This window comes from Mesorhizobium sp. USDA 4775 (genome assembly GCF_054062655.1).
In genome coordinates this window covers 1757744-1873086 of the sequence record NZ_JBSSFM010000001.1, presented here as the reverse complement: position 1 = coordinate 1873086, position 115343 = coordinate 1757744, and the positions used below count along the sequence as shown (strand labels likewise).

100 protein-coding genes, 1 tRNA gene, 2 pseudogenes and 1 riboswitch (2 of these 104 running past the window's edge) are annotated in these 115343 nt (G+C 63.6%); of the genes and pseudogenes, 51 read left to right on the top strand and 52 right to left on the bottom strand.

From position 1 onward, the window contains the following. The 3 genes in view from ACVILI_RS09160 to ACVILI_RS09150 are tightly spaced (each overlapping or abutting the next) and all read left to right on the top strand, a layout consistent with a single transcriptional unit that may run on beyond the window. A protein-coding gene (locus ACVILI_RS09160) for an ABC transporter permease (protein WP_038644507.1) crosses the window boundary here: on the top strand, window positions 1–955 show its 3' portion. 41 nt of this gene lie to the left of the window's left edge; the window shows 955 of its 996 coding nt (coding positions 42–996); its start codon lies off the left edge, out of view; it ends in the stop codon at window positions 953–955. After that, window positions 955–1272, top strand: coding sequence for an L-rhamnose mutarotase (rhaM, locus tag ACVILI_RS09155; protein ID WP_038644505.1), 318 nt, complete (start codon window positions 955–957; stop codon window positions 1270–1272). The genes ACVILI_RS09160 and rhaM overlap by 1 nt, the downstream gene beginning before the upstream one ends. Further along, a complete protein-coding gene (locus tag ACVILI_RS09150) occupies window positions 1269–2645 on the top strand; it encodes an FGGY-family carbohydrate kinase (RefSeq protein ID WP_038644503.1) in 1377 nt (458 codons plus the stop codon). The genes rhaM and ACVILI_RS09150 overlap by 4 nt, the downstream gene beginning before the upstream one ends. Here ACVILI_RS09150 and ACVILI_RS09145 read toward each other — a convergent pair whose 3' ends face one another. The 3 genes from ACVILI_RS09145 to galE all read right to left on the bottom strand — a co-directional run bounded on the left by ACVILI_RS09145 (window position 2646) and on the right by galE (window position 6821). Next, window positions 2646–4472 (bottom strand): alanine racemase, encoded by a 1827-nt coding sequence (locus tag ACVILI_RS09145; protein WP_038644501.1) that lies wholly within the window; start codon window positions 4470–4472, stop codon window positions 2646–2648. Between the two features lies 1 nt (window position 4473). Continuing rightward, window positions 4474–5724, bottom strand: a complete 1251-nt coding sequence (locus tag ACVILI_RS09140; protein WP_240565287.1) for a D-amino acid dehydrogenase — start codon at window positions 5722–5724, stop codon at window positions 4474–4476. Between the two features lie 101 nt (window positions 5725–5825). Then, window positions 5826–6821, bottom strand: a complete 996-nt coding sequence (gene galE, locus ACVILI_RS09135) for a UDP-glucose 4-epimerase GalE (RefSeq protein WP_038644497.1) — start codon at window positions 6819–6821, stop codon at window positions 5826–5828. Window positions 6822–7099: 278 nt separating this feature from the next. Between galE and hemA the strand changes: the two genes are divergently transcribed. After that, a complete protein-coding gene (gene hemA / locus ACVILI_RS09130; protein WP_019863175.1) occupies window positions 7100–8377 on the top strand; it encodes a 5-aminolevulinate synthase in 1278 nt (425 codons plus the stop codon). A gap of 44 nt (window positions 8378–8421) precedes the next feature. Here the strand turns inward: hemA and ACVILI_RS09125 are convergent, their stop codons facing one another. Together ACVILI_RS09125 and mscL are read right to left on the bottom strand one after the other, a co-directional pair. Then, entirely contained in the window at window positions 8422–9588 is a 1167-nt protein-coding gene (locus ACVILI_RS09125; protein ID WP_038644495.1) for a pyridoxal phosphate-dependent aminotransferase, read from the bottom strand. A gap of 232 nt (window positions 9589–9820) precedes the next feature. Next, entirely contained in the window at window positions 9821–10240 is a 420-nt protein-coding gene (gene mscL / locus ACVILI_RS09120; protein WP_064984686.1) for a large conductance mechanosensitive channel protein MscL, read from the bottom strand. 250 nt (window positions 10241–10490) lie between these two features. On the opposite strand from mscL, the gene ACVILI_RS09115 reads away from it, so the two are divergent. Next, window positions 10491–14000, top strand: coding sequence for a PAS domain-containing hybrid sensor histidine kinase/response regulator (locus tag ACVILI_RS09115; RefSeq protein WP_038652085.1), 3510 nt, complete (start codon window positions 10491–10493; stop codon window positions 13998–14000). A 33-nt stretch (window positions 14001–14033) separates the two neighbouring features. On the opposite strand, the gene ACVILI_RS09110 is transcribed toward ACVILI_RS09115, so the two are convergent. Then, window positions 14034–14669 (bottom strand): TetR family transcriptional regulator, encoded by a 636-nt coding sequence (locus ACVILI_RS09110; RefSeq protein WP_038644493.1) that lies wholly within the window; start codon window positions 14667–14669, stop codon window positions 14034–14036. 93 nt (window positions 14670–14762) lie between these two features. Between ACVILI_RS09110 and ACVILI_RS09105 the strand changes: the two genes are divergently transcribed. Further along, a complete protein-coding gene (locus ACVILI_RS09105; RefSeq protein WP_038644491.1) occupies window positions 14763–15419 on the top strand; it encodes an O-methyltransferase in 657 nt (218 codons plus the stop codon). A 142-nt stretch (window positions 15420–15561) separates the two neighbouring features. Continuing rightward, complete coding sequence (locus ACVILI_RS09100) at window positions 15562–16833, top strand: MDR family MFS transporter (protein ID WP_051726712.1); 1272 nt, start codon at window positions 15562–15564, stop codon at window positions 16831–16833. Window positions 16834–16875: 42 nt separating this feature from the next. Here ACVILI_RS09100 and ACVILI_RS09095 read toward each other — a convergent pair whose 3' ends face one another. Continuing rightward, window positions 16876–17784, bottom strand: a complete 909-nt coding sequence (locus ACVILI_RS09095) for a LysR family transcriptional regulator (RefSeq protein WP_064984680.1) — start codon at window positions 17782–17784, stop codon at window positions 16876–16878. A gap of 134 nt (window positions 17785–17918) precedes the next feature. Between ACVILI_RS09095 and ACVILI_RS09090 the strand changes: the two genes are divergently transcribed. After that, entirely contained in the window at window positions 17919–19427 is a 1509-nt protein-coding gene (locus tag ACVILI_RS09090; RefSeq protein WP_064984742.1) for an MFS transporter, read from the top strand. Window positions 19428–19444: 17 nt separating this feature from the next. Here ACVILI_RS09090 and ACVILI_RS09085 read toward each other — a convergent pair whose 3' ends face one another. Further along, entirely contained in the window at window positions 19445–20104 is a 660-nt protein-coding gene (locus tag ACVILI_RS09085) for a response regulator transcription factor (protein ID WP_019863166.1), read from the bottom strand. 182 nt (window positions 20105–20286) lie between these two features. Further along, window positions 20287–20721, bottom strand: coding sequence for a hypothetical protein (locus tag ACVILI_RS09080; RefSeq protein ID WP_027047742.1), 435 nt, complete (start codon window positions 20719–20721; stop codon window positions 20287–20289). A 107-nt stretch (window positions 20722–20828) separates the two neighbouring features. On the opposite strand from ACVILI_RS09080, the gene ACVILI_RS09075 reads away from it, so the two are divergent. Then, entirely contained in the window at window positions 20829–21179 is a 351-nt protein-coding gene (locus ACVILI_RS09075) for a DUF952 domain-containing protein (protein WP_038644484.1), read from the top strand. After that, window positions 21176–22255, top strand: coding sequence for a quinone-dependent dihydroorotate dehydrogenase (locus tag ACVILI_RS09070; RefSeq protein ID WP_038644482.1), 1080 nt, complete (start codon window positions 21176–21178; stop codon window positions 22253–22255). Before ACVILI_RS09075 ends, ACVILI_RS09070 begins: the two co-directional genes overlap by 4 nt. Here ACVILI_RS09070 and ACVILI_RS09065 read toward each other — a convergent pair. Continuing rightward, a pseudogene (locus ACVILI_RS09065) lies at window positions 22248–23589 on the bottom strand (MATE family efflux transporter). The gene ACVILI_RS09070 and the pseudogene ACVILI_RS09065 overlap by 8 nt on opposite strands. 133 nt (window positions 23590–23722) lie before the next feature. On the opposite strand from ACVILI_RS09065, the gene ACVILI_RS09060 reads away from it, so the two are divergent. After that, window positions 23723–24625, top strand: a complete 903-nt coding sequence (locus ACVILI_RS09060; protein ID WP_027047740.1) for a histone deacetylase family protein — start codon at window positions 23723–23725, stop codon at window positions 24623–24625. Between the two features lie 104 nt (window positions 24626–24729). Here the strand turns inward: ACVILI_RS09060 and ACVILI_RS09055 are convergent, their stop codons facing one another. Beyond that, entirely contained in the window at window positions 24730–24993 is a 264-nt protein-coding gene (locus ACVILI_RS09055) for a DUF6460 domain-containing protein (RefSeq protein ID WP_027047739.1), read from the bottom strand. 436 nt (window positions 24994–25429) lie between these two features. Between ACVILI_RS09055 and ACVILI_RS09050 the strand changes: the two genes are divergently transcribed. The 9 genes from ACVILI_RS09050 (at window position 25430) to ACVILI_RS09010 (ending at window position 34404) form a co-directional block, all read left to right on the top strand. After that, window positions 25430–26047 (top strand): outer membrane protein, encoded by a 618-nt coding sequence (locus tag ACVILI_RS09050; protein ID WP_038644480.1) that lies wholly within the window; start codon window positions 25430–25432, stop codon window positions 26045–26047. Window positions 26048–26223: 176 nt separating this feature from the next. After that, window positions 26224–26610, top strand: a complete 387-nt coding sequence (locus ACVILI_RS09045) for a hypothetical protein (RefSeq protein ID WP_051726711.1) — start codon at window positions 26224–26226, stop codon at window positions 26608–26610. 49 nt (window positions 26611–26659) lie between these two features. Further along, the gene (locus tag ACVILI_RS09040) at window positions 26660–27334 is read left to right on the top strand and encodes a response regulator transcription factor (protein ID WP_038644477.1); all 675 of its coding nucleotides are present in this window, start codon (window positions 26660–26662) and stop codon (window positions 27332–27334) included. Then, window positions 27331–28761 carry a sensor histidine kinase gene (locus ACVILI_RS09035; RefSeq protein ID WP_457102395.1) on the top strand — a complete coding sequence of 477 codons (1431 nt, stop codon included), beginning with the start codon at window positions 27331–27333 and terminating at the stop codon, window positions 28759–28761. Before ACVILI_RS09040 ends, ACVILI_RS09035 begins: the two co-directional genes overlap by 4 nt. 112 nt (window positions 28762–28873) lie before the next feature. Beyond that, the gene (locus ACVILI_RS09030; RefSeq protein WP_084791394.1) at window positions 28874–29899 is read left to right on the top strand and encodes a glycosyltransferase; all 1026 of its coding nucleotides are present in this window, start codon (window positions 28874–28876) and stop codon (window positions 29897–29899) included. A 151-nt stretch (window positions 29900–30050) separates the two neighbouring features. Beyond that, window positions 30051–31544, top strand: a complete 1494-nt coding sequence (locus ACVILI_RS09025; protein WP_457102394.1) for a hypothetical protein — start codon at window positions 30051–30053, stop codon at window positions 31542–31544. Window positions 31545–31758: 214 nt separating this feature from the next. Then, window positions 31759–33645, top strand: a complete 1887-nt coding sequence (locus ACVILI_RS09020) for an acyltransferase family protein (protein ID WP_457102393.1) — start codon at window positions 31759–31761, stop codon at window positions 33643–33645. Window positions 33646–33742: 97 nt separating this feature from the next. Continuing rightward, window positions 33743–33816: transfer RNA gene (locus ACVILI_RS09015), tRNA-Gly, on the top strand. A gap of 138 nt (window positions 33817–33954) precedes the next feature. Continuing rightward, window positions 33955–34404, top strand: coding sequence for a hypothetical protein (locus ACVILI_RS09010; protein ID WP_038644465.1), 450 nt, complete (start codon window positions 33955–33957; stop codon window positions 34402–34404). 84 nt (window positions 34405–34488) lie between these two features. Here ACVILI_RS09010 and ACVILI_RS09005 read toward each other — a convergent pair whose 3' ends face one another. Next, entirely contained in the window at window positions 34489–35478 is a 990-nt protein-coding gene (locus ACVILI_RS09005) for a LysR family transcriptional regulator (protein ID WP_038652073.1), read from the bottom strand. Between the two features lie 312 nt (window positions 35479–35790). On the opposite strand from ACVILI_RS09005, the gene chvE reads away from it, so the two are divergent. From chvE to araD1, 4 genes are all read left to right on the top strand, one after another. Next, entirely contained in the window at window positions 35791–36861 is a 1071-nt protein-coding gene (gene chvE, locus ACVILI_RS09000) for a multiple monosaccharide ABC transporter substrate-binding protein (RefSeq protein ID WP_010913404.1), read from the top strand. A gap of 161 nt (window positions 36862–37022) precedes the next feature. Beyond that, the gene (gene mmsA / locus ACVILI_RS08995) at window positions 37023–38555 is read left to right on the top strand and encodes a multiple monosaccharide ABC transporter ATP-binding protein (RefSeq protein ID WP_038644461.1); all 1533 of its coding nucleotides are present in this window, start codon (window positions 37023–37025) and stop codon (window positions 38553–38555) included. Then, window positions 38552–39838, top strand: coding sequence for a multiple monosaccharide ABC transporter permease (gene mmsB / locus ACVILI_RS08990; RefSeq protein ID WP_019863148.1), 1287 nt, complete (start codon window positions 38552–38554; stop codon window positions 39836–39838). Before mmsA ends, mmsB begins: the two co-directional genes overlap by 4 nt. A gap of 279 nt (window positions 39839–40117) precedes the next feature. Continuing rightward, complete coding sequence (gene araD1 / locus ACVILI_RS08985; protein ID WP_038652072.1) at window positions 40118–41113, top strand: AraD1 family protein; 996 nt, start codon at window positions 40118–40120, stop codon at window positions 41111–41113. Window positions 41114–41289: 176 nt separating this feature from the next. Here araD1 and ACVILI_RS08980 read toward each other — a convergent pair whose 3' ends face one another. Further along, the gene (locus ACVILI_RS08980; protein WP_051726710.1) at window positions 41290–42063 is read right to left on the bottom strand and encodes an ABC transporter substrate-binding protein; all 774 of its coding nucleotides are present in this window, start codon (window positions 42061–42063) and stop codon (window positions 41290–41292) included. Window positions 42064–42162: 99 nt separating this feature from the next. Further along, entirely contained in the window at window positions 42163–43257 is a 1095-nt protein-coding gene (locus ACVILI_RS08975) for a 2'-deoxycytidine 5'-triphosphate deaminase (RefSeq protein ID WP_038644460.1), read from the bottom strand. 138 nt (window positions 43258–43395) lie between these two features. After that, a riboswitch (SAM riboswitch) is annotated at window positions 43396–43473 on the top strand. Window positions 43474–43528: 55 nt separating this feature from the next. On the opposite strand from ACVILI_RS08975, the gene ACVILI_RS08970 reads away from it, so the two are divergent. Then, window positions 43529–44719, top strand: a complete 1191-nt coding sequence (locus tag ACVILI_RS08970) for an O-succinylhomoserine sulfhydrylase (RefSeq protein WP_038644458.1) — start codon at window positions 43529–43531, stop codon at window positions 44717–44719. A gap of 32 nt (window positions 44720–44751) precedes the next feature. Here ACVILI_RS08970 and ACVILI_RS08965 read toward each other — a convergent pair whose 3' ends face one another. Beyond that, window positions 44752–45903 (bottom strand): ceramide glucosyltransferase, encoded by a 1152-nt coding sequence (locus ACVILI_RS08965; protein WP_038644455.1) that lies wholly within the window; start codon window positions 45901–45903, stop codon window positions 44752–44754. 279 nt (window positions 45904–46182) lie between these two features. Here ACVILI_RS08965 and apaG point away from each other — a divergent pair, with 279 nt between their 5' ends. Further along, the gene (gene apaG / locus ACVILI_RS08960; protein WP_038644452.1) at window positions 46183–46575 is read left to right on the top strand and encodes a Co2+/Mg2+ efflux protein ApaG; all 393 of its coding nucleotides are present in this window, start codon (window positions 46183–46185) and stop codon (window positions 46573–46575) included. A gap of 37 nt (window positions 46576–46612) precedes the next feature. On the opposite strand, the gene ACVILI_RS08955 is transcribed toward apaG, so the two are convergent. The 3 genes from ACVILI_RS08955 to ACVILI_RS08945 all read right to left on the bottom strand — a co-directional run bounded on the left by ACVILI_RS08955 (window position 46613) and on the right by ACVILI_RS08945 (window position 49901). Continuing rightward, entirely contained in the window at window positions 46613–47644 is a 1032-nt protein-coding gene (locus ACVILI_RS08955) for an Hsp33 family molecular chaperone (protein WP_081296126.1), read from the bottom strand. Between the two features lie 129 nt (window positions 47645–47773). Continuing rightward, window positions 47774–48685: an ornithine carbamoyltransferase gene (gene argF, locus ACVILI_RS08950; RefSeq protein ID WP_019863140.1), complete on the bottom strand. Its 912-nt coding sequence runs from the start codon at window positions 48683–48685 to the stop codon at window positions 47774–47776. Window positions 48686–48701: 16 nt separating this feature from the next. Beyond that, window positions 48702–49901, bottom strand: a complete 1200-nt coding sequence (locus tag ACVILI_RS08945; RefSeq protein ID WP_019863139.1) for an aspartate aminotransferase family protein — start codon at window positions 49899–49901, stop codon at window positions 48702–48704. A gap of 358 nt (window positions 49902–50259) precedes the next feature. Between ACVILI_RS08945 and ACVILI_RS08940 the strand changes: the two genes are divergently transcribed. Then, on the top strand, window positions 50260–50778 hold the full coding sequence (locus ACVILI_RS08940; protein WP_019863137.1) for a GcrA family cell cycle regulator: 519 nt from the start codon (window positions 50260–50262) through the stop codon (window positions 50776–50778). A 67-nt stretch (window positions 50779–50845) separates the two neighbouring features. Here the strand turns inward: ACVILI_RS08940 and ACVILI_RS08935 are convergent, their stop codons facing one another. From ACVILI_RS08935 to ACVILI_RS08925, 3 genes are all read right to left on the bottom strand, one after another. Further along, window positions 50846–51853 (bottom strand): magnesium and cobalt transport protein CorA, encoded by a 1008-nt coding sequence (locus ACVILI_RS08935; protein ID WP_010913391.1) that lies wholly within the window; start codon window positions 51851–51853, stop codon window positions 50846–50848. 96 nt (window positions 51854–51949) lie between these two features. Next, a complete protein-coding gene (phoU, locus tag ACVILI_RS08930) occupies window positions 51950–52675 on the bottom strand; it encodes a phosphate signaling complex protein PhoU (protein ID WP_019863136.1) in 726 nt (241 codons plus the stop codon). A gap of 105 nt (window positions 52676–52780) precedes the next feature. Next, window positions 52781–54049, bottom strand: a complete 1269-nt coding sequence (locus ACVILI_RS08925) for an ATP-binding protein (protein WP_019863135.1) — start codon at window positions 54047–54049, stop codon at window positions 52781–52783. A gap of 113 nt (window positions 54050–54162) precedes the next feature. Here ACVILI_RS08925 and ppk2 point away from each other — a divergent pair, with 113 nt between their 5' ends. Further along, window positions 54163–55071 (top strand): polyphosphate kinase 2, encoded by a 909-nt coding sequence (gene ppk2 / locus ACVILI_RS08920; RefSeq protein ID WP_019863134.1) that lies wholly within the window; start codon window positions 54163–54165, stop codon window positions 55069–55071. A gap of 58 nt (window positions 55072–55129) precedes the next feature. On the opposite strand, the gene ACVILI_RS08915 is transcribed toward ppk2, so the two are convergent. From ACVILI_RS08915 to ACVILI_RS08905, 3 genes are all read right to left on the bottom strand, one after another. Beyond that, the gene (locus ACVILI_RS08915) at window positions 55130–55894 is read right to left on the bottom strand and encodes an enoyl-CoA hydratase-related protein (RefSeq protein ID WP_038644448.1); all 765 of its coding nucleotides are present in this window, start codon (window positions 55892–55894) and stop codon (window positions 55130–55132) included. Beyond that, window positions 55891–56529, bottom strand: coding sequence for an acyl-homoserine-lactone synthase (locus ACVILI_RS08910; protein ID WP_019863132.1), 639 nt, complete (start codon window positions 56527–56529; stop codon window positions 55891–55893). Before ACVILI_RS08910 ends, ACVILI_RS08915 begins: the two co-directional genes overlap by 4 nt. A 98-nt stretch (window positions 56530–56627) precedes the next feature. Continuing rightward, window positions 56628–57359 carry a helix-turn-helix transcriptional regulator gene (locus ACVILI_RS08905; RefSeq protein WP_019863131.1) on the bottom strand — a complete coding sequence of 244 codons (732 nt, stop codon included), beginning with the start codon at window positions 57357–57359 and terminating at the stop codon, window positions 56628–56630. 299 nt (window positions 57360–57658) lie between these two features. On the opposite strand from ACVILI_RS08905, the gene ACVILI_RS08900 reads away from it, so the two are divergent. Continuing rightward, window positions 57659–58471 (top strand): transporter substrate-binding domain-containing protein, encoded by an 813-nt coding sequence (locus ACVILI_RS08900; RefSeq protein ID WP_276315163.1) that lies wholly within the window; start codon window positions 57659–57661, stop codon window positions 58469–58471. A 31-nt stretch (window positions 58472–58502) separates the two neighbouring features. Here ACVILI_RS08900 and ACVILI_RS08895 read toward each other — a convergent pair whose 3' ends face one another. After that, the gene (locus ACVILI_RS08895) at window positions 58503–58916 is read right to left on the bottom strand and encodes a tellurite resistance TerB family protein (protein ID WP_038644445.1); all 414 of its coding nucleotides are present in this window, start codon (window positions 58914–58916) and stop codon (window positions 58503–58505) included. Between the two features lie 157 nt (window positions 58917–59073). Here ACVILI_RS08895 and ACVILI_RS08890 point away from each other — a divergent pair, with 157 nt between their 5' ends. Continuing rightward, window positions 59074–60720, top strand: coding sequence for a lysine--tRNA ligase (locus ACVILI_RS08890; RefSeq protein ID WP_038652069.1), 1647 nt, complete (start codon window positions 59074–59076; stop codon window positions 60718–60720). On the opposite strand, the gene ACVILI_RS08885 is transcribed toward ACVILI_RS08890, so the two are convergent. The 8 genes from ACVILI_RS08885 to ACVILI_RS08850 form a co-directional block, all read right to left on the bottom strand. Beyond that, a complete protein-coding gene (locus ACVILI_RS08885; RefSeq protein ID WP_420871166.1) occupies window positions 60686–61546 on the bottom strand; it encodes a thermonuclease family protein in 861 nt (286 codons plus the stop codon). The genes ACVILI_RS08890 and ACVILI_RS08885 overlap by 35 nt on opposite strands. Window positions 61547–61555: 9 nt before the next feature. Further along, the gene (locus ACVILI_RS08880; protein WP_019863126.1) at window positions 61556–62194 is read right to left on the bottom strand and encodes a S24 family peptidase; all 639 of its coding nucleotides are present in this window, start codon (window positions 62192–62194) and stop codon (window positions 61556–61558) included. 137 nt (window positions 62195–62331) lie between these two features. Beyond that, entirely contained in the window at window positions 62332–62877 is a 546-nt protein-coding gene (locus ACVILI_RS08875) for a thioesterase family protein (protein ID WP_038644439.1), read from the bottom strand. Between the two features lie 9 nt (window positions 62878–62886). Continuing rightward, window positions 62887–65106 (bottom strand): 3-hydroxyacyl-CoA dehydrogenase NAD-binding domain-containing protein, encoded by a 2220-nt coding sequence (locus ACVILI_RS08870; protein WP_038644437.1) that lies wholly within the window; start codon window positions 65104–65106, stop codon window positions 62887–62889. Window positions 65107–65119: 13 nt separating this feature from the next. Next, on the bottom strand, window positions 65120–66328 hold the full coding sequence (locus ACVILI_RS08865) for an acetyl-CoA C-acetyltransferase (protein WP_010913377.1): 1209 nt from the start codon (window positions 66326–66328) through the stop codon (window positions 65120–65122). 33 nt (window positions 66329–66361) lie between these two features. Beyond that, on the bottom strand, window positions 66362–67531 hold the full coding sequence (locus ACVILI_RS08860) for an acyl-CoA dehydrogenase family protein (RefSeq protein WP_027047733.1): 1170 nt from the start codon (window positions 67529–67531) through the stop codon (window positions 66362–66364). A 103-nt stretch (window positions 67532–67634) separates the two neighbouring features. Beyond that, window positions 67635–69425, bottom strand: a complete 1791-nt coding sequence (locus ACVILI_RS08855) for an acyl-CoA dehydrogenase (protein ID WP_038644433.1) — start codon at window positions 69423–69425, stop codon at window positions 67635–67637. A gap of 294 nt (window positions 69426–69719) precedes the next feature. Continuing rightward, window positions 69720–70181 carry a MerR family transcriptional regulator gene (locus ACVILI_RS08850; protein ID WP_081296132.1) on the bottom strand — a complete coding sequence of 154 codons (462 nt, stop codon included), beginning with the start codon at window positions 70179–70181 and terminating at the stop codon, window positions 69720–69722. 453 nt (window positions 70182–70634) lie between these two features. Between ACVILI_RS08850 and ACVILI_RS08845 the strand changes: the two genes are divergently transcribed. The 4 genes from ACVILI_RS08845 to ACVILI_RS08830 all read left to right on the top strand — a co-directional run bounded on the left by ACVILI_RS08845 (window position 70635) and on the right by ACVILI_RS08830 (window position 78040). Next, complete coding sequence (locus tag ACVILI_RS08845; RefSeq protein ID WP_240564599.1) at window positions 70635–74702, top strand: peptidoglycan-binding protein; 4068 nt, start codon at window positions 70635–70637, stop codon at window positions 74700–74702. A 191-nt stretch (window positions 74703–74893) separates the two neighbouring features. Next, window positions 74894–75817 (top strand): sulfite exporter TauE/SafE family protein, encoded by a 924-nt coding sequence (locus tag ACVILI_RS08840; protein ID WP_019863118.1) that lies wholly within the window; start codon window positions 74894–74896, stop codon window positions 75815–75817. Then, a complete protein-coding gene (locus ACVILI_RS08835) occupies window positions 75817–76608 on the top strand; it encodes a TIGR02186 family protein (RefSeq protein ID WP_019863117.1) in 792 nt (263 codons plus the stop codon). Before ACVILI_RS08840 ends, ACVILI_RS08835 begins: the two co-directional genes overlap by 1 nt. Before the next feature lie 175 nt (window positions 76609–76783). Then, window positions 76784–78040 carry an Hsp70 family protein gene (locus ACVILI_RS08830; protein ID WP_019863116.1) on the top strand — a complete coding sequence of 419 codons (1257 nt, stop codon included), beginning with the start codon at window positions 76784–76786 and terminating at the stop codon, window positions 78038–78040. Here ACVILI_RS08830 and ACVILI_RS08825 read toward each other — a convergent pair whose 3' ends face one another. Beyond that, entirely contained in the window at window positions 78041–78940 is a 900-nt protein-coding gene (locus ACVILI_RS08825; protein WP_038644427.1) for a LysR family transcriptional regulator, read from the bottom strand. A gap of 279 nt (window positions 78941–79219) precedes the next feature. Here ACVILI_RS08825 and ACVILI_RS08820 point away from each other — a divergent pair, with 279 nt between their 5' ends. The 3 genes from ACVILI_RS08820 to ACVILI_RS08810 are packed head-to-tail and all read left to right on the top strand — an operon-like array spanning window position 79220 to window position 83819. After that, a complete protein-coding gene (locus tag ACVILI_RS08820; RefSeq protein WP_038644425.1) occupies window positions 79220–82150 on the top strand; it encodes a molybdopterin-dependent oxidoreductase in 2931 nt (976 codons plus the stop codon). Then, complete coding sequence (locus ACVILI_RS08815; protein ID WP_038644422.1) at window positions 82147–82881, top strand: 4Fe-4S dicluster domain-containing protein; 735 nt, start codon at window positions 82147–82149, stop codon at window positions 82879–82881. Before ACVILI_RS08820 ends, ACVILI_RS08815 begins: the two co-directional genes overlap by 4 nt. Window positions 82882–82883: 2 nt before the next feature. Further along, window positions 82884–83819, top strand: coding sequence for a dimethyl sulfoxide reductase anchor subunit family protein (locus ACVILI_RS08810; protein ID WP_038644419.1), 936 nt, complete (start codon window positions 82884–82886; stop codon window positions 83817–83819). Window positions 83820–83824: 5 nt separating this feature from the next. Here ACVILI_RS08810 and pdeM read toward each other — a convergent pair whose 3' ends face one another. From pdeM to ACVILI_RS08785, 5 genes are all read right to left on the bottom strand, one after another. Further along, on the bottom strand, window positions 83825–84541 hold the full coding sequence (gene pdeM, locus ACVILI_RS08805) for a ligase-associated DNA damage response endonuclease PdeM (RefSeq protein ID WP_038644416.1): 717 nt from the start codon (window positions 84539–84541) through the stop codon (window positions 83825–83827). Further along, on the bottom strand, window positions 84538–87072 hold the full coding sequence (locus ACVILI_RS08800) for a ligase-associated DNA damage response DEXH box helicase (protein WP_038644413.1): 2535 nt from the start codon (window positions 87070–87072) through the stop codon (window positions 84538–84540). The genes pdeM and ACVILI_RS08800 overlap by 4 nt, the downstream gene beginning before the upstream one ends. 107 nt (window positions 87073–87179) lie before the next feature. Then, window positions 87180–88040, bottom strand: coding sequence for a C40 family peptidase (locus ACVILI_RS08795; RefSeq protein ID WP_038644410.1), 861 nt, complete (start codon window positions 88038–88040; stop codon window positions 87180–87182). A 31-nt stretch (window positions 88041–88071) separates the two neighbouring features. Next, window positions 88072–88422, bottom strand: a complete 351-nt coding sequence (locus tag ACVILI_RS08790; RefSeq protein ID WP_010913361.1) for a MarR family winged helix-turn-helix transcriptional regulator — start codon at window positions 88420–88422, stop codon at window positions 88072–88074. Between the two features lie 72 nt (window positions 88423–88494). Beyond that, a complete protein-coding gene (locus ACVILI_RS08785) occupies window positions 88495–89859 on the bottom strand; it encodes a leucyl aminopeptidase family protein (RefSeq protein ID WP_084791393.1) in 1365 nt (454 codons plus the stop codon). A gap of 131 nt (window positions 89860–89990) precedes the next feature. Between ACVILI_RS08785 and ACVILI_RS08780 the strand changes: the two genes are divergently transcribed. Beyond that, the gene (locus ACVILI_RS08780; protein WP_038644404.1) at window positions 89991–90812 is read left to right on the top strand and encodes a tetratricopeptide repeat protein; all 822 of its coding nucleotides are present in this window, start codon (window positions 89991–89993) and stop codon (window positions 90810–90812) included. 88 nt (window positions 90813–90900) lie between these two features. Here the strand turns inward: ACVILI_RS08780 and ACVILI_RS08775 are convergent, their stop codons facing one another. The 9 genes and pseudogenes from ACVILI_RS08775 to ACVILI_RS08735 all read right to left on the bottom strand — a co-directional run bounded on the left by ACVILI_RS08775 (window position 90901) and on the right by ACVILI_RS08735 (window position 100022). Next, entirely contained in the window at window positions 90901–91920 is a 1020-nt protein-coding gene (locus ACVILI_RS08775) for a type II secretion system F family protein (protein ID WP_019863105.1), read from the bottom strand. Window positions 91921–91929: 9 nt separating this feature from the next. Beyond that, a complete protein-coding gene (locus ACVILI_RS08770) occupies window positions 91930–92943 on the bottom strand; it encodes a type II secretion system F family protein (RefSeq protein ID WP_019863104.1) in 1014 nt (337 codons plus the stop codon). A gap of 23 nt (window positions 92944–92966) precedes the next feature. Then, window positions 92967–94475 carry a CpaF family protein gene (locus ACVILI_RS08765; protein WP_019863103.1) on the bottom strand — a complete coding sequence of 503 codons (1509 nt, stop codon included), beginning with the start codon at window positions 94473–94475 and terminating at the stop codon, window positions 92967–92969. 24 nt (window positions 94476–94499) lie between these two features. Continuing rightward, window positions 94500–95789 carry an AAA family ATPase gene (locus ACVILI_RS08760; protein ID WP_020629131.1) on the bottom strand — a complete coding sequence of 430 codons (1290 nt, stop codon included), beginning with the start codon at window positions 95787–95789 and terminating at the stop codon, window positions 94500–94502. 52 nt (window positions 95790–95841) lie between these two features. Beyond that, window positions 95842–96580: pseudogene (locus ACVILI_RS08755) on the bottom strand (CpaD family pilus assembly protein). Window positions 96581–96594: 14 nt separating this feature from the next. Then, the gene (locus ACVILI_RS08750; protein WP_027047728.1) at window positions 96595–98121 is read right to left on the bottom strand and encodes a type II and III secretion system protein family protein; all 1527 of its coding nucleotides are present in this window, start codon (window positions 98119–98121) and stop codon (window positions 96595–96597) included. Beyond that, window positions 98118–98933, bottom strand: coding sequence for a Flp pilus assembly protein CpaB (gene cpaB, locus ACVILI_RS08745; protein WP_010913352.1), 816 nt, complete (start codon window positions 98931–98933; stop codon window positions 98118–98120). The genes ACVILI_RS08750 and cpaB overlap by 4 nt, the downstream gene beginning before the upstream one ends. Before the next feature lie 215 nt (window positions 98934–99148). Further along, window positions 99149–99667: an A24 family peptidase gene (locus tag ACVILI_RS08740; RefSeq protein WP_038652062.1), complete on the bottom strand. Its 519-nt coding sequence runs from the start codon at window positions 99665–99667 to the stop codon at window positions 99149–99151. A 178-nt stretch (window positions 99668–99845) separates the two neighbouring features. Continuing rightward, window positions 99846–100022 (bottom strand): Flp family type IVb pilin, encoded by a 177-nt coding sequence (locus tag ACVILI_RS08735; protein ID WP_019863098.1) that lies wholly within the window; start codon window positions 100020–100022, stop codon window positions 99846–99848. Between the two features lie 356 nt (window positions 100023–100378). Between ACVILI_RS08735 and ACVILI_RS08730 the strand changes: the two genes are divergently transcribed. From ACVILI_RS08730 to ACVILI_RS08720, 3 genes are all read left to right on the top strand, one after another. Continuing rightward, window positions 100379–100801, top strand: a complete 423-nt coding sequence (locus tag ACVILI_RS08730; RefSeq protein WP_019863097.1) for a pilus assembly protein N-terminal domain-containing protein — start codon at window positions 100379–100381, stop codon at window positions 100799–100801. A 139-nt stretch (window positions 100802–100940) separates the two neighbouring features. Beyond that, window positions 100941–101531, top strand: a complete 591-nt coding sequence (locus tag ACVILI_RS08725; RefSeq protein WP_019863096.1) for a TadE/TadG family type IV pilus assembly protein — start codon at window positions 100941–100943, stop codon at window positions 101529–101531. Between the two features lie 34 nt (window positions 101532–101565). After that, window positions 101566–102189 (top strand): TadE/TadG family type IV pilus assembly protein, encoded by a 624-nt coding sequence (locus ACVILI_RS08720; protein WP_038644392.1) that lies wholly within the window; start codon window positions 101566–101568, stop codon window positions 102187–102189. Window positions 102190–102195: 6 nt separating this feature from the next. Here the strand turns inward: ACVILI_RS08720 and ACVILI_RS08715 are convergent, their stop codons facing one another. Further along, on the bottom strand, window positions 102196–103119 hold the full coding sequence (locus tag ACVILI_RS08715; protein ID WP_038644389.1) for a phosphate/phosphite/phosphonate ABC transporter substrate-binding protein: 924 nt from the start codon (window positions 103117–103119) through the stop codon (window positions 102196–102198). Window positions 103120–103381: 262 nt separating this feature from the next. Between ACVILI_RS08715 and ACVILI_RS08710 the strand changes: the two genes are divergently transcribed. From ACVILI_RS08710 to ACVILI_RS08670, 9 genes are all read left to right on the top strand, one after another. Continuing rightward, the gene (locus tag ACVILI_RS08710) at window positions 103382–104623 is read left to right on the top strand and encodes a phosphopentomutase (protein WP_038644388.1); all 1242 of its coding nucleotides are present in this window, start codon (window positions 103382–103384) and stop codon (window positions 104621–104623) included. Next, on the top strand, window positions 104616–105506 hold the full coding sequence (mutM, locus tag ACVILI_RS08705) for a bifunctional DNA-formamidopyrimidine glycosylase/DNA-(apurinic or apyrimidinic site) lyase (RefSeq protein WP_019863092.1): 891 nt from the start codon (window positions 104616–104618) through the stop codon (window positions 105504–105506). Before ACVILI_RS08710 ends, mutM begins: the two co-directional genes overlap by 8 nt. Before the next feature lie 31 nt (window positions 105507–105537). Then, entirely contained in the window at window positions 105538–106311 is a 774-nt protein-coding gene (locus tag ACVILI_RS08700; RefSeq protein ID WP_019863091.1) for an enoyl-CoA hydratase, read from the top strand. A 181-nt stretch (window positions 106312–106492) separates the two neighbouring features. After that, window positions 106493–106759, top strand: a complete 267-nt coding sequence (gene rpsT, locus ACVILI_RS08695) for a 30S ribosomal protein S20 (protein WP_019863090.1) — start codon at window positions 106493–106495, stop codon at window positions 106757–106759. A gap of 856 nt (window positions 106760–107615) precedes the next feature. Further along, window positions 107616–109160: a chromosomal replication initiator protein DnaA gene (dnaA, locus tag ACVILI_RS08690; protein WP_064984633.1), complete on the top strand. Its 1545-nt coding sequence runs from the start codon at window positions 107616–107618 to the stop codon at window positions 109158–109160. Between the two features lie 304 nt (window positions 109161–109464). Beyond that, complete coding sequence (gene dnaN, locus ACVILI_RS08685) at window positions 109465–110583, top strand: DNA polymerase III subunit beta (protein ID WP_010913340.1); 1119 nt, start codon at window positions 109465–109467, stop codon at window positions 110581–110583. A 58-nt stretch (window positions 110584–110641) separates the two neighbouring features. Continuing rightward, entirely contained in the window at window positions 110642–111781 is a 1140-nt protein-coding gene (recF, locus tag ACVILI_RS08680; RefSeq protein WP_038652060.1) for a DNA replication/repair protein RecF, read from the top strand. A gap of 31 nt (window positions 111782–111812) precedes the next feature. Further along, the gene (locus ACVILI_RS08675) at window positions 111813–112565 is read left to right on the top strand and encodes a molybdopterin-synthase adenylyltransferase MoeB (RefSeq protein WP_038652054.1); all 753 of its coding nucleotides are present in this window, start codon (window positions 111813–111815) and stop codon (window positions 112563–112565) included. 14 nt (window positions 112566–112579) lie between these two features. After that, window positions 112580–113056, top strand: coding sequence for a GNAT family N-acetyltransferase (locus ACVILI_RS08670; RefSeq protein ID WP_038653806.1), 477 nt, complete (start codon window positions 112580–112582; stop codon window positions 113054–113056). 51 nt (window positions 113057–113107) lie between these two features. On the opposite strand, the gene ACVILI_RS08665 is transcribed toward ACVILI_RS08670, so the two are convergent. Then, a complete protein-coding gene (locus ACVILI_RS08665; protein ID WP_019863085.1) occupies window positions 113108–114109 on the bottom strand; it encodes a 2-hydroxyacid dehydrogenase in 1002 nt (333 codons plus the stop codon). A gap of 148 nt (window positions 114110–114257) precedes the next feature. Here ACVILI_RS08665 and ACVILI_RS08660 point away from each other — a divergent pair, with 148 nt between their 5' ends. Continuing rightward, entirely contained in the window at window positions 114258–114818 is a 561-nt protein-coding gene (locus tag ACVILI_RS08660) for an SH3 domain-containing protein (RefSeq protein ID WP_038652052.1), read from the top strand. On the opposite strand, the gene ACVILI_RS08655 is transcribed toward ACVILI_RS08660, so the two are convergent. Then, window positions 114808–115257, bottom strand: coding sequence for a DUF4260 domain-containing protein (locus tag ACVILI_RS08655; RefSeq protein ID WP_019863083.1), 450 nt, complete (start codon window positions 115255–115257; stop codon window positions 114808–114810). The two genes, ACVILI_RS08660 and ACVILI_RS08655, sit on opposite strands and share 11 nt — an antisense overlap. Next, a protein-coding gene (gene irrA / locus ACVILI_RS08650) for an iron response transcriptional regulator IrrA (RefSeq protein WP_010913333.1) crosses the window boundary here: on the bottom strand, window positions 115254–115343 show its end. It continues 342 nt past the right edge of the window; 90 of the gene's 432 nt are visible here — the last part of the coding sequence; its start codon lies beyond the right edge, outside the window; its stop codon occupies window positions 115254–115256. Before irrA ends, ACVILI_RS08655 begins: the two co-directional genes overlap by 4 nt.

Below are 115343 nucleotides of genomic sequence, written 5' to 3'. Positions count from 1 at the left end.
CGACAGGCCGTTTCGCTCGGCGATCTTTTCCTGGGAGGCGCTGTTGATCGTGGTGGCCGTCGCCATCTTCGCCATCAACAGTTTTGCCTCACCCTATTTCCTCGACCCTTATTCGCTGTCCGATCTCACCTTCAACTTCACCGAGAAGGGCCTGATCGCCTTTGCAATGGCATTGCTGATCATTTCGGGCGAGATCGATCTGTCGGTGGCCGCCATCATCGCACTGGCATCCACCATGATGGGCATGGCGGTGCAGGCCGGCGCGGACACGCCGGTGCTGGTGCTGATCGGCATCGTCGTAGGCCTCGGCTGCGGCGCCTTCAACGGGCTGTTGGTGACAAGGCTCGGCCTGCCCTCAATCGTCGTCACAATAGGCACAATGAGCCTGTTCCGCGGCATCGCCTTCATCATCCTCGGCGACCAGGCCTATAAGGGCTATCCCGAAAGCTTCGCCTTCTTCGGCCAGGGCTATGTCTGGTGGGTGGTCTCGTTCGAGTTGGTGCTCTTCCTCATCGCCGCCGTCGTCTACTGGTTCCTGCTGCATCGCACGAGTTTCGGCCGCCGCGTCTTTGCCATCGGCAACAATCCGGTCGCGGCGCAGTTTTCCGGCGTGCGCGTCGGCCGCATCAAATTCATCCTGTTCTGCCTGACCGGACTGATGTCAGGCATCGCCTCGGTACTGATCACCTCGCGGCTCGGCTCGACGAGGCCGTCGATCGCGCAAGGCTATGAGCTGGAAGTCATCACCATGGTGGTGCTCGGCGGCATCAGCATTCTGGGGGGGGCCGGTAGCATTGTCGGCGTCGTACTCGCCGCCTTCATCATGGGGCTGGTGACGTTCGGGCTCGGCCTGCTCAACGTGCCCGGCATCGTCATGTCGATCTTCATCGGCGTGCTGCTGATCATCGTCATCGCCCTGCCGATTGTCTGGCGGCGGCTGCGTGGTAACAGCTGATGCCTGAGAAATACGCGTTCAAGATGAAGCTCAAACCGGGCATGAAGGCCGAGTACAGGAAGCGCCATGACGAGATCTGGCCGTCGCTGGTCGCGCTCTTGAAGCAGGCCGGCGTGTCCGACTACTCAATCCATCTCGACGAAGAGACCAACATCCTGTTCGGCGTGCTGTGGCGGCGCGACGATCACGGCATGGCCGAATTGCCGAAGCACCCGGTGATGCAGCGCTGGTGGGCTCACATGGCCGACATCATGGAAACGAAGCCGGACAATGAGCCGGTGGCCGTGCCGCTGGAAACTATGTTCCATATGGCATGAGCGCGCTTCGCCACATCGCCGTCATCGACATCGGCAAGACCAACGCCAAGGTGGCGCTTGTCGACCTCGCGACATTGAGCGAGGTGGCGCTGCGCCGCGTGGCAAATGCGCCGCTGCGGCAGGCGCCCTACCCACATCACGATGTCGAGGCGCTGTGGACATTCATCCTCGACAGCCTTGCCGGCCTCAACCGCGAACGGCGCATCGACGCCATATCGATCACTACGCATGGCGCGACGAGTGCGCTGGTCGATGCTTCGGGCGAACTGGTTCTACCGGTGCTGGACTATGAGTTCGACGGCCCCGACAGGCTGGCGGCGGACTATGACGCTGTTCGACCGCCCTTCGCCGAGACCGGGACGCCGCGCCTGCCAATCGGCCTCAATCTCGGCGCGCAACTCTTTTGGCAGCAGAAGTGCTTTCCGGCCGCGTTCGCGCATGCGGCCGCGATTCTGATGTACCCGCAATACTGGGCGCTGCGCCTGACCGGCGTCGCCGCCAACGAAGTGACCTCGCTTGGTTGCCACACCGATCTGTGGAATCCATGGCATGCCGACTTTTCGTCGCTGGTCGATCGGTTGGATTGGCGCGGCCTGATGGCACCGGTGCGGTCGGCCAGGGATCGCCTCGGTCCGATCCTGCCAGCGCTTGCCGCGCGCACCGGCCTTGATGCGCAAACCCCCGTGTTCTGCGGCCTGCACGATTCCAACGCCTCGCTGCTGCCGCATCTCCTGTCCGACGTGCCGCCCTTTTCGGTCGTCTCGACCGGCACTTGGGTGGTGTCGATGGCGGTGGGCGGCAGGACGGTCGGCCTCGATCCGGCGCGCGATACTTTGGTCAATGTCAACGCACTGGGCGACCCCATCCCCTCGGCCCGTTTCATGGGCGGCCGCGAATTTTCCGTGCTGACGGAAGGCCGGCCGGAGACTTGGAGCGACGCTGATGTGCTGGCCGTGCTCGCGCGAAAGACATTGCTGCTGCCGTCGACGCAACAGGGATCAGGCCCGTTCCCAGATCAGGCTGCGACATGGCTCAATGCCGACGGCATGAACAATGGCCAGCGCTTTGCCTCCATCTCGTTCTACCTGGCACTGATGACGGCGACCTGCCTCGACCTGATCGGCGCCGATGGCCCGACCACCGTCGAAGGACCGTTTGCCCGCAATCGCCTGTTTGTCGGCATGCTGGCCGCAAGCACAGGCCGCGCCGTCGTCGCCTCTGAAGCGGCCACGGGAACCAGCATCGGCGCGGCACTGCTGGCGTCCGATCAGGTCACGGCGCATGGCAAGGGCGCGCGACTGGAACCGCCGACCGACCCGGCCTGGGCAGCCTATGTCAGGGCGTGGCGCGCGGCGGTCGAAGCACGGGGCTGATCACAGGATCCGCTTGCCGAAGGCCGACATGACGAAGTTCACGGTGTCAGCGCCGATCCTGGGCTCCATATGCTTGGTCAGGCCCGAAATATCCATCGACAGCAGGCCGCCGGAGAGCGCGATCGCCTCCATCGCCTGATGCGTCTCTCGCACCGTCAGCCCGCCGGAGCCAGCCGCCCAGCCGGCGAATTCAGTCGCTGTCGGCGAATAGCTGAGATGAAAGCCTTGCGTGCCCGATGTGGCGATGCGGATCGCCTCATGCATCAGGTCGCGCATGCCCATGGCGTCGATATCGGTCATGGTGAAGGCCGACACTCGCGAATCCTTCAGCACCCGCGCCTCGGCCGGGTCGGCATGGCGCAGGCCGACGATGACGACATTTTCCGGCGACAGCTGCGGCTGCAGCGCGCCGGCCTTGTGATCGAGGCCGAGGGTCCGGGCCAGCACAGAACCTTCCGGCAGGTCGATGCCCTCTTCGTCTTCCGGCATCAGCGCGGCTATGGAATCGATCCAGATCAGGCCGAAGGAGTGCGTCGCGCGCGCCGTCGCCGTCAGCGCCCTGTGGGCGATTCGGCGATCGGCGCCGGCACTCAGCCGGATCAACCCGGAGGGCGGCCGCTCGACATCGGTGAGTTCCACGACGTCGAAATTCATCGCCTCCAACCGCGCGCCGGTCCCCTCGCGGGCAAGAATGCCGGCGGCTTCCTGTTCGGCCGAGATCGACACCATCTTGTGGCCGGAAAAGTCGGCGACGTCATGCATCGGGGCCTTTTCGACATATTCCGACGTCATCGCCAGCAGCATGGCGCCATAGCTCATGCGGAAGGCGACGCGGTCGCCGACGACCGGCGGCGGGTCGGCGTCCTGCACGTCGAGCAGCAGATGGTCGCTGGAGGCGCCGAGAACGCGAATCCCCTTGGCGATCGGCGTCAGCCCTTCGACCAGCACATCCTCGCGGCCGATATTGGCGATGGCGCGCAGCCTGTCGCCCTCGTCGGGAAAGACCGGCTGGTTGCCGAAGGCGTCGTAGCCGGACTCGCCGATCGGCCGCGACGGCTTCAGCTTGACCTCGATGACGTCGCTGGTCAGGCGGCAGGCGTCGGTCTCGAGTTCGGCCCATGGCACATCGCGGAAGGTTTCGACGCCGCCTTGCAGGATCGCCTCGCCGACCCGGAGATTGTTGATGCCGGCGGGCAGTTTGCCTTCGAGCAGCAGCGTCAACGACGACGAGGCGCCGCCGGAGATCCAGTCGAGGCTTTTGCCGGACAGGCGTTCGGTCTTGTAGGCATGGGCGACGAGTTGGCCGAGATTCTCCGGTGTCGGCATGATGGCGCCGAAACAGCCGAGATTGGTGCCGATGCCGGCGACGCGCACGCCCTTGAACTCGAGGATCCGCTCGACGGTGGGGATCAGGTCGCTCGGCCAGATGCCTTCGCGCAGGTCGCCGAGATCGATCATCAGCATGATGTCGTGGACGCGGCCCATGCGCTCGGCGATGCGCGAGATCTCGCGGATGGTGGCGAGTTCCGACTGCAGGCTGATGTCGACGGTGCGCACCACCTCCTCGATGCGCGCCATGGGTGGACTGCGCAGCAGCATGATCGGCGCGTTGATGCCGCTGTCGCGCAGCCGGCGGATGTTTTCGAAACGCGATTCGGCAATGCCGGCGACGCCGCCGCGCAGCATGGCACGCGCCACTTGCGGCATGCCGCACATGCCCTTGGTGACACCGAACACCTTGATGCCGGACAGGGCGCAGCGGTCGACAATGGTGCGGGCGTTGCGCTCGATACGGCCAAGGTCGATGGCGACTTGCGGTCCCGACATCCTATCCCCCGTACACAAGCCCCTGCGGGTCGATCTCGGGCTTACGGCCGGCAACGAGGTCGGCCAGGAATTTTCCGGAGCCGCAGGCCATGGTCCAGCCGACATGGCCGTGGCCGGTGTCGAGATAGAGGTTTTGATAGCGTGCCTGGCCAATGACCGGCACGGAGCCCGGCATCATCGGCCTGAGGCCCGCCCAGAGCTCCGCCTTCTTCTCGTCGAAAGCGCCGGGAAAGAGGTCCTTTGCGGTCCTGAACATGGTGGCAAAGTCGCTGGGCTTGTGGGAGCGGTCGAAGCCGGTGAATTCAGCGGTCGAAGCCAGCCGCAACCGGTTGCCGAGCCTCGAATAGGCCATCAGCTGGTCCTCGTCGGCGCCGCCCATGGTCGGCCCCTTGCTCTCGTCTTCCAGCGGAATGGTCGCGGTATAGCCCTTCACCGGATAGACCGGCAGGTCGATGCCGTAGCGGCGGCCAAGCAGACCGCTTTCAGGCCCCATCGAGATGACGACGGCGTCACCGGTCACCGGTCCGCCCGAGGTCATCACCGCGCGCACCCGGTCGCCCTCTATGTCGAGACCCTCGACCGTCGTGCCGTAGAGGAATTTCACGCCGAGCTTTTCGGCGGCATGAGCGGCGAGCTTTTCCACGAACTTCCGGGAATCGCCGGTCTGGTCGATCGGCGAATAGACGCCGCCGGCGATCTTTTCCTTCACGCCGGCAAGGCCCGGCTCGAGCTCGACCAGCCGGTCGCGGCCGACGATCTCGATCGGCAGGCCGTGCTCGGCCAGATAGCGGTAATTGTCGGTGCCGATGTCGAGGCTGTGCTGCGAGCGGAAGAAATAGAGGATGCCTTTCTTGCGCTCGTCATAGTGGATGCCGGTGTCGGCCGAGATGGCGTTGATGCAGTCGCGCGAATAGAGCGCGAGGCGCAGCTTGACCTGGCTGTTGGCGCGCAGGCGGGCCACCGTGCATTGGCGCAGGAAACGCAGGCTCCAGGCGAGGAAATAGGGATCGAAGCGCAGCCGCACCTTGATGCCGAGATCATGATTGTAGAGCCCGCGCAGAAACGTCTTCAGCGCCGCCGGCGAGGCCCAGGCGGTGGCGTCACCCGGCGAAACCAGGCCGGCATTGGATTGGCTGGTGCCCCGCGCCGGCGCGACATGGCGCTCGATCACGGTGACCTCGTGGCCGTCGGCGGCCAGGTAATAGGCTGCTGCCGTACCGACAACGCCGGCGCCGAGCACCGTTATCTTCATGCCATCCCCCAAAAGCTCTCGGCGGCGCGGCGCCTCGACGCCGCGTCGCGACTGCTTCCATAGCGCGTCGCCGCGCGCCTTGCGAGCCCTCGGGGCTTGGCTCAGCCGCGGGCGGAGTTCTTGCTGGTCAGGATGCGCTCCCAGGCGAGTGCGTCGGCAACGATCTGGTCGAGATCGTCGCGTTGCGGCGTCCAACCGAGTTCCGCCCGGGCAAGGTCCGAATTGGCGACAACCGCCGCGGCGTCGCCGGGACGCCGGTCGCCCATCTTCACCTCGAAATCGTGGCCAAAGGCGCGGCGCACGCTCTCAATGACCTCGAGCACCGAATAGCCATGGCTGTAGCCGCAATTGGCGATGAGGCTCTGTCCCCCGGCGCGCAGCCGCTGCAGCGCCAGGCGATGCGCGGCTGCCAGGTCGCTGACATGGATATAGTCACGCATGCAGGTGCCGTCGGGCGTCGGGTAATCGGTGCCGAACACCTGCATGAAAGGCCGCTTGCCGAGCGCGGTCTCGCAGGCGACCTTGATCAGATGCGTGGCGCCCGGCGTCGACTGGCCGGTGCGGCCCTTGGGATCGGCGCCGGCGACGTTGAAATAGCGCAGCGCGGTGTAGCGGATGTCGTGCGCGAGGCCGGCATCGCGCAACATCCATTCGCTCATCAGCTTGGACAGGCCATAGGGCGATTCCGGCGCCAGACGGGCATCCTCGCGCACCGGCTCCAGCCCGGCGCCGCCATAGACGGCGGCGGTCGAGGAAAAGATGAAATGCGGCACGCCCTCGCGCACCGCGGTTTCGATCAGCGTGCGCGTCTTTGAGGTGTTGTTCTCATAGTAGGCGAGCGGCTCGGCGACCGATTCGGGGACCACGATGGAACCGGCGAAATGGATGATCGCGTCGACATGATTGTCCCTGATGATCGAACCGACCAATTCCTTGTCGGCGACATCGCCGACGACCAGCTTTGCCTCCGGCGCCACCGCCCATTCGAAGCCGGTGGAAAGGCGGTCGAGCACGACCACGCTTTCGCCCGCATCCAGCAATTCCCAGACCATGTGGCTGCCGATATAGCCGGCACCGCCTGTCACCAAAACCGTCATCCGCATCCTCGCATCTCAAGATTTATCGGAAACTGTCTCAAACACCGCCTTACTGGAAAGCCTGCCGCATGGCCATTAGAACCCTTGGTAACCGGCGTTCACCAAATGTGGCATCGTGCTGAAACAAAAGTGATCCACAGTGCGTGTCGTGGAATGGGAATAGGCCACGATCCGCCATCGTTAGGAACATGTGCGGGGCGTGGCATTTTGACCAAAATGGCCCGGTGGACGACCAATAGGCCAATGATTATGATCCCGCGCAAAATTGGGAAGCCGACATGAACTACCAGCGGTTCTTCGAAGAAGCGATCGACCAGCTCCACGCGGAGCGTCGCTATCGTGTCTTCGCCGACCTCGAGCGCATCGCGGGCAAGTTTCCGCGCGCCATCTGGCGCTCCAACGGCCGCGCCGAGGAAATCACCGTCTGGTGCTCCAACGACTATCTCGGCATGGGCCAGCACGCGGACGTCATCGCCGCGTTCCAGAACGCGGCGGGCAAGATGGGCTCCGGCGCCGGCGGCACCCGCAACATTTCCGGCACCTCCAACCCGCTGGTCGAGCTCGAGCATGAGCTTGCCGACCTGCACGGCAAGGACGCGGCTCTGGTCTTCACCTCCGGCTTCGTCTCCAACGAAGCTTCGATCTCGACGATCGCGCGGCTGTTGCCCAATTGCCTGATCATCTCGGACGAGCTGAACCACGCCTCGATGATCGAAGGCGTGCGCCGCTCGGGCGCCGAGAAGAAGATCTTCCGCCACAATGACGTCGCGCATCTGGAAAGCCTGCTGCAGGCGGCGGGGCGCGAACGCGCCAAGCTGATCGTCTTCGAAAGCGTCTATTCGATGGACGGCGACATCGCGCCGATCCGGGAGATCGTCGAGCTCGCCGAGCGCTACAACGCCATGACCTATATCGACGAGGTCCATGCTGTCGGCATGTACGGACCGCGCGGCGGCGGCATCACCGAGCGCGAGGGCCTGGCCGACCGCATCGACATCATCCAGGGCACCTTGGCCAAGGCGTTCGGCACGCTGGGCGGCTATATCACCGGCACCAGCGCGGTGATCGACGCGGTGCGCTCCTATGCGCCCGGCTTCATCTTCACCACGGCGCTGCCGCCGGCGATCGCCGCGGCCACCACCACCTCGATCCGGCATCTCAAGCGCTCGCAGGCCGAGCGCGATGCCCAGCAGCAGCAGGCATCCCGGACCAAGCAGGTGCTTGCCGCCGCCGGCCTGCCGGTGATGGACTCGCCAACCCATATCGTGCCGGTTCTGGTCGGCGATCCCGAGCTTTGCAAAATGGCCAGCGACCGCCTGCTCGGCGTGCACGGCATCTACATCCAGCCGATCAACTACCCGACCGTGCCGCGCGGCACCGAGCGGCTGCGCATCACGCCGACGCCGTTCCATTCGGATGCGCTGATCGCTGGACTGCAGGACGCGCTGGTCGAGACATGGGACGCGCTCGGCATTCCCTACGGCTCGGCAGGACGGCCCTCGGTCGCCAAAAGCGACCGGATCGTTCCGCTGCTGGTGCCCAAGTCAGGCGGCTGAAGCCCATTTGAAACGCTGTTCGACTGCCGGCCGACGCAAGTCGACTAGACAGTCCTCATCCATTTCGCCAGCCGGTGCGCGGCGTCCTCGACCTGGTCGAGGCGGCGATGGAAGCACAGCCTGAGGAAGGCTTCGCCGCCGGGGCCGAAGGCGGTGCCGGGCGCCAGGCCGACATTGGCCTTGTCGACGATGTCGAAGGCGGCGGCGCGGGAATCGGTGATGCCGTCGACGGCGAAGAACAGATAGAAGGCGCCCTGCGGCACGGTAAACCGAGCGCTGCCGGTGGCGCCGAGAATACCGCAGACCAGGTCGCGCGCTTTTCTCGCCCGCTCCACCTGTTCGGCGACGAAGCCATCGCCCTCGTCAAGAGCTGCGACCGCGCCGCGCTGCATGAACTGGGCAACGCCGGAATTCGAATACTGGATCAGGTTCTCGAACACCTGCTGCAGGCTCGGATGCGTCTTGATCCAGCCGACGCGCCAGCCGGTCATCGCCCAGTTCTTGGAAAAGGAGTTGACGAACAGGATGCGGTCTTCCTCCGTCGCGATGTCGAGGAAGGACGGCGCACGGCCATGGCCATAGTGGAACAGCGAATAGATCTCGTCGGCGATGATCCAGACGTTCTTGGCGCGCGCCAGGTCGAGGATCGCCTGCAAGGTCTCGTGATCGGCGGTCCAGCCGGTCGGGTTCGACGGCGTGTTAATGAACAGCGCCTTGGTGCGCGGCGTGATCGCCGCGGCGATCTTCTCGACGTCGCAGGACCAGCCATTGCCGGAATGATCGAGCGTGACGGGCACCGGAACGGCTCCCGACAGGGCGGCGGCGGCGTCGAAATTCGGCCAGGCCGGCGACAGATAGATCACCTCGTCGCCGGCGCCGGCGAGAGCGGTAAGGGACATCTGGATGGCATGCATGCCGGATCCGGTGACGATGAACTGCTCCTCCGGGAACGTCTTGCCGAAATGCCTGGCGTAGTATCGTGCCAGCGCCTGCCTGAGATCGGGGATGCCCCTCTGCCAGGTGTAGAACGTCTCGCCGCCGGCCAGCGCCTTCGACGCGGCATCGGTGATGAAGGCGGGTGTCGGCAGGTCGCCCTCGCCGGCCCATAAAGGGATCAGGCCCTCGCGCAGGCGGCCGTAGTTGACGACGGCGACAATGCCGCTTTCCGGTGCGGCGCGGGCTTCGGCGCGAAAGCTATCGATCAGGCTCATGGACAAATCCGTTTTCCCTTAGAGCAGTTCACTGTTTCATGGAAACGGCAAACCGTTCTAACTCTTTGTTTTAACGCAATTCCCCAGGGAAAGCGCTACGCGGTTTCCCTGGGAAACCCGTTTCACACTTTTCCTGGAATTGCTCTAGGCTTGCCGCTCTTTACCAGATACGAAAACAGAAAACCCCAGCCGCGAACGACCGGGGTTTTTGGTCCAGCAATGGTCGGCTGAATTATCGTTTGGCGAGCAGATCGCGGATTTCGGTGAGGAGCGCGACATCGGCGGGGGGTGGTGCGGCCGGGGCAGCCGGCTTCTCGCGCTCGAGCCGCCGGCGCAGATTGTTCACCGCCTTGACCATCAGGAAGATGACAAAGGCGATGATCAGGAAGTTCAGCGCCACGGTGATGAAGCTGCCATAGGCAAAGACAGCGCCTTGCTTGCGCGCATCTTCAAGGTTTGTCGCAGTCACGTTGTGCGACAGGCCAATGAAGTAGTTGTTGAAATCGACCCCTCCGAGCGCGCCAATGAAAGGCATGATGACATCATCGACCAGCGAAGTGACGATCTTGCCGAAGGCCGCGCCGATGATGACGCCGACGGCCAAGTCCATCACGTTACCCTTGGAAATGAATTCCTGGAATTCTTTCAGCATTCGACCCTCCTTGTCATGACCGGCCGCGCTGCCGTTCCGTCCTTGCGGCATCGACCCGGCGACAACATAACAAAAACCTCCGGTTGCAACATGGGCAAAAAGGAGAAAGCAACCGCTTTCTCCCTCCCCTGCGTCAACCTCGAGAAATCACGCGCTTCATGCGCCCAAAGCCGCAATGGACTCCGGCGCCAAGCTGTGATTGCGTTCGGATAAGCCGGATAAAAAGACGGCAAAGGAGGAAATTCCAGGCGTGCAAGGCTTGTTCATCGTCATCATCGCGATCGCCTATGTGACGTTGCTGTTCGCCATCGCCAGCCTGGGCGACCGCCGCTCGGCCATCTCCGGACCCGGTCGTGCGCGGCCGTTCATCTATGCGCTCAGCCTGGCGATCTATTGTACCTCGTGGACCTTCTTCGGCTCGGTCGGGCTCTCCTCCGAACGCGGCCTCGAATTCCTCGGTATCTATACCGGCCCGGTGCTGGTGTTCGTGTTCGGTTTTCCGCTGCTCAACCGCATCGTGCGGCTGGCCAAGACCGAGAAGATCACCTCGATCGCCGACTTCCTCGGCGCGCGCTACGGCAAAAGCTTCACCGTCGCGGCGATCGCCACGCTGATCGCCACCATCGGGGCGGTGCCCTATATCGCGCTGCAGCTGAAGGCGATTTCCGGTTCGGTCAGCCTGATGGTCGAGCACTATACGGGGTCGCCGCCCTCCTTCGATCCGTTCGTCAGCGACATATCGCTGGTCGTCGCCATGCTGCTGGCCTTGTTTGCCGTCTTGTTCGGCACCCGCCATGCCGACGCCACCGAACACCAGGACGGGCTGGTGCTGGCGGTGGCGGTCGAAACCGTCGTCAAGCTCGCCGCCTTCCTGGCGATCGGCCTGATGGTCACCTTCCTGATCTTCGGCGGCCCGGGCGACATGTTCGCCAAGCTGGCGCAGAATGCTCAGGTGCGCCAGGCGATGGGCTACAACACCTCGCTCGCCACCTGGCTGGTGCTGACTTGTCTGAGCGGCTTTGCCATCGTCATGCTGCCGCGGCAGTTCTACGTCACCATCGTCGAGAACCGCGGCGAGGCCGAGTTGCGTACCGCGACCTGGGTGTTTCCGCTCTACCTCGTGGCGATCAACCTGTTCGTGCTGCCGATCGCCTTTGCCGGCCTGTCGCTGGTCGGCACCGGCACCAGCAGCGATCTCTATGTGCTGTCGCTGCCCCTGTTCAGCGGCCACGACGTGCTGGCCATGGCCGCCTTCATCGGTGGGCTGTCGGCGGCAACGGCCATGGTGATCGTCGAAAGCGTGGCGCTGTCGATCATGATCTCCAACGACCTCGTCATTCCGCTGTTCGTGCGCCGCCTGCTCAAGACCTCGACCTCCGAGAACGAGGACTGGTCGACGCTGATCCTCAATGTGCGGCGCGGGGCGATCTTCATCCTGTTGTTCATCGCCTTCCTCTACTATCGCGAAAGCACCAACTCAGCGCGGCTGTCGTCGATCGGCCTGATGTCCTTCGCGGCCATCGCGCAGTTCGCGCCGGCGCTGATCGGCGGGTTGATCTGGCGCGGCGCCAATGGCAGGGGTGCCGCACTCGGCATGGTCGCCGGCATCATCGTCTGGGGCTACACGCTGCTCCTGCCCTCGCTTGTCGCGCCCGACACCGACATCGTCGTGCACGGGCTCTTCGGCTTCGAGGCGCTGCGCCCGCAAGCCCTGTTCGGTACCGTGGCCGAGCCGCTGAACCACGGCGTGTTGTGGAGCCTGTCGATCAACACGCTGTTTTTTGTCCTTGGCTCGCTGTCGCGCGCGTCGGTGCCGCTGGAGCGCATCCAGGCGTCGATCTTCGTGCCACGCGACGCCGGTCCGATGCCGAGCCTGCGCCGCTTTCGCACCGCCATCACCGTCAACGACCTCAAGGACACGATCGCCCGCTACCTCGGCGTCGAGCGCACCGAGCGCTCTTTCCAGTCGTTCGAGAAGACCAACGGCACCTCGCTGCACGGCAAGGAGCAGGCGAGCATGGACGTCATCCGCTTCTCCGAGCAGCTGTTGGCCAGCGCCGTCGGCTCCTCCTCGGCGCGGCTGATCCTGTCGCTGCTGTTCCGGCGCCATGACCGTGAATCCAGGGATGCCTTCCGCCTGCTCGACGACGCTACCGAGGCGCTGCAGCACAACCGCGACCTCTTGCAGATCGCGCTCGACCAGATGGAACAGGGCATCACCGTCTTCGACCGCGATTTCCGGCTGATCTGCTGGAACCGCCAATACCGGGTGCTGTTCGACCTGCCCGACGAGATGGGCCAGGTCGGCGTCTCGCTCGATCAGATCCTGCGCCATCTCGCCGAGCGCGGCGACATCCCCGCCGACCAGCGCGTGACGACGCTCAACCGGCTGACCAGTTTCGTCAGCCCCTGGCAGATGGAACTGAAGACCAGCGGCCGCATCCTGGAACTGCGCTCCAATCCGATGCCGGATGGCGGCATCGTCGCCACCTATGCCGACATTTCCGGGCGCGTCGAACAGGATCTGGCGCTGAAGCGCGCCAATGAATCGCTGGAGCAGCGCGTGAAAACCCGCACCATGGAGCTGACTAGCGTCAACGAGGAGTTGACCCGGGTCAACGAGGAACTGGCGCAGGCGCAGATGCTGGCCGAGGAGGCCAATCTCGGCAAGACGCGCTTCCTCGCCGCCGCCGGCCACGATATCCTGCAGCCGCTGAACGCCGCCCGGCTCTATTGCTCCTCGCTGATCGAGAAGGCCGGCAAGGGCCCAGCAGGCAAGGCGGCGGTCAACATCGAATCCTCGCTGGAATCGGTCGAGACGATTCTCGGCGCCGTGCTCGACATCTCGCGCCTCGATGCCGGCGCGATGAAGCCGGACGATACCGCCTTCAACCTCGACGGTTTGCTGCGCCAGATCGGCAATGATTTTCGGCCAATGGCCGCCGAGAAAAAGCTCGGCCTGACGATCATGCCGTCTTCGCTAACGGTGGTGACCGATCGCAATCTGCTGCGCCGCCTGATCCAGAATCTGGTCTCGAACGCCATCAAGTACACGCGCAGGGGCCGCATCCTGGTCGGCGTGCGGCGGCGCGGCGAACTGGCGGAGATCCAGGTGATCGATACCGGCATCGGCATTGCCGGCGAGAAGCTGAACACGGTCTTCCATGAATTCACCCGGCTCGATGAAGGGGCGCGCGAAGCCGAAGGTCTCGGCCTTGGGCTCTCCATTGTCGACCGCATCGCCCGGGTGCTTCGGCTGGAAATCCGCATCTTCTCCAATCCGGGCAAGGGCACACGCTTTTCCGTCATCCTGCCCGTCGCGGCGGTGCAGGAGCCGCGACGCGAGGTCGAAACCAAGGCTCCCGCCCGTGCCGCGGCTTCGCTCGCCGGGCTGCATGTGCTCTGTATCGACAACGACGCCCGCATCCTCGAGGGCATGCGGCTGCTGCTCGAAGGCTGGGGATGCAAGGTCGATACCGTGTCCGGCTCCCGGGATCTGGAGAAGGCCGCAATACATCGCCCGGATATCGTGCTTGCCGACTACCATCTCGACGGCGAAACCGGCCTCGACATCATCGCCCGACTGCGGGCGACCCATGGCAACGATCTGGCCGCAGTGCTGGTCACCGCCGACCGGTCCAACGAGGTGCGGGCGGCGGCAGGCGGGTTCGATATTGCGGTGATCAACAAGCCGCTGAAACCGGCGGTGCTGCGCTCGATGATGGCCAGGGTGAGGCCGCTGGCATCTGCCGCTGAGTGACGCCAACGGGCCGGCCGGCCACGGCTGGCTATTTCAAGCCCTGTGCCCCAGGCTCCTGAGGTAGGCGCAGAACATATCGGCTATGGCATCGGAATAGGTCTCGATCTCCGCCGGCATTCGCGGACTTGCGGAAAATTCCCGTCCCGCCGCACTGAGCATCGTTATGACCAGGTCGCCGGCCAAGGCTCGGGTGGCATCCGGGGCCTCTGGTAGTGTCTCCTGCATGAATATCTCGACCGTTCGCTGCGCCGAAGCCCTCGCCGCTTGTGCCTCGGGCGCGTCCCGATAAAGCGGTGCCGCGTCGTCGAGCGCGCCACGCACTGCCGCTTCTTCGCATTCCGAGCGGACAAAGGCATGAACCAGGACGCGCAACCGTTCGAGGGGAGGCTTCTCGACCTCTTGGAGAATACGGCACAGCAGGTCGGTCGTTTGCTGCCATTCGTCGCTCTGCAGCCGGAACAGAAGCGCCGCCTTGTTGGGGAAATACTGATAGAGCGAGCCAACGCTGACCCCAGCCTTTTCCGCCACCCGCGTGGTGGTGAAACGCTGCGCGCCTTCCTTCTCCAAAACCTGAACAGCAGCTTGCAAAATCGCCGCGACAAGGTCCGTGGCACGAGCCTGTTTGGGCTGTTTTCGTGAGGAAATCGAATGGCTTGGGCGTCCGGTCATGTCGCGGCTCGGCAATGCGAATTGGAAACCTGAAGGATTATTCGTATTTTTCGGCACAACACAAGCACGCAGCCATTTCGACCGGAGACTTTCATGACGACGCTGACCAATGTCCCGCTGGCCCCGCTGCTCGCCCGCCTGTTCGAAGAAGCCAATGCCGCGACCAGTCCGGCGGTGGCCGCACTCTCGCACGAGGAACGGGCGCGCCTGCTCAACAGCAAGACCGAATATCTCGATTTCTACGGACGGTTGAAGGACCTCTGGCTGGCGATCTCGCCGGAGACCGGCACGCTGCTCTACATGCTGGCGCGCAGCAGCGGCGCGCGCATCATCATCGAATTCGGCACCTCGTTCGGCATCTCGACGCTCTATCTTGCCGCGGCGCTGCGCGACAATGGCGGCGGTCGCCTGATCACCACCGAATTCGAGCCGTCCAAGGCGATGCGGGCCAAGGCCAATCTGGCCGAGGGCGGCCTCATCGACCTGGTTGAGATCCGCGAGGGCGACGCGCTTGAAACGCTGAGCGCCGACCTGCCCGAAACGATCGACCTCTTGCTGCTCGACGGCGCCAAGGCGATCTATCCGGAGATCCTCAGCCTGGTCGAGAGCCGCTTGCGGCCAGGCGCGCTGGTCATCGCCGACAATGCCGATTTCTCGCCTGAATATCTGGAACGGGTGCGCTCGCCGGCATCGGGCTACATGTCCACGCCGTTCGGCGAGGACGTCGAACTGTCGGTGCGGCTCGGCTGAAGCCGGCCCCATCGCCGTCTGGGATTCTACCACGCGGCTCAAACCTCCCTGTCGCTCCAGGGCGACCGTAGGCGTTCACGTCAATCAACGCGCAAACCCCGGGCCGTCGACCAAAGTCAGGCCACCATGCGCAGGTGACGTCATGATCAACATGCTTCCTTCCTCCGCAGCCCCACGCCCAGCCCTGTTGGGGCTTCTGCTGTTCTTCTGCGCCGGTTTCGCCGATGGCGCGCTGATGCCTTTCTTTCCGCTCTGGGCGAGCAGCGAGGCGGGCATTCCCGTCGGCGCGATCGGCCTGCTGTTCGGCTGCTATGCAGGCGGCGAGCTGCTGGCGGCGCCGCTGATCGGCGGCATAGCCGACCGCGTCGGCCGGCGGCCGGTGCTGATTGCATCCTCGCTCGGCGTCGGCGCCGGCTTCCTGGCCCTGTTCTTTGTGCACGGCGTCGCCGTTACCGCGATCGTTCTGCTTGCGACCGGCATATGCGAATCGGTGCTTCATCCGACGATCTTGACCGCGATCGCCGACGTGACCCCGCCATCCGCCCATCCGCGCTGGTTCAGCCTGGCGCGCGTGAGTTCGAGCGTCGGGCAGATTGTCGGGCCGGCCTGCGGCGCCCTGCTTGCGCTTGTATCGCTACGCAGCGTTTTCCTCGCCGGCGGTACGATACTTGTGCTGGGCGGGATCGTGATGTTCTTCGCCCTGAACGAGACGAGCGGCATCGGCCACGCCGCCGGCGACGATCGCCTCGACGGTGGGGACGATGAAGAGGAAGGGCTGTCGGCGCTGCTGCCGGCGTTCCGCGACGGCCGGCTGGCGAAGCTGCTGCTCTGGATCGTGGTGTTCGAGGTCGCCGGCAACTGGATCGAGGCGGTGATCCCGCTCTATGCGCAGGATGCCGCGACGCTGACGCCATCCGGCGTCGGCGCACTGTTCGCCTATGCCGCCGCGCTGACGGTCGGCTTGCAGATGCTGGTCAGCCGCCTGGTCGAGGCACGATCCGCTCTCTGGCTGGCGGTCGGTGCCGGCCTGGCGACGATCCTCGCCTTTGCGCTGCTCGCCGCCTCGCCGGCGATGCTGACGCTGATTGGAGCCGTCAGCCTGTGCTCGATCGCGCAGATGCTGGTCGGGCCATTGGTGCCGACCGCCGTCAATGCGTTGGCGCCGCCCGCGCGACGCGCCTCCTACATGGCGGCCTCGTCGGTGGCGGTCGACCTCAAGGACTCGCTTGGGCCATCGATCGGCACGGCGCTCTACGCGCTGGCGCCGCGCCTGCCCTGGATCGCCGGCATCCCGCTGGTGGCGATCGCATCGCTCGGCCTTGGCGCCGCGATAGGCCGTGCGCGGCGCCCTTCGCGGCCGACCGAGGATGATGCCACGCCGCAACTGGGCTCAGCCGTCGAAAACTATCGCTGAGATAGTCGTTCGACATCATCGCGCAGACACGGGTCGGAAACCTCAGACGGGGTTGTCGACCATCTGCGAACTGCGGAACCGGGGCCTCGCGCCGTTGGCCGCCGCGGACGGACGATGCTCGCGAAACGCCATGGCAAGGGTGCGCAACGCATCACGCGATTGAGCGTCCGAGAGCGTGGACAAAAGCATGATCTCCGACGCCGGCAACGGCGGCAGGCCGAATTTGCGGCTGACCTCGATGGTGCCGGGCGGAACCAGGCGAGACGAGAAGGCCCCGGCTGCGAGGCCGGCGGAAACGGCCTCGGCAACGGCGAAGGATCCGCAGCCGAGGAAAACCTGCGTCCACGGTATTCCAACCGCATCGAGCGTACCGGTGATGACGTCGCGGATGCTGCAGGATGGGGCGGAGGCGGCCAGCCGCAGTGGCTCGCCGGCGCGGTAGACGAAATCCGGCGTGGCGTACCAGCCGAAATGTTCGGGCGCCAGCACCTCACCATCGCGGCGGTCGTCCTCGCGCCGGACGATCGCGGCATCGAGCTCGCCGCGATCGAACGCAGCAATCAACTCGCGTGTATCGTCGAGCCGCACCTCAATGGTCAAGGCCGGATCATGCGCATTGAGGCGTGCCAGCAAGGTCGGCACTTCGGCACCGCCGACATGGGTGGCAATGCCTAGCCGAAAATGGCGGCGAACAGCAGCGAGACTGGCGACGGCACGGTCGTGCGCGGCGAGCAGCTCGCGCGCCGGTTCGAGGAACACCGCACCACGCGCTGAAAGGCGCACCAGTCGCGGCGTCCGCTCGATCAGCTTCTGCCCCACCCGATCCTCCAACCGCTTCAGCTTGACGCTGATTGCGCCTTGCGTGCTGCCAAGCGCCTCGGCCGCGCGCGTAAAACTGCGCAACTCGGCGACGGCGACGAAAGCTTTCACCGCATCTACGTCCAGCGTCATGTCAGTTATCTCGCTTTGTTGTCTCTGAAATAGCCAACCATGCAATTCTAAAATGATCAAGCCTGCCCTAGTCTGGCTTGGCGTGGCGGCCGTCATACCGGTTCGTCCTGCCCAAGAAGTCGAAAGGTTTGATCATGCCCACTGCCCTGACCCGTCGAGGCATCGTCGTTCTGTCCGCCGCATGCCTGGCGTGCCTGATGTTCGGGCTGGAGATTTCGAGCATTCCCACCATCCTGCCGACATTGGAGCAAGAGCTGCATGCCGACTTCAGGCAATTGCAATGGGTGATGAACGCTTACACGATCGCGGTCACCACCGTGCTGATGGCGGTCGGCACCATCGCGGACCGCTACGGACGCAAGCGCGTCTTCCTGGTCTCCATCGCCGCCTTCGGCCTGACGTCGCTGATCTGCGGCCTGGCGGACGATGTATCGACCTTGATCGTGGCCAGGTTCCTGCAGGGTTTGAGCGGCGGCGCGATGCTGATCTGCCAACTCGCGGTGCTGTCGCACGAATTCAGGGAAGGGCGTGAGCGCGCCGTCGCCTGGGGCTGGTGGGGCGTGATCTTCGGTGTCGGCCTCGGCTTCGGACCCATCATCGGCGGTGGCATCGTCGCGGTCTCGACCTGGGAATGGGTGTTCCTCATCCACGTGCCGGCAACGGCCGTGGCGTTCGTGCTGGCCTGGACCGGCGTCCACGAATCGAAGGATCCGGAGGCGGGCAAACTCGACCTTGCGGGCATCGTGACGCTGTCGCCGTCGGTCTTCTGCCTGGTCTTCTACATCACGCAGGGACCGGATCTCGGCTTCGCCAGTCCGGCCGCGCTGACGATCCTCGGCCTCTCGATCGCGAGCTTGATCGCCTTCTTCATCGCCGAGCGGGTCAGCAAGCGGCCGATGTTCGACTTCTCGGTCTTCCGGATCCGGCCCTTTTCGGGCGCCATCGTCGGTTCGGCGGCGATGAACCTCTCCTATTGGCCGTTCATGATCTACCTGCCGATCTGGTTTCATGCCGGACTGGGCTATGACAGCGTCTCGACCGGTCTTGCCTTGCTTGCCTACACGCTGCCGACGCTCGTCATGCCGCCCTTGGCGGAGCGGCTTTCGCTGCGCTACCAGCCCGGCATCATCATTCCGGCCGGGCTTGCCCTCATCGGCGTCGGTTTCTTCCTGATGAAGTTCGGCAGCGCCGCCGCGCGGCCTGACTGGTTGACGATGTTGCCCGGCTGCCTGATCGCCGGAGCCGGTCTTGGCATCACCAACACGCCCGTCACCAACACCACGACGGGCTCCGTTTCGAGCGGCCGGGCGGGCATGGCCTCGGGCATCGACATGAGCGCCCGCATGGTTTCGCTGGCGGTGAACATAGCGGTGATGGGCTTCATCCTGGCAAGCGGCGTGCTGGCGCATCTGAGCACAGCACTGCCCGACCTCGACCCCAGCCAGCTGCGTCACTTCGCCGACGGGATCGCTGCCGGAAATCCCAACCCCGGTCTTGCCGATTCCGTTGTCCACAATGCACTGCGCAACGGCTTTGGCTGGGTGATGCTCTATGGCGGCATCGGCGTCTGGATCATGGCCGCCATCAGCTTCGTGAGCTTCAACGCCCGACCTGTGCGGACGGAGGTTCAGTGTCCCGATTGAACGGGCGACGCAGACGCTCAGCTGTTGGTCTGCAACGGGTCGGTGCCGATCTTGGACAGAAGGATCACCGCCTGGGTGCGGCTGTCGACGCCGAGCTTCTGCAGGATGGCCGAGACATGCGCCTTGATGGTCGCCTCGGAAACGCCGAGCTCATAGGCGATCTGCTTGTTGAGCAAGCCTTCGGCCAGCATGCCGAGCACGCGGGTCTGCTGCGGCGTCAGCGCCTGCAGCCGCTTGATCAGGTCCGATATTTCGGGATCGCGCTCGACACCGAGATCGACGCCGACGGGCGCGGCGATGTCGCCGGCCAGCACCGATTGCACGGCGTTGCGGATCTCCTCCATGCTGGCCGATTTGGAGATGAAGCCGGATGCGCCGAGATCGAGCGCCCGCCTGATGGTCGCCGGATCGTCATGCGCCGAGACCACGATCAGCGGTACCGCAGGATGAATGCCGCGCAGCGAAACCAAGCCGGAGAGGCCGCTGGCGCCCGGCATCGACAAATCGAGCAGCACCAGATCGACATCCTCATTGGCCACGACCAATGCCTTGGCGCTTTCGAAATCGCCGGCCTCGTGGATGGCGGCGACATTGCCGATGCCGGCAAGCGCCTCGCGCAGCGCGCCGCGAAACAGCGGGTGATCGTCGGCGATGACGAAAGAATAGCCTGACGGCAAATGTTCCTCCCCGAATCCCGTCGATGATTTTTAAGCTTTTCGGGACCAGTCGGACGATTATGAGGGGCAGCGCGCTGTTTTCAAGCGGCAAAACCAGCGCGCCGCGTTTTCCCTACTTCGCAAGATCAAAGTGCTACAGCGTCCTTTGCGCGTCCAAAAGGACGCGCGGCGCTGCCGGAAGCTCAGGTCTTCTGCGAGTTGAGCTGGGCGCCGCCGCCATTGTCCTTGTCCATATCCTTGACGATGCCCATGAAGCCGCGCAGGAAGCGCTCCATATAGCTCATCGTCTTGTTGAAATCCTCCTCGCTCGGCAGTTTCGATTCGAGGCGGGCGGAGAGCGAATTCTCCAGCTTGGTGACGCGCTCGTCCATTGCCTTCATCGAGGTCTGCAGGCGGTCGATTTCGTCCTGGAACGCGGCGCGTTCGTCGGCCGCCACCTTGCAGACGAGCTGACCCGAGCGTTCCTCGCAGATCGACATCGCACCGGTCTGCGTGTCCATGCGGACATAGCCGTTGGCGGATTTTTCCAGCCGGTAGCGGTCGGTCTCTTCCGAATAAGCAGATACCGCGACCAGTGAAACCAGCGCGGCGGGGATCAAGATGTGTTGCAGACGCATGTTGTCCTCCATGGCCAAGGCTTGAAATATCGCATGTTTGCGCCGGAAATGGCGAAGACCTTTGGCGTGGTCTTCCCCGCACGACTGGTTCGGACTATAGCGCAACCATGTCTCAGTTTATCTACAAGATAACCCCGCAAGCGCTTTGGCGCGAGGCCGAAGCCAGTGGCCGCTTCACCGGCGCGCCGATCGACGTCGCCGACGGCTTCATACATTTCTCCACGGCGGCGCAGGTCCGGGAAACCGCGGCAAGGCATTTTTCCGGCCAGACAGACCTTCTGCTGGTCGCCGTCGACGAAGTCAGCCTGGGCGACGCCCTGAAATACGAGGTTTCACGCGGCGGCGCGCTGTTTCCGCATCTTTACGGTGTGCTGGAGCTGGATACCGTCAAATGGGTGCGGCCGCTGCCGCTCGGTGCCGACGGTACGCATCAATTCCCGCCGTTGGAGGGGCAATGAGCGTGCTCGACCGGCTCGGCCAGAAACTGCTGTTCACCTTCGATCCTGAAACCGCGCACGGCCTGTCGATCGCAGCGCTGCGCTGCGGCCTGCCGGCCGGCGTGCGGACGGTGCGCGACATCAGGCTGAAGGTCAGCCTTTGCGGCCTCGATTTCCCCAACCCGCTCGGCATGGCGGCCGGATACGACAAGAATGCCGAGGTGCCCGACGCACTGCTTGGCCTTGGCTTCGGCTTTGCCGAGGTCGGCACCGTCACGCCGCTGTCGCAGGCCGGCAATCCGAAGCCGCGCATCTTCCGGCTGACGGCGGATGAAGCCGTGATCAACCGGCTGGGCTTCAACAATGAAGGTCATGCGGCGGCTGAAAGACGCCTTGCCGCGCGCAAGGGACGTTCCGGCATTGTCGGCGTCAACATCGGCGCCAACAAGGACAGCGCCGATCGCATCGGCGACTATGAGCGCGGCGTCACCCGCTTTGCCCCCTATGCCAGCTACCTCACGGTCAACATCTCCTCGCCCAACACGCCCGGCCTGCGCAACATGCAAGCACGCGAGCAGCTCGGCGAACTCTTGTCGCGTGTCATGGCCGCGCGTGCGTCAGCCGCAGCCCAGCCGCCCATTTTCCTCAAGATCGCACCGGATCTGGTCGAGGCCGAGCTGGAGGATATCGCCGCCGAGGTTATTGAAAAACGGATCGACGGCATCATCGTCTCCAACACCACCATTTCGCGGCCGCCGCTGCGCAGCGGCGACGTCGCACGCGAAACCGGCGGGCTTTCGGGAAAACCGCTGTTCGAACGCTCGACCACCGTGCTGGCGAAGATGCGCAAGCTGCTCGGGCCGGGCATCGCCATCATCGGGGTCGGCGGCGTCGATTCCGCCGAGACCACGCTGGAGAAAATCCGCGCCGGAGCCGATCTGGTGCAGCTCTACACCGGCATGATCTATGCCGGGCCCGCGCTGCCGGGCCGTATCGTCGCCGGCATGGCACGCTTTTGCGAGGCGGAGCGGTTGAAGTCCATTGGCGAATTGCGCGACAGCCACCTCGATCGGTGGGCGTCCAAGCCGCTCAGCTGAACGCCGTCCGCACCCGCAGCCGCAAAATGGTCAGCAGGCTGAAACCGCGCGCCAGCAGGAAAACGTGCAGCGCCGCCCACAGGCCATGATTGCCGAAGGCAGGCGCCAGCGTCAGCAGCGCGACGGCAAAGACCAGGAACGACAGCAACATCATGTTGCGCATGTCGCGCGACCAGGTTGCGCCGATGAAGACGCCATCCATCTGGAACGCCAGCACGCCGCTCAGCGCGGTGAACGCCGCCCAGGGCAAATAGATGTCGGCCACGGAGCGCACCTCCTGCGAGGTTGTGACGATGGCGACCAGATTGGCGCCTGCCGACAGCAGCACCAGGGTCGCGGCGCCGGCCAGCCCTAACCCCCAGAACAGGGTCAGCCGCACCGCCTGCCGGAAGGGCTGTTCGGCGCGCGCGCCGACGGCGCGGCCCGCGAGCTGCTCGGCCGCGGCGGCAAATCCGTCGAGGAAATAGCCGGCGACAAGGAAGAAGTTCATCAACACCGCGTTGGCGGCCAACGTCACCGTGCCGAACTGCGCGCCCTGGCCGGGTGAACAGTGCGAAGGCGGCAAGCAGCGAGAACGAGCGGATCATGATATCGCGGTTGAGCGACAGCATGCGCAGGAAGGCGGCCATGTCGAGCAGCCGATGGCGCGGCAAGGGCGAGGTCGCGCGGAAGCGGCGGACCACGATGGCGAGACCCAGCAGCATGGCCAGGAATTCGCCCGTGACGGTCGCCCAGGCGACGCCGGCAACGCCCCAGCCAAGCTCCAGGCCAAGCAGGAAGCAGAGCGCGATGTTGATGCCGTTGAGCACCAGTTGCAGCACAAGGCCGAGCCCGCCCTCACCACGCCCCAACACATAGCCGAGAATGGCGTAGTTGATCAGCGAGAACGGTGCGGCAAGCAGCCTGATCCTGATGTAGACGCCCATCGCCTCGCTGACGCGCGGTTCGGCGCCCATGAACCATTGGCCTGCGATGGCGATCAGCGGCGAAAGCGCCGCCAGCACGATGCCGGCAACGACCGCGATCAGCACGGCGCGCCAGAACACCGCCTGTTCCTCCAGCGCGTCGCCACGCCCGAAAGCCTGGGCAACGAGGCCGGTGGTGCCAGAACGCAGGAAATTGAAGCTGGTGAAGACGACGTCGAAAACGAGCGCGCCCGCCGCAAGGCCGCCGAGAAGAGCCGCGTCGCCGAACTGGCCGACAACAGCTGTGTCGACCAGGCCGAGCATCGGCGTGGTCAAATAGGCGAGCGTCATTGGCACCGCTATGGCGAGCACGGAACGGTTGGTGACGACAAAAGATCTGGCGTCGACTGGAGTTGCACCCTTGTCCAAGGGATTGCTGCCTTGCTGATTTGCGGCTTGATCGAAGAGCCGATGTGCCCCATTTTCCGGCCACCGCGCAATCATTCTTCCCGCGACGGCCAACCGAAATCCCGGTCTGGCGCGAAGCCGCCGGATTCTGTTCATGCCCCTGCAGATCGTCCACCACCCCGACTACGACGCCGGCTTTGCCACCAACCATCGCTTCCCGATGAGCAAGTACCCGCTGCTGATGGAGGCTTTGCGCGCACGCGGCCTGGCCAGGCCTGAAGCGCTCAACACGGCTGAGCCGGCGCCTGCATCATGGTTGAAGCTTGCCCATGCCGCCGACTATGTCGACCAGGTCATCAGCTGTTCGGTGCCGGAAAAAATCGAACGCGAGATCGGCTTTCCGGTCGGCCCCCGCGTTTCGCTGCGCGCGCAGCTTGCCACCGGCGGCACGATGCTGGCGGCGCGGCTCGCCTTGCGCCATGGCATCGCCTGCAACACCGCGGGCGGCAGCCATCATGCGCGGCGCGCGCAAGGCGCCGGCTTCTGCACCTTCAACGACGTTGCCGTCGCCTCGCTGGTGCTGCTCGGCGAGGGTGCCGCGCAAAACATCCTGGTCGTCGATCTCGACGTGCATCAGGGCGATGGCACCGCGGACATTCTGGGAGACGAGCCAGGCGTGTTCACCTTCTCCATGCATGGCGAGCGCAACTATCCCGTGCGCAAGATCGCCTCCGATCTCGACATCGCGCTTCCCGACGGCACGGGCGATGCCGGCTATCTCCGGAGGCTGGCCACGATCCTGCCGGAGCTGTCGGCCCGGGCGCGCTGGGACATCGTTTTCTACAACGCCGGCGTCGACGTCCACGCCGAGGACCGGCTTGGCAGGCTGGCGCTTTCCAATGACGGCCTGCGCGCCCGCGACGAGATGGTCATCGGCCATTTTCGTGCGCTCGGCATTCCGGTCTGCGGCGTCATCGGCGGCGGCTATTCCACTGATGTGCCGGCCCTTGCCGCACGGCACGCCATCCTGTTCGAGGTTGCCTCGGCCTGCGCCTAGAGCAGTTCACCGTTTTACGGAAACGGCGAACCGCTCTAACTCTTTGTTTTGACGCAATTCCCAAGGGAAAGCGCTACGCGCGTTTCCTGGAATTGCTCTAAAAATCACTTCCGATAGTTGGCGATCCTGAGCAGGATGAAAGCCGGCACGACGATCGCGGCACCAAGCAGGATGTAGCCGAGGAAGCGGTCAATGGCGTGGAAGCCCAGGTTCCAGAGGTCGATAAAGAACTTCTGGATGCCGTAGAAGACATCCATCGGCGACCAGCCGAAGGCATTCATGACAAGGCCGACGAGGAACGACACCACCAGCAGCTTCAGGATCACCCTGAGCGGCGAGTCGCCGAGGAAGCGCGTCAGTGCGGACAAGGTCGTCTCCCGATTGAGATGCCCAGACTCACAGGCATGGCCCAGAGATACGTGCTTGGCGGCCATCCATCAAGCGCGGTTGTGCCCGGGGAAGCCTGGAACAGGTGATCGAGACGCCGAGCCTCAGACGGCTCGCAATTCTTAAATATAGGTAAACAAGATCATTTTAATTTGTTGAAAATAAAGCACAAAATCGTCATTTTTCGATTTCGCGCAATGTGCGTGCAATTTTCACTTGCGAGACAGTCGGCGTCTTTCAGGTGACTGGTTGCGCGGCGCTCCGCCCCCCCTACCACAGCTGGCGAACGCCAGTCTCAGGGCCGTGCAGCCACCCTGAAAGACACCAAACCGGAGCCTGACCGCCCTAACGGCCAAGCTCCTCGGGAGTTAACCTGCGTGTCGATTGCTGGATGCGCGTTTGTGTTGGAGTAATGCTGTGTCCTCTCGAGTAAAGATCGTCCTGACGGCGGCTGGCCTCGCCTTTTGCCTTCTCGGGCCGGCGATGGCCGCCGACCTTTCACCCACCTACAACGACCCGCCCGCCTTCCAGTGGAGCGGCGCCTATGTCGGCGTCCATGGCGGCACGGCGTCCACCGGGATGCCAAACCCGTTTGCAGGCCGCAATGGCTTCAGCGGCGGGGTCCAGGCCGGCTACAACCAGCAGATGGGTCCCACGGTTCTCGGCGCCGAGATCGAAGGCTCCTATCTGGGCGGCGCCGAACACGACGTCCAGGGCGGCAAGATCAAGGAGAAATGGCGCGGTGCCGCCAAGGCCAAGGCTGGATTGAGCTTCGACCAGACGCTGCTGTTTGGCACCGGCGGTGTGGCCCTGACCAAGTTCGACAAGGGCGACAACGTCAGCAGCACCGACGGATGGAAGGTCGGCTACCTCCTGGGCGCCGGCATCGAGCAGGGCTTCGCCGGCGGGCTGTCCGCCAAGGTCGAGTACGACTATGTCCGCACCCCCAGCGTCGAGACGACATCGGCTCTTGGCACGTCGAAGACGACGATCGGCAGCCATGAACTGAAGGCCGGCATCAACTACCGGTTCTAGTACGAGCGAACCGGATTGCGCGATGCCGCTGGGCACAGCGCAATCCGGTGTCTCGATATCCACCGCACAGCGGCTTTTTCCGCAATGGCGCCCTTCCCGCGCCGCGCTGCAATGTCGATGCAATCTTCGCGATCTAGGTCCGTGCGTGAATTTTCACCATGGGAATCTGTTCCGATATGTCCACGCATGGCGCCAGCCTCCTGACACAGGCCCCGAAGGTCTTTTTCATCGCAATCGCGCTCGCAGGCTGTGCCTCCGACATCATGAAGAACTATGTCGGGCAGCCGGTCGAATCGGTCGTCCTTGATTATGGTCCGCCCACGGCGATCGTCGATCTTGGCCAGGGTGAGCGCGCCTATCAGTGGCGCAAGGTGTCGACGTCGGCGGTTTCCGGAACATCGAGCGGCGAGGTTCGCGAGACAAAGCACGGAACCGTCTATGAAGAGACCGAGACGCCCGGCTATATCGAGCGTCAGGAATGCTTCTACACATTCTATGCCCGCGCTTCCGGCGGCCGCTGGTTCATCACCAATTTCCGCCAGCCAAAGCTGGAATGCGAATGAATTGCCGCGGCCGCAGACCCGGACCGGCCGCGGATAAAGGAAACTATTCATGCGCGTCCTGTTGATCGAGGACGAACCGGAAATGGCCTCCGTGCTGAAGGCCGCGCTCGAGCGTGTGGACATCATCGTCGACCATGCAGCGACATTGGCCGATGCCGAGGCGATGGCCCGCCTGGGCTATCACGACGCGGTGGTGCTGGACCGCCGGCTGCCGGATGGCGACGGTCTCAGCCTCATACCGCGCCTGCGTGCCTTGCATCTGGATGTGCCTGTCATCGCACTGACGGCGATGAGCGGGTTGGACGACCGGGTCGCCGGGCTCGATGCCGGCGCCGACGATTACATGGTCAAGCCCTTCGCCACGGTGGAACTCGTCGCGCGGCTTCATGCCTTGCACCGGCGCTCGTTCACCTCGCGCGCCAACCAGACGATGGTCGGCCGCCTCACCTATGATTTCCGCCATCGCGAAGCGCTGATCGAGGACCAGGCGCTCGATCTGCCGCGGCGCGAGAGGCTGGTGCTTGAAACGCTGCTCCGCCGGCCGGGCCGGACCATCATGCGCAGCGCGCTGGAAGAGGCCGTCTACGCGTTCGACGACGAGATCGGCTCCAATGCGCTCGATGCGCATATTTCGCGGCTGCGCCGCAAGCTCGACGATGTCGCCGCCGGCATCGAGATCCGGGCGATCCGCAACCTCGGCTATCTCCTGCGGGCGGTCTCGTGAAGAAGGTCCGTACCGGCTCGCTGCAATGGATCCTGGTCCGGCGGCTGATCCTGCTGCAGGCGGCGACGCTGCTCATCTTCATCGTGCTTTGCGCGGCAGCCCTTTGGATCGCCAACCCGCGCCTGCTGATCGACAATGAGGCCGCCGTCGCGGCCGTCAAGGATGCGGTCGACCGGGACAAGGACGGCAGGCTGATCGTGCGTGAAACGGAAGAACTCACCGCGTTTCGCGAGAGCTTCCCCAATGTCTGGTACATCGTTCGCGACGGCAGCGGCGGGAGCATCCGTGCCGGCAACATACCCGACATCTACACCAAAGGCTTCGGCGAGCTGCTTGACGGGGCCGATCACGCCACGATCGGATTCTCCGACAAGGACATGCGGCCGGAAGCCTTTATCGAAAACGCGTCGACCAAGGCCGGCACGGTGCAGATCGTCGCCGCGACGCAGTCGTCGCGCCAACAGACAGACGGCCTCGAGATCAACATTTCGGCCACTGTCGAAGTCGCCCGCAATCCAGACGGCAGCAGGAATTGGGAGCGCGCCCTGCCGGCCCTCGCGCTCGTCATCGCGATCCTGCTTTTGCCCATAATCCTCGTCATGGGCGCGACGACGCTGGTGACGACGCCAGCCGTGGTGCGCCGTTCCTTCGCCGGCCTTGTCGAAACGGTCCGCCAGGCAGCGCGCATCGACATCGGCACCCGCGCCATGCAACTGCCGGTCAAGCAGGTGCCGCAGGAAATCGCGCCGCTCGTGCATGCCTTCAACGAGGCGCTTGCCCGCCTCGCCCACAGCTATGACCGCCACAACCGCTTCCTCACCGACGCGGCGCATGAACTGCGCACGCCGATCGCCATCCTGCGCACACGCGCTGAATTGCTGAAGCAGGAGCCACAGAGCGCCCGGCTGCTGCAAGATATCGAACGCCTGTCGCATCTTGCCCAGCAACTGCTCGACCATCAGTTGCTCGACCGCTCGTCGGACCAGCGCCAGATCGTCGATCTCGACGATCTCGTCAGCCGGGTGGCGGCCGACTTCGCACCGCTGGCCATCGAGGCTGGCTATGACCTTGCCTTCGAGCCGTCGCCAAACAAGGCCCGAGTAGAAATCAATGTCCTGCAGATCGACCGGGCGCTCGCCAACCTCGTGCGCAACGCGATCGAGCATGGCGGCGGCAGCGGCACGATCACGATCGCCATCGACGAGGCCGGTGGCATCGAGGTGCGCGACGAAGGGCCGGGCATTCCCGCGGAAGAGCGCGAGAACGTCTTCGAGCCCTTCTATCGCTTGCAGCCGCAGTCGCGCGGCGCGGGGCTGGGACTGAACCTCGCCCGGCAGATCGCGCTGCTGCATGACGGGACGATCCGCATCCTGACGGGCTCCTGGCGCGGCGCCCGCATCCGCATGGAGTTGCCGGTGCGTTCGTGACGTGCCGAGCCATCGTCTCGGCCGGCCGAAGCCTCCCCATGTCGATCCCTGGCTTATCTGTTTTCTAACCAATTGCCGCTATTGCCATTCCAAGAGCGGGAGCCAGGCTTTGGTGGGAACGGGAAAAATCGGCGCGCGCCGCGCGGTCACGCTTTCGGTCGTCGTGCCATGCTACAATGAGCGTGACGGCGTGGCCGAGCTTCACCGACGCGTCAGCGCCGTATGCCTTGAGCAAAGCCATTCCTACGAGATCGTGCTTGTCATCGACGGGGCGACCGACGGCACCCGCGAGGCCATTTTCGAACTGGCCGAAAAGGACGACCATGTCGTCGTCATCGACCTTGCCCGCAATTACGGCCACCAGATCGCCTTGAGCGCGGGGCTGGAATTCTGCCGCGGCGAGCGCATCCTCATTCTCGACGCCGATCTCCAGGATCCGCCCGAACTGCTCGGCGCGATGATGGCGAAGATGGATGAAGGCTTCGATGTCGTCTACGGCCAGAGGGTGAAGCGCGACGGTGAAGGCTGGTTCAAGCTGGCCTCCGCCTCGATGTTCTACCGCCTGCTCGGCCGGATGGTCGATGTCGAGATCGCACCGGACTCCGGAGACTTCCGGCTGATGAGCCGCCGGGCGCTCGACCATCTGAATGCGATGCCCGAACGCTACAGGTTCATTCGCGGCATGGTGAGCTGGATCGGGCTCAGGCAGGTCGCCTTCCCCTATGAGAGGCACCGCCGCTTTGCCGGCACCACCCACTATCCGCTGAAGAAGATGATCCTGCTGGCGGTCGACGCGATGACCAGCTTTTCGATCGTGCCTTTGCGGTTTGCCTCGATGCTGGGGATGATGTTCGGCCTGCTCGGCCTGGTCGTGCTCGGCTATACACTGCTTGAATGGTCCAGGGGCAACGTGGTGCCCGGCTGGACGAGCCTTGCCGCGATCATGCTGATCCTGGGCAGCGTCCAGCTTCTGGTGCTCGGCATTTTCGGCGAGTATCTCGGCCGCATGTACATGGAGACGAAGCGGCGGCCGCTCTACTTCGTTAACGAAATCGTTTCGCGCGACCAGCCGGCCAAGGACAGCGACCTGCCCGTCCATCGCCTGCAGGAGATGGCGAAAAGAGCCGCGCGTGGCTGAGGCGAAGGTCGAGCGGATGCAAGGGGAACGGCATGGGCAGGATGCGGTCGGCTCTTCCGTTTGACGTCTCGCGGATGCTGCGCTTTGGCGCCGTCATGTATGCAGGCCTCATCGCAATCGCGAAGGCGACACCGTCACCTGGAGCCGTGACATGAACCAGGCCGCTGCAATCGCGACGGCGACGCCATCGCTCGGGGACGCGCAACGCAGCAGGCTGATACTTTGCCTTCTCTGCGCCTGCCTGGTGGCCTATTGGCTTGCCACCTCTGCCAGCGCGATGCTTCAGGATCCCGACAGTTGGTGGCAAGTGAAGGTCGGGCTGGACTTTCTGGACAACCGGACGTTTCCCGTCGTCGACCCCTATTCCTATACGTTCGCCGGTCAGCCCTGGATCGCCAAGGAATGGCTGGGGCAGGTCTTTCTGGCCCTCGCCTACCGTGCCGGCGGCTGGAATGGCGTCGTCACACTGATCATCGCCACGGTCAGCTTGACGGTCTTCCTGATGGGATGGTTCCTCAGCGCATGGCTGAAGCCGACACTGGCGATAGCGCTGGCCTTCGCCGCGGCTTTGCTGATCGCCCCGATCTATACGGCTCGTCCACACGTCTTCACCTTGCCGATCATCGTCGTCTGGACGGCAATGCTGTTTCGCGCCGCGCAGGAAGAGAGAGCCCCGCCTTTGTGGATGCTCGTGCTTGTGGTCTTGTGGGCCAACCTTCATGCCACGTTCACCCTTAGCTTCGTCATTGCTGCCTTTGCCGGGCTCGATCTCCTGGCGCGCTCGGGCTTGTCGAAACCCGCCCTCCTGGCAAAATGGGTTGCTTTCGGCCTGCTCTGTCCGCTGGTCAGCCTGATGCATCCCTATGGGATGAAAGCCATCCTGGCGACGTTCACGGTGGCCTATGGCAACGAGGCGGTGCCACTCATCCTGGAGTGGCGGGCGTTCAACGCGCAGGAGCAGGTCTTCCGGGAAGCGGTGATGCTGTTGGCGCTTTTCGGACTTTTAGTATCGAGGCTGCGGATCGGCTGGGCCAAGGCGGTGTTCATCGTCTTCGCCTTGCATGTCTATCTCGCCCATCTGCGGTTTGTATATCTGCCCTTCCTGCTGATCCCCCTGGTGATCGCGGTCGAGGTCGCCCGGCAATACCCCACAGTCTCGACCACGACCTGGCTGGCGGAAAAGCGTGACGGACTGGAAAAACTCTTCGCCAGCCAGTTTTACGCGATCTGCGGCGCAATCGCTGTCCTGCTGGTCGGTGCGGTCGTCATCCTCGGCAGTGCCTACCGGGTTGCGCCGAGCCCGAAGACGGCGGCCAGCGGCGCCCTCGCATACGCACGGGATCACCAGCTTTCCGGCAACGTGCTGAATTCCTATAATTTCGGCGGCACGCTGATTTTCCACGACATCAAGACCTATGTCGACGGCAGGACGGACCAGTTGTTCCTCGGCGGCTTCACGAAAGCCGAGGACGCGACGGGACACAGCGACGGAAAACCACTGCTCGAGGCCCAACTGAAGAAATACGCCATCGGCTGGGCACTCCTTACATCAGACGATACCCGCATCCCCTTCTTCGCGGAGTTGGGCTGGAAGCGAGCCTATGCGGACGACGACGCCGTGATCTACCTGCCCCCCGGCGCCTGACTTACAGCGTCCGGACGAAACTGGTTTCGTCAGCGTTCGAAGGTCTGGCGTCCGCCTTGACATCGATGTTGCAGTGCAGCAAACTTGTGTTGCAGAGCACAGTCCGTAAAGCCCACGAGCCACGATTTTTCGAACGACGGGGACATCGCCGCATGAGGAGCATGTCAGGTTCTGCCGCACGGCTGCCAAGGACCACGGCGTACGGACCCGCCGAATGAACTACAGGCGCGATATTGATGGCCTGCGGGCCGTTGCGGTGCTGCCCGTCGTGCTCTTCCATTTCGGCGTATCGGCCATTCCCGGCGGCTTCACCGGTGTCGATATCTTCTTCGTCATATCGGGCTATCTGATCAGCGGCAGCCTGCTCGACGATCTCGAGCGCGGCCAGTTCTCGATCGGCCGCTTTTACTGGCGCCGCGCGCGGCGCATCCTGCCGGCGCTGACCTTCGTCATCCTGCTCGCCAGTATCGCCGCCTGGTTCATCCTCCTGCCGTCGGATCTCCATGAGTACAGCCTCAGCGTGATCGCGGCCTCGACCTTCTGGTCGAACATCTATTTCTGGAAAACGACCAACTATTTCTCCATCGACGCGGAACTGCGGCCGCTTTTGCACACATGGTCGCTTTCGGTCGAGGAGCAGTATTATATCTTCGCGCCGGTCCTCGTATATCTGATCTACCGATACGCCTCGAAGCGCTGGCTGACGATATTGCTGCCGATTGCCATAGGCAGTTTTGCCCTGGCGGTCATGGCAACCACGCTGGCGCCGACCGCCGGCTTCTACCTCTTGCCGACGCGCATCTGGGAACTGGCGCTGGGCGCCATGCTGATGCTGAGAAAGCCGCCGGCGCTTGCCAGTCGTCCGCTGACTGAACTGATCGGGCTGGCCGGTTTTGGCCTGATCGCCTTCGGCTTCCTGACGATTTCGGAAAGCGATCCGTTTCCGGGCTACAATGCCCTGTTTCCCTGCATCGGAACGGCGCTGCTCATCTATGCTGGCCAGCCCCATGGCGACAGGCCGGTCCCTGTCGCCACGCAGGTGCTGCGGCTCACACCGCTGGTGTGGATCGGCCTTATCTCCTATTCGCTCTACCTCGTTCACTGGCCGATCAATTCGTTCGTCCATTATCTCTCGCTCAAGGCCATCGGCGTGCCGACGATCATGGCGATGATCGTGGCCAGCGTCGCGCTGGCGACGTTCTCGTGGAAATATGTCGAGCAGCCCTTCCGCCAGAAGCGGGCCTTCACTGCCCCCCTGCCCATCTTCGCGTTCTCGGCGACGGCGATCGCCCTGTTGTGCGTCGTCGGCTTGGCCGGCGCGCTGGGCAAGGGTTTTCCGCAGCGGTTCCCCGATTTCTCGACGGAACGGGTCCTGGTGGGTGACTGGCGCAACGGCGTCTGTTTCAACGAGGGCGGGAGCCGGATCGAGAACTGGAACCTCGCCGACTGCACGCGGACGCATGGCTTTGCCACCAATGTGCTGCTGTGGGGCGATTCCTTCGCCGCGCACTACGTATCGGGGCTGGAGGCCAATGCACAGAAGATCCAGGCCAACGTCGTCCAGTACACCTATGCCGGCTGCCCGCCCAATCTGAACTACTTCTCCTATGCTCGGCCGGCCTGCACGCGCTTCAACGAACGGGCGCTGTCGATCATCCGCGATGCCAACATCCAGGCGGTGATCCTGAGCGGCAGATGGACCGACTACCAGGCAAGGGGCTTTGACGGCCTGCAGAAGACGGTGGACCGGCTGCGCGACATGGGCGTCAAGGTCTATGTCATCGGCCAGTCTCCGGAGTTCATCGCCGACGTCCAGAAAATCGCGTTCTTCGCAAAACGGGAGCACGCCGCGAACACATCCTGGCCGATGGCCATGGATCCGGACATCAACAAGCAGGTGTTGCCATTCGTCAAAGGGGCAACTTTCATCGACCCGTTGGCCTATCTGTGCGACCCAGCAGGCTGCTCCTATGCCGACGCCGGCACCCGGCAGTTCCTCTACTTCGACTACGGTCATTTCTCGTCCGCCGGCGCGACGCTCGCCATCTCGAAATACTGGCCAAGCTTTGCCGCCAGCAACAAGGTCGCCAAGGCAAAATAGGAATCGCGGCCAGCGCCGAGGGAGGCGAAAGAGCGTTTGTTCGAGGAACCGCTTTGCGATTGCCCGAAGGCCGAACCTCATGGTAACGAGAGCACGCGCGGGTATGATGTAATGGTAGCCTGTCAGCTTCCCAAGCTGAACGCGCGGGTTCGATTCCCGCTACCCGCTCCAGTTTGCCGCCCCGGATTTTGCCGCTGATTTGATCGGTGCCGGAACCTGCCGAAATGGCTGAGCCGGCACGAATTGGTCACGCGTAACTATCCTAGCCAATGCGCATCTGCTTCTTGAGAAAGCCGGGCGAGGTTGTCGATGTTTCGCGGCGCCACCTTACCCGCACAGCCGCGTGGCGACGACACCGGCCACGTCGCGGTGGCCGGCCTTTTCGTCAACGGTTCGTCACAGCCAGACGCGGAGCCACACCCGCTCGCGCCAGCAACGCACATGACGGCGTCCATGGCGCCAGTAACGACGGCAAACCCGTCTCCAGCCGCGGCGCCGCCGCCTCTCTCCGTAATGGCGATCTCCGTAGTAGCGATGATGCCAACGACGGTGAGAGACCTTTTCCACTTCGAGGTCGTCATCGCCTTCGAATACAGCCGGATCCGGCTTGTCCAGTTCATCGAGAATTCCGTTGCCCTGAGGAATACCGGCAACCGCGCGGCCGGGTCCGACTACACCCGCAAACGCTACGGCCCCCGCAACGCCCAGCATTCCAGTGAGAAACAACCGACGTTCCATCAAAACCTCCCGAGTTGTTGACATCGGCACCTCGTTCCCTCGCCCAAAACGGGCTCCAGCGAGCATGCCGATTTGGCTGAACGCGCGACTGCACTTCTTGTTCCATCACCCCACTTCGCGCAGGATGAAGTCGTGAAGCATCTTGGCGGCCGGCGACAGCGCGCGATTCCTGACCGTGATCAGGCTGTAGGGCCTGACCTCGATGTCGAATTCGGTCTGGACGACATCGATGGCGCCGGCGAGCCCGTCGGGGTTCTGGATGAATTTCGCCACCTGCACCGAGACCGGCGCGATGGCGTCGGACTGCGCGACCATGACCAGCGTCAGGAGCAGCGAACTGGTGTTGAGGATCCGGTCCGGCAGCGCGATGTTGCGGTTGAGGAAATTGCTCTCCATCGCCTGACGCAAAGGCGAGCCGCCCGACTGGAAGACCCAGTCATAGGCGGCAGTGTCTTCCAGCCGCACCACGCTGCCCCTGGTCAGCGGGTGGCCCCGACGCACGATCAGGCAGGCTTTCTCGACACCGATGACACGCGATTCGAACAGCCGCGGATTGAGATCGTCGGGGATGCGCGCAATGATGAAATCATGGCGTGAGGCGATCAGTTCGCGCGCCAGCACATTCGAGGTCTCGACCTGCATCGTGATCTCGATGCGTGGATAGATGCGGCGGATTTCGCGGATCGCCGGCACCGCCAGTTCGATCGCCGGCGCCGTCACGGCACCGAGAAACACGGAACCGCCCTTGCCCGCCTTGAGTTCGGAAATCTCGCGGTCGACCTCGCGCATCTCCAGCAGGATCGAACGCGCACGCCTGGCCAAGGCCTTGCCGTAGGGCGTCAGCGTGATGCCGCGCGGCAGCCTCTCGCACAGCTTGACCTCGAGCACCGCCTCCATCTCGGCAATCATGCGCGATGCCGCCGGCTGCGAAATGTTCATGACCTGCGCAGCCGCGCTCACCCGGCCATGATCGTCGAGCGCGACGATCATGCGCATATGACGCAGGCTGAGGCCGCTGCGCAGCAGGGTTTCGCCATCGCCCGGAGTCTCGTTGTAGCTATTTGAACCCGCAGCCGGATTCCGTAACGCCGCCATGGTTTTTTCCTGCCTCCGCTCGCGGCCCGCCGGCATTTGCCAGCAACCCGTCACGCGTCATAACATATACCACTTGCGGTATAGCAACCATCAAAGATCGCATTTGACAGTTATGGCAAAAGGGCGGCAACGTCACCGTGTTCCGAGACGCAACGGTCGCCAACGATAAAATCGTATCGATTGAAATCAGCGGCTCGGGGCCATGGGAGGATACCGGAGATCGATATGACGGCAGCAGTGCCTTGGCGCTTCTGCACGATTGCGCGGCCCGCGACCCCCGGGGTGCTGCGTCCATCAACCAGGGAGAGTTACGTGAAAATCATCAAGACACTGGCCGCAGTCGCGGCGCTTGGCATTGCTGCCATGACCTATTCGGCGCACGCGGCCGACAAGGGTCTCGTCGGCGTGCTGATGCCGACCAAGACTTCGCAGCGCTGGATCAATGACGGCGACGCCGTCAAGTCCCAGCTCGAGGCACTCGGCTACACTGTCGACCTGCAGTATGCGCAGGACGACATCCCCAACCAGCTCAGCCAGCTGGAAAACGAAATCACCAAGGGCCCGAAGGCGCTGATCATCGCCTCGATCGACGGCACCACCCTGTCGGACGCGCTGCAGAAGGCCGCTGACGCGGGCGTCGTCGTCGTCGCCTATGACCGCCTGATCAAGAAGACCGCCAATGTCGACTATTACACCACCTTCGACAATTTCGGCGTCGGCGTGATCCAGGCGAATTCGCTGGTCAAGGGTCTCAAGGAGCGCTTCCCGAACACCAAGCCGTGGAACGTCGAACTGTTCGGCGGCTCGCCCGACGACAACAATGCCTTCTTCTTCTACAATGGTGCGATTTCCGTCCTGCAGCCGCTGATCGACGACGGCTCGATCAAGATCAAGTCCGGTCAGATGGGCATGGACAAGGTCGGCACGCTGCGCTGGCTCGCCGCCACCGCCCAGGCGCGCATGGACAACCTGCTGTCGGCCAACTACTCGGACGGCAGCCGCGTCGATGGCGTTCTGTCGCCCTATGACGGCCTGTCGCGCGGCATCACCGCCTCGCTGCGCGCCGTGGGCTACGGCACGGCCGCTCAGCCCTGGCCTGTTGTGACCGGTCAGGACGCCGAGACCGCTTCGGTCAAGCTGATCATCTCGGGCGAGCAGTATTCGACCGTGTTCAAGGACACCCGCGAACTGGCCAAGTCGACCGTCGAACTGGTCGACAAGGTGCTGTCGGGCGGCAAGCCTGACGGCCTCGACACCAAGACCTACAACAACGACGTCAAGGTCGTTCCCTCGATCCTGCTGACGCCGCATGAGGTCGACAAGTCGAACTACCAGAAGCTGGTCGTCGACTCCGGCTACATCAAGGCCGAAGACCTGAAGTAATCTCTGTTATTAAATCTGGGGTCCTGCGCGACGCAGGGCCCCTTTTCGTTCACAAGCGACCCCGGTATTGTTTCTGCCGGCCTAGAGCAATTCCAGGAAAAGTGCATAGCGCCTTCCCCTGGGAGTTGCGTAAAAACAAGAAAGTCTGGGAGCTTGCCCTTATGACCTCGACGATTTTGGAGATGCGCGACATCACCAAGACGTTTCCCGGCGTGAAGGCGCTGTCGAATGTCAACCTCAGCGTCGAGGAAGGCGAAATCCACGCCGTGGTCGGCGAGAACGGCGCCGGCAAGTCGACGCTGATGAAAGTGCTGTCGGGCGTCTATCCCGCGGGCACATATGACGGCCAGATCATCTTTCAAGGCCAGGAATGCCAGTTCAAAGGCATCCATGACAGCGAACACAAGGGCATCGTCATCATCCACCAGGAGCTTGCGCTGGTGCCGATGCTGTCGATTGCCGAAAACATTTTCCTCGGCAACGAACACGCCAAATACGGCGTGATCGACTGGGATGCCAACGAGGCGCGCACCAGCGCGCTGTTGAAGAAGGTGGGCCTCAAGGAGGACCCCAAGACGCTGATCACCAATATCGGCGTCGGCAAGCAGCAGCTGGTCGAGATCGCCAAGGCGCTGAGCAAGGAAGTCAAGCTCCTGATCCTCGACGAGCCCACCGCATCGCTCAGCGAGAAGGACAGCCAGGCGCTGCTCGACCTTTTGCTCGAGTTCAAGCGGCAAGGCATGACCTCGATCCTGATCTCGCACAAACTCAACGAAGTGAACCGGGTCGCCGACAAGGTTACCGTCATCCGCGACGGGCGCACCATCGAGACGCTGGCCAAGAAGGATATCTCGGAAGACCGTATCATCACCTCGATGGTCGGCCGCTCGCTCGACGACCGCTATCCGCCGCGCGAACCAAAGATCGGCGAGGTCGTCTTCGAAGTGAAGAACTGGTCGGTCTATCACCCGATCCATGCCGAACGGCAGGTGATCAAGGGCATCGACATCAATGTGCGCAAGGGCGAGGTAGTCGGCATAGCCGGGCTGATGGGCGCCGGTCGCACCGAATTCGCCATGAGCCTGTTCGGCCGTTCCTATGGCCGCCGCATCACGGGCGAGGTGCTGCTCAAAGGCAAGCCGATCGATGTCTCATCCGTGAGCAAGGCGGTCGAACACGGCATCGCCTACGTGACCGAGGACCGCAAGACTTACGGTCTCAACCTGATCGACCATATCAAGCACAACATCACGCTTGCCAATCTCGGCGGCGTGTCGCGTCACAGCGTGATCGACGATCTGCGCGAACTCGCCGTTGCCAACGATTATCGCAAGAAGACCAATATCCGCGCTTCGAGCGTCTATCAGATGACGGGCAATCTTTCCGGCGGCAACCAGCAGAAGGTGGTGCTGTCGAAATGGCTGTTCGCCGACCCGGAATTGCTGATCCTCGACGAGCCGACACGCGGCATCGATGTCGGCGCCAAGTATGAAATCTATACGATCATCGCGCGTCTTGCCTCGGAGGGTAAGGCGATCGTGGTCATCTCGTCGGAAATGCCGGAATTGCTCGGCATCACCGACCGCATCTACGTCATGAACGAAGGCCGCATCGTCGGCGAAATGCCCGCGGCGGACGCAAGTCAGGAAAAAATAATGCGCGCCATCGTTCGGGGAGAAGGAAAAGCAGCATGAGCACCGACAGCGCCCCCGCCCCGCAGGGCAACATCGCCGAGGACCAGCGTCCACGCATTGCCGTCTCGGCGCTGACGACGAACCTGCGCGAATACGGTCTCATCATCGCGCTGATCGTCATCATGCTGTTCTTCCAGTTCACCACGTCGGGAACGCTGTTCAAGCCGGTCAACCTCAGCAATCTGGTGCAGCAGAACTCGTTCATCATCGTGATGGCGCTGGGCATGCTGCTGGTCATCGTTTCCGGCTATATCGACCTCAGCGTCGGCTCGGTCGCCGGTTTCATCGGCGCGCTGGCCGCAAACATGATGGTCATCTGGCAGCTCGGACCGCTCAGCAATCCGCTTGTGGTTTCAATCGTCTGCCTGGTCGTGGGCGGCCTGATCGGTGCGGCGCAAGGCTATTGGATCGCCTATCACCGGATACCGAGCTTCATCGTGACGCTGGCCGGCATGCTGATCTTCCGCGGCATCTGCCAGGCGCTGCTGGGCGGCGGCTCGTCGGTAGGCCCACTTCCGGACGGCTTCAAGGCGCTGAGCTCGGGCTTCATCCCGGACGTTATCGGCCCGCTGACGCTGATCCCGCCCACGGTGAACGCCGCCGGCAAGACCATCGTGGGCAGCGGCCTGACACTGCACATGACGACGATCGTGCTCGGCCTGATCGCCGTGGTGGCCTATGCCTATTTCGGGGTGAGGACACGACGCAAGCGCGAACGCCACGGCTATGAAGCCGAGCCCTTCCCCCTGTTCGTCGTCAAGACGCTGGTCGCCAGCGCGCTGGCGCTGTTCCTGGTCTATGAGTTCGCCAGCTACAGGGGCCTGCCGGTGGTGCTGCTCGTCATGGGCGTGCTGATCTCGCTGTTCGTCTTCGTCACCAAGCGCATGACCATCGGCCGCCGCATCTACGCCATGGGCGGCAATCCCAAGGCGGCGCAGCTGTCGGGCATCAACACCGAGCGGCTGACGCTGCTGGTGTTCATCAATATGGGCGTGCTGTCGGCGCTGGGCGGCCTGATCATCGCGGCTCGCCTTGGCCAGGCCGTGCCGGCGGCCGGTCTGGGCTCAGAGCTCGACGTCATCGCCGCCGTCTTCATCGGCGGCGCCTCAGCGATGGGCGGCGTCGGCCAGGTCATCGGCGCCGTGGTCGGTGGCTTCATCATGGGCGTGATGAACAACGGCATGTCGATCATGGGTGTCAATGTCGACTGGCAGCAGGTCGTCAAAGGCCTGGTGCTGCTCGGCGCCGTGATCTTCGACGTCTACAACAAGAACAAGGCCTGACAGGGGCAGTTCCAGGAAAGCGCATCGCGGTTTTCCCACAGGAATTGCGCAGAAAGGAGCGGGCCGAACCGCTCCGGCGAGGCAACGAGGAAGGCATACGGGTCACATCGCGGCGCTGCCGGCAACCAGCCGGCGCGAAGAAGTTCCCTCAAGGAACCAGGCCCCGCGAGCGCAATCCGAACGGACAATTTCACCCGTGGCATGGGCGACGTCCCAGCCGCGCTTGGGAAGGTTTGCCGCAGCGGCAGCCATGCCAAGGCACATGAGAGAGGATTGATCATGCTGATCTCGCAGATTCTCGATGACGCCGAGACCATCCGCGTCGTTGCCCGCAATGGCGGCAAGACCCGGATCATCAACGGCGCCCGCAGCGTCTATTCGCTGGCGATGGAGGCAGCCCGCACCGGCGTCGGCCTAGCCACCCTGATCGAGCGCAAGGGGCTCGGCGAGACGGTCGATCTCGATGCCGCCTACAAGAAAGGGCGGCTGTTGTCGCCGATCAATCACCCCGATCCGGCGCATCTGCATCTCACCGGCACCGGCCTGACGCATCTCGGCTCGGCGGCGACGCGCGATTCCATGCACAAGAAGCTCAGCAGCGCCGATGGCGAGGAGCAGCTCACCGATTCCATGAAGATGTTCCGCATGGGTCTGGAGGGCGGCAAGCCCGCCAAGGGCCAGGTCGGCGTGCAGCCGGAATGGTTCTACAAGGGCAACGGCACGATGGCCGTGGCGCCGGGAGCCGCACTCCTGTCGCCGGCCTTCGCCAAGGACGCCGGCGAGGAACCCGAAATCGCCGGCATCTATGTCATCGGCGATGACGGCGCGCCCTTCCGCGTCGGCTTCACGCTGTCGAACGAATTTTCCGACCACGTGACTGAGCGGGTAAACTATCTCTTTCTCGCCCATTCCAAGCTGCGCAATGCCTCGTTCGGACCTGAGATCCTGATCGGCGACCTGCCTTCCGACATCCGCGGCACCTCGCGCATCGTGCGCGATGGTAAGACGCTTTGGGAAAAGCCGTTCCTGTCGGGCGAAGCCAACATGTCGCACACCATCGCCAATCTCGAACACCATCACTTCAAATATTCGGCGTTCCGCCAGCCGGGTGACGTGCACGTGCATATGTTCGGCACCGCGACACTGTCCTTCGCCGACGGCGTCAAGACCGAGGCCGGCGATGTGTTCGAGATCGAAGCCGGTGATTTCGGCCTGCCGCTGCGCAACCCGCTTGAGATCGAAAAGCCGGTGAGGGTGGCGGTGAAGGCGCTGTAGCGCCAGCTTCCCCTTCTCCCCCTGTGGGAGAAGGTGGATCAGCGCGCAGCGCCGAGACGAATGAGGGGTGTTCCAGCGGAGTGAGGCGTTGGCGTTCCCTGGAACACCCCTCATCCGACCTCGCTTCGCGAGGCCACCTTCTCCCACAAGGGGAGAAGGAAGAGGCAGCTTCAGCCTCAATAGATATCGAAGTCGAAATACTTGGCCTGGATCTTCTTGTAGGTGCCGTCGGCGACGATCGCGTCGATGGCCGTGTTGAGCTTGTCGCGCAAGGCGGTGTCGTCCAGGCGCACGGCGATGCCGGCTTGCGTTTCCGTGCCCTTGACGTCGCCGACCAGCTTGCAGCAGCCGTCGCTTGCCTTCTTCAGCCAGTCCACCAGCACGAACTTGTCCGAGATCACGGCATCAAGCCGGCCGTTGGTCAGGTCGGTGATCGCTTCTTCCTGGGTTGGGTAGAGCTTTGCCTCGGCACCTGCCTTGCCATAGGTGTTCTGGGCATAGTCGGCCTGCGTGGTCGAAGCCTGGGCGCCGACCGTCTTGCCGGCCAGGGCCGCCGGGTCGGCCGACGTCAGATCGCTGTCCTTCGGCGCCACCAGCGCGAGCGGGGTGGTGTAGTATTTGTTGGTGAAGGCGACCTGCTTCTTGCGCTCTTCGGTGATGCTCATCGAGGCAATGATGGCGTCGAACTTCTTGGCCTGCAGGGCGGGGATGATGCCGTCCCAGTCCTGGGTGACGATCTCGCACTCGACCTTCATCTGAGCACACAGCGCATTGGCGATGTCGATGTCGAAACCGACAACCTTACCGTCCGAGGTGATGGTGTTGAACGGCGGATAGGCGCCCTCGGTGCCGATCTTCAGTTTCTCGGCAGCCTGCGCCGACAAAGAGCCGGCGGCCATCGACAACAGGGCGGCGCCTGCCGCCGACAGTATCCATTTCGAGATCTGCATTTTCTTGTCCCCTTGAGCGCCGCCATCTCGACGGCCGACAAGCCAGCCAAGCATGATGTGCCAGCGCAGGCAAGTATCTTGCCTGGCGGCAACCGGGGTTCAGCGCGCAGCGCGGAAATGCTTGGAGAGCTTCAGGCCCTGTGCCTGGTAGTTGGAGCCGAGAGCGGTGCCGTAGAGCGCCTGCGGCCGCTTCAGCATGTGCTCGTAGACCAGCCGGCCGACGATCTGGCCATGGTCGAGGATGAACGGCACCTCGTGGCTGCGCACTTCAAGCACGGCCCGGCTGCCGGTGCCACCGGCAGCCGAATGGCCGAAGCCCGGATCGAAGAAGCCGGCGTAATGGACGCGAAATTCGCCGACCAGCGGGTCGAAGGGCGTCATCTCGGCGGCGTAGAGCGGCGGCACATGCACCGCCTCCTGGCTGACGAGGATGTAGAATTCGTCTGGATCGAGCACCAGTTCGCCGGCGCCGCTCTTGTGGATCGGTTCCCAGAAATCGACGACATCCTGGGCGGCGCGCTTGTCGACATCGACGAGGCCGGTGTGATGCTTGCCGCGATAGCCGACCAGCCCTTCACCGTTGCCCTTGAGATCGATCGACAGCGCGATGCCACCGCCCGAAATATTCGGCGGCTCGGTGGCGACCAGCATCTGCGCGCGGTGCAATTCATGCAATTCGGTTTCCGAGAGCAGCGCGTTGCCGGTGCGGAAGCGGATTTGCGACAGGCGCGAACCGGTGCGCACGACGATCGGAAAGGTGCGCGGGCTGACTTCCAGATAGAGCGGACCGTTGTAGCCGGCGGCGATCTTGTCGAACTCGTGGCCACGGTCGGTCATGACACGGGTGAAAATGTCGAGCCGCCCGGTCGAACTCTTCGGATTGGCCGAGGCCGAAATGTCCGCCGGCAATGCCAGGCTTTCAAGCAAGGGCACGATATAGACGCAGCCGGTCTCCAGCACCGCGCCCTCGGCAAGATTGATTTCGTGCAGCTGCAGCCGGTCGAGCTTTTCCGAGACCCTGTGGTTGGGACCCGGCAGGAACGAGGCCCGCACCCGCCAGGCCTTGTCGCCGAGCCGCAGATCAAGGCTCGCCGGCTGGATCTGGTCGGCGTCGAGCGCGCGCGGCGACTTCAGCGCGCCGGACTGGAACAGCGCCGAGATGTCCTGATCGGGAAGAATGCCTGTCTGCCGCAAGGCTCCGCTCCTAGGCCAGACGAATTTCCTACCAACAGGTTCTCGCCGGAAAACATGGAACATTCTTGCGGAACCTGCCTGGTACAAACCTCTTAATGAAGCCGGCAATTGACGCAAGCGTGGTACGGGTCTAAAGGGTCGTTATCCCGTGGTGATTTGGCCGGTCGGCTTGCAGCCACGTTAAACAAGTCGCTAAAGGACCGTTGGCCGCGAGGCTGTATGGACCGGTTGCGACTTTCGCGGCCGGTTTTTTTGTGTCTGGAACAAAGCGATGAGCAACAAGAAGCGCAACTGGAAGCCTCAGACAGCCCTCGTGCATGGCGGAACCCTGCGTTCCGGCTTCGGCGAGACCTCCGAGGCGATGTACCTGACCCAGGGCTATGTCTATCAAACGGCGCAAGCCGCCGAAGCCCGCTTCAAGGGCGAGGAACCCGGCTTCATCTATTCGCGCTACGCCAATCCGACCGTCGACATGTTCGAAAAGCGCATGTGCGCGCTGGAAGGCGCGGAAGACGCACGCGCCACGGCATCGGGCATGGCGGCCGTGACAGCGGCGCTTCTGTGCAGCGTCAAGGCCGGGGACCATATCGTGGCGGCGCGCGCGCTGTTCGGCTCCTGCCGCTGGGTGGTCGAGACGCTGGCACCGCGCTACGGCATCGAGGCGACGCTGGTCGACGGCACCGATATCGCCAACTGGGAAAAGGCGGTCAGGCCCAACACCAAGCTGTTCTTCCTGGAGAGCCCGACCAACCCGACGCTGGAAGTGGTCGACATCGCCGCTGTGGCTGCGCTCGCCAACTCGATCGGCGCGCGGCTTGTCGTCGACAATGTCTTTGCCACGCCACTGCAGCAGAAGCCGTTGCAGCTCGGCGCGCATATCGTCGTCTATTCGGCAACCAAGCACATCGACGGCCAGGGCCGCTGTCTCGGCGGCGTGATCCTGTCGGACAAGAAGTGGATCGACGAGAATTTGCATGATTATTTCCGCCACACCGGCCCCAGCCTGTCGCCCTTCAACGCCTGGACGCTGCTGAAGGGCCTGGAGACGCTGCCGCTGCGCGTGCGCCAGCAGACGGAGAGCGCCGGCAAGATCGCAGATTTCCTCGCCGACCAGCCGCAGATCGCCCGCGTCATCTATCCCGGCCGCGCCGACCATCCGCAGGCCGCGATCGTCAAGAAGCAGATGTCGGGCGGCTCGACGCTGATCTGCCTCGACGTCAAGGGCGGCAAGCAGGCGGCCTTCGCCCTGCAGAACGCGCTCGACATCGTGCTGATCTCCAACAATCTCGGCGACGCCAAGAGCCTGATCACCCATCCGGCGACGACCACGCACAAGAACTTGAGCGACGAGGCGCGCGCCGAACTCGGCATCGGGCCAGGAACGCTCAGGCTGTCGGTCGGCCTGGAGGATACCGATGACCTTCTGGAAGACATCGCGCAGGCTCTCAAGGCCGCTAAATAGAGGGTCGTCGAGGTAGGTCGTCCGCGCCGCGATCAGGCGCGCGACGACGCCTCTTCCAGTTCGGCCGCCTTGGTGCCGATGGTCATCGCATTGCCGCGCCAGTCGACGGCGCCGCCGAGCCAGCCGCGCCCCCACATGGTTGGAAGCAGCAAGTCCCGCGCAATCATCGCCGCGACCGTGCGCGGCGAAAGGTGCCAGCCCTTGGACCAGGCCAGGGCGCATTCCGGGAGATAAAAGGCCGCCAGCACGGCGATGGCCGTCAGCGGCAGGCTGAAGCCGGCGCTTGCCGCCGCAACCAGCGCAAGCGCCAGCGGCACCACCGCGCCGGTCAGGATTTCCGGCGCGAAGAACCGTGGGAAGGTGACGCGGCGCAAGCGCGCCCAGCGGGCCTGGCGCGACCAGATCGTGCCAAGCGTGCGTCGGCCAAGCGGCTGCTCGAAGGGTGCCGCGACGAGATTGACGCGCAGGCCAAGCCCACTGACCAGCTTGGTCGCGGCGGCGTCCTCGGCGATTTCGGCGGCCAGCGCGCGGATGCCGCCATTGGCATCCAGCATCGGCTTGTTCCACAACATGCTCTTGCCCTGGGCAAAGCCAAGGCCGAGCGCCTCGCCGGCATATTGCCAGCGCGCCTGCAGCGTGTTGAGGAAGGCGCATTCGACCTCGGCCCAGAAGCCCTCCGGCCGCGAACCGATCGGTGTCGAGCAGACAAGGCCGGTGTCCGGCCGCCACGCCGCCATCAGATGCTGGACGTAGTCTCTCGGCATCAGCACGTTGGAGTCGGCCAGGACAACCCAATCGTGCCGCGCGGCTTCCCAGCCCTTGACGCAATTGTTGAGCTTGGGATTGGCGCTGACGCGGTCGTCGCCGATCAACAGCCGGGCCGGCACTTTTGGAAAGCGGCCAATGGCGGCACGGATCAGCCTGACCACTGGGTCGTCTCCATGAGCGACGCAGAAGATCAGCTCGTAGCGGGGCCAGTCTAGCGAGAAGGCGCGCTCCAGCGTCTCCTGCGTGAACGGCTCGACGCCGCGCGAGGGTATGACAATCGATACCGGCGGCGATTTGCCGGCCGGCGGTGCGATCGTTGTGCGCCGTCTCAGCTGTGAGGCGGCGAGAAGGATACTGGCGGTGTTTGAAAGGATAATAGCAGTCGAAAGCGAGGCGGCTATGAGAGCGAGTTCCATCGAGATCTGGTCACTCCAGAAGAGACGGCCCGCATCGTGGCCGTTTTCAATAGTTCGACAGAGCGCCGAGTCGCCCGGTTCGTGCACACCACCATTGTCATGTGTCACTTAAATGACATTCTTTGCCGGCACCTGCGTTTCAAGACGAGCCGCGACAAGACGCGCACGTTGACCTGCTCGCCGGGAGCGCCGAAAGGTTCTGTTGGTTTGAGCATGATCTTTTCCGAAAACCGGTTCCCACTTTTCGGGATCATGCTTTAGATTGTTTTGGAGCCGCTTATGTACCGCGCCGTCACGCGCAACATCGAAGTGCAGGTCAGGCCGTTCTATCTCGAGGACCGCTCCGATCCTTCCGAGAACCGCTTTGTCTGGGGCTATCAGATAACGATCGACAACCAGTCGGACGAATTCGTGCAGCTTCTGTCGCGCTATTGGCACATCACCGACGGTGCCGGCCGAGTCGAGGAAGTGCGCGGCCCGGGTGTCGTCGGCGACCAGCCCGAACTCAATCCCGGCGACAGCTATCAATACACGTCCGGCTGCCCGCTCTCGACGCCCTCAGGCATCATGGTCGGGCACTACACGATGCGCAACAAGCGCGGCGAGACCTTCGACATCGCCATCCCGGCGTTCTCGCTGGACCTGCCGGGGACGCGGCGGACGGTGAATTAGCGTCCTTCTCCCCGTTCCACGGGGAGAAGGAATGGCTTTACTGTGCGGCAAATTCCGCCGGATCGAAGTCGTACTGTGTCGAGCAGAATTCGCAGGCGACGTGGATGCCGCCATCCTCGGTGCTGTCCTCGATCTCCTGCGCGGAGAAGCCCTCGAGGATGCCGCGGATCTTGTCGCGCGAGCATGAGCACTGGTCGGCCACGGGAACGCCGCCGAAGACGCGTACGCCATGCTCGTGGAACAGGCGATAGAGCAGCCGTTCGGCGCCGATCGTCGGGTCGATCAACTCGGTCGGCTCGATCGTGCCGAGCAGCGCCAGCAATTCCTGCCAGGAATTGTCCGTGGGATCATGGATCTCCTCGCGCGGATCGCCGTCGCCGCCGTGCAGGTCCGGAACGCGCATGCGCTCAGGCGACTGCGGCAGGAACTGCGCCAGGATGCCGCCAGCACGCCACTGCTCGCGCGCGCCGCCGACGCCGGGCGTCAACAGCTTGGCGACCGAGAGCCTGATATCCGTCGGGATCTGCTCCGACTGGCGGAAATAGGTGCGCGCCGCGTCTTCCAGGGTTTCGCCATCGAGCTGGACGATGCCCTGATAGCGCTGCGTATGGGCGCCCTGGTCGATGGTCAGTGCCAGCACGCCGCCGCCGAGCAGCGTCTGCTGGGACGTTTCGCCTGCGGCGACCAGCGCCTCGAGCCTATCGGCATCGAAGCGCGCATAGGCACGCAGCGCCGACGGCGTGGTGAAATCCGCCACCAGCATGTCGACCGGCCCATCGGTGCGGGTCTGCAGGATGAACTTGCCCTCGAATTTGAGCGAGGTGCCGAGCAGCACCGTCAGTACACAGGCTTCCGCCAGCAGGCGGGCGACCGGCTCGGGATAATCGTGGCGGCTGAGAATGGCGTCGAGCATCGGCCCGAGTTGCACGGTACGGCCGCGCACGTCGAGCGGGCCGACCTCAAAGGGCACGACATGATCGTCGCCGGCATAGCCGAACTCGCCGAGTTTGGGGTGATGTTCAGTCACTTGATGCGTTTCCAACATGACAAAGCTCCAGGGCGCGGCCATGCCGCCCCCTGGGGTGCATGCGTCCAAACGCGCTTGATTTGCGTGATGCGGCGCAGATAGGCATCGCGCCCCCGCAGATCAAGCGCCCGGACCTTTCAAACCCCAAGCCACCTCAAGCCCCAAGACACTTCAAGCCCCAAGACACCAGGCAAGCACCGCCTTCTGGGCGTGGAGCCGGTTCTCGGCCTCGTCGAAGACCACCGAATGGGGTCCGTCGATAACCTCGTCGGTCACTTCCTCACCGCGATGCGCCGGCAGACAGTGCATGAACAGCGCATCCGGCTTGGCATGCGCCATCAGCTTGGCATTGACCTGGTAGGGCGAGAACACGTTATGGCCGCGGGCGCGATGCTCCTGGCCCATCGACACCCAGCAATCGGTGACGACACAGTCGGCCTGGTCGACGGCTTCCTCGGGCGAGCGGGTGAAGTGCAGCTTGCCGCCATGGGCCTTGGACCAGTCGATATGCTTCTGCGCCGGCTCGCTGCCTTCCGGCACGGCGACGTTGAGGTTGAAGCGGAACCGCGCCGAGGCTTCGAGCAGCGAATGCAGCACATTGTTGCCGTCGCCGGTCCAGGCGATGGTCTTGCCGGCCACCGGACCGCGATGCTCCTCGAAGGTCATGATGTCGGCCATCAGCTGGCACGGATGGGTGTCATCCGTCAGCCCGTTGATCACCGGAACCGTGGCGTTCTCGGTCAGCTCCAGCAGCCGCTCATGCGAGGTGGTGCGGATCATGATCGCGTCGACATAGCGCGACAACACCTTGGCGGTGTCGGCGATGGTCTCGGAGCGGCCAAGCTGCATTTCGGTGCCGGTCAGCATGATGGTCTCGCCGCCGAGCTGGCGCATGCCGACATCGAAGGAGACGCGCGTGCGCGTCGACGGCTTGTCGAAGATCATCGCCAGCACCTTGCCTTCGAGCGGCCGGGTGCGCTCGCCGGCCTTGAGGCGCGCCTTTCGCACCACCGCGTCGTCGAGCATGACGCGCAGGTCGCCCTCGGAAACGGTGGAAAGATCGGTGAAATGGCGAACTGACATCAGCAATTTTCCGGAATTACTTCGCGGCGGCCACGGCGATGGCATCCGCCAGGCCTTTGGCACCGGCGCGGATGCGGTTGAGCGCTTCGTGGATCTCGGCGTCGGTGACGGTGAGCGGCGGCAGCAGGCGAATGACGTTGTCGCCGGCCGGAACCGCCAGCAAATGCTGGTCGCGCAGTGCCATGTTCACCTTGTTGTTGGGCATGGCGCATTTGAGGCCAAGCATGAGGCCGGTGCCGCGGATGTCTTCGATGACATCGGGAAACTCGTCGGCGATCGCCGCCAGACCTTGCTTCATCAGCAATGCCTTGCGCTGGACGTCTTCGAGGAAGCCGTCTTCGAGCACCACGTCGAGCACGGCATTGCCGACCGCCATGGCCAACGGATTGCCGCCGAATGTGGTGCCGTGCACGCCAGCCGTCATGCCGACAGCTGCTTCGTCGGTTGCAAGGCAAGCGCCCATCGGGAAGCCGCCGCCAATGCCTTTGGCGATCGCCATGATGTCGGGCGCAACACCTGACCATTCATGCGCGAACAGCTTTCCGGTGCGGCCAATGCCGCACTGGACCTCGTCATAAATCAACAACAGGCCGTGCTGGTCGCAAAGCTGCCGCAGCCGCTTCAGGGACTGCGTCGGGACCGGGCGGATGCCGCCCTCGCCCTGCACCGGTTCGATCAGGATCGCGGCGGTTTCCGGCGTGATCGCCTTCTCGGCGGCATCGATGTCGTCGAAGCCGACCTGGTCGAAGCCTTCGACCTTGGGGCCGAAGCCTTCAAGGTATTTGTACTGGCCGCCGGCCGCGATGGTCGCCAGCGTGCGGCCATGGAAGGCGCCTTCGAAGGTGATGACGCGGAAGCGCTCGGGATGCCCCTTGACGAAATGGTAGCGCCGCGCCGTCTTGATCGCGCATTCCAGCGCCTCGGCGCCGGAGTTGGTGAAGAACACCTTGTCGGCGAATGTGGCATCGGCCAGGCGCTCGCCAAGCCGGCTCTGCCCGGGAATCTCGTAGAGATTGGAGACGTGCCACAGCTTCGCCGCCTGCTCGGTCAGCGCCGCGACCAGATGCGGATGGCTGTGGCCGAGCGAATTGACCGCGATGCCGCCGGCGAAATCGAGATATCGCTCGCCCTTGTCGGTAACCAGCCAGGTGCCTTCCCCGTGGTCGAAAGCCAGGGGAGCGCGAGCAAAGGTCTCGTAAAGCGCCGAACCGCTCATTATATGCGTCTCCGGTACCGGAAAATCAAAAAAGCCGCCAAAGCGGCGGCCTTGTGCGGCTTATCGTGTTTTTCGGCCATGAAGTCAACGAAAACGTCGCGTATTGGCACGCGGCAAGCCCCCTGACGAGACGCCGGCTCACAAGCGACCGGGCAAGTTGGGGAAAACCGAAAAAACCGATTCGTGTTGCACTTGGGACTCTTGTCACCGAGTCTGCGCATAAGGTAATTGTAGTCGAGAAATAACTAGATTTCGTGCGGCGGACCTAATCACCAGGTATATGTGGTGTCTGCCCCAGCAGTGGTGCTGGGTCGGGAATGGATTCTGATTGCCGCACGCTAAGCAGGAGCGCGGTCTCATGAACTGGACTGACGAGCGGGTCGAACTTCTCAGAAAATTGTGGTCGGAGGGTCTGAGCGCAAGCCAGATTGCTGCCCAGCTTGGAGGGGTGAGCCGAAATGCCGTCATCGGCAAGGTGCACCGTCTGAAGCTGTCGGGCCGCGGCCGCGCAACGGCGACGCCGGCACGCCAGAAAAAGACGACACAGGGCTCGACCGTTCAGAAATCGGTGGCGCGCGCCGCGAGCACGGCTCGCCACGTCACGACATCGATCGGCGCGACCGCCCTTCAGACGCAATTCGACGCCGAGCCGGTGGCGCGGCACTATATCCGCCCGGTCGAGAATGTCGTGGTACCGATCTCACGGCATCTGCAGCTCGTCGAGCTGACCGAGCGGACCTGCAAATGGCCGAACGGCGATCCGCTGTCGGAGGACTTCAACTTCTGCGGCAACGAGGCCGCCGAAACGGGGCCCTACTGCAAATATCATGCTCGCGTGGCGTTCCAGCCGGCGGCGGAGCGGCGGCGGAACCGATAGACAGGGAATAGGCAGTGGGGATTGGGCCGTAGGACAATAGCTACTGCCTACTGGCTACTGCCTACCCTCACAGCCAGCCATTCTTGCGAAACCGCCAGTAGAGAAACGCGCAGATCGTCGCGATGGTGGCCAGTACGATCGGGTAGCCATACTCCATCTTCAGTTCCGGCATGTCGGTGAAGTTCATGCCGTAGATGCCGGCGAATGCCGTCGGCACCGCCAGTATGGCCGCCCATGAGGCGAGTTTCTTGGAAATCGCCGTTTCCTGGCTCTGACCGACCAGCAGGCTCGCCTCGAAGGCGAAGGCCAGCACCTCGCGCAGGCTGTCGATCTTTTCCTGGACGGTGCGGATGTGGTCGGTCACGTCGCGAAACAGTGGGTGCATGGCTGAATGGATCTGCGGCAGGTCGGCGCTGGTCAGGCGGCGGCAGACCTCCACCAGCGGAAGTGCCGCATTGCGCAGGCGCAGCAGATCGCGGCGCAGCATATAGAGCCGCTCGATATCAGGACCGGTCATCGGCTTCAAAAGCACCCGGTCCTCGATCACCTCGACCTCGTCCTCTATCTGCTCGAGCACCGGCATGTAGTTGTCGACGATGAAATCGAGAATGGCGTAGAGGACGAAATCCTCGCCCTTGGCCAGCGAATGCGGACAGCTTTCCCAGTGCTGACGCACGGCGGCGTAGGAGGTCGACGGGCCGTGCCTGACGCTGACGATGTAGCCCGAGCCGACGAACAGATGCGTCTCGCCGAAAGTCACCCGTCCTTCGATCAATTGCGCGGTGCGGGCGACGATGAACAGCGCATCGCCATATTGCTCGATCTTCGGCCGCTGGTGCGGATGCTCGGCATCCTCGATCGCCAGCTCGTGCAGATGGAACTGCGCCTGGACACGCAACAAAAGCTCGCGATCCGGTTCGAGCAGCCCGATCCAGACGACATGTCCCGATTTCTTGGCCCATTCGCCGGCTTCCTCGATCGGAATGTCGGCGATGCGCCGCCCGGCCGTGTAGACACTGGAGGCGATGATGCCTGATGTCGGCGCCGCGGGCTTGAACTCTCGGACATATTCCATCGCGGCCTCCTGAAGCAGGCCCCTTATAAAGGCCTGAGAAGCTTAACGCCGGGATAGTTTAGCGCAATATGATCTGGCGTTCGAGAGGATGAACGTTCATTTCGCCGGAAGCGGCGCCGAAAGGCTGATCTTGTCGGTCTTGTCGCCTTTCGGCCGCTCGGCCGGCATCTGGTCGCCGGTGACGATGTAATAGATGGTCTCGGCGATGTTGGTGGCATGATCGCCGATGCGCTCGATGTTCTTGGCGCAGAACAGAAGATGCGTGCAGGGCGTGATGTTGCGCGGATCTTCCATCATGTAGGTCAGCAATTCGCGAAACAGCGACGTGTACATGGCATCGATCTGATCGTCACGGTCGCGCACGAAGCTGATCTTGTCGACTGAGCGCGATGCGTAGACGTCGAGAACTTCCTTGAGCTGGGTCAGCGCCAAATTGGCCAGGGCCTCCAGGCCGCGAAACAGGCTGGTCGGCTGGCGGCCGTCGGTGACGGCGACCACCCGCTTGGCGACGTTCTTGCCGAGGTCGCCGACCCGTTCGAGGTCGGCCGAAATGCGGATGGCGCCGACGATCTCGCGCAGGTCCGTCGCCATCGGCTGGCGCTTGGCGATGATGATGATCGCCTTGTCGTCGATCTCGCGCTGCCCCTCATCCAGGACTGCATCGTCGTTGATGACCTTCTGGGCCAGCCCCGGATCGGCATTGACGAGAGCGGCGACCGCCTGTTCGACCATGCGCTCGGCATGACCGCCCATCGCCGCAATGCGCTTCGACAGATATTTCAGCTCCTCGTCAAAGGCGCTCATTATGTGCACGGACTGCATGGATGAAATGCCTTCCCACGGGTTCTTGAGTCGTTTCCTCGAATCCCCGCTGATACGCTAGCCGGATGACAGAAAAAAGAAACGGTTCCAGGGGAAACTAGGGCACTATCCGTGCGTCGGCAAATGAACCGAGAAGGCGGCGCCCTTACCGACCTCGGATTTGATCGTCAGCCTGGCATTGTGGCGCGTCAGGATGTGCTTGACGATGGACAGGCCAAGGCCGGTGCCTTTCTGGGTCCGGCTGGTCTCGACATCGATGCGATAGAAGCGCTCGGTGATGCGCGGAATGTGCTCCTCGGGAATGCCGGGACCGAAATCCCGGATGGTGACGTCGATGCCGGGTTCGGAACCGTCATCGGCGTGCGCGATCGACACCACCACACGGCCGCCGGACTGGCCGTATTTGCAGGCGTTTTCCAGAAGATTCTCGAAAACCTGGAACAACTCGTCGCGATCGCCCGGCACATTGAGGGGTCCCTTGGCGAAATCGCGCTCGATGACGACGCTGTTTTCGTGGGCAAGCGGGGCCAGCGAATCGATGACACTGTCGACGGTCTGGCGCAGGTCGACCTCTGTTCCGGGCTTCAGATAGGGCTTCATCTCCAGCCGGGACAGCGACAGCAGGTCATCGATCAGGCGCGCCATGCGGCCGGTCTGGTTCTGCATGATCTGCAGGAACTGCTCGCGTGCCGCCGGGTCGTTGCGGGCCGGTCCGCGCAATGTTTCGATGAAACCGGCGATCGAGGCCAGCGGGGTGCGCAATTCGTGGCTGGCATTGGCGATGAAATCGGCGCGCATGCGGTCGATCCTGCGCGTTTCGCTCTGGTCCTTGAACACCAGCACATAGAGGTCGGTGCCGTGCCCGACCGAGGACGCGCTGACCCGGTAGGCCCGTTCGACCGGCAGCTTCTCGGTATAGTCGACGACATCGGAGGCGATCGTGCCCGACAGCACGCTGTCGAGCAGCGTCTGCATTTCCGGCGCCCGGAATTTCAGCGGCAGCGACAGGCCCGGTGCGATGCCGCCAAAAGCGGCAAAGGCGGCGGCGTTGGCATGGACGATGGCGGCCGAGCGGTCGAAGATGATCAGCGGATCGGCGACGGCGGCCGCCAGATATTCGCCCGACAGGCGCTGCAGGCCGATCGCCTCGATCGCGGTGGCATTCTCGCCGGAATGGCGCAGGCCGGTGGCCGGCAACAGCGCGGCAGCCAGCAGCAGAAGCAGCGCCGGCACCAGCACATAGGCAGAGATCCCCGCGAAGGCAAAAGCGACTAGGATACCGATAACGCCAGCGACGAGCAGCCAGCGACTGTTCCACAGCCGGATGGCCATGGCTTGCGCCACACTTGCCTGCTCTGCGCTTTGCTCAGCCATCCCCGGGTCCTATAGCCCTCTCGGGCGCTGTCCGGCCGTATGGCAACTTCCTGCTAGACCGGCATGGAGGCTCCCAATAGCATGAGTCCGTAAGCTGGAAAGGGTTCGTCTCGATGAAAAAGGCCAAGGAAAATCCCGCAACGCCGACGTCAGGTCCGCTGAAGATCAGGATCGGGGGCAAGGAGCGGGAGTTCGACATCGAGAATCCCGAGCTCCCGGACTGGGTCGAGGACCACAAGCTGACCGCGGGCGGCTACCCCTACGACAAGAAGATGAACAGCGACGACTATAACGAGACGCTCGAGAAATTGCAGATCGAGCTGGTGAAGGCGCAGGCATGGCTGCAGGCGACCGGCAAGCGGGTGATGGCGCTGTTCGAGGGCCGCGACGCCGCCGGCAAGGGCGGCACGATCTTCGTGGTGCACCAGTATCTCAACCCGCGCACGGCGCGCAACGTGGCGCTGACCAAGCCGACCCCGCCCGAGCTGGGACAATGGTACTACCAGCGTTATGTCGACCATTTCCCGACGTCGGGCGAATTCGTCACCTTCGACCGCTCCTGGTACAACCGCGCCGGCGTCGAGCCGGTGATGGGCTTCTGCACGCCCGAACAGCACGAAAAGTTTCTCGACGAGACGCCGCATTTCGAACGGATGATCGTCAACGACGACATCCATTTCTTCAAATTCTGGCTGAACATCGGTCGGGAAACGCAGCTCGAGCGTTTTCACGATCGCCGCTACAGCCCGCTGAAGAGCTGGAAGTTCTCGCCGATCGATGTCGCCGGCATCACCAAATGGGACGATTACACCAAGGCGCGCGACACCATGTTCGAGCGCACCCACAAGGCGTTCGCGCCATGGATCATCGTGCGGGCCAATGACAAGCGCCGCGCGCGGCTGGCGGTGATGCGGCGCATCCTGTTGTCGGTACCCTATGAGGGGCGTGATCTCGATATCATCGGCAAGGAAGACAAGAAGATCATCGGCGAAGGGCCGTCATTCCTAGGCAAGGAAGGCTAGGCCTTCTCGCGCCGCGCGGCCACCAGGCAGCGCGGCGCGTGGTTCTTGACGTCGTTGCTCAGGCCGCGAGCCGGGCGATCCGCTGCAGGCGCCGCAGCGTGGTGTCGTCCTGCAACGCCTGCTGGAACAGCGATATCTCCTGGTCGATGCGGTCGCACAGCGCGCCGGTATTGCCCTTGAGCAGGCCGCGGGTCTGCAGCAGGGCGGCAACCGGCTTCTTGGCGAGCTGCCTGGCGCGGCCGAGTGTCGCCTCCTCCACGCCGTCATGCACGATCTCGGCGACGAGGCCGAGTGCCCTGGCGTCCTCGGCGTGGAGCGTGTCGCCGAGGCAGAAGAAGCGGAAGGCGCCGGCATAGCCGAGCTTCTGCGGCGCCAGGATGCTGGTCGCCGCATCCGGCACAAGGCCGAAATCGACGAACGGCACCCTGAACGTGCTTTCATTCGAGGCGATCACCATGTCGCAGTGGAACAGGATGGTGCAGCCGACGCCGACGGCATCGCCGTCGACGCAAGCGAGGATGGGCTTGGGGAATGTCGCCAGCGTGCGGAACATGTCGGTGACGGCGGCGATCAGCTTCTGGTGCTTGGTGGCGTCGAGGAATTCTGAAAAGTCGCCGCCGAGGCAGAAGCAGCCTGCCAGGCCACGCAGCACGACAACACGGACCTCGTCATTGTCGGCGGCTTCATGGAACGTCTTGGCAAGGCTTTCATAGGCCCTCCTGTCCAGCACCGGCCGGCCATCATTCGACGACACGGTGACGATCAGCGTGTGGTTGCGCAGTTCCGGTTGCGGGTGCGGGTTCATGGCGGTCTCCGACCTCATGACGCCCTCCTTTGGCCGAACATGTCGGGATATCCCCGGGCCAGGACGGGAGCGTGGTGGTTGCGGCGCGAACGCACAACGTCCAGCGTGTGCTCATTGAAGGAGAGCAGGGTCGCCACGACCTGCTGATTGCCGTAGGTGCGCTGATAGCCCAGCGGCGTCGCCAGGAAATGCAGCTGCAAGGCGCGCAGCACCCACATCGGCTCGAACTCGATGATCACCTTGTCGACACCGCGCTTCAGCCCCCACTCGACGAAGCCGGCGATCAATTCGGTACCAACGGTCGAGACGCCGCGACGGCCATCGCGAAAGCCGGGAGCCACCGCATAGCGGGTCAATTCCCAGATGTCGGGGCCCGATGGCGGCGTTCCTTCGGAAAGGTCAGTCAAGACCTCGGTCAGCAGATGGGGCCGCGTGGTCGGCAACATCCGCTGATAGCCCGCGACTTCGTTGCCTCTGATGACGATCTGATGCACCGCCTCGTCATGGTCGAACTGGTCGACCTCGAATCCGTCCGGGCGCCGCAGGTCCTCCCACCCCATTTCCTCGACAAATATCTGGTAGCGCAGGCGATGGACGGCCTCCCAAAGGTCGGGACGTTCCATCAATTCTTGAGTTGTAAGACAAAAAAGCATGCCGTCGTCTCCTGGGTTTAAGAGGAAGATACGGCCGTGCTTCAACGAGAAAATTGCGTGATCACGTAGGCAAGAAATTCCAGGTCGGCACGGCCGACCTAGCTAATGTAGCCGCGCCTTATCGCTTCGGCGACCGCCTGGACCCGGTTGACGGCACCGAGTTTGCTTTTGGCGTTAAGAAGATGTTTCTCCGACGTGTGTTCGGAGATGCCGAGGATTTGCGAAATCTCCCATTCCGACTTGCCGACGGCGGCCCATTGCAGGCATTCGCGCTCGCGCGGGGTCAGTTCGATATGGTCGATGGTACTGGTCGCCATGGTGTGGATTTGCATGGCGCGGCCGACGGCATACGTCGAGACCAGCGACACAAGGCCGAACTCGGCACCCGACAGCTGCACGGCCTCGCCACCCAGCGACACCATGACGATCTGGCCATCGAGTGTGATCAGCGGGAAGGCCAGCCCGTCGCGCAACTTGAAGGCGCCGGCATCGCCCATCACCTCATCGCTGCTCTTGTCGAAGCTAATGCCCTGGGCGGCTTCGCGCCACTGGAACGGCGCCTGCAGCTGCTTCATGTGGCTGACCACGGGATCGTGGTCGACATAGTTGCGCGCCACGTAGCGCTCCAGCCATTCGACGGGCCAGTCGCAAAGCAGCACATGTTGCTTCTGCTGCCCGCTCGGCGTGCCTGGCTGCGGAACGGTTCCCGCCATCAGCGCGGTCAGACCGAAATCCGATGTAATGCCTAGCAATTTCTCGCAAACCGCCGCCGCCGTTCCGGCGTGTTGCAGTTGGTCTATGTATTCCAGCGTACGATCAAATTGACCCATCGCAACATCAACCCCATGTTGCCTCATGCATTGAGATCAATGGTCCATGCGTTGTCTGCATTTCGCCACCGACCACGGATTGCAACACGCACATTCTCGGTTGTGGTTCTCGACCCTAATTCCCCAACCAGGGCAGCCACCGCTGTTTGCAAACGTGCTAAAGCATAGCCTGAAATTGGCGCGTTGAAATCAAAAACCATTGTGCCTGTACCATTTTCGTACCAAAACCGGTGCGAACACGAGTGCGGCGGAGTTCTATCGTGGCGTTCCAATGGAGGTTCCTGGTCCTGGCGTCGCTGCTGATCGCCGCCCTGCCACTGGCTCCTGGGGCGCGCGCGGCCGAACCGCAGGTACCAGTGTTGTGGGACGCCAAGGAACGGTTGCCGAAGCCCGACCTTTCGGCACTGCCACGGCTGCGATTCCTGACGACCACGGATTTTCCGCCCTTCAATTTCCTCGATGGCGCGGGAAAGCTGTCCGGTTTCCATATCGACCTAGCGCGCGCCATCTGCGCCGAACTCGGCATTGCCGACAAATGCCAGATCCAGGCATTGCCCTGGGGTGAGCTTGAAGGGGCGCTCGAGAAAGGCGAAGGCGAAGCGATCATCGCCGGCATCGCCGCGACGCCGCAATCGCGCCAGACATACGCCTTCTCGCGCTCCTATCTGCAGTTTCCGGCGCGCTTCATCACGCCGAAGAACAAGGCGTTTGCCGAACCGGTCTTCGACAAGCTGCGCAGCAAGCGCGTCGGCGTTCTCGCCGGCTCGGCGCATGAGCGCATGCTGCGCGACTATTTCAACACGGTCCAAATCGTCTCCTTCGACGGACCGGAAGCCCTCTACGGCGATCTCAAGGCGGGCAAGATCGATGCCGCCTTCGGTGACGGCATGCGTTTCGCATTCTGGCTGGGCGGCTCGGATGCAGGCGGGTGCTGCCGTTTTGCCGGCGGTCCCTATCTGGCGCCCGAATATCTGGGCACGGGCATGGCTATCGCCACAAGGGCGGACAATCCGGCGCTGGCCGCCGCGATCGATTACGCGCTGCAGGAGATCTCGATGAAAGGCACCTTCGCCGAATTCTACCTGCGCTATTTTCCGGTCAGTTTTTTCTGATCCGGTCCCGGTCAGCTTTTTCTAGTGATGCTCAGGTCAGCGTGCGCAGCCGCGCCTTGGCCGCGCGGCCGATGGCGGCGACGGTCAGCGTGTCGAGATCGAGCTTGCGGCGGATCAACTGCAGCACGCGCACTTCCTCCATGCGCATTTCGAGATCGACGGCGGCCACTTCGAAGGCGGCGGCATACGCGGTGTCGCGCAGGCGCTCTGGCAGGGCTTCGGCAATTTGGGCCAGGACACCCTCGAGGCCATCCTTTTCATGCAGCAGCTTCTGGCAAGCCTGGGCGACGGGAACCAGGCGATCCTGCTTGAAATCCTCGAACACCGGCCATGAGCGGACAACGTCGCCGATCCGGGCCAGTTCGACATCGGTCATGTCGCGGTCGGAGGCCGAGGTGATGACCATCAGGTAGATCAGGGCTTCATGCGGGGTCGGCGACGGCATTCTTTACTCCTTGAACGGGTTTCGAAGGTAGGAACGGGGGTCGAAGGTCGCAAGGAAAAAGCGCCCAACGCGTTGACGCTCCGGCCATGCGCGCCTAGAGGACCGGTTGAAAATCGACACTGCGACCATACCGGCGAACAATTTGGAAAACACGACCATGGCGGGATCAAACATAATCGATCTCAACCCCGAACTGCTGGCGGCAGCGGCCGAGAGCAAGGCATGGCCGTTCGAGGAAGCCAAGAAGATCATCGAGCGCTACAAAGGCAGCGACTTTCCCGAAACGATCCTGTTCGAGACCGGCTATGGCCCATCGGGCCTTCCGCATATCGGCACGTTCGGCGAGGTGGCGCGCACCTCGATGGTGCGCCATGCGTTCCGCGTGCTCACGCAAGACAGGGTCGCCACCAAGCTGCTGTGCTTCTCCGACGATATGGATGGGATGCGCAAGATACCCGACAACGTGCCGGATCGCGCGGCACTCGAGCCGCATCTGCACAAGCCGCTGTCTTCGGTCCCCAATCCGTTCGGCGGCGACTATGCGAGCTTCGCCGACCACAACAATGCGATGCTCTGCCGCTTCCTCGACACGTTCGGCTTCGACTACGAATTCGCCAGCGCGACGCAGTACTACAAGTCAGGCCGTTTCGACGCGATGCTGCTGCGCGCCGCCGAACGCTACGACAAGATCATGGCGGTGATGCTGCCGACGCTCGGGCCGGAGCGGCAGGCGACCTACAGCCCGTTCCTGCCGATTTCCCCAAAGAGCGGCCGCGTGCTTTACGTGCCGATGAAGCATGTCGACGCCAAGGCCGGCACCATCACCTTCGACGACGAAGGCACCGAGACCACGCTTTCGATCACCGGCGGCCGGGTGAAGCTGCAGTGGAAGCCGGATTTCGGCATGCGCTGGGCAGCGCTTGGCGTCGATTTCGAGATGTTCGGCAAGGACCACCAGACCAACGCGGTGGTCTATGACCGCATCTGCAACATTCTGGGCGGGCGCGCGCCGGAGCATTTCGTCTACGAGCTGTTTCTCGACGAAAACGGCCAGAAGATCTCGAAGTCGAAGGGCAACGGCCTGACGATCGACGAGTGGCTGACCTATGCGCCGACCGAAAGTCTCGGGCTCTACATGTACCAGCGGCCGCGGCAGGCCAAGAAGCTCTATTTCGACGTCATTCCGAGGGCGGTGGACGAGTATTACACCTTCCTGGGCGCCTACCCCAGGCAGGACTGGAAGGAGCGGCTGGGCAATCCTGTCTGGCACATGCATGACGGCAACCCGCCAGCAATCGACATGCCGGTGCCGTTCTCGCTGCTGCTCAACCTGGTCAGCGCCTCCAATGCGCAGAACAAGGACGTGCTGTGGGGCTTCATCTCGCGCCATACGCAGGGCGTGACGCCAAAGACGCATCCCGAGCTCGACCAATTGGTCGGCCACGCGATCCGCTATTTCGACGATTTCGTGCGGCCGACGAAGACCTTCCGTGCGGCCGACGAGGTTGAGCGCGAGGCGCTTGAGGCCCTGGACGGGGCACTTGGTGCATTGCCGGCGGATGCCGGCGGCGAAGCGATCCAGAACGCTTCGCTCAACGTGGCGCGCAAGATCGAGCGCTATCAGGATCATTCCAAGCAGAGCCCGGAGGGTGGCCCGGGCGTTTCGGGCGCCTTCTTCCAGATGATCTATCAGGTGCTTATCGGCCAGGAACGCGGCCCGCGCTTCGGCTCGTTCGCCGCGCTCTACGGCGTCGCCGAGACCCGCGCGCTCATTCAGCAGGCGCTGGCTGGTCAGCTGGCTTGAGGGCGCCGTCGACCTCTTCCAGGATCGAACCCGGCGCCTGAGGCGCCGGGGCTGGCGCGGGCGGCACCGCCGAGACGCCGGCCAGGTTCGGCGCCGATCCGAAAATGCCCTTCTTTGCGCTTTGCGCCTTTTCACCGGCCTCGACATAGGGTCCGCCCTTGGCGGCACGCGCCCAGCCATTGTCGACCAGCCATTGGCCGACGTCCTGCTTGCCGATCCGGCATTCCGCCGCGATGCGGTCGCGTCCGCCTTCGGGCGGCACCGTGCAGACCACGGCGCGGCCGCGCAGGAAGGAGCGGAACGCCGTGCGCGCACGGATACCGCACGGCCATGACTTGCCGTCGGTGGTGCAGGTCTCGTCCTGCCCGACGACATCGATGCCGGAGATCGCGACCGAATAGCCTTTCGCCTCGATCAGGCCGGCGGCGGTCGCGACCGGCTGGAACAGCTTCGTGCCATTCCAGTCATCGGGCATCTTCGGCTTGGGCGGCATGGCCAGCGCCAGCTTGCTCAGAGGCTCGCGCGGCTCGACCCGCTCGAGTTCCCCGGTGGGCAGTTCCGGCGGCGCGACGACATCCGGATCGATCGCCCGCGAATGCGCCGCCGGCTTTGGCGGCGGCGGAGCGGCGGGCGCGGGAATGGCTGAGGTGGCTGGTTCGTCAGACCCGGCATCGGTGCCGGCCTGAGAGATCGTGTCCACGCCGGGATCGATCTGATCCACCGCGCCGGTGCTTTGGCTTCCTTTCAGCGTGCGGCCGCCGGCGACAACCAGGGCCGCCATCACCGGGACCATCAGAACCGCCACAATGAGATGAGGAAACCGCACCAGCCCGACCTACTGGCTTGCCCAGACAATCCGCGCCACCCATTCGACCTCGCGCATGGGAATGTCGCGGTCGGGATGATCGGGATTGAGTGAGACCAGCGCGATCGACTTGACGGTCTGGCGCTCGAGTACCTTGGCCATCACCTCGCCCGATGTGGTCTTGACGACGACGCGATCGCCCTTGCGGGTGATAGCGCCCGGCTCGACGATGAGGACGTCGCCATTGCGATAGAGCGGCAGCATGGAATCGCCCTGCACCTGCAGCGCATAGGAGCTCTCGGTCGATTGCGCCGGCAGTTCGACCAGATCCCAGCCCTGCCCGGCCGGAAAGCCGGCATCGTCGAAGAAGCCGCCGGCGCCGGCCTGGGCAAAGCCGAGCAGCGGCACGGAACGCCTGTGGGCGGGCGCGGCGGCCATGCGGCCTTCGATCAGCCCGGTGAATTCGTCGAGCGAGGCACCCGTCGCCTCGATGATCTTGGCCAGTGATTCGGTCGAGGGCCAGCGCGGCCGGCCATCCGAGGACAGACGTTTCGACTTGTTGAAGGCGGTCGAATCGAGGCCCGCGCGCCTTGCCAGACCTGACGCCGAAAGCGAATAGCGCTCGGCAAGAGCATCGATGGCGGCCCAAACGCGGTCGTGCGAGAGCATGTCGTGCTCTCCTTCCAGACAGGAAAAAATGCCTCTCCTGTCTAACTCGCAACCGCCGGCATGTCCACCGCGCAGGCGACGGATCACGAACAAAACTGTGCCGCAACGACAGTGCCGCACACTCTCCGGACGCGGCTTCAGGCGGGTCCTTTGGCCTGGCGGCGCAGGGCTTGGTGAGATTCGATGAACAGCCGCTCCGCCTCGGTCGGCGGACGCGGGTTCACCGAGCGACCAAGCGCGGCGACGACCTCGTCGATATCGAGAAAGCGGCGCGCCTTGCGATCGTAGACGCCTGCGGTCGTCAGGATCAAGGCAGCCGTCTCGCCATTGTCGAAGACGAAACGGTGCTTGCCGATGACTTGGCTGCCTTCCCAGGTTTCGATGGAAGACACCACTTCGAAGCGGCGCCACAGCCTGATCTCGCGTGCGTAGACCGCCTGCAGCCCGCCCATCATAGGCGCCCAGCCATTCTTGCGCGCCAGCGTGATCAGGCCGGCACGGACGAACAGGTCGATCCGGCCGAGATCGGCCAGCATCATGTAGCGCGCATTGTTGAGGTGGACGTTGAAATCAATGTCGGTCGGCAGGCAGCGAAAGGCCAGGCGGCTTTCACCGCCCATCATATAGGGGCCACGGCTTCGCGCCGTGGCCAGCATGCGCGCCATGCGCGCCCAGACATACATGACCTGCCGTCAGGCGGCCTGTTTCACGTCGCCCTTGGCGTAGGGATCGAAGCGCTGGTAGAAGGTTTCGCCCTTTTCGGCCATGTCGAGTAGCAGCTTGGGCGCCTTGAACTCGGCGCCGTATTTCTTCTGCAATCCCTTGGCGATCTTGACGAATTCCTTGGCGCCGATGCTGTCGATATAGGACAGCGCGCCGCCTGTGTAGGGCGCGAAGCCGAAGGCCAGGATCGAGCCGACATCGGCCTCGCGCGGATCGGTGACGATGCCTTCCTCCATCACCCGCGCCGCTTCCAGCGCGATGGTGACCAACAGGCGCTGCTGCAGTTCCTCGTAATCGACCTTCTCGGGCGCAAGCTGCGGATAGAGGTCCTTCAGTCCCGGCCACAGCTTCTTCTTGGCGGGCTTGGCGGGATAGTCATAAAAACCCTTGCCGTTCTTGCGGCCGAAGCGGCCATGGTCGTCGACCATGGTGTTGATCAGCGCCATCTGCTTGGGATCGACGGCCTTGTCGCCGAGATCCCTGATGGTCTGCTTCATGATCTTCTGGGCGAGGTCGATCGCCGTCTCGTCGGTCAGCGCCAGGGGACCGACCGGCATGCCGGCGGCCTTCGCCGCATTCTCGATCATCGGCGCGGGCACGCCCTCGATCAGCATCTTGTAGGCTTCCGACATGTAGCGCAGCACGCAGCGGTTGACGTAGAAGCCGCGCGTGTCGTTGACGACGATCGGCGTCTTCTTGATGGCGCGGACGAAATCGATCGCGGTCGCCAGCGCCTTGTCGCCGGTCTTCTTGCCCAAAATGATCTCGACCAGCATCATCTTGTCGACCGGCGAGAAGAAGTGGATGCCGACGAAATTCTTCGGCCGGGCCGAATTCTTCGCCAGCGACGTGATCGGAATGGTCGAGGTGTTCGATGCGAAGATCGCGGACGACTTCAGCGCGGCTTCCGCCTGTTCGGTGGCTGCCTTCTTGACGGCCGAATCCTCGAACACCGCCTCGACCACCAAGTCGCAGCCGGCAAGATCGGCATAGTCGGCTGTCGGCGTGATCAGCGACAGGAGCTTGTCCTTCTCCTCCGGCTTGGCGCGGCCCTTCTTGACCTGATCCGAGACCAGGTTGTCCGAATGCGCCTTGCCCTTTTCGGCCGACTCCATGTCGCGGTCGAGCAGCACCACCGGGATGCCGGCCTTGGCCGTGACATAGGCGATACCGGCGCCCATGAAGCCGGCGCCGAGAATGCCGATCTTCTTGAATTTGGTTTCCGGCACGCCGGCCGGGCGGCGGGCGCCCTTGTTCAGTTCCTGCAGCGAGACGAACAGCGAGCGGATCATCGCCGCCGCTTCCCTGGTCTGCATGATCTCGGTGAAATAGCGCTGTTCGATCCTGAGCGCGGTGTCGAACGGCACCAGCAGGCCCTCATAGACGCATTTCAGGATGGCGGCGGCGGCCGGATAATTGCCATAGGTCTCGCGACGCAGGATGGCGATAGCCGGCGGCCAGAGATTGAAGCCGGCCGGCGAATAGATCTGACCGCCAGGCAGCTTGAAACCCTTCTCGTCCCAAGGCTGGACGGCTTTCAGTCCGTTCCTGATCATGGCCTTTGCCGTCTCGACCAGCTTGGCCGGCTCGGCGATCTCATGGATCAGGCCCATGGCCTTCGCCTTCTGCGGCGACAGATTCTGGCCGGAGGTCAGCATCTGCAGCGCCTGCTGCTGATCGGTCAGCCGCGGCACGCGCTGGGTGCCGCCGGCGCCGGGGAAGATGCCGACCTTGACTTCCGGCAAGGCCATCTTGACCTTGTCTGAATCAGCGGCGACGCGACCGTGGCAGGCCAGCGACAATTCGAAGGCGCCACCCATGCAGGTGCCGTTGATCGCCGATACCCAGGGTTTGCCTGATGTTTCGAGCTTGCGCCACAGGCCGCCCATACGGCCGGCATTGTCGAACAGCAGCTTTGCCGCCTTCTGCGGGTCCTTGGTCTTTTCCCTGGCGAACACGGCAAGCATCTTCTGCAGCATGGTGAGATCAGCGCCGCCGGAGAAGCTGTCCTTGCCCGAGGTGATCACCGCACCCTTGATGCCGGCGTCGGCCACCACCTGGTCGATGATCTTGTCGAGTTCGCCCATCACCTCCTCGGTGAACACGTTCATCGAGCGATCCGGCATGTTCCAGGTGACGAGCGCAATGCCGTCGGCGTCGGTGTCGAGGGTGAAATTGATGTAGCTCATTGTTCTCTCCCCGTCAGACGCGTTCGATGATCGTAGCGGTGCCCATGCCGGCGCCGATGCACAGCGTGACCAGCGCGGTGTTCAGATCGCGGCGCTCGAGTTCGTCCAGCACCGTGCCGAAGATCATCGCGCCGGTGGCGCCGAGCGGATGGCCCATGGCGATGGCGCCGCCATTGACGTTGATCTTGTCGTGCGGGATGTCGAAGGCCTGCATGTAGCGCAGCACGACCGAGGCGAAGGCCTCGTTGAGCTCGAACAGGTCGATGTCCGACAGCTTCATCTTGGCGCGCTTCAGGAGCTTCTCGGTAACGTCGACCGGGCCGGTGAGCATCAGCACCGGCTCGGAGCCGATATTGGCGAAGGTGCGGATGCGGGCGCGGGGCTTGAGGCCCATGGCCTTGCCGGCCTTCTTCGAGCCGAGCAGCACGGCCGCCGCGCCATCGACGATGCCGGACGAATTGCCGGCGTGATGGACGTGGTTGACCTCTTCAACCTCGGGGTGCTTCTGCACCGCGACCGCGTCGAAGCCGCCCATTTCGCCGGGCATGACGAAGGATGGGTTGAGCGATGCCAGCGACTGCATGTCGGTCGAAGGCCGCATGTGCTCGTCATGGTCGAGTATGGTCAGGCCGTTCTGATCCTTGATCGGAATGACCGAATTCTTGAAGCGGCCGTCGGCCCAGGATTTGGCGGCGCGCTTCTGGCTCTCGACCGCATAGGCGTCGACGTCGTCGCGTGAGAAACCGTATTTGGTGGCGATCAGGTCGGCCGAAATGCCTTGCGGCACGAACCAGCCAGGCAGGCCGACCGAAGGGTCCATGAACCAGGCACCGCCGGAGGCACCCATGCCGACGCGCGACATTGATTCGACGCCACCGGCGATGACGATCTCGTCGGCGCCCTGCGCGATCTTGGCGGCGCCGAAATTGATGGCGTCGAGACCCGAGGCGCAGAAGCGCGAGATCTGCATGCCGGGCGCCTTGGTGTCGTAGCCGGCCTCGAAGGCGGCGGCGCGTGGAATGACCGAACCCGCCTCGCCGACCGGATCGACGCAGCCGAAGATGATGTCGTCGACTGTGCCGGTGTCCAGCCCGTTGCGGTCGCGCAGTGCTTCCAGCGTCTTTGCGGCAAGCCGCACCGCCGGCACTTCATGCAGCGATCCATCCTTCTTGCCCTTGCCGCGCGGCGTGCGCACGGCGTCATAGACGTAAGCCTCAGCCATTTTCGTGCTCCTTGGGTTTGCCGGTCGCCGCTCTCAGAGCGAGCGTCCGATCAGCAATTTCATGATCTCGTTGGTGCCGCCGTAGATGCGCTGGACGCGAGCGTCGCGGAACATGCGGGCGATCGGGTATTCATTCATGTAGCCATAGCCGCCATGCAGTTGAAGGCATTCGTCGACGACTTTTCCCTGCAGGTCGCTGAGCCAGTACTTGGCCATCGAGGCCGTTACCGGGTCGAGGCCGCCATTGATGTGGCGCGTGACGCAGTCATTGTAGAAGACGCGGCCGATGGTCGCCTCGGTCTTGAGCTCGGCCAATTTGAACTGGGTGTTCTGGAAGTCGATGATCGCCTTGCCGAAGGCCTTGCGTTCCTTGACGTAGTCGATGGTCAGCGCCAGCGCGCGCTCGATCATGGCGATGGCGCCGGTGCCGATCTGCAGCCGCTCCTGCGGCAATTGCTGCATCAGCTGGATGAAGCCCTGCCCTTCCTCGTGGCCGAGCAAATTGGAGGTCGGGACGCGCACGTCGTTGAAGAACAGTTCCGACGTGTCGTTGGCCTTCAGGCCGATCTTGTCGAGGTTGCGGCCGCGCTCAAAACCTTCGACCTCGTCGGTCTCGACGATAATCAGCGAGGTGCCCTTGGCGCCCTTTTCCGGATCGGTCTTGGTGACGACGATGATGAAGTTGGCCAGCTGGCCGTTGGTGATGAAGGTCTTGGACCCATTGATCCTGTACTGGTTGCCGTCCTTCTCGGCCCGCGTCTTGACGCCTTGCAGGTCGGAACCGGCGCCCGGTTCGGTCATGGCGATGGCGCCGATGAGCTCGCCGGTGGCGAGCTTCGGCAGCCACTTCTTCTTCTGCTCTTGCGAACCGTAGTGAAGGATGTAAGGCGCGACGATCGAATTGTGCAGGCCGATGCCAAAACCGTCGACACCGACATGGCCGATGGCCTCGATGATGGCGCTCTCATGCGCGAAGGTGCCGCCGGAGCCGCCATATTCCTCCGGCATCGAGGCGCAGAGCAGCCCGGCGGCGCCGGCCTTCAGCCAGCTTTCGCGGTCGACCATCTCGTTCTTCTCGAACTCGTCGTAGCGCGGCGCGATCTCCTCCGACATGAAGCGGGTTGCCATGTCGTAGAGCATGCCGACCTCGTCCGCCGCCCAGGCGGGCTTGGGAAGGCCAAGTATTTCGGCGGGGCTGGTCATTTGGATATGGTACTCCTCCCAGAGCGCATCGTCAGCGTTAAGGCCGGCGCACGTCACGCTGGCCTCAACCGACCCTCCCCCCGAGGGAGGAGGGCAACTATCTTTAGAACGCTTCCGCGGGCAGGGCCATCAGCGTGTCCGCACCACTCGAAATACGGGCGAGATGGGCCGACGTCTCCGGCATGATCCGCTCCATGAAGAAGCGCGCCGTCACCACCTTGTTGTCGTAGAAGGACTGGGTGCCGTTGGCGCCGGTCTTGCCCTGAGCCGCCTTGGCCATCTGCGCCCACATGTAGCCCAGTGCGACAAGGCCGAAGAGATGCATGTAGTCGGTCGAGGCCGCGCCGGCATTGTCGGGCTTGGCCATGCCGTTCTGCACCAGCCACATAGTCGCCGCCTGCAGATCATTGAGGCCCTTCTTCAACCCCTTGGTGAAGGGCGCCATCTTCTCGTCGGCGCGGTTTTCCTCGCAGAATTCGCCGACCTCCTTGAAGAAGGCCTGGATGGCGCGGCCGCCATTCAGGCCGAGCTTGCGGCCGACGAGGTCGAGCGCCTGGATGCCGTTGGCGCCCTCATAGATCATGGCGATGCGGGCATCGCGCACGAACTGGCTCATGCCGTGCTCTTCGATATAGCCGTGACCGCCGAATACCTGCTGGGCCATGACGGCGTGGTCAAAACCCTTGTCGGTGAGCACGCCCTTGACCACCGGCGTCATCAGGCCGGTGTAGTCGTCGGCCGCTTGGCGGTCCTTGTCGTCTGCGGAGCGATGCGCGATGTCGGACTTGATCGCCGTCCACAGCGCCAGCGCGCGACCGGCCTCGTTGAAGGCCTTCATGGTCATCAAAGAGCGACGGATGTCGGGATGGACGATGATCGGGTCGGCCTTCTTGTCCGGCGCCTTGGCGCCCGACAGCGAACGGCCCTGCAAGCGGTCCTTGGCGTAGGCGACGGCGTTCTGGTAGGCGATCTCCGACAGCGAAAGCCCTTGCAGGCCGACGCCGAGGCGGGCCTCGTTCATCATCGTGAACATCGCCTTGAGGCCGCCATTCTCCTCACCGAGCAGCGTGCCTTCGGCCTCGTCATAGTTCATGACGCAGGTCGAATTGCCGTGGATGCCCATCTTCTCCTCGATCGAGCCACAGGAGAGCGTGTTGCGTTCGCCCGGATTGCCCGAAGCATCGAGCTTGAGCTTCGGCACGATGAACAGCGAAATGCCCTTGACGCCTTCCGGCGCGCCCTCGATGCGGGCCAGCACGAGATGGACGATGTTGTCCGACATGTCGTGTTCGCCGGCCGAGATGAAAATCTTCTGGCCCGAGATCTTGTAGGTGCCGTCGCCGTTCGGCACCGCCTTGGTGCGCAGCAGGCCGAGATCGGTGCCGCAATGCGGTTCGGTCAGGTTCATGGTGCCGGTCCAGGAGCCCTCGACCATCTTCGGCAGCCATTTGGCCTTCTGCTCGTCGGTGCCGTGGGTGATGATCGCCGCGATGGCGCCCTGGGTCAGGCCCGGATACATCATCAGCGACATGTTGGCCGAGACCATATATTCAGCGACGGCGGTGTGCACGGCATAGGGCAGGCCCTGGCCGCCGAACTCGACCGGCGCCGCCAGCCCCATCCAGCCGCCTTCGCGATACTGGTCGAAGGCCTCCTTGAAGCCTTTGGGCGTGGTCACCGAGCCGTCGTCGTGACGCACACAGCCTTCCATGTCGCCGACACGGTTGAGCGGATGCATGATGTTTTCGGCGAGCTTGGCGCCTTCAGCCAGAATCGCTTCCAGCACGTCCGGCGTCGCGTCGGCAAATCCGGGAAGGTTCGAATAGCGCTGATAGCCCAGCACATCATTGAGTACGAACAGCGTATCCTGGACCGGAGCCCTGTATGTCGGCATGCTTTTTCTCCACCCTGCGGACCTGGTCCGAAAGCCCCCGAATTCATGTCAGGGCAGCATGCGGACCCGTGTTGAAGCCGGGATAGCAAAAATTGACGTTTGCGTAAACGTCAATTTTTTCGATGCGACAAGATTTCCCGCCCAGCCCAGCTTGGTTAAGCTGGCGGCGCGACGCCATGCAGGCCAGCGCCGAGGGAACCAGTTGGGCGGACGCAGGCAACGAAAAAGCCGCGCGGCAGAGCCACGCGGCTTTGATGGTCGAGACTCCGACGGGGTCGGAACCGGTAGATTGCTTTAGCTCGCGACGCTCGCCTGCGGCGCCGTGCGCTCGGCCAACATTTGGCGCACCGCCGACATCGAGCCGGAGAGCTCGTTGATGGCGTCGTCGATCAGCGCCCGCTGCTTCTGCAGGCGGGCGAGCTGCTTCTCCGACTTGTCCAGCGCCAGCCGCAGCTGCTTGGTGTTGGAACCGGTCGGATCATAGAGATCCATCATCTGCTTGACGTCGCGCAGCGAGAACCCGACCTTGCGGCCGAGCAGGATCAGCTTCAGCCGGGCCTTGTCGCGGCGCGTGTAGAGACGGGTGGAGCCGTCGCGCTGCGGGTTGAGCAGGCCCTTGTCTTCGTAGAAACGCAGCGTGCGCAGCGTCACGCCGTATTTCTTGGCCATTTCGCCGATGCGGGCGAGGTCCTCGCCGGCTTCGACAGATACATTATTGGTATTGGCCGCGGTCTCGCCGGCCGAGATAAGCTTCATGGTCACTGGCTTTCCCCGTCTGGTGGCGTCGCGGTCCTGGACCATGCGTCGCCTGACTGGAAGCGGGGGCGTGCTTCCGGCCGTGGTTTCGACAAACAAAATCGCAAACAGCACACTCAAATGCGCCTTTTACGTTTACGTCAATTCTATACCGATAGCCGCCTCATGACGCAAGGGGCGTTCTGTGAAGGTGCTTTATGCCGCACCGTGGAAGCGAGAGCGAACTTCCTTCCAACTTCTTAAGCTTGGTTAACGCGTTGTTTACCACGTTGGGGGAAATGTGGGCGCGTCGGCTACCCGTGTTTATCCTGTATCGAATTTTTCACGGTTTTTCGGAGCGCGGGTGAAACCCCGGGAAGCTTGTCTTCCACCGTGGAAGCGCGGTCGCCTTCGTTCCGGCAGGGACTTGGGGAGCTGGTCGAAAGCCGGCCAATCTGAAAGACGGACGCACCGATGAACAGCAAGCGGTCCTATCTCGATACACTCAACGCCGGCAGGCAGCGCAAGCCGCAGACCACGCTCGAGCAACTGAACCGCTCGCTGGAGACGCTGGAACAGCGGCTGGGTCAGACCCGCGAGGAGGTGACGGCCCGGCCCGCTCCGCACCAATACGGCGCCGACCCGCGCTATCCAGCCACCGAGCCGCGCTATCCCGCGGTCGACCCGCGTTATCCCGCCGCCCAGCCAACCGCTCAGCAGCGCTGGTATGAGGATCCGCGGCCAGCGGCGCGCCCGCAGACCCCGGCACCGGCCCCCAGCTTCGACCAGAACTACCAGGCCATCGCCCGTGACATCGACCGCGTGCGCGGCCAGGAAGACAGCGTCGCCATGGTCGGCAAGATCGCCGGTGAGTTGCGCGGCATGCGAGAGGAACTGCGCCACCAGATGACGGCGGGTCTGCAACGCGAATTCGATGCGCTGCGCAAGGATATCGACCGCGCCTTCCAGGCCAGCGCCAGGCCCGGCATTGCTGGCAAGGGCAGCGCCGAACTCGGCGTCGAATTCGAACGGCTTTCCGGCGCCATCAAGTCGCTGTCGGAGAAGAGCGACGACAGAAGCGTCAACATGCTGCGCCTGGAACTCGAGCAGGTGAAGGCTGCGCTCGACACGCTGGCGCGCGAGGAGAGCGTGCAGAAGGTCGACCGCCGCTGGGACGATTTCGACCGCCGCTGGACGGCTTTCGAGGACCGTGTCGACGCCGATCAGCGCAAACGTTCCGACGATCCCGCCCTTGCGGCGCTGACCGACCGGCTGGAGCAGATCAGCAACGCCGTCAACAATCTGCCGGAATCGCTGTCACTGCGCTCGCTCGAGGAAAAGGTGCGCACGCTGGCCGGCGCCGTCGAACACTTCGCGGGCCAGCAGGACAATCGCGGCAGCGACACGCTTGCCATGATCGACGAGCGGCTGGACGAGATTTCCCGCGCCATCGTTGCCTCGACCGTCGCGGCACAGGCCAATTCGGTCGATCACGAAGCCTTCGATCGTATCGAGAAGCGCATCGACTCGCTCGCCCGGCAGATCGAGGAAGTGGCGCAGGATCGCCCCGGCAACGCGGTCATGGATCGCCTGAGCACGCTGTCGAGCCGCGTCGACGAACTCGCCGGCCGCGCCAATTTGCCCGAGCAGGCGATGGAGCGGCTGGCCAAGCAGATCACCCTCATTGCCGACAAGATCGACCAGGCGCCGGCCATGCCCGACGCCGACTACATCTTCCACGGGCTCGAGCAGCGCTTCGATGTTCTGTCCGGCATGATGGAACGCCGCCAGGGCGATGCCATCGAACAGGGCAACATGCTGTTTCGCGATCTCGAGCGCCGTCTCGATGAGGTCGCCGACCGGCTCGACCAGCGCATCGCGCCGCAGATCGATAGCGCCAGCATCATGGAGGCCATCGACGCCCGCTTCACCGCACTCGCCACGCGCATGGAGACACGTGCCGCCGATCCCGCCGGCGAAGCGGCGATCCGTGGATTGGAAAGCCGGCTTGAGGACATTTCCAGCCGGCTCGACGCCTCGGCGGCCCAGGTCGCCGGCATCGATCCGGCGCTGATCCGCAGCCTGGAGGCGCAAGTCGCCGGCCTGTCCGCGCATCTGTCCAGGCCCAGCACGCCGCTGCCGGAATTCGAGGACATCAGCCCGCGCCTCGACGAAATCGAAAAGGCGCTGGCCGGGACCCGCGATTCCATCCTCGGCGCGGCACGCGAAGCGGCCGAGAACGCGGTGCGTTCGCTGGCCGGGTCGGACGCCAATGCGTCGGCGGTTTCCGGACTCGCCCAGGATCTGAAGACGCTGGAAACGCTGACGCGGCGCTCCGACGAGCGCAATTCGCGAACGTTCGAGGCCATCCACGACACGCTGCTCAAGATCGTCGACCGGCTGGGTTCGCTGGAAACCGACGAGCCGTCCGAAGCGGTGAGCGAGCTTCTGGCCACGCGCCAGGACGAGGCGGCCGGCAAACGCCGCACACGGACCACCAAGATGGCTGTCGAAGCGCCGTCGATGGATATCGACGAGCCGATGCCGCTGACCGGCGACATGGCCGATCTCGATGGCCGCGCCGCCGCCATAATGCGCAACGAGGGTGCGCGTGGCGACATGGGTGCGCGTGGCGACCTGGGCACGCGCACGCCGGCGGAAGCAGCAGCCGCCGCCGCCATGGCCGCACTCGGTTCCGATACCATCGCCGAAAAGGACCAGCCGGCAGGCCGCAAATCTATGTTCGGCGGGCTGGCCCGCGCCTTCAAGGGTAAGAAGGCGGCGGCGGACGTCCCGCCGCTGGCCGGTTCGCCGCCGAGCAGCGATATTCCGACTGTCGATCTTGACGAGCCGCTCGACCCGAAAGTGGCCAACCGCCCGCTGGAACCAGGCTCCGGCGCGCCCGACCTCAATGCCATCATGAAGCGGGTTCGCGACGAGCGTGGCCAGCCGGCAAAGCTTGGCGAAAGCGACGCCGCGAAATCGGATTTCATCGCGGCCGCGCGGCGCGCGGCGCAGGCCGCCGCCGCGGAGGCCGACGCCCTGAAGCGACAGTCGACGGTGAAAGGCCCGGTGAAAGCGCTCAGGATCGGCGACCTGCTCAAGGCCCGACGCAAGCCGATCCTGATGGCGGCGGCGGCGATCATGCTGGCGCTTGCCGGCCTGCAGCTCGGCAAGGCGTTCCTCTCGGATCCGGTTCAGGTGGCAAACAACGACGCCGCACCGATCGTTGCCGCGCAGCCAGCGCAGACGGCATCCGTCGACACGGCGAGCCAGCCGAAGGCGCAAGCCCAGCCGGCGGCGACGGACAACGCGCCGGCCCGTGCCGTCAGGCAGGCCGAACAATCCGCGCCCATGACCAAGGACGACATGGTGGCGCAGACCGCCATGGCGATGCCGTCGGACACGGACGCAATGGCGAATACGGCGCCGGTCGCAGAGCCCGCCGCGCCTGCTGCTTCCACCGCCTCTTCCGGCCCCACGGCTTCGGCCGCCCCAGCACCAGTTGCGCCTATTGCCACGACCCCGATGGATACGACGGCTTCAGAGCCGGCAGCTGCTACCGGCGGTGCGCAAGCGACGGATACCGATACCCAGCCGGTCGCAGCCCCAACGGCGGCCAACGACGCCATCGCCAAGGACACGACCGGCGCCGTCGCGCCGGCAGGTGCAGCAGTCGCGAACAAGTACGACATTCCGGCCGATGCCGGCCCGGCCGCGCTACGCGATGCCGCCGCGGGTGGCGACGCCAAGGCGCTGTTCGAGATCGGCTCGCGCTACGCGGAATCGCGCGGCGTCAAGGAAGACATGGCCGCGGCCGCCAAATGGTACGAGAAATCGGCGGAACTCGGTTTCGCGCCGGCCGAATACCGCATCGGCAATTTCTATGAGAAGGGCATCGGCGTCGCCCGCGACATCAAGAAGTCGAAGACCTGGTACCAGATGGCCGCCGAGCAGGGCAATGCCAGCGCCATGCACAATCTGGCCGTGCTGTTCGCCATGGCCGCCGATGGCGTGACCGACAATGAATCGGCCGCGCACTGGTTTCAGGAGGCCGCCGATCTCGGGGTCAAGGACAGCCAGTTCAATCTCGGCATCCTCGCCGCCAAGGGCGTCGGCATGAAGCAGAACCTCGAGGAATCCTACAAATGGTTCGCGCTCGTCGCCAAGACCGGCGACAAGGACGCTGCCGCCAAGCGCGACGAGATCGCCAATGCGCTGCGGCCCGAGCAGCTCGAGCGGGCGCGCGCCGCGACCGAATTGTGGAAGGCCAAGCCGCTCAATGCGGCGACCAATTCTGCCGACATTCCCGAATCCTGGCAGGAAGGCACGCCGCAGACGACCGCCGGCATTGACATGAAGAAGGCGGTCAAGAACATCCAGCTTATCCTCAACAAGAACGGCTATGAGGCCGGCGGCGCCGACGGCGTCATGGGCGAGAAGACCAAGAACGCGATCATCGCCTTCCAGACCGACAACAAGCTGCCGGCGACCGGCGCCGTCGATGAAAAACTGGTCCGGGCGCTGCTGGCGCGCAAATAACAGCGAAGCGTCGTTTCCACGACGCTCTTGCCACACATTTGCCTGTTAACTGATTGAGATATTTTTTGTTTCGGCGCGGCGACGGGGTTTGACCCCGCCGCCGCGTCGGCGCAAGGAAAAATTGGCTTTTCGGTGCGAGACTGCCCAGAACGGCTGTATTCGCCGACAGGCAAACTGATCGAGACTGACGGGTGGGCATCTATCTCCCGATTGCGGAAATTTCCGTCAACGTCTTCGTGCTGCTGGCCATGGGCGCTGCGGTGGGCTTCCTGTCGGGCATGTTCGGCGTCGGCGGCGGGTTCCTCATCACGCCGCTCCTGATCTTCTACAACATCCCCCCGGCGATCGCGGTCGCCACCGGCGCCAACCAGGTCATCGCCTCTTCCGTCTCCGGCGTGCTTTCGCACATGAAGCGGGGCACGCTCGACTTCAAGCTCGGCGGCGTGCTCCTGGCCGGCGGCATCATCGGCTCCACCGCCGGTATCTACGTGTTCGCCTTCCTGCGCCGGCTCGGCCAGCTCGACCTGTTCATCTCGCTGCTCTATGTCGTGCTGCTCGGCACGGTCGGTGGGCTGATGCTGGTCGAAAGCATCAATGCGCTGCGCGCCACACGCAGTGGTGCGGCGCCGGTGCTGAAGAAATCCGGCCAGCACAACTGGATCCACCGGCTGCCGCTGAAGATGCGCTTCAGGGCGTCGAAACTGTTCGTCAGCGTCATCCCGGTGCTCGGCCTTGGCGCCGGCATCGGCTTCCTGTCGTCGATCATGGGTGTCGGCGGCGGCTTTATCATGGTGCCGGCGCTGATCTATCTGCTGAAAGTGCCGACCAATGTCGTTATCGGCACCTCGCTGTTCCAGATCATCTTCACGTCCGCCTACACCACGCTGGTCCACGCCACCACGAACCAGACGGTCGATGTCGTGCTGGCCTTCCTGTTGATGGCGGGCGGCGTCGCCGGCGCGCAATATGGCGCCAAGGCCGGCCAGAGGCTGCGCGGCGAGCAGCTCAGGGCGCTGCTGGCCTTGCTGGTGCTGGCTGTGGCGATCCGGCTCGCCATCGATCTCTTCGTCACCCCGCCCAATCTCTATTCGCTGTCCGCCGCGGGCCTCAACTGATGGAAGGCCCGAAAACATTCGCAGCCGCCATCCTCCTGTCACTGTTTGCCGCCGGCGCACCGGCGAAGGCACAGACGCCGCTGACGGAAGGCATCCAGATCGGTCTCTCCACCGACAATGTCTCGATCACCGCCGGTTTTTCCGGCGCCGACCTGACCATCTTCGGCTCGCTGGAAAATCCCGATCCGCTGGTCGCCCGCCAGGGCCGCTACGACGTCATCGTCGTACTCGAAGGGCCACCCAAGCCGGTGGTGGTGCGCCGCAAGGACCGAGTGCTCGGCGTCTGGGTCAATCTGGACTCCGAAACCTTCGAGAACGTACCGGTCTCCTATTCGGTGGCGACGACGCGGCCGCTGCAGGACATCACAGAACCGAACAGCTACAAGCAGCTGTCGCTCGGCGCCTCCAATCTCTACATGCAGCCCGCCGACGCCGGCGACAGCCCGGCGACGATCGAGGAATTCACCGCGGCGTTGCGCGAGCGCAAGGGAGCTGCAGGCCTCTACAGCGAGAATGTCGGCGGCGTGCAGTTCCTGTCGCAGAACCTGTTCCGCGCCACCGTCAGGCTGGCACCGAATGTTCCGGTCGGCACCCACAAAGCCCGCGCGTTCCTGTTCAAGAGCGGCCTGTTCATCAAGGAGAGCTCTGCCCAGCTCGAAATCCGCAAGTCCGGCTTCGAGCAGTCTATCTTCCGGGTCGCCCATGACTACTCCTTCCTCTATGGCGTCTTCGCCATATCGCTGGCCATGCTGACGGGCTGGCTCGGCAGGCTGATCTTCCGCAAGGACTGAGACGTCCAAAAGGGGGTTTCCCTTTCCCGCGCCATGCTATAGACCGCACCTCCCCGCCCAACGGGCAAGCACGCACAATTCAATTCGGCAGAGCGGTCCGGTCGCCCGGAACCACAGCGCACGCTTCTCCCGCGAGCGCCGATCCGCTGTCTGCCGCCAATGACAGGAGGCTGCTTTGCGACCAGCATTCGCCGGTATCGATTTCGGCACTTCGAACTCCACGGTCGGCGTGGTCCGCAACGGGCAACCGCACCTCGTCGCGCTTGAAGGCGGCCAGGTCACGCTGCCCAGCGCGGTGTTCTTCAATTTCGAGGATGGCCGCATCTGTTTTGGCCGCCAGGCCATCGCCAACTACACCGACAGCGTGGAAGGCCGGCTGATGCGCTCGCTGAAGAGCGTGCTGGGCAGCTCGCTAGCGCATGAGAAGACGCGCATCAAGGCGCGCTCGATCGGCTTCATGGAGATCATCGGCCTGTTCCTCGGCCATCTGAGGAAGAAGCTTGAAGAAGATGGCGGCGATCTGGTCGAGACCGTGGTGCTCGGCCGTCCGGTACAATTCGTCGATGACGACCCACAGGCCGACGCGAACGCCCAGAGCGACCTGGAAAAGGCCGCGCATGCGCAAGGCTTCAAGCACATCGCCTTCCAGTTCGAGCCGATCGCCGCCGCACTCGATTACGAGCAGAGGGTGACGCGCGAAGAGCTGGCGCTGATCATCGACATGGGCGGCGGCACGTCTGACTTTTCAGTCGTGCGCGTCTCGCCGGAGCGTGCCCGATTGCCGGACCGCAAGGACGATATCCTGGCCAGCCGGGGTGTCCATATCGGCGGTACGGATTTCGACCGGCTGCTCAGCATTGCCCATGTCATGCCGCAGCTCGGCTATTTGACCCCGACCAAGGACGGCAAGCGCAATCTGCCGGCCAGCTACTTCATCGATCTGGCGACATGGCAGCGCATCAACCTGGTCTACACCGCCAAGGCGATGACGCATCTGCGCCAGATCCGCTACGAGGCCGCGCGCGCCGACCTGGTCGACCGCTTTATCCACATCGTGGAGCACCGCTATGGGCACGCTTTGGCGGCATTGGTCGAAAAGGCCAAGATAGAGTTGACCGACCTGTCATCGGCCGAAGTCGCGGTGAGGCTATCCGACGTGGAGTTCGCCGCCGAAATCACGCGTGATGGACTGGACGCCACCATCGCCCGGGACATCGAGCGGGTCACCGCGACGGTGGCTGAGACCATGCGCGATGCTGCGGTCAAGCCGTCCGACATCACCGCGGTGTTCCTGACCGGCGGCTCGACCGCGATTCCGCTGGCAAGACGGGAAATCCTGTCGCTGGTGCCGCAGGCTTCCGTCATCGACGGCGACATGTTCGGCTCGGTCGGGCTTGGCCTGGCTTTGGATGCCCAGCGCAAGTTCGGCTGACTAAAGGTCGCTCCCCTTAGTGTCTGCGCCGAGATGCGCCTTCAGCGCCATTTGGGCCAGGCTTGCCTGGCGGTCGCGGTGGGTGATCATGGCGAAGTCGCGTTTCGGCAGTTCGAGCGGCACGGACCGCAGGCTGCCTTCGGCAACGGCGCGTCCGACGACGAGCTCCGAAATGATGGTGGCGCCGGCACCCGCCTCGACCGCCTGGCGAACCGCCTCGTTGCTTGGCAGCACCAGGAACACCTGCAAATCGGCTAGCGAAATTCCCTCGCGCCTCGCCAGATCCTCCAGCACCTCGCGCGTGCCCGACCCACCCTCGCGGATGATCCAGCGCAGGCCCCTGATGTCGGGACGGCCCGGCGCGGTTTCGACGATTTCGGGATGTGACGCGGCAACCACCAGCATCAACCGGTCGGTGTCGACCTTGGCGCGGCGCAATATGTCGGATTCGGTGCGCCCCTCGACCAGGCCGAGATCGGCTGTTCCATCCAGCACGCTGGCCTCGACCTGTCTTGTGTTGCCGATGCTGACGCTCAGCCGCACCGCGGGGTAGGCCTCGTGGAAGGAGGCCAGCCTTCGCGGCAGCCAGTAGCTGGCGATGGTCAGGCTGGCGGCGATAGAGAGGCTGCCGGCGACCGTCTGCGAGACATGTTCCAGCACATTGCGGGCGGCGGCGGCCCGCTCCAGCACGGCCTTGGCTTCCGGCAGGAACCGGTGGCCGGTCTGGGCAAGCTCTATGTTGCGGCCGACGCGGTTGAACAGATGGACGCCGTGCTGCTCTTCAAGCGCGCGGATGGCGGCCGACGCCGCCGACTGGGAGATACCCAAAAGCTCCGCCGCCTTGGTCATGTGGCCGCGCTCGGCGACGGCGACGAAAATGCGCAACTGATCCAGGGTCATGTCAGCATTAAGAACCAATATCGATCGAATTTACAAGAACAACTGATTAGACGGATCGATAGCTTCATTCTACATTTTCGCGCGAAGTTAGAAAAAATTCGCCAGCGGATGGCAGAGACTAAAAATGATCGGGCGGTTCAAGTCCCTTCTCGCGCATTGGACCCGCGGCATCCGCAGACGGCTGACCGGCGATCGTTACCATCCGGAAGAGCATTACATGCGCGGCCCCGGGCCGAAGACTCGAGCCAAATCCGCCGGCCGCGCGGGCACATCCGGATCATGAGGCATTCACCGCCGCGCGGCGCGAATTCGGCACCATCGCAACGCCCGCTTGCCGACACGCGCGCGCCCGATGAAGGCGACGGCGTCGACACCTCGCCTGGCATTTCCGACAGCATAGCCAAGACGACCTGCTACATGTGCGCCTGCCGCTGCGGCATCGACGTGCACATCAAGGACGGCAAGGTCCGCTATATCAACGGCAACAAGGACCATCCGGTCAATCGCGGCGTGATCTGCGGCAAGGGCAGTTCCGGCATCATGCAGCATTACAGCCCGGCCCGGCTGAAGAAGCCGCTGCTGCGCACCGGTCCGCGCGGCTCCGGCGCGTTCCGCGAGATCGAGTGGGAAGAAGCGTTCTCGATCGCGACGGAGCGTCTCTCGGCAGTTCGTCGTACCGATCCGAAAAAACTCGCTTTCTTCACCGGCCGCGACCAGTCGCAATCCTTGACCGGTTGGTGGGCGAGCCAGTTCGGCACGCCGAACTTCGCCGCCCATGGCGGCTTCTGCTCGGTCAACATGGCGGCCGGCGGGCTCTATTCGATCGGCGGCTCGTTCTGGGAGTTCGGCGAGCCTGACTGGGATAACACACGATATTTCATGCTGTTCGGCGTCGCCGAGGACCATGATTCCAACCCGATCAAGATCGGGCTGGGCAAGCTCAAGGCGCGCGGCGCCAAGGTGGTGTCGATCAACCCCTGCCGCACCGGCTACAATGCGATTGCCGACGACTGGATCGGCATCCGGCCCGGAACGGACGGCCTGTTCGTCTTCGCCCTCATCCACGAATTGCTGAAGGCAGGCCGCGTCGATCTCGACTATCTGCTCCGCTACACCAACGCCCATGTCCTCGTCGTGCAGGAGCCTGGCGCCTCCGACGACGGGCTGTTCGTCCGCGACGCCGACGGCAATCCGCTGGCCTGGGACAGGGTGGCGAAGACCGCCGTCAAGGCAACCGACGCGGAAGCGAAGCCGGCGCTGACCGGCAGCTTCGAAGTCGGCGGCCGCCGCTGTACGCCGGTGTTCCAGTTGATCGCCGACCGCTATCTCGATGACAGCTATGCGCCGGATGCGGTCGCCGAGCGCTGCGGCATTGCCGTCGATACGATCCGCCGGATCGCCGCCGAACTCGCCCATGTCGCCTTCGAACAGGCAATCGAACTGCCCATCGCTTGGACCGACTGGGCCGGGCGCCGGCACGAGACGATCAAGGGCCGACCGGTTTCGATGCATGCCATGCGCGGTATATCAGCCCATTCGAACGGTTTTCACTCTTGCCGTGCCATCCATCTGCTGCAGGTGCTGCTCGGCACAGTGGATGTTCCCGGCGGCTTCCGCTTCAAGCCGCCCTACCCCAGATCGGCGCCGCCAGGCCCGAAACCCGCGGGCAAGACGGTCAAGCCGATGACGCCGCTGGACGGCATGCCGCTGGGTTTCATCTGCGGGCCGGACGACCTGCTGGTCGACGAAGACGGCACGCCGACCCGCATCGACAAGGCCTATTCCTGGGACGCGCCGCTGGCCGCGCACGGCCTTATGCACACCGTCATCCGCAATGCCTGGGCGGGCGATCCCTACAAGATCGACACGCTGATGATGTACATGTCGAACATGGCGTGGAATTCCTCGATGAACACCGTCGAGACGATGCGTATGCTGACCGACCATGACGAGGCGGGCAACTACAAGATCCCCTTCATCATCTATTCCGACGCCTACTATTCCGAGACCGTGCCGTTCGCCGACCTCGTGCTGCCCGACACCACCTATCTCGAACGGCATGACTGCATCAGCCTGCTCGACCGGCCGATCAGCCATGCCGACGGGCCGGGCGATGCCATCCGCCATCCCGTCGTCGAGCCGGACCGCGACGTCAGGCCGTTCCAGTCGGTGCTGATCGAACTGGGCGCCCGGCTGCGCCTGCCCGGTTTCGTCGATGAGGACGGATCGGCCAGATATGCCGACTATGCCGACTATATCGTCAACCACGAGCGCACACCGGGCATCGGACCGTTGGCCGGCTGGCGCGGCAAGGATGGAACGTCGATCGGCAAGGGCGAGGCCAATCCGGACCAGTTGCAGCGCTACATCGACAATGGCGGCTTCTGGCATCACGACTTCGCTCAGGACCAGCGCTACTACAAGATGGCCAACCGCTCCTATCTCGATTTCGCGGTGCAGATGGGTTTCATCCCGAAGGCGGAGCCGATCATCTTCCAGCTCTATTCCGAGCCGTTGCAGCGGTTTCGGCTCGCCGCACGCGGCTATGGCCGTGTTCAGCCGCCGGAGGCCGAGCGCCAGCGCATCGAGACCTACATGGATCCGCTGCCGTTCTGGTACATGCCGTTCGAGGAAGCGGTGGTCGACCTCGAAAAATACCCGCTGCACGCGCTGACGCAGCGGCCGATGCACATGTATCATTCCTGGGGCTCGCAGAATGCGTGGCTGCGGCAGATTACCAGCCAGAACCGGCTGTTCGTGCATCACCGCACCGCCGCCGGTCTCGGTCTCGTCGACGACGACTGGGTGTGGATCGAGAGCATCAACGGCAGAGTGAAGGGGCAAATCAAGCTGGTCGACGGGGTGAACGAAAGCACGGTCTGGACCTGGAACGCGATCGGCAAAAGGCGCGGCAGCTGGGGACTGAAAGATGATGCCGCCGAGAGCAATCGCGGCTTCCTGCTCAACCATATCATCGGCGACCAGACCTCGGCCGACGCCCAGGGCAAACGCTACTCGAATTCCGATCCTGTCACCGGCCAGGCCGCGTGGTTCGATCTGCGCGTGCGCATCGTCAAATGCGCTGATGAGGAAGCCGGCTTCACCGAGCCGCAATTCGAGCGTTTCAGCCAACCGCCGCATTTCGAGCCGTCGCTCGACAGATTGAGCTTCGGCGCCGAATTCCGCCGGGCAAGAGAGGCAGCCGAATGACCTGTCTTCCCGCCCACAGCGACAAGAAACTTGGTCTCGTCATCGACCTCGACACGTGCGTCGGCTGCCAGGCTTGCGTCACCGCCTGCAAGGAATGGAACACCGGCGGCCACATGGCGCCGTTGACCGACATCGACCCCTATGGCGGCCATGTCGACGGCGTCTGGTTCAACCGCGTGCACAGCTATGAGCACACGACAGAGATGGGCGGGCGCACGGTCAACTTCCCGCGCTCCTGCCTGCATTGCGAGACGCCGGCCTGCGTCACCGTCTGCCCGACCGGCGCCTCTTACAAGCGAGTCTCGGACGGCATCGTGCTGATCGACGAGGACAAATGCATCGGCTGCAAATTGTGCAGCTGGGCCTGCCCCTATGGCGCGCGCGAATTCGACACCGATGTCGGCGTGATGAAGAAATGCACGCTCTGCGTCGACCGCATTTACAACGACAATCTGGCCGAAGAAGACCGTGTGCCGGCCTGTGTGGCCGCCTGCCCGACCAGCGCCCGGCATTTCGGTGATCTCGGCGATCCCCAGTCCGCCGTCTCGCAACTGGTGGCTGAGCGCGGCGGCGTCGACCTGATGCCGGAACTCGGCTATCACCCGACCAACAAATATCTGCCGCCGCGCGCCCATACAAAGCGCGCCGCATCGGTGCCGTCGAAGGCGCTGGAGCCGGTGCGGGCCGAAGGCGGCTTCCTCGGCTGGGTCGACCGCATGCTTTCGAACTGACCATGCATCCAGCCTTTTCCGTTATCTTCTTCACCACCGCCACGGGCGCCGGCTACGGCCTGCTGGCAGTGCTTGGCGTGCTGGGCGGGTTGCAGATCATCCCCGCCGACTTCTGGCTCGGCCTCGTCGGCCTGGGGCTGGCGCTTGGCCTGATCGCGGCGGGACTGTTGTCGTCGACCGGCCATCTCGGCAGACCCGAGCGCGGATGGCGGGCGTTCTCGCAATGGCGCAGTTCCTGGCTGTCGCGCGAAGGCGTGGCCTCGGTCATCACCTTCATCCCGGCGGGACTGTTCGGCCTCGGCTGGGTGTTCTTTGGCCGCACTGAGGGCTGGGTGGCCATTGCCGGATTGCTGGCCGCCATCGGTGCGATCGTCACCGTCTGCACCACCGGCATGATCTACGCGTCGCTGAAGCCGATTGCGCAGTGGCACAGCCGCTATACTTTGCCGGCCTATCTGATCTTCGCGGCCATGACCGGCAGCGTTCTGTTGAGCGCGCTGCTGCAGGGCTTCGGCATCGGTTCTATGGGCGTGCTGGTATTGTCACTGCTTGCCACTCTTGCCGGCTGGGGCTGGAAGCTCGCGACCTGGCGGCACAATGACCGTCTCGAGATCCCGACCACCGCCAACACCGCGACCGGACTGGCCGGTGGCACGGTGCGGTCGCTGGAATGGCCGCATACCGAGGAAAATTACCTGCTCAAGGAAATGGGTTTTCGCATCGCGCGCAAGCACAGTGCGAAGCTGCGCGTGCTCGCACAGGCATTGGCCTTCGCCCTGCCCGTCCTGCTGATCGCCGCCACCTTCGCCTTGCCCTGGCCCTATGCGGCGGTGCCGTCGGTGCTCGCCGCGATCGTCCAGTTCGCCGGCATGCTGGTCGAGCGCTGGCTGTTCTTCGCCGAGGCAAAGCACACCGTCACTCTGTATTACGGCAGATAGGCTGCTCAGCCCGGCCGCAGCATCGAGCGGGAGATGGCGAAGATGCGGTCGGCGCCAAGCATATAGGCCATCAGCGATTCCAGCCGGAACAGCCCGGCATAGGCGCGATCGAGCACGTTGAGCGAGCCGGTATAGGCGCCGAAGGCCGGCATGATCATGCGGCCACCATCGCCGGCAAAGCAGCGCCGCCGCACCGAACGGCCTCGCTGGACAATGCGCGCGCAGGGATGGAGATGGCCCGCGATCTCGCCCTCGACGCGTACCTTGGACGGCTCATGCCGGAACAGCAGCGAGCCGATGGCCAATTCCCGCACCGTTTCGCCGGGCAGATCGGCCGGCGCTTCCGGATCATGGTTGCCAGCGACCCAGAACCAGTCGCGGCCTGCCATCAGCGCTTCCAGCCGCTCGCGAAAACTCGCATGCATGCGCTCGGCGCCGCCGCCATCGTGAAAGGAGTCGCCCAGGCTGATGACGATCGACGGCTGGTAGTCGGATATGACGGCCTGCAATCTGAGCAAGGTCGCGCCGGTATCATAGGGCGGGATCAGCGCGCCGCGTCTTGCCAGCGACGAGCCTTTTTCCAGATGCAGGTCGGAGACCGCCAGCAGCCTGAGCTCGGGAAAATAGAGCACGCCGCGCGGATCGCAGACCACACGTTCGCCGGCGATGCCTATCATGTCGGCCTCGGCGATCAGCGATGTACGCGCCAGCGAAAAATTCATCCCTCACTCATTTCCGGCCCCATGGCCTCTTCGACCAAAGTCGCCGCATCCATCAGCAGTGTTTCATCGGCTTCGCCGTTCACCGGCATCTTGCCGATCTCGAGCATGATCGGCACGGCTAGTGGCGAAATCTGCTCGAGATTCTTATGCATGATTCTACCCTGGACGCGCGAGAGCATGTCGGCAAGTCTGCTGACATCGAGCAGACCGGCCGCCGCATCGGTGCGTGTCGCCTGCAGCAGGATATGGTCCGGCTCATGGCTGCGCAGCACATCGTAGATCAGGTCGGTCGACACTGTGACCTGACGGCCGCTCTTCTCCTGGCCCGGATGGCGTTTCTCGATCAGTCCCGAAATCAGCGCGCAATTGCGGAAGGTGCGCTTGAGAAGCCAGCTGTCGGCCAGCCAGGCTTCGAGGTCGTCGCCCAGCATGTCCTCGTCGAACAATGCGCCGAGAGACGGTTTCCTGGCTTTGAACATCGCGCCCATATCGCCCAGCGACCATATGGCAAGGGCGTAATCGGTGGCGACAAAGCCAAGCGGCCTGGCGCCTGCCCTGTCGAGGCGCCGGGTAAGCAACATGCCGAGCGTCTGGTGGGCCAGCCTGCCCTCAAAGGGATAAGCGACCAGATAGTAGCGGTTGCCGCGTGGAAAGGTCTCGATCAGCAGGTCATCGCGTTTGGGCAGAACCGATTTGTCGGCCTGGAATCGCAGCCAGTCGGCCACCTGCTCCGGCAGCTTCTTCCAGCGCTGCGGATCGTCCAGCATCATGCGGACCTGCTCGGCAAGGTAGGTCGAAAGCGGGAACTTGCCGCCGCCATAGTAGGGCACCTTGGCGTCGCTGCCGGGCGCGTTCGACACGAAGCATTCATTCTCGCGAATGCCTTCGAAGCGCAGCACCTTGCCGGCGAACATGAAGGTGTCGCCATGCGTCAGCGTTTCGAGGAAGGCCTCCTCGATCTTGCCGAGAACGGCCCCGCCGCGTGTAGCCGAGCCTTTGCTGCCTGCTTTGACGTAACGCACGTTGAGCGCCGGCACTTCGATGATGGTGCCGACATTCAGCCGATATTGCTGAGCCACGCGCGGGTTGGAGACGCGCCACAACCCGTCCTTGTTCAGGCGGATACGAGCATAGCGCTCGTAATTCTTCAGCGCATAGCCGCCGGTGGCGACAAAATCGATGACGCGGTCGAAGGTAATCCTATCGAGGCTGGTGTAGGGTGCCGCCGCTCGCACTTCCTCGTAAAGATCGTCGGCACGGAACGGTGCGCCGCAGGCGCAGCCGAGTACGTGTTGCGCCAGCACATCGAGGCCGCCATCAACCAGCGGCGGCGTGTCCTGCGCGCCAAGATAGTTGGCATCGAGGGCAGCCCGGCATTCGAGCACCTCGAAACGGTTGGCAGGGATCAAGATCGCCTTGGACGGTTCGTCCATCCGGTGGTTGGCACGGCCGATGCGCTGCGCCAGCCGGCTCGCCCCCTTCGGCGCGCCGACATGCACGACCAGATCGACATCGCCCCAGTCGATGCCGAGATCGAGCGTCGATGTCGCGACGATGGCACGCAGCGCGTTCTCGCCCATCGCCTTCTCGACGCGCCGCCGCTGGCCGACATCGAGAGAGCCGTGATGAAGCGCGATCGGCAAGGTGTCCTCGTTGACCCGCCACAATTCCTGGAAAAGCAGTTCCGCCTGGCTGCGGGTGTTGACGAACAGCAGGGTCGTCTTGTGGCGCTTGATCTCGCGGTAGATCTCCGGCGTGGCATAGCGCGCCGAATGCCCCGCCCACGGTACACGCTCTTCGGAATCGAGAATGGAGATTTCGGGTTTAGCTCCCCCTGTGACCACAATCAGTTCGGACATGTCTCCTGGTGGATTCTGGCTGACCAGCCAGCGCCGCAACTCGTCCGGCTCGGCCACCGTCGCCGACAGGCCGATGGTCTGCAGGCCGGGCACGTAGTTGCGCAGCCGCGCCAGGCCGAGCGCCAAGAGATGGCCGCGTTTCGAGGTTACAAGCGAATGCAACTCGTCGAGCACGACATAGCGCAGATCCTCGAAGAAGCGTCGGGCGTCGCCTGCAGCAATCAGAAGCGCAAGTTGCTCGGGCGTGGTCAGCAATATATCCGGCGGCACCAGCTTCTGGCGCTGGCGCTTGTGGGAAGGCGTGTCGCCGGTGCGCGTCTCGATACTGATCGGCAGACCGATCTCCTCGACCGGCTTGCCGAGATTGCGCTCGATGTCGACGGCCAGCGCCTTGAGCGGCGAGATGTAGAGCGTGTGGATGCCGCGCTGTCCCTGCCCCGGCTTTCGCCTCGGCCTGACCGCCAGTTCCGTCAGCGAAGGCAGAAAGCCGGCCAGCGTCTTGCCGGCTCCGGTCGGCGCGATCAAAAGCACCGATTGGCCGCTTTGGGCCTTCGCCAGCAATTCGACCTGATGTGCGCGCGGCGACCAGCCTTTCTCGCCGAACCATCTGAGGAATGGCTCGGGCAGGGCAATGGCGGCATTCTGCTCGGCAAGGCGCGGCTCAACTGTCACGCGCCAGAGGTAGCGCGGCTACGGGCGATCGCCAAGGAAAATCGGAACAAAAGGGGATCGTGAAAGCTCTTCCCTTCTCCCCCTGTGGAGAAGGACAGGCGCTTGTGCTACGGCCTGCGAAACCCGGTCGGGCCGCCATAGAGGTAGCCGATGCGGGCGATGGCGTCCTTCAACCCTTCGCGCGAGACCAGCATGGTGTGGCCGTTGGCGTGGATCATGGTCTCAGCGTCGGTCATGGCAGCGACATGGCCTTTCCAGAAGACGAGATCGCCCCTGCGCAACCCGGCATAGTCCGGACCCGGCTCGAGCGGCTCGCCGATGCTTGCCGCCTGCATGTCGGAATCGCGCAGCACGTTTTTGCCCGCCATGCGCATCGCCAGCTGCACCAGGCCGGAACAATCGATGCCGAAGCCGGATGTGCCGCCCCACAGATAGGGTGTGCCAAGAAACGTCTCGGCAACCGCGACATAGTCGGCGGCAATTTCGCTGATTGGCCTGAGGTGACCCGCGATGATCGCTTCGCGTGACGGCAGGACGGCATAATGTGTGCCACGCGTCTCGACGGCGCCCGTCACCGTCACCGTCGACCCCATCGACAGCTGTCCCGCGATCGGAAAGCGCAGATCCGGATCGGGATAGAGAAAGGTGCGGGGCACCGAGACGATATGGGTGGGCGCATGGTCGCGCCCGCCCAGCATGGTGTTGGCGACATAGCCGACATAGCCGTCGCGTTCGGCCTGGATCCAGGCCCAGCCTTCGGCATCCTCGAAAACCAGCACATCGTCGCCGAACAGAGCTTGCGTGTTGACGCCGGCATCCGCACGAGGCGCCTTGCGGATGTCTGCCACCGAGGCCGAAATCCGCGCCGGCCGGCCGGCGACAAAACGCTCGGCAGAAACCTCGCCTTTCAGCCTTGCGTCGGCAAGGTCGGAACGGAAGGCGTGGAGACGGGCATCGTGAGCAGTCAAAATCGGTAACCCTGCTGTATGGGCAAAACGGTCAGATGGGCAGTTCGTGGGCCCTGGCGATGATACCATCGCCGAAGCGCTCGACAAAGAGCGCGCCCTCGACCGTGCGCTTGATCAGCACGTTGCGCTTGTCGAGTTCGTCGCGATGGCGCGACACCAGCTTCAGCGCGCCCATGGTGTCGAGCGCGCGCGTGATCACCGGCTTGGTGACATTGAGGCGGGCGGCCAGCCCGCGCACCGTGTGCGGCGGCGGATCGAGATAGATGGTGAACAGGATCGCCGTCTGGCGCATGGTCAGGTCGGGCGCATCGTCGCGCACCTGCGACAGCATGACTTGCTGCCACAGTCGCAAGGCCTGGCTCGGGCGCATCGCAATCGACATCGCGCCAGCATGACGGCAAATTGTTTCGGTTCCGTTTCAGTTTCAGCGATTTGCCGGCTCTGCTTGCCGCCTTCAGCCAAAGCGTGTCGAGATGATCCGCTCCAAAGCGCGAATGCCTTGTGCCTCGCCGCCGGCAGGCCCATGCGCACGGTCGGCGGGGTTCCAGGCAAAGATGTCGAAATGCGCCCAGCTCGCCGTCTTCTCGACAAAGCGCTTGAGGAACAGTGCCGCCGTAATCGAACCGGCGAAACCGTCCGTGGTGACATTGTTGATGTCGGCGATCTTCGACGACAGTTTCGCATCGTAGGGCCGCCACAGCGGCAAGCGCCACAGCGGATCCTCGACCGCCAGCGATGCCTCGGCGAGGTCCGAGGCCAGCGCCTCGTCGCCGGTATAGAAAGGCGGCAGATCGGGGCCAAGCGCGACACGGGCCGCTCCGGTCAGCGTCGCCATGTCGACCAGCAGCTGCGGTTCCTCGTCATCGGCCAGCGCCAGCGCGTCGCCGAGCACGAGCCTGCCTTCGGCGTCGGTATTGCCGATCTCGACAGTGATGCCCTTGCGGCTCGCCAGCACGTCGCCGGGTCGAAAAGCGTTGCCGGCGATCGAGTTCTCGACCGCGGGTATCAGCACGCGCAGCCGCACGTTCAACCCGGCGGCCATGATCATCGAGGCCAGGCCAAGCACATTGGCGGCGCCGCCCATGTCCTTCTTCATCAAGAGCATGCCGGATGACGGCTTGATGTCGAGACCGCCTGTGTCGAAGCAGACGCCCTTGCCGACCAGCGTAACCTTCGGCGCGCCCGGTTGCCCCCAGATCATGTCGATCAGACGCGGCGCGCCGGTCGAAGCACGGCCGACGGCGTGGATCATCGGGAAGTTCTGAGTCAGCAGCTCGTCGCCCTTGATGACGGAGACTTCGGCCTTGTGAGCCGCGGCGAGGGTGCGCACCGCCTTCTCCAGATCATCCGGTCCCATGTCGCTGGTCGGTGTGTTGACCAGATCGCGGGCCATGAAGACGCCATCGGCGATGCGGCGAACGCGCGCCGCGTCGACGCCGGCCGGCACGTCGAAACGCAGCGCCTTGCCCGGCTTCTTGCCGTAACGGGTAAAGACATAGCCGCCGAGCGCCAGCGCGATTGCCGCGAGTTCCGGCTCGGCAGGAATGGAGGCGAAATGCCAGTCGCCTTCCGGCAGGGTTTTCGACAGTGCACCGAGCGCAAGTGCGCCTTCCCCGTCGCCTGTGCCGAACAGGGCGCCGGCAAGTGCGCCGTTTTCGCCGGGCACGGCGAGCGTCCTGCCTGCCTCACCGGAAAAGCCGTTGGCCTTGGCCCAGGCGACAGCAAATGGCGCAAGGCCCGCGGCCTCCAGGCCGTCACGGGCCACCAGATGCACCGGCAGCGCACCTTGCAATTTCGTCTCGACGAGTTCGACAGGCATTCGATGTTCTCTCCTGCCGACCCTTCGCGAGTCGGCGTTTCTTAACTCTCCGTTAGGGTTAACAGAATATTTCTGCGGGAGGGAAGATGGCCACGCTATGGCCGCGCCCATGAATGGAGGCTTAGGTGTCGATGCCGACCAACCGCACAGTGAATGCCAGAGGAAAACGGCTCGCCACCACCGCCCTCATGCTGGCGCTCGCCGCGGGCGTCGCCGGATGCGGAACCAGCAGGATGACTACCGGCTCGATCGAACGTACCAGCGGCAAGCCGCTGGAGAGCATGTCGGCCGGAGAAGTGCACAATGCCACGGCCGCTCTCGGCCAATCCTACTCAAAGAATCCCAACGACAAGCGAATCGCAACCAACTTCGCGGCCGCGCTGCAGATGGACGGCGATGCCGACCAGTCGCTGGCCGTGATGCGCAAACTGGCGATCGCCTATCCCAAGGATCGCGACGTGCTCGCCGCCTATGGCAAGGCGCTGGCCGCCAATGGCCAGCTCGAGGCAGCGCTCGACGCCGTGCGCCGCGCACAGACGCCGGAATATCCCGACTGGAAGCTGGTGTCGGCGGAAGCGGCCATCCTTGACCAGCTCGGCCAGAAGGACGATGCACGCCAGCTCTACCGCAAGGCGCTCGAACTCAAGCCGAACGACCCCTCGGTTCTCTCCAATCTGGGCATGTCCTATGTGCTGGAAGGGGATCTGCGCACCGCGGAAACCTATATGCGTTCGGCCGCCCAGCAGCCCAACGCCGACAGCCGCGTGCGCCAGAACCTGGCGCTGGTCGTCGGCCTGCAGGGCCGCTTCGACGAAGCCGAGAAGATCGCCTCGCAGGAGCTCTCGCCCGAGCAGGCACAGGCCAATGTCGCCTATCTCAGGCAGATGCTTGCGCAACAGAATGCCTGGGGACAGCTCAAGGATCAGGACAAGGCGAAGCCTGCAACCAACTGAGGGCGACGATCTGCAAAGGTCCCAATTGAACGAAGAAGCCGCGCTGAGCTCAGCGCGGCTTCTTCGTTTATCTCCGCGTGCCCCGCGGCTACTTGGCCGATGATGACGGATGATCGGTGCCGAAGATGCCGCGCTGGCTGACCTGGATGCCGGCAGGGCCTAGGATGATGGCGAAAAGCACAGGCAGGAAGAACAGGATCATCGGCACGGTGAGCTTGGGCGGCAGGGCGGCGGCCTTCTTTTCGGCGGCGTTCATGCGCTGGTCCCGGCTTTCGGCGGCAAGCACGCGCAATGCGTGCGCCACCGGCGTGCCGTAGCGTTCGGCCTGGACGAGCGCCTGCGACACCGATTTGACCGATTCCAGGCCGGTACGGTTCGCAAGATTCTCATAGGCCTGCTTGCGTTCCTGCAGATAGGAGAGCTCGGCGTTGGTCAGGATGAATTCTTCCGCCAGAGCCACCGACTGCGCGCCGATCTCGTCGGCGACTTTGCGGAGCGCGGCTTCCACCGACATGCCCGACTCCACGCAGATCAGCATCAGGTCGAGCGCATCCGGCCACGCCATCTGGATCGACTGCTTGCGCTTGGTGGCGCGATTGTTGACATAGACGACCGGCGCGTAGAAGCCGCCATAGGCGACCAGGATGCAGACGAACAGCCGGATGACCAGGGGTTTGTCGGGCAATCCTCCGAGCACGAATATGTAGACCAGCCCCAGCGCGAAGCCGACAAAAGGCAGAACGAGGCGGAAGAAGAGAAACCGCGTCAGCGGGTTCTGCCCGCGAAAGCCGGCGACCTTGAGCTTCTGCAAGGTGCTCTCGTCGGCCAGCGCACGCCGCAGGTCGAGCCGATCGACAATGTTGCGCATACCGACCGACTGTTGCTCGCGCAGGCCCTTGCGGCGGCGATCGGCCTCGCTCGCAAGCCGCGCGCGCTGCTTGGCGCGAAGCTCGTCGCGCTCCAGCGCGACCGACTTCATGCGCGACTTGAGCTGGTTTCCGCCGAATGCCGGCAGCAATGTAAAGACCGTCGCGAACACGGCGATGGCGACCAGCAGCGCGATCAGCAGGCTGGGGTCCGTCAGTGATTTGATGACTTGTTCGGTCATGCCGCGGCCCTAGACTTCAAAGTTCATCATCTTGCGCATGACCAGGATGCCGATCGACATCCAGACAGCGGCACAACCCAGTATCAGATTGCCAACGCTGGTGTTGAACAGCGGCATCAGATAGTCGGGGCTGGAAAGATAGACGAGAAAAGCAACGATGAAGGGCAGCGCGCCGATGATGGCGGCGGACGCCTTCGCCTCCATGGACAGCGCCTGAACCTTCGCTTTCATCTTCTTGCGATCACGAAGCACGCGTGAAAGGTTGCCCAGCGCCTCGGACAGATTGCCGCCGGCCTGCGACTGGATCTGGATGACGATGCCGAAGAAACTCGCCTCTGTGCACGGCATGGTTTCGGGCATACGCAAGGTCGCATCGGGGATCGAAATTCCCATCTGCTGCGAATCGACGATGCGGCGAAACTCCGCCTTCACCGGCTCGGGGGATTCGTTGGCGATGAGGCGCACGGCATCGTTCAGCGGCAGGCCGGACTTGACCGCGCGCACGATGATGTCGAGTGCGTTTGGAAATTCGTTGAGGAATGCCTTGACCCGGCGCGCGCGGCGAAACGATACGAACCAGCGCGGCAGGCCGAGCGCGCCGGCCAACAGCACGCCGGGCAAGACAAGCATCGGCGCGCCGGCCACGAATGCGACCACCGTCAGCGCGAGACCGCATATGGCGGAATAAATGTAGAAACGCTCGATTGGGACCTTCATCCCGGCCTGCCGGAGTTGCGCCTTCAGCGGCGGCTTCTTGATGGCGCTGTCCTTGGTCTTCTGCTTCTCGTCGAGTTCCTTCAGCGAATCCTGCACGGATTTCCGACGCTTGGCCGCATCCGTCGCGCGGTCGCGGGAGGCCTTGACAACCGACCGGTCCGTCTCCGCGGCCTTGATCGTCTCCAGCCGCTTGCCAGCCTGCTTCTCATTGCTGATCTGGTTGAACAGGAATGCATAGGCGACCGCGCCGGCGCTGAAGCCGGCGAGCACGACAAACGCCAATACGGTGCCATCAATTCCAAACATCGACCAGAACCCTCAACGCCGCGTCAGTCAGCGCGTTTCTCCATTGCCTCGAGCGCAACGGCGAGGCGCTGCTCCTCGCCGTAGTAGCGAGCCCTGTCCCAGAAATGCGGGCGGCCGATGCCGGTCGAGACATGCTCGCCCAGCAGCCTGCCGTTGGCGTCCTCGCCCTTGATGTTGTAGAGGACGATGTCCTGCGTGATGATGACGTCGCCTTCCATCCCGATCACCTCGGTGATGTGAGTGATGCGGCGCGATCCGTCGCGCAGACGCGCCGCCTGGATGATCACGTCGATGGAGCCGACGACGATTTCACGCACGGTTTTCTGCGGCAGCGAATAACCGCCCATGGCGATCATGGATTCGATACGATTCAGGCATTCGCGCGGGCTGTTCGAGTGGATCGTTCCCATCGAGCCGTCATGGCCGGTGTTCATCGCCTGCAGAAGATCGAACACTTCGGGTCCGCGCACCTCGCCGACGATGATGCGCTCGGGCCGCATACGCAGGCAGTTCTTGACCAGGTCGCGCATCGTTACCTCGCCTTCACCTTCGAGGTTGGGCGGGCGGGTTTCCAGACGTACGACATGCGGCTGCTGCAGTTGCAGTTCGGCCGAGTCCTCGCAGGTGATGACGCGCTCGTCGCGGTCGATGTAGTTGGTGAGGCAGTTGAGCAGAGTCGTCTTGCCGGAGCCGGTGCCGCCCGAGATGACGATGTTGCAGCGAACACGACCGATGATCTTGAGGACTTCGGCGCCCTGCGGCGAGATGGCACCGAACTTGACCAGCTGATCGAGCGTCAGCTTGTCCTTCTTGAATTTGCGGATGGTGAGTGCGGTGCCGTCGATGGCGAGCGGCGGAGCGATGACGTTGACGCGAGAGCCGTCGGGAAGGCGGGCGTCGCAGATCGGGCTGGATTCATCGACGCGGCGACCGACCTGACTGACAATGCGCTGGCAGATGTTGAGAAGCTGCTGGTTGTCACGAAAGCGAATGCCGGTCTGCTCGACCTTGCCATTGACTTCGATGTAGACGTTCTTGGAGCCGTTGACCATGATGTCGGCGATATCGTCGCGGGCGAGCAATGGCTCGAGCGGCCCGTAACCAAGCACGTCGTTACAGATGTCCTCGAGCAATTCCTCCTGCTCGGCGATCGACATTGCGAAATTCTTGATCGCGATGATGTCGTTGACGATGTCGCGGATTTCCTCGCGCGCGGTCTCCGGGTCGAGCTTGGCCAGCTGCGACAGGTCGATCGTGTCGATGAGCGCCGAGAAAACCTGGCTCTTGGTGTCGTAATAGGTTTCGCTCTTTTCGCGCTGGGGCCGCTTCGCCTCCGGCGCGATCGGCGGCGCCTCGACGGCGCGGCGAGCCGGCGGCGCCACAGGCGCGCTTGGCTGCAGCGGTGCCGCGGGCCGGGCAAGAACCGCCGTATCCGTCGAACCCGCGGGCGGCGGCGCGGCCGGCGCCGGTGCCGGCTGGCGGAATTCCGGCGTGAACCGGTTGCCGTCGTCGTTGCCTCTTTTACCGAACATGATCGACTACCGGTTCCAAAAACGTCACTTCTTGTTGCGCGAGAGCTTGCCGAGCAGACTGCCCAGGCCAGCCTTCTTTTTCGTGCGGATTTCGCTTCGCCCGGTCAGCACGTGCGCAATCTCGTTGATGATCGCGACAACCGGGTTCTTGGCGTCCATCTCGCCGAGCATCCGCCCGTTGTTGGCGGCATTGCCGAACAGCAATGGATCGAAGCCGATGACCGACATCGGCGTCAGGCCGAGCGGCTCGGCGAAATCGGACGGCGAAATTTCCGGCCGCTTGGGAACGCCGGCCTGGTTGATGATCAGCTTCGGCGGCGGGTCGTTGGGGCGAAGCCGCTTGAGCATGTCGACCATGTTCTTGGTGTTGCGCAGATTGGCCAGTTCCGGGGTCGCCGTGATGACGATCTCGTCGGCCTTGACCAGCGTGTTCTTGGCCCAGCCCGTCCAGACATGGGGGACGTCCAGGACCAGAAGCGGCACGCTGCGCTGCGCGGTATCGACAAGCTGCGCAAAGGCATCGGGATCGAAGTCGTAGACGCGTTCCAGCGTCGAGGGCGCGGCGAGCAACGACAAATGCTCGGCGCACTGCGTCAGCAGCCGATCGAGATAGACTTCGTCGACGCGTTCGGGCGAGAAAACCGCTTCGGCGATGCCCTGTGCCGGATCCTGGTCGAAATTGATGTTGGCCGTGCCGAAGGCGAGATCGAGGTCGGCGACGACGACCTCGGATTTGAACAGGGAGGACATTGCCCAGGCGACATTGTGGGCGATGGTCGAAGAGCCCACACCGCCCTTGGCGCCGACAAAGGCGATCGAACGGCCGATCGGTTCAGCCTCCGGATCGACGAAAATCGACGACACGACACTGACGATGTCGGCCATCGAAACGGGCGCGATGACATATTCGGAGATGCCGGAGCGGATGAGTTCGCGATAGAGACCGACATCATTGTAATGGCCGATCACCACCACTTTCGAGGATGGATCGCAGTACTCAGAGAGCTGGGCGAGTTGCTCCAGCAATTGCTTGGGTTCGCTGCGTGACTCCAGCAGGATCAGGTTCGGGGTCGGCGCCGACTGGTAGAACTCGATCGCCGTGGGAATGCCGCCCATATGGACCTTGAGATGGGCCTTGGTCATACGGCGGTCCTCGCCGGCGCGCTCGACCGGATTGGCAACGCCCTCGGTCTCGCAGAATGCCTGGATCGAGATGCGCGGAACCGGCCGCAACGCCTGCATCGCGGCGATGTCCTGCGGCGATGTATCACCGCCGTCCACGGTGGCGTCATAGGCAAGATTGCTCATGGTCATGCTCTTTTCCGTGGCCTTTTTCTTTCCGTGGCGTCTCTTTCCCGAAGGTGGCTTAGTAGGTCACTTCTGAATTGCCCAGGAATTCACCCGAAATGCCCCTGGCGCGGTAGACATCGATCACCGCGCCGCGATTTTCCGCGTCGATGGTGCTCTGTTTGCGCGGCCCGAGCAGATCACCCGGGTTGGCCACCTGGGCAGCGAGATTGTTCTGATAGGAGCAGCCGAAGTCGGCATAATGCTTGTTTTCCGACGTCTCGAGCAGATCATCGGGCCAGCGCCCGCATTTGTCTGTCTGCGCCCTCACCGCGATATAGGAGACGCGAACCGGAGCCGATGTCTCGCTCGATCCGGCCTGATAGGAGGTGACGACGATGCGGTTGCGTTTGATACCGCTGGCGACCGCGAGCCTGGCGAAATCACGTCCGGCCGCCGTCGCGGCAACCTCGTTGGCCGATCCGCTCGGTATCTGGATGGTCAATGACGGAGCGGCACTCTTGTCATAGGCCGTCAAGGAAACCCAGCAGCGTGTCGCGCTGCGAACCGGTCATGCCGCGGTCACCGGCGCCGACAGGCAGGTCGATCTTCTGGTTCTTCTCCGCGATGACGATCGGATGGTTGGTGCGATAGTCGTCCGGAATGGCGCCGACGGTGATGCTGTCGCGCTGGGCGCAGCCGGCCAGCAGGGCGGTCATCGCTGCCGCTAGAACCGGCAGCACCCGCAGGCTGCTCCGCGAATGGCTGGCGCGCATCGTCGTGGCGATGGTCCTTGTCTTCAACGCTGACTGAGACATGTCGGCTTCCCCATTCACTTGTAGATGTAGCCGACAACGCCGTGGTAACGGCCGTTGGGCTTATCGGTCTGCATGGTGCCGTAGACGCGATTGACCTTGCCAAGGAAGTTGGCGGCGCCGTCGCTGGCAGGGTTGAAGTTGTCGTCTGGCTTGGCGAGATCGTTGCGTGCCACCGGCTTCGCCAGATAGGGCGTGATGAAAATCACCAGCTCGCTTTCGTTGCGCACGAAGTCCCGGCTGCGGAACAAGGTGCCAAGGACCGGTATCTTGGCCAGACCTGGCAGTCCGGAGACCGCTTGTCGCACGTCGTCTCGGACCAGACCCGCAATCATCATGGAGCCGCCGGAAGGCAACTCGACCGTTGTGTCAGCCAGGCGCTTGCGGATCGACAACAATGTGGTTCCAGGCAAGTTGCCCGCGCCTTCGACGGTGGTGGCGCCTTCCGTCGTTGGCTCCGACACCGAGGTCCTGACCTTGAGGCTGATCCGGCCGGCCGACAGCACGACTGGCTGGAACTCGAGGCCAATGCCGTATTCGATCTGCTGGTTGGTGTACGTAATCTGACCGGTCTGGTTCTGTTGTGATACGTTCTGTGAGCGCTGGGTAATGATGTTGAACTCACCGCCGACCTTGAATGTCGCCTTCTCACCCGAGACCGCCGTCAGCGTCGGTTCAGCCAGGGTTTTCATGACTCCCGACTGTTCCATCGCATTTATGTAGGCCTGAAAGGGCGAGCCTGGGTTGCCGAGGCCAAAGCCTGAGTACTGCGATAGCGGTTTGCCCAAGCCGTAATTCTGCGAGCCCAGCGCATTCCAGCTGATACCGTTGCTGTTGCCGCTGGCGATCATGTTGACGCCGAGCTGCTTCATCACGGAGCGGCTGACTTCAGCGACGGTCACCTTGAGCGTGACCTGGTCGTCGCCGATGATCTGCAGAAGATTGACGATCTTCGAGACGCGTCGTTCCTGGTCGGGGTTGTTGATGTCGACGCCGCCCTGGGCCGAGCCGCCGGCCGCGGTCTGCGAATACTGTCCGGTCGTTGCTTCACCGCCGGAGACGAAGATCGTCGCCAGGTCGACCGCCCGCTTCGCGTCCAGCGGCGTATCGACCATTCCGGTCAAGACGACGTTGTCGTTCAGCAGTTCCACCTTGACGTCCGAGGTCGGAAGGAACCGCTTGATATAGTCCTCCAGGCCGGCGACGTCGCGTTCGACTGCCAGGTCCAGGCTGGCGATCTGTTCGCCGTTCGGACCGAAGACGAAAATGTTGGTCTCGCCGACCGATTTGCCGAACAGATAGATACGCCTTGCGGTGCGGGTCACCGCATCGGCAACGGTCGGGTTGGCGACGAGAATGTCGTAGGCATCGCTCGGCAGGTCGATGACCACCGATTTGTTGAGGCCGAGCTTGACGCGCTGCGTGGCTGTCGTGGCCGATACCTGCGTGCTCTTCGCCTCGACGACGCCCTGCACATTCGTTCCGACGAGCAGCAGGCCCAATGCCGCGGCTGCGATTGCCGGCAGTTTACCGCTTAGCCTCATTTCCTTGCCCCTACTTCGGAGACTTCGCCCGACTTGATCAGTCTCACCGTTCCCTTGCGGCCATTGCCGGAAACGAGATAGTCGGCCTCGCCCACATTCTTTTCCTGGGTGTCCGCGACCGCGCGCAAGGCCAGCGTCAGGCGATCCGCCATCTGCTGGGCGACGGTGATGATCTCCGCCTGCTTGGGCGTCAGCTCCAGCGTGGCGGTCTGGCCCACCCTGGTCTTCTTGCCCTCCTCGTCTTCCTGGATCGTCTGGTCGATTGCCAGGACGCGGATGTTCTTGAGGATGGTTTCGGTGTTGAAGCCGGTGCTGCCGCTGTTGGCATCCGCCCTGCGGGTCATGATGACGTCGACGAAATCGTTGGGAAGGATGAAGCCGCCGGCCGAAGTGTCGGCCGAGATGGTCGTGGCGACCGCCCGCATCCCGGAGGGCAGGATGGACGACATGAAGCTCTGCCCCTCGCCGATCAGCTTGGAACGCCGCACCGGCTCACCGGCATACATCGGCACACGGGCGATCGATCCCTTCAATTTCTCCAGGGCGTCGGGAGCATTGGCCTTGGTGATGAAATTCGCGTTGACGCCGTCGGCCGGCCAGGATTGCCAGGAAATGTTGTTCTGAAGCGCGTTGCCCATCGCGACATCGCCCGAGAGCACAAGCACGTCCTGCAGGGGCACGGCGGGAGCCTGGGGGCCGGAATCGACCACGATCTGCGGCGGCGGCGCTGCGACCATGTTCTTCGCGACATAGCCAGCGCCACCCGCCGCGGCCACCGCCACGCTCAGAATAATAAGTCGGGATGCTGGCATCTGTCCGAACCTCGCCCTTGGCAAACCACGTAGCCAAGCCGGACTTTGCAGCGGCAATCGTCAAAACAAGGTTAATGTAATGCTTACGATCGTGATTAATTTAAGGTTTACATAAATTAGCTGGATCGTGCCGCTGCGGATTCAAGGGGCCTGGCCAAGGCTCATTTCAAAGCCGGCCCGGCAATGCGGTCGGGGAAATGGAAAACAGATCGCGTTCAGCTCGCAAGCCTGGCCAGCGCCCACACCATCAAAGGCGAATCCGGATAGGTCAGCAGCCCGCCAAGGCCGAGCGCGATCCCGTAGGGAATCCCGACCGACTCTTCCGCGAAATGGCGCAGGAACGGATTGCGGCCCGTCAAAACCGCCAGCGGCGACTTCCGGTACAGCAGGATGGCGATCGTCAGCAGGCCGCCGATGAGTGTCGAGACCACAAGGTATTGGACGAGCTGGATGTTCAACCCCATCCACACGGCCGTTGCGGCCAGCAGCTTGGCGTCGCCGCCTCCCATGCCACCCATCGCGAACAGGCCGAACGTCACGGCAAGGACCAAGGCGCCGGCGGCGAAATGCCAGCCATAGGCTGCCCATTCCATACCCGTCAGCGGCGCGACCAGCGCGAACACGACGACAAGCAGCACCGACACGCGATTGGCAATTGTCATCGACAGCATGTCGGAGATCGCTGCAAACAGCATGCAGAACGGAAAGACGACGAAGATCAGGGCTTCAAGCATCGGCGCCATGCCTATTGTTCACGGGCTCAATCTAGAATGGATCGATTAACGATTGATGAGGTCTGGGATGAACACGCGGCTCTGTCGGCCGCGACTTCGACAAGCAACAATAAACAGGGGCCGCCCATATGGGCGGCCCCTGTCAGAAAGACAATCTGAACGTTCAGCAATAAGCGGATTAGCTGCCGCTGGAGTTCAGGGTGTTGCCGATGTTGGAGAACTTGGCATTGATTGCATTGCCGAGGGCGCCGGCGCCGGTGATGATGGCGAGCGCGATGAGGGCGGCGATCAGACCATATTCGATAGCGGTCGCGCCGGATTCGTCCTTCACGAAACGTGCAAAAAGGTTAGACATTCGAGAGCTCCTACTCCACGTGTTACAGCACTTCCGTCAACTTCTGTGATGGTTGATCGGATGCTGCCAATCTAGGGAGAAGCTCTTTCGATCGGCTTAATAAACAGCCTTACCGATTCCTTTCCCGGCTCGAACGGAGCGCGTGGTTAACCCGACGCTAAGCGCTGGCTAATGTACTGTTTCCCAAGCCAATGCCGCAAAAGGCAAGGGCTTTGGCAAAGCTTGCGACCGGCGCGGATCCGGCCATGTGAACAGCCACGCCGATCGTCACATCCGGCGTCGGCAAGCGGCCTTAACCGTTGGTTCACCAATCTCGTTCATGTTCCGTTGAACAGTTTGCTTGCGGGAGCGCATCGATGGCCGTGCAGAGATCCTCAATCCTGATTGCCGTGCTTCTTGCCGCCACGAGCTTGATCACGCCAGCCATGGCCGCCGCCGATATCGAAGTGACGATGAATCAGGCCAAGATCGTGAAGTTGTCGCGTCCCGCCGACACGATCGTCGTCGGCAACCCGGCCATCGCCGATGCCTCCGTCCAGGACGCCTCCACGATCGTGCTCACCGGCAAGGGTTTCGGTGTCACCAATCTCGTCGTTCTCGACCAGGAGGGCAGCCCGATCGTCGACGCGCAGGTTACCGTCGTGCGGCAGGCGGCCTCGTCGGTTCGCATTTACCGGCGTGCCGAGGTCCAGACCATGTCTTGCACGCCCTATTGCGAAAGCTCCTACAAGAGCGAGGCCGAAAAATCCTCCGAGGCCGAGATGAGCGCAAGCAAGTAGGCTGCGCGCCCCACCAGCCTGTCCAGGTTACCGGCCGGTTAAGGCGCCCGCGCCGACTTTAACGATCATTCAAACCGGGCCTCAATTGGTTTGCGCTAATACACCTGTCGGAACCGTCCAGGGGTGGCAGGAACAGGACATGGGCAACGAATTCAGCTCGACAGATCAGCACAAGGCGGAGCGCGCCGGGTTTCTGACGCGCTTCGTTCGCAATCGCCGTGGCAGCACGGCCATCGAATTCTCGATACTTGCATTGCCGTTCGCCCTCCTCGTATTCGCCATCCTTGAAAGCTGCATCTCGTTCGCCGGCCAGGAAGTGATGGCCAACATCACCGACGATGTCGCGCGTCAGTTGCGCACGGGCCAGCTGCGGCCGGCCGATGTCGCCGGGAGCAAATTGACGACCCTGATCTGCGGCAGGCTGCAGATCATCGTCTCCACGGATTGCCCGCAACAGCTGCTGGTGGACCTTCGCGAGTATCCGACCTTCGCGGACGCGGCCACCGCGACCTTCAAGATTCAGAACGGCGATGTCGTGCTGATGCAAGGCACGAACTCACAGACTTTCGCAAACACGCCTGGCCTGGCGGAATCGAAGAACATGCTGCGGGTCTTCTATAAATGGCCTGTCATGACCGATCTGATGGCCAAGTCGATGGCCAATCTGAGTGGTGGCAGGACGCTGCATTTTGCGTCGGTGACCTGGCAGAACGAGCCGTTCGACAATTGAGTTCGGAACTACCAACAAGAAAAAGGCAAATGCCATGATGCGTGCGGGGGCACATCTGAAAATTGCGGAGTCCTGGAGCAGGGCGATCGGATTCTGGTCTAACCGCAAGGGCATCGCGGCGGTCGAGTTCGCTCTTATCGTTCCGATTCTGCTGGTCATGTATTTCATGACCATGGAGGCTTCGCAGGCCATCGAGACCAGCAAGAAGGTCAGCCGCATCGGCAGCATGGTTGCCGATCTCGTCACGCAGCAGCCGACCATCGTCAAGGCGGATCTCGACGCCATCATGAAAATCGGCACCTCGACCATTCAGCCCTACAACCGCTCGACGCCGAACATCACCATCACGGCAATACAGGTCACCACCGATACACCGCCCAAGGTCCTGGTCGTGTGGTCGCGCAAGGTTGACACTGGCGTCTATAGTGCCGCGGCTGCCGCGGGCACGGCCACAACGGTTCCGGCAACGCTCAAGGTGGCCGGCACCTTTCTCATCCGCGTCGACAGCAATCTGAGCTATACGCCGATCATCGGCTGGACGACGGACACCCAACAAAAGCTTGGGCTGACCAAATCCCTCACCACCACGATCCCGATGGGCGAGACCTACTATCTGCGTCCGCGCAGAAGCCTGACCATCCCCTGCGGCGATTGCTGAAGCCTTTTACTGCCGGCCACCATCGGCCGACACCAGGCGCACGATGGCCTCGGCCGTCGCATAATCCTTTCGGGCCACGGTCAGAAAGCCGCCGGAGTGCTTCGATTCCAGGAGATCGTAGACATCCGGCGTCGTCGATTTGAGGTTGGTGAGGAACACGGTCAGCCGGCGCCTGGCTTCCGGGTCGAGATCGCTGCGCACGGCATGGGGACCGTATCTCAGCAGGCTCGACATCCACACGACCTGGAGGGCCGATGGCGAAAGGCCGGCCGCTTCGAGCCTGGCCTGCGTGCCACCGGATAGCAGCGGCTGGCCGTCGGCCGCGGCCCTCACCCAACCGAACGTGGCGTCGGCCTGGCCGTCGACAAGCATGGCTTCCGCCGCGGACGCCGTATCGGCATGGATGAGAAACGGGGCATCCTCGGCTATCTCAGCGTGTTCGGCGGCCAGCTCCGTCAGCGGCAAAAGCGAGCCCCCGATGCTGTCCGCCGGCGGCATGGCGATCCGGTGCGTCTCCATCGCCGCCAGGCCGGACAGCTTGCCGTCCCGGGTCAACAGCACGGAGCGGATGCCGGCCGCACCATCGGAATCGACCGGAGCCACAAGCGGTTCGACACATCCGCAACGCTGCAGCGCCGTCGCGTAGGCCGTCGCCGAATAGATGGCATACTCGATCCGGGCGTTGGCCTGCGCCTCGATCAGTGCCGCGTAATCGCGCGCAACGACGAACTCCACCTTCATGCCAAGGGCGTTGGTAAAGGATTGCGTCAGCAGCGCCAGTCCCGGAACGGTGTTGCCGGCGCCGGGCTCGGCGACGATGCCAATGCGGAATGTGCCGATATCGTCGCGCCAGTCGGCCCGCGCCGGACCACAGCAGAGCGCGCCGTGCATGACCACAAGGGCAGCACATGTCTTCAGCGCGGCGTTCATGCGTTTCCTTCGATCCATGCCCAAGCCCGTGCGTCGCGATGCTTTACAGGTCGGATTGGGCCTGCCGTCGTTGCCCCAAACCCGCGCGCGCTTGTGGGCGACATGCTCTCTTGGTTTGTCCATGTCGTTGACCCAAACCGCTGCGCACTTTCGGGCGACATGGACAGGACTATCGCGCCAAGCCGTTGCCGTTTGGTTTCCGAATTGCCAATGCCGCCTTGGAACCCTATGTCTGGGCGTCCAAACTGGCAACAATGACCCGATGGCGCGCGCTTTCCTCTTCGTCCTGGACTCTTTCGGCATCGGCGGTGCGGCCGACGCCGAACGCTATGGCGACGCCGGCGCCAACACGCTTGCGCATATCGCCGAAGCTTGCGCCGAAGGGCGCGCGGATCGCGAGCGGCTTCGGCAAGGGCCGCTGTTCGTCCCGCATATGGCGTCGCTCGGGCTTGGCAAGGCAGCGGAGACGGCGACAGGGTTGGGTTTTGCCCATTTCGGGACGGATCTGGTCGCCAACGCCTTCCATGGCGCGGCACAGGAAGTTTCGAGCGGCAAGGACACGCCCTCCGGCCACTGGGAGATCGCCGGGCTGCCTGTGCGTTTCGACTGGGGTTACTTCCCGGATACGGTTCCCGCCTTTCCGGCAGATCTGACCGCGGCGATGATCCGCGAGGGCGAGGTGCCTGGCATTCTCGGCAACTGCCATGCGCCGGGCACCGAGATCATCGAACGGTTCGGCGAGGAACACATCCGTACCGGCAAGCCGATCTGTTACACCTCCGTCGACTCGGTCCTGCAGGTCGCCGCGCATGAAGTTCATTTCGGGTTGGATCGGCTTTATGAATTCTGTCAGGTGGTGCGCCGGCTGGTTGATCCGCTCAGAATCGGGCGCGTGATCGCACGGCCGTTCGTCGGCGAGACCGCCGCCACCTTCCAGCGGACCTACAACCGCCATGACTATGCCGTGCCACCGCCGGAGTCGACCTTGCTTGACCGGCTGACGGCGCGGGGAAGCCGCGTCATCGCCGTCGGCAAGATCGGTGACATCTTCGCCCATCGCGGGATTTCGGAAGTGCGCAAGGCCGCCGGCAACATGGCCATGTTCGATAAGGCGCTCGGTGCGATGGACGATGCCGGCGACGGCGATCTCGTTTTCGCCAATTTCGTCGATTTCGACACCGAATTCGGCCATCGCCGCGACGTCGCCGGCTATGCCGCCGCGCTCGAGGCCTTCGACCGACGGCTGCCGGAAGCATTCGCCAAACTGCGGCAGGGCGACCTGCTCATCCTGACGGCCGACCACGGCAATGATCCGACGTGGCGAGGGACCGATCACACGCGTGAACGCATCCCGGTGATCGGCATGGGACCGGGTCTGGCAGGTGGCGACATCGGACTGAGAACGACCTTCGCCGATATCGGCGAAACCGTCGCCGAACACCTCGGGCTGGCGCCTGGCCGCCACGGCACTTCTTTCCATGCGATGATTGGCGGCCATGCCTGAATTGCCCGAAGTCGAAACGGTCCGGCGTGGCCTGCAGCCGGTCCTGGAAGGTGCCCGTCTGACCAGGGTCGAGGCGCGTCGGCCAGACCTGCGGTTTCCCTTTCCCGAACGGTTTTCGGAAAGGCTGACCGGCAGGACCATCACTGCACTCGGCCGCCGGGCCAAATATCTGACCATGCATGTGCAGGACGGCCCGGTGCTGATCTGCCATCTCGGCATGTCGGGCTCCTTTCGCATCGAGACCGGCGACGACGGCGAGACACCCGGCGTGTTCCACCACGAGCGCTCGAAAAGCACGGCACACGACCATGTCGTGTTCGATGTGGTCGGTGCCGACGGCGCCCGGTCACGCGTGATCTTCAACGACCCGCGCCGCTTCGGTTTCATGCTGTTTGCGGAAGGATCGCCGGAGACGCACCCAATGCTGGCCGGACTGGGCGTCGAGCCAACGGGCAATACGCTGGACGGCGCGCTGCTCGCCTCGTTGCTGCAAGGTCGCGGATCGCCGCTGAAGGCAGCACTTCTTGACCAGAAGCTGATCGCGGGACTTGGCAATATTTATGTCTCGGAGGCGCTTTGGCGCGCCGGTCTGTCGCCCTTGCGCGAGGCGGGCACCATCGCCAAGCCTGGCAAGAAGGCCAGACAACAAAGCGAACGCCTCGCCGAGGCGATCCGCTCTGTCATATCGGACGCCATCGCCGCCGGCGGGTCTTCGCTGCGCGACTACATGCACACCGATGGATCGCTGGGCTATTTCCAGCATTCCTTCGCCGTCTACGACCGTGAGGGCGAGCCCTGCCCGAAGCCCGGCTGCGGCGGCCATATCGAGCGTGTCGTGCAGAGCGGACGCTCGACCTTCTATTGCCGGACGTGTCAGAGCTAGTTAGACCGGGGTCGAGCGAGGAGAAGCAGCCATGGCCTATGAAACGATCATCACCGAGACGCGCGGCAAGGTCGGACTGGTCACTCTGAACCGGCCAAAGGCGCTCAATGCGCTGAACCTTCAGCTACTCGCCGAACTGGTCGCAGCCGTGAAAGACTTCGATGCCGACGCCGGCATCGGCGCCGTGGTCATTACAGGTTCCGACAAGGCCTTTGCCGCCGGCGCCGACATCAAGGAAATGCAGGCAATCTCCTTTGCAGATGCGTATCTGCAGGACCTGTTCGTCGGCTGGGAAGAGCTGACGCGGGTGCGGAAACCCGTTATCGCCGCGGTGGCCGGCTACGCGCTCGGCGGCGGATGCGAGTTGGCAATGATGTGCGACTTCATCATTGCCGCCGACACGGCCAAATTCGGCCAGCCCGAAATCACGCTCGGCGTCATTCCCGGCATGGGCGGGTCGCAACGCCTGACCCGGTTTGTCGGCAAGTCGAAGGCGATGGACATGTGCCTGACCGGACGGATGATGGATGCGGCGGAAGCCGAGCGCTCAGGCCTGGTGTCGCGGGTCGTGCCCGCCGCCGAGCTTGTCGAGGAGGTGGTCAAGGCGGCGGCCAAGATCGCCGACTTCTCGCTTCCGTCGGTGATGATGGCGAAGGAAGCCGTCAACCGTTCCTATGAGACGACGCTGGCCGAGGGATTGCGGTTCGAACGTCGTCTGTTCCACTCGCTTTTCGCGCTCGAAGACCAGAAGGAAGGCATGGCGGCCTTCGCCGAAAAGCGGAAGCCGAATTTCGCCAACCGGTAGAGCCGTGCCCGCCCGCGATCGAAACCCTGTGGCGTCGGCCAAAAAGAACGCCAGGCAGCGTTGACGCGCCGGAAAAGCTGAACTATAAGCCGCACCAACCGAGGCGGCCCTGTGGCTGCCCGTTTGTTTTTTGCGCCCTGCGGCATGCCGCGTGCGCCGACCAGATCAGAAGAGAGGCATCATGGCCAACACATCCTCGGCCAAAAAGGCAACGCGCAAGATCGCCCGCCGCGCAGCGATCAACAAGAACCGCCGCTCGCGCGTGCGCACCTATGTCCGCCAGGTCGAGGAGGCGCTCGCCTCCGGTGACAAGACTGCCGCGCAGGCCGCCTTCAAGGCCGCCGAGCCGGAATTGATGCGTGCCGCAACCAAAGGCGTCATCCACAAGAACACAGCGTCCCGCAAGGTCTCGCGTCTGGCTGCACGACTCAAGGTGCTGTCGGCCTAACATCGCCTATACAGACTAGCTTGTCTAAAACCCGGCCGATTGTGCCGGGTTTTTTTCGTTTGCCGGCAAGTACTTAAAAAGAATGCTCGGAGACGTCGCCCAAGGCGGATTCCAAGCTTCGAAATGCTTTGCCGGCACATACATGCCCGCTGATGGTTGATATGCTTAAAAAGTGCCGCTCTAGAAATTCTCGATTATCATAAATAAGCAATATTTTTCAGATAGTTACTCACGGTCATCCACAGCCTGTCCACAGCACCCCAAAGGGACGGGAGGACAACTGCCTGTCAAGCGAATTATTTCAGAATATTTCGTATCGCCCCGGCTTTTTCATATTCGCCGGAAAAGGGTTTGAATCACAATGGCTTTGTCAAAATACGCAGCTGCGGTATGGCGCCCGAAGGCGCCGGAGGTAACCAGATTCCTTAAAAATCCGTTAGACGTGGCCTTGCCCTATCCACAGCGATTTCGGTAATGTCCATCCATCGAAGGGGACGGGCCTCTGGCCCTTAACCCAGCCTGACGCGGCCAGCTTAAATTGGCGGGATTTGCGACGCGGATCAAGTCCGCGGACGGCTTTGGTTTGCTCTTTTCGATACGGTAGGGGACTGGCGTAACGAGACATGGCAGGTTGACAGCGCGCCGGCGTTTTTCGCCGGACGATGTTGTATTGCCCTGACATACCCAACGCGGACTGGCTTCCATGGGCCGGCACCGGTTCCCTCCGATACTGGGCGACGTTCATTGCCGGCGGCGGCAACGGGCATCGTAGCGAAGACACAGTCGCTGGAAACAAGGATGCAGGAGGCGCATCCCCGGCGAAAAAACAGGTACTAGAAAGACAAGGAACTCGATCATGCAGAGCGGCATCGAAAGGGAGCTTACGGGCGACCTCCCATTTCCTGGAACTTTGATCGGAGCAAACGAGATGGCGGTCTCCAGCGACGCGGAACAGAAGTTCGACCGGGTCAAGGCCCAGTTGAAGGCGCGTCTGGGAGCTGAAGTCTATTCGAGCTGGTTCGGCCGCATGAAGGTCGCGGAAGCGTCCAAGGGCATTGTCCGCATCTCGGTCCCCACCGCGTTCCTGCGCTCGTGGATCAATGGCCATTATCTCGACCTGATCTCCGACCTGTGGAAGCAGGAGGATGCCGATCTCCTCAAGATCGAGATCGTGGTGCGCACGGCCACCCGTCAGGGGCGCAGCCATGTCGAACCGGAATTGGCGCCGGCGCGCAAGATGACACGACAGACGCAGACGGCGCTGGCCGCCGGCACCGTGAGCCCCGGCAGGGTGGAACGCCCCCCCGTGCCGCGCCCGGGTGCGGCGGTCGAGAGCGAGTTCCGCCACAATGTGCTGGGGTCGCCGCTTGATCCGCGCTACACGTTCGGCTCCTTCATCGAGGGGCCGTCGAACCGGGTGGCCTTCGCCGCCGCCAAGGCCGTGGCGGAATCGCAGTCGAGCGCCGTGCGCTTCAATCCGCTATTCCTGCATGCGACCGTCGGGCTCGGCAAGACCCACCTGCTGCAGGCCATCGCGGCGGAATCGCTGAAGCAGAACCCGAAGTCCCGCGTCGTCTATCTCACCGCGGAATATTTCATGTGGCGCTTCGCCACGGCGATCCGCGACAACAACGCGCTGACGCTCAAGGAGCAGCTGCGCGACATCGACCTCCTGATCATCGACGACATGCAGTTCCTGCAGGGCAAGTCGATCCAGCATGAATTCTGCCATTTGATCAACATGCTGCTCGACAGCGCCAAGCAGGTCGTTGTCGCTGCCGACCGGCCGCCGTCGGAGCTGGAATCGCTGGAGCCGCGCGTCCGCTCGCGCCTCAATGGCGGCGTCGCGCTTGAAATGTCGGCGCCCGATTTCGCCATGCGCCTCGGCATGCTCAAACTGCGCCTGGCCACGGCCAGGATCGACGACGCATCGCTCGACATTTCCGAAGAGATCCTCAATCACGTCGCCCGCACCGTGACCGGCAGCGGACGCGAACTGGAGGGCGCGTTCAATCAGCTGCTGTTCCGGCAGTCGTTCGAGCCGCAGATCACCATCGACCGTATCGACGAGATCCTCGGCCACATCTATCGCACCGGCGAGCCGAAGCGGGTCCGCATCGAGGATATCCAGCGCATCGTGGCGCGCCACTACAATGTGTCGAAGACCGAATTGCTGTCCAATAGGCGCACGCGCACCATCGTCAAGCCGCGGCAGGTCGCGATGTACCTGTCGAAGGTGATGACACCGCGTTCCCTGCCCGAGATCGGACGCCGCTTCGGCGGCCGCGACCACACCACGGTGCTGCACGCCGTGCGCAAGATCGAGGACCTTTCAGGCAACGACAACACGCTGGCACAGGAACTCGAGCTGCTGCGACGGCTGATCAACGACCAGGCCTGACCGTTCAGGACAGGCAAGCCGGAACTGCGCTGGAATTCAACAGCTTACCTGCCCGGCGGTGAGCCCGGAATGGGCTCGCGGCATCGGCTGGCGACGATCCGGATTCCGGATTCAGCACACCGACTGACGGTCTTCGCGGCGTTTATCCCCAGAAAGCCCGCGCAGCCGGCCTGAACCGGTGTCGCGGGCTTGCGTTTGCTGGCTTTTTCCTGTCAGTTTACGCAGATTCTGAGCCTGTTCAGACCTTTCGCGGGGCGCCGCCAGCCGGAGACCCGCTCATCCTTTCAAGCGAGCCTGTTTCGTCATGCGTGTTATCCTGGAACGGTCAAATCTCCTGAAGTCGCTCAACCACGTCCACCGTGTGGTCGAACGGCGCAACACGATACCGATCCTGTCCAATGTGCTGCTCAGCGCCGAAGGCGCCAGCCTGGAAATGAAGGCCACCGACCTCGACCTGGAGGTGACGGAAGCAACCCCAGCCAAGGTGGAGCGTGGCGGGGCGACGACGGTTCCCGCGCATCTGCTCTACGACATCGTGCGCAAGCTCTCGGACGGCGCCGAGGTGATGCTGAAGACGGACGAGGACGGCAACGCCATGACGGTGACGTCGGGCCGCTCGAGCTTCCGCCTGCAGTGCCTGCCGCAATCCGATTTCCCCGAACTTTCGGCCGGATCCTTCTCGCATATCTTCCGGCTCGACTCGGTTGCCCTCAAGGGGCTGATCGAGAAGACGCAGTTCGCCATTTCCACCGAGGAGACGCGCTATTATCTCAACGGCATCTACCTGCACACGCATGAAGTCGGCGGCAAGCTGAAGCTGCGCTCGGTGGCGACCGACGGCCACCGCCTGGCGCGCGCCGAAATCGATGCGCCGGCGGGTTCCGAAGGCATGCCGGGCATCATCATTCCGCGCAAGACGGTGAGCGAGCTGCAGAAACTGGTCGACGATCCGGATGTCGCCGTGACCACCGAACTGTCCGATACCAAGATCCGCTTCACCATCGGCAGCGTGGTCCTGACCTCGAAGCTGATCGACGGCACCTTCCCCGATTATCAGCGGGTCATTCCGACGGGCAACGACAAGAAGCTGATCCTCGACCGCCAGAGCTTTGCCGCCGCGGTCGATCGCGTCTCGACCATTTCCTCCGAACGCGGCCGCGCGGTGAAGCTTTCGATCAGCGAAGGCCAGGTGACGCTTGCGGTCAACAACCCGGATTCCGGCAGCGCCACCGAGGAACTGGCGGCCGATTACTCGTCCGACCCGATCGAGATCGGCTTCAACGCCAAATATCTGCTCGATGTCGCCGCGCAGTTGACCGGCACGGAAGCCAAATTCATGCTGGCCGATGCCGGTTCGCCGACCCTGATCCACGACATGGCCGACGAGACCGCGCTTTACGTGCTGATGCCGATGCGGGTGTAGCCGCAGGTCATCGATCCGACTCAGCAATAGTTGCGGCACTTCTATAGGCGGATAGCGGTTGCCGGCACAGACACATATAAGTAAGCTTACACTTACTAATTTCCGCAACTATGCGGCGCTAGCAATCGATCTCGCCCCGGGCGCCGTCGTGTTTTCCGGCGACAATGGTGCCGGCAAAACCAACCTGCTCGAAGCTATTTCCTTTCTGACGCCCGGGCGTGGCCTGCGCCGTGCCCCTTACGCCGATGTCGCGCGCGAAGGCGGCGACGGCGGCTTTGCGCTGCATGCCCGGCTCGACGGGCCCGACGGCCAGGTCGAGATCGGCACGGGCATTTCGGTTGGCGAAGGCGAGGGTGGCAGGCGGGTTCGCATCAACGGCGCGACCGCCCGATCGGCCGAAGACATGCTGGAATGGCTGCGCGTGGTGTGGCTGACGCCGGCCATGGATGCGCTGTTCACCGGCCCGGCCGCGGATCGCCGGCGCTTTCTCGACCGGCTGGTGCTGGCGATCGATCCCGGCCACGGCCAGCGTGCGCTCGACTACGAAAAGGCGATGCGGAGCCGTAATCGCCTACTTACGGACGGATCTCGGGATGATCGCTGGTTCGAGGCGATCGAGACGCAGATGGCCGAAACGGGCGTCGCTATTGCGGCGGCGCGCGCCGAACTGGTGCGCTTGCTCGCCGCCATGATCGACAGGCTGCCCGACACAGGGCCTTTCCCTCAGGCCGACATCAGCCTTTCAGGCGATCTGGAAGCCGAGGTTTCCAGCGCACCGGCGGTCGATGTCGAGGAGCGGTTCCGCCGGGCGCTCGCCGGCGGACGTGATCGCGATCGTGCCGCGGGACGAACGCTGGAAGGCCCGCACCGTTCCGATCTTCTGGTGCGGCACCGGCCCAAGGCGATGCCGGCCGAGCTCTGTTCGACCGGCGAGCAGAAGGCCTTGCTGGTCGGCATCGTGCTCTCGCACGCACGGCTAACCGGCGAGATGTCCGGTATGACGCCGATTCTGCTGCTGGATGAGATCGCAGCACACCTCGACGGCGGGCGGCGGGCGGCACTGTTCTCGATCCTCGAGGAGTTGAACTGCCAGGCCTTCATGACGGGAACCGATGCCGCGCTGTTTTCCAGCCTCAAGGGGCGCGCACAGTTCCTGACGGTCGACCATGGCACGGTTGGGCCAACCGAAGACGCCTGACAAGGTTTTTCGGCCGCTGTATTGTCCTGACATGACCACCACGCTCACCGCCGACGAGATTGAACGCTATGCCCGCCACATCGTGCTGCCGGAGGTCGGCGGTGCGGGTCAACAGAGGCTCAAGCAGGCGCGCGTATTGGTGATAGGCGCCGGCGGGCTGGGCGCGCCGGTGCTCGAATACCTTGCGGCGGCCGGCGTCGGCACGCTCGGCATTGTCGACGACGACACCGTGTCGCTCTCCAATTTGCAGCGTCAGGTCATCCACGACACCGATACGGTCGGCAAGCTGAAAACCGACAGCGCCAGGGCGGCAATCGCCCGCATCAATCCCAACACCGCGGTCGAGACGCACACGTTCCGGCTGAGCGCGGACAACGCCCCTGCCCTCGTTGCCCGATATGACATAGTGGTCGACGGTTCCGACAATTTCGAGACCCGTTATACGGTGGCCGACGCCTGTGCGAGCGCGCGTAAACCCCTGGTGCATGCCGCCGTTGGCCGCTTCGACGGCTCGGTGACGGTGCTGAAGCCTTTCGGGGTCGGCAAGGATGGCAAGCCTAACCCGGGCTATCGCGATCTCTTTCCCGAAGCGCCACCGCCCGGCCTGGTGCCCTCCTGCGCCGAGGCCGGGGTGCTTGGTGCGCTGACCGGCGTCGTCGGCACGCTGCAGGCGATGGAGGCCATCAAGCTGATCACCGGCATTGGCGAGCCGCTGGTCGGCCGGCTGCTGCTCTACGATGCGCTCGCCGCGCGCTTTGAGACGATCCGCTACGGCAGACGCTGATCTTGGAGCGGACCATGCCCCTGACAATCGACCGCATTCCGGCCGATTTCGGCCGCTGGGACGAGGTGCTTGCCTTGATCATGCATGCCTTCGCCTTCATGGACGGCGTCATCGACCCGCCGTCCTCGGCTCACCTGCTCACCGTCGATACACTGCGCGACAAGGCCTTGCGCGAGACCGGTTTCGTGGCTCTCGATGACGACAGGATCGTCGGCTGCGTCTTTGCCCAGGAAAGGGCTGACGATCTTTATGTCGGCAAGCTCGCCGTCGCCCCGGACTGCCAGAGGCGAGGCATCGGCCGGCGGCTGATGCAGGCGGTCGAACGTCTCGCGCTCGACCGCGGCAAGGCGGCGCTGGAGTTGCAGACGCGTATCGAACTCACCGCCAATCACGCCGCCTTTGCCCGCCTCGGCTTTCACGAGACCGGGCGGACGGCGCATGAGGGCTACGCCAGGCCGACCTCTATCACCATGCGCAAGGCTCTTTCGTAAGCCTTGGCTTGCATTTGAAGAACGAACCAGGAGCGCGCCGCCGCGATACCGTCAGGTTCTGAGCGGCAGCACGCGGTCCGGCGGGCGGTGACCGTCAACGAAGGCGCGGATGTTGATGATGACCTTCTCGCCCATGTCGATGCGGCCCTCGAGCGTCGCCGAACCCATATGCGGCAAAAGCACGACCTTGTGCCGGGCGGCGAGCTTGAGCAGCTTGGCATTGAGCGCCGGCTCATGCTCGTAGACGTCGAGGCCGGCGCCGGCGATCTTGCCGTCCTGAATCAGCTTGACCAGCGCTTCCTCGTCGATGATGTCGCCACGCGCGGTGTTGACGACATAGGCCGTGGGCTGCAGCAGCGCCAGGCGCCGTGCCGACAAAAGATGGAAGGTCGCGGGCGTCGACGGACAATTGACGGAGATGATGTCCATGCGGGCCAGCATCTGGTCGAGGCTCTCCCAATAGGTCGCCTCCAGCCCGTCCTCGACCGCCGGCAAGACGCGATGGCGGTTGTGATAGTGGATGGAAAGGCCGAAAGCCTTGGCCCGGCGCGCGACGGCCGTGCCGATGCGGCCCATGCCGACAATGCCCAGCCGCTTGCCCCAGATGCGCCGGCCAAGCATCCAGGTCGGCGACCAGCCGGCCCATTTCTTGTCGCCGGTGAGCACATTGGCGCCCTCCGCGAGCCGGCGCGGCACCGCCAGCATCAGCGCCATGGTCATGTCGGCGGTATCTTCGGTCAGCACATTGGGCGTGTTGGTGACGGTGATGCCCCTCTTGGCGGCCGCAGCCACGTCGATCTTGTCGACGCCGTTGCCGAAATTGGCGATCAGCTTGAGGTTGTCGCCGGCCTGGGCGATCAGCGCCGCGTCAATCTGGTCGGTCACCGTCGGCACCAGCACGTCGGCTTCCTTGACCGCGGCGACCAGCTCCGGCTGCGTCATCGGCCTGTCCTCGACATTCAGCCTGGCGTCGAACAGCTCGCGCATGCGGGTCTCGACCGGGTCGGGCAGCTTTCGCGTGATGACCACGAGAGGCTTCTTTTTGCCTACCATTGTTTCCCTCGTTGAGACCTCTTTAACCAAGACCGGCGAAACTGAAAGCCGGTCGCGGTAGCCGATTTACCCATGTAACAAGCGGTGCCGCCGAAGACAAAGAAAAAGGGGCGCCAAGGCCACCAGGCCGGCGCCGAAAGGAACGAAAGTGTCTGGTTTCGCGTCGCTTCGCCTGGCCCTCAGCGCAGCATTTCTCGGCGCTCTCCTCTATCCCCCACTTGCCGCGGGGCAGAGCGCGGCCGCGCCCGCCCAGAGCGCCGTCACGCTCGGGCCGAGCGGCCTGCCGCTGCCGCGATTCGTCAGCCTGAAGTCCGGCCGCGTCAATTCGCGCGTCGGCCCCGGCGCCAACTACTCGGTCGACTGGATGTATATGAAGGCCGGCCTGCCGATGGAGGTCGTCCAGGAATTCGACACGTGGCGCCGCGTGCGCGATGCGGATGGCTCGGAGGGCTGGATCAATCAGTCGCTGCTGTCAGGCCGGCGCACGGCGATCATCGCGCCCTGGCAGCGCGGCAAGGGCGCCCAGATCAACCTTATGAAAAGCCCCGACAAGGATGCCCGTGTGGTGGCGATCGTCGAGCCGGGCGTCATGGGCACGATTAAGTCCTGCGACGGCCAGTGGTGCGAAATGACGCTCGACGGCCACACCGGCTGGCTCGCCCAGGCGGCGGTCTGGGGCGCCTATCCCGGCGAGCGGGTCAAGGACTGAGGCCGTCCCGCTTGCGCCCGATGGGGCCAAGGTGGGTGTCCTGAAAACCGGTTGACAGTTTCAGGCCGTAGCCCAGTGCACGGTCGATGGCGATGTGGGCGATCCAGATCAGTGCGACCGCGCTCGCGACCGCATGACCGGACAGGGACCCGACGAGCAGCAGCAGCACCGGTACGATGAGGATGTGCAAGGCGTTGTAGGCGATGGCGCCGATGCGCGGCCCGCCGAGATAGCCGAACATTGACAGGTCCGGCGCCAGGATGAGCAATCCGAAGAGCCACCAGGAAACGCCTGACCAAGCGTAGAAGACGATCGCAACGGCCGCCACGACAGCCCATTCGAGCCGGATTATCAGCTCGAGGGGTTTCATCCCGGACAGATTATTCTGGCCGGACAGATCATTCCCGGCCGGGCCGATCGTTCTGGCCTCACCGGTCATTCCTGGCGCTTGGGGCGCAGCCTCACCACGATGTCGACATTGGCGATTTCCATGCCCTCGGGCGGATCCGGCAGGTTGGTGACCGT

Coding starts and splice junctions, on each gene's coding strand:
- ACVILI_RS08740 (WP_038652062.1), bottom strand. CDS start 99,667: ATGCTTGAAGCCCTGATCTTCGTCGTCTTTCCGTTCTGCATGCTGTTT.
- ACVILI_RS09070 (WP_038644482.1), top strand. CDS start 21,176: ATGAGCGTGCTCGACCGGCTCGGCCAGAAACTGCTGTTCACCTTCGAT.
- galE (WP_038644497.1), bottom strand. CDS start 6,821: ATGACGGTTTTGGTGACAGGCGGTGCCGGCTATATCGGCAGCCACATG.
- ACVILI_RS09140 (WP_240565287.1), bottom strand. CDS start 5,724: ATGAAGATAACGGTGCTCGGCGCCGGCGTTGTCGGTACGGCAGCAGCC.
- apaG (WP_038644452.1), top strand. CDS start 46,183: ATGTACCGCGCCGTCACGCGCAACATCGAAGTGCAGGTCAGGCCGTTC.
- cpaB (WP_010913352.1), bottom strand. CDS start 98,933: ATGCCAGCATCCCGACTTATTATTCTGAGCGTGGCGGTGGCCGCGGCG.
- ACVILI_RS08715 (WP_038644389.1), bottom strand. CDS start 103,119: ATGAACGCCGCGCTGAAGACATGTGCTGCCCTTGTGGTCATGCACGGC.
- ACVILI_RS08965 (WP_038644455.1), bottom strand. CDS start 45,903: ATGGAACTCGCTCTCATAGCCGCCTCGCTTTCGACTGCTATTATCCTT.
- ACVILI_RS08870 (WP_038644437.1), bottom strand. CDS start 65,106: ATGAGCTACATCAATTTCACCCTCGACACCGACGCCGACGGCATTGCG.
- ACVILI_RS09105 (WP_038644491.1), top strand. CDS start 14,763: ATGACGACGCTGACCAATGTCCCGCTGGCCCCGCTGCTCGCCCGCCTG.
- ACVILI_RS09125 (WP_038644495.1), bottom strand. CDS start 9,588: ATGAGCCTGATCGATAGCTTTCGCGCCGAAGCCCGCGCCGCACCGGAA.
- ACVILI_RS08710 (WP_038644388.1), top strand. CDS start 103,382: ATGGCGCGCGCTTTCCTCTTCGTCCTGGACTCTTTCGGCATCGGCGGT.
- ACVILI_RS09090 (WP_064984742.1), top strand. CDS start 17,919: ATGCCCACTGCCCTGACCCGTCGAGGCATCGTCGTTCTGTCCGCCGCA.
- ACVILI_RS08720 (WP_038644392.1), top strand. CDS start 101,566: ATGATGCGTGCGGGGGCACATCTGAAAATTGCGGAGTCCTGGAGCAGG.
- ACVILI_RS08765 (WP_019863103.1), bottom strand. CDS start 94,475: ATGTTCGGTAAAAGAGGCAACGACGACGGCAACCGGTTCACGCCGGAA.
- ACVILI_RS08940 (WP_019863137.1), top strand. CDS start 50,260: ATGAACTGGACTGACGAGCGGGTCGAACTTCTCAGAAAATTGTGGTCG.
- ACVILI_RS08790 (WP_010913361.1), bottom strand. CDS start 88,422: ATGTCGATTGCGATGCGCCCGAGCCAGGCCTTGCGACTGTGGCAGCAA.
- ACVILI_RS09075 (WP_038644484.1), top strand. CDS start 20,829: ATGTCTCAGTTTATCTACAAGATAACCCCGCAAGCGCTTTGGCGCGAG.
- ppk2 (WP_019863134.1), top strand. CDS start 54,163: ATGAAAAAGGCCAAGGAAAATCCCGCAACGCCGACGTCAGGTCCGCTG.
- ACVILI_RS08725 (WP_019863096.1), top strand. CDS start 100,941: ATGGGCAACGAATTCAGCTCGACAGATCAGCACAAGGCGGAGCGCGCC.
- ACVILI_RS09110 (WP_038644493.1), bottom strand. CDS start 14,669: ATGACCGGACGCCCAAGCCATTCGATTTCCTCACGAAAACAGCCCAAA.
- phoU (WP_019863136.1), bottom strand. CDS start 52,675: ATGCAGTCCGTGCACATAATGAGCGCCTTTGACGAGGAGCTGAAATAT.
- ACVILI_RS08890 (WP_038652069.1), top strand. CDS start 59,074: ATGGCGGGATCAAACATAATCGATCTCAACCCCGAACTGCTGGCGGCA.
- ACVILI_RS08915 (WP_038644448.1), bottom strand. CDS start 55,894: ATGAGGTCGGAGACCGCCATGAACCCGCACCCGCAACCGGAACTGCGC.
- ACVILI_RS08825 (WP_038644427.1), bottom strand. CDS start 78,940: ATGACCCTGGATCAGTTGCGCATTTTCGTCGCCGTCGCCGAGCGCGGC.
- ACVILI_RS08860 (WP_027047733.1), bottom strand. CDS start 67,531: ATGACCAGCCCCGCCGAAATACTTGGCCTTCCCAAGCCCGCCTGGGCG.
- ACVILI_RS08875 (WP_038644439.1), bottom strand. CDS start 62,877: ATGTATGTCTGGGCGCGCATGGCGCGCATGCTGGCCACGGCGCGAAGC.
- ACVILI_RS08910 (WP_019863132.1), bottom strand. CDS start 56,529: ATGCTTTTTTGTCTTACAACTCAAGAATTGATGGAACGTCCCGACCTT.
- ACVILI_RS08735 (WP_019863098.1), bottom strand. CDS start 100,022: ATGTCTAACCTTTTTGCACGTTTCGTGAAGGACGAATCCGGCGCGACC.
- ACVILI_RS08785 (WP_084791393.1), bottom strand. CDS start 89,859: ATGCCTGTCGAACTCGTCGAGACGAAATTGCAAGGTGCGCTGCCGGTG.
- ACVILI_RS09150 (WP_038644503.1), top strand. CDS start 1,269: ATGAGCGCGCTTCGCCACATCGCCGTCATCGACATCGGCAAGACCAAC.
- ACVILI_RS08945 (WP_019863139.1), bottom strand. CDS start 49,901: ATGAGCGGTTCGGCGCTTTACGAGACCTTTGCTCGCGCTCCCCTGGCT.
- ACVILI_RS08750 (WP_027047728.1), bottom strand. CDS start 98,121: ATGAGGCTAAGCGGTAAACTGCCGGCAATCGCAGCCGCGGCATTGGGC.
- pdeM (WP_038644416.1), bottom strand. CDS start 84,541: ATGAATTTTTCGCTGGCGCGTACATCGCTGATCGCCGAGGCCGACATG.
- ACVILI_RS08700 (WP_019863091.1), top strand. CDS start 105,538: ATGGCCTATGAAACGATCATCACCGAGACGCGCGGCAAGGTCGGACTG.
- dnaA (WP_064984633.1), top strand. CDS start 107,616: ATGCAGAGCGGCATCGAAAGGGAGCTTACGGGCGACCTCCCATTTCCT.
- ACVILI_RS08835 (WP_019863117.1), top strand. CDS start 75,817: ATGGAAGGCCCGAAAACATTCGCAGCCGCCATCCTCCTGTCACTGTTT.
- ACVILI_RS09005 (WP_038652073.1), bottom strand. CDS start 35,478: ATGGCGGCGTTACGGAATCCGGCTGCGGGTTCAAATAGCTACAACGAG.
- ACVILI_RS08815 (WP_038644422.1), top strand. CDS start 82,147: ATGACCTGTCTTCCCGCCCACAGCGACAAGAAACTTGGTCTCGTCATC.
- ACVILI_RS08670 (WP_038653806.1), top strand. CDS start 112,580: ATGCCCCTGACAATCGACCGCATTCCGGCCGATTTCGGCCGCTGGGAC.
- ACVILI_RS08905 (WP_019863131.1), bottom strand. CDS start 57,359: ATGGGTCAATTTGATCGTACGCTGGAATACATAGACCAACTGCAACAC.
- mutM (WP_019863092.1), top strand. CDS start 104,616: ATGCCTGAATTGCCCGAAGTCGAAACGGTCCGGCGTGGCCTGCAGCCG.
- ACVILI_RS09010 (WP_038644465.1), top strand. CDS start 33,955: ATGTTTCGCGGCGCCACCTTACCCGCACAGCCGCGTGGCGACGACACC.
- ACVILI_RS08880 (WP_019863126.1), bottom strand. CDS start 62,194: ATGCTCTCGCACGACCGCGTTTGGGCCGCCATCGATGCTCTTGCCGAG.
- dnaN (WP_010913340.1), top strand. CDS start 109,465: ATGCGTGTTATCCTGGAACGGTCAAATCTCCTGAAGTCGCTCAACCAC.
- ACVILI_RS08770 (WP_019863104.1), bottom strand. CDS start 92,943: ATGTTTGGAATTGATGGCACCGTATTGGCGTTTGTCGTGCTCGCCGGC.
- ACVILI_RS08820 (WP_038644425.1), top strand. CDS start 79,220: ATGAGGCATTCACCGCCGCGCGGCGCGAATTCGGCACCATCGCAACGC.
- ACVILI_RS09025 (WP_457102394.1), top strand. CDS start 30,051: ATGAACCAGGCCGCTGCAATCGCGACGGCGACGCCATCGCTCGGGGAC.
- ACVILI_RS08935 (WP_010913391.1), bottom strand. CDS start 51,853: ATGGAATATGTCCGAGAGTTCAAGCCCGCGGCGCCGACATCAGGCATC.
- ACVILI_RS09040 (WP_038644477.1), top strand. CDS start 26,660: ATGCGCGTCCTGTTGATCGAGGACGAACCGGAAATGGCCTCCGTGCTG.
- ACVILI_RS09095 (WP_064984680.1), bottom strand. CDS start 17,784: ATGACGCTGGACGTAGATGCGGTGAAAGCTTTCGTCGCCGTCGCCGAG.
- ACVILI_RS08855 (WP_038644433.1), bottom strand. CDS start 69,425: ATGCCGACATACAGGGCTCCGGTCCAGGATACGCTGTTCGTACTCAAT.
- argF (WP_019863140.1), bottom strand. CDS start 48,685: ATGTCAGTTCGCCATTTCACCGATCTTTCCACCGTTTCCGAGGGCGAC.
- ACVILI_RS08865 (WP_010913377.1), bottom strand. CDS start 66,328: ATGGCTGAGGCTTACGTCTATGACGCCGTGCGCACGCCGCGCGGCAAG.
- ACVILI_RS08955 (WP_081296126.1), bottom strand. CDS start 47,644: ATGGCCGCGCCCTGGAGCTTTGTCATGTTGGAAACGCATCAAGTGACT.
- ACVILI_RS08895 (WP_038644445.1), bottom strand. CDS start 58,916: ATGCCGTCGCCGACCCCGCATGAAGCCCTGATCTACCTGATGGTCATC.
- ACVILI_RS08845 (WP_240564599.1), top strand. CDS start 70,635: ATGAACAGCAAGCGGTCCTATCTCGATACACTCAACGCCGGCAGGCAG.
- ACVILI_RS09060 (WP_027047740.1), top strand. CDS start 23,723: ATGCCCCTGCAGATCGTCCACCACCCCGACTACGACGCCGGCTTTGCC.
- araD1 (WP_038652072.1), top strand. CDS start 40,118: ATGCTGATCTCGCAGATTCTCGATGACGCCGAGACCATCCGCGTCGTT.
- ACVILI_RS09080 (WP_027047742.1), bottom strand. CDS start 20,721: ATGCGTCTGCAACACATCTTGATCCCCGCCGCGCTGGTTTCACTGGTC.
- ACVILI_RS08810 (WP_038644419.1), top strand. CDS start 82,884: ATGCATCCAGCCTTTTCCGTTATCTTCTTCACCACCGCCACGGGCGCC.
- ACVILI_RS08760 (WP_020629131.1), bottom strand. CDS start 95,789: ATGACCATGAGCAATCTTGCCTATGACGCCACCGTGGACGGCGGTGAT.
- ACVILI_RS08730 (WP_019863097.1), top strand. CDS start 100,379: ATGGCCGTGCAGAGATCCTCAATCCTGATTGCCGTGCTTCTTGCCGCC.
- mscL (WP_064984686.1), bottom strand. CDS start 10,240: ATGCTGAAAGAATTCCAGGAATTCATTTCCAAGGGTAACGTGATGGAC.
- ACVILI_RS08665 (WP_019863085.1), bottom strand. CDS start 114,109: ATGGTAGGCAAAAAGAAGCCTCTCGTGGTCATCACGCGAAAGCTGCCC.
- ACVILI_RS09045 (WP_051726711.1), top strand. CDS start 26,224: ATGTCCACGCATGGCGCCAGCCTCCTGACACAGGCCCCGAAGGTCTTT.
- ACVILI_RS08970 (WP_038644458.1), top strand. CDS start 43,529: ATGAGCAACAAGAAGCGCAACTGGAAGCCTCAGACAGCCCTCGTGCAT.
- mmsB (WP_019863148.1), top strand. CDS start 38,552: ATGAGCACCGACAGCGCCCCCGCCCCGCAGGGCAACATCGCCGAGGAC.
- rhaM (WP_038644505.1), top strand. CDS start 955: ATGCCTGAGAAATACGCGTTCAAGATGAAGCTCAAACCGGGCATGAAG.
- ACVILI_RS08780 (WP_038644404.1), top strand. CDS start 89,991: ATGCCGACCAACCGCACAGTGAATGCCAGAGGAAAACGGCTCGCCACC.
- ACVILI_RS08775 (WP_019863105.1), bottom strand. CDS start 91,920: ATGACCGAACAAGTCATCAAATCACTGACGGACCCCAGCCTGCTGATC.
- hemA (WP_019863175.1), top strand. CDS start 7,100: ATGAACTACCAGCGGTTCTTCGAAGAAGCGATCGACCAGCTCCACGCG.
- ACVILI_RS08675 (WP_038652054.1), top strand. CDS start 111,813: ATGACCACCACGCTCACCGCCGACGAGATTGAACGCTATGCCCGCCAC.
- ACVILI_RS08980 (WP_051726710.1), bottom strand. CDS start 42,063: ATGCAGATCTCGAAATGGATACTGTCGGCGGCAGGCGCCGCCCTGTTG.
- ACVILI_RS08850 (WP_081296132.1), bottom strand. CDS start 70,181: ATGAAGCTTATCTCGGCCGGCGAGACCGCGGCCAATACCAATAATGTA.
- ACVILI_RS09100 (WP_051726712.1), top strand. CDS start 15,562: ATGATCAACATGCTTCCTTCCTCCGCAGCCCCACGCCCAGCCCTGTTG.
- ACVILI_RS09020 (WP_457102393.1), top strand. CDS start 31,759: ATGAACTACAGGCGCGATATTGATGGCCTGCGGGCCGTTGCGGTGCTG.
- ACVILI_RS09145 (WP_038644501.1), bottom strand. CDS start 4,472: ATGTCGGGACCGCAAGTCGCCATCGACCTTGGCCGTATCGAGCGCAAC.
- ACVILI_RS08655 (WP_019863083.1), bottom strand. CDS start 115,257: ATGACCGGTGAGGCCAGAACGATCGGCCCGGCCGGGAATGATCTGTCC.
- ACVILI_RS08925 (WP_019863135.1), bottom strand. CDS start 54,049: ATGGCTGAGCAAAGCGCAGAGCAGGCAAGTGTGGCGCAAGCCATGGCC.
- mmsA (WP_038644461.1), top strand. CDS start 37,023: ATGACCTCGACGATTTTGGAGATGCGCGACATCACCAAGACGTTTCCC.
- rpsT (WP_019863090.1), top strand. CDS start 106,493: ATGGCCAACACATCCTCGGCCAAAAAGGCAACGCGCAAGATCGCCCGC.